This is a genomic window from Cognatazoarcus halotolerans, from assembly GCF_009800965.1.
Classification (GTDB): Bacteria; Pseudomonadota; Gammaproteobacteria; order Burkholderiales; family Rhodocyclaceae; genus Cognatazoarcus; species Cognatazoarcus halotolerans.
Map to the genome: position 1 here is coordinate 1 of NZ_WUAF01000015.1, position 84366 is coordinate 84366.

Annotated in this window: 72 protein-coding genes and 1 pseudogene; 40 read left to right on the plus strand and 33 right to left on the minus strand. The window is 64.2% G+C overall.

Annotation, left to right across the window (positions count from 1 at the left end; all coding sequences use genetic code 11):
* Positions 1–1708: 1708 nt before the first annotated feature.
* The 4 genes from GQB03_RS17170 to GQB03_RS17185 all read left to right on the plus strand — a co-directional run bounded on the left by GQB03_RS17170 (position 1709) and on the right by GQB03_RS17185 (position 6232).
* Positions 1709–3016, plus strand: a complete 1308-nt coding sequence (locus GQB03_RS17170; RefSeq protein ID WP_159692017.1) for an aspartate aminotransferase family protein — start codon at positions 1709–1711, stop codon at positions 3014–3016.
* A gap of 27 nt (positions 3017–3043) precedes the next feature.
* On the plus strand, positions 3044–4537 hold the full coding sequence (locus GQB03_RS17175; RefSeq protein ID WP_159692019.1) for a CoA-acylating methylmalonate-semialdehyde dehydrogenase: 1494 nt from the start codon (positions 3044–3046) through the stop codon (positions 4535–4537).
* A gap of 72 nt (positions 4538–4609) precedes the next feature.
* On the plus strand, positions 4610–5536 hold the full coding sequence (locus tag GQB03_RS17180; RefSeq protein WP_159692021.1) for a LysR family transcriptional regulator: 927 nt from the start codon (positions 4610–4612) through the stop codon (positions 5534–5536).
* Between the two features lie 96 nt (positions 5537–5632).
* Positions 5633–6232 (plus strand): hypothetical protein, encoded by a 600-nt coding sequence (locus GQB03_RS17185; RefSeq protein WP_159692023.1) that lies wholly within the window; start codon positions 5633–5635, stop codon positions 6230–6232.
* Between the two features lie 129 nt (positions 6233–6361).
* Here the strand turns inward: GQB03_RS17185 and GQB03_RS23430 are convergent, their stop codons facing one another.
* From GQB03_RS23430 to GQB03_RS17200, 3 genes are all read right to left on the minus strand, one after another.
* Positions 6362–6490, minus strand: a complete 129-nt coding sequence (locus tag GQB03_RS23430) for a hypothetical protein (protein WP_268817563.1) — start codon at positions 6488–6490, stop codon at positions 6362–6364.
* Between the two features lie 383 nt (positions 6491–6873).
* Positions 6874–8496, minus strand: coding sequence for a GMC family oxidoreductase (locus tag GQB03_RS17195; RefSeq protein ID WP_159692025.1), 1623 nt, complete (start codon positions 8494–8496; stop codon positions 6874–6876).
* Between the two features lie 141 nt (positions 8497–8637).
* On the minus strand, positions 8638–10149 hold the full coding sequence (locus GQB03_RS17200; RefSeq protein ID WP_159692027.1) for a CoA-acylating methylmalonate-semialdehyde dehydrogenase: 1512 nt from the start codon (positions 10147–10149) through the stop codon (positions 8638–8640).
* Between the two features lie 113 nt (positions 10150–10262).
* On the opposite strand from GQB03_RS17200, the gene GQB03_RS17205 reads away from it, so the two are divergent.
* Positions 10263–11174, plus strand: a complete 912-nt coding sequence (locus GQB03_RS17205; RefSeq protein ID WP_159692029.1) for a LysR family transcriptional regulator — start codon at positions 10263–10265, stop codon at positions 11172–11174.
* 564 nt (positions 11175–11738) lie between these two features.
* Here GQB03_RS17205 and gyrB read toward each other — a convergent pair.
* From gyrB to dnaA, 3 genes are all read right to left on the minus strand, one after another.
* Complete coding sequence (gene gyrB, locus GQB03_RS17210; RefSeq protein WP_159692031.1) at positions 11739–14237, minus strand: DNA topoisomerase (ATP-hydrolyzing) subunit B; 2499 nt, start codon at positions 14235–14237, stop codon at positions 11739–11741.
* 182 nt (positions 14238–14419) lie between these two features.
* On the minus strand, positions 14420–15526 hold the full coding sequence (gene dnaN / locus GQB03_RS17215; RefSeq protein ID WP_159692033.1) for a DNA polymerase III subunit beta: 1107 nt from the start codon (positions 15524–15526) through the stop codon (positions 14420–14422).
* Positions 15527–15594: 68 nt separating this feature from the next.
* The gene (dnaA, locus tag GQB03_RS17220) at positions 15595–17040 is read right to left on the minus strand and encodes a chromosomal replication initiator protein DnaA (RefSeq protein ID WP_200832272.1); all 1446 of its coding nucleotides are present in this window, start codon (positions 17038–17040) and stop codon (positions 15595–15597) included.
* A 244-nt stretch (positions 17041–17284) separates the two neighbouring features.
* On the opposite strand from dnaA, the gene rpmH reads away from it, so the two are divergent.
* The 17 genes from rpmH to GQB03_RS17305 all read left to right on the plus strand — a co-directional run bounded on the left by rpmH (position 17285) and on the right by GQB03_RS17305 (position 36867).
* On the plus strand, positions 17285–17419 hold the full coding sequence (gene rpmH / locus GQB03_RS17225) for a 50S ribosomal protein L34 (RefSeq protein ID WP_159692037.1): 135 nt from the start codon (positions 17285–17287) through the stop codon (positions 17417–17419).
* 1 nt (position 17420) lies between these two features.
* Positions 17421–17789, plus strand: coding sequence for a ribonuclease P protein component (gene rnpA / locus GQB03_RS17230; protein ID WP_235027113.1), 369 nt, complete (start codon positions 17421–17423; stop codon positions 17787–17789).
* The gene (gene yidD, locus GQB03_RS17235) at positions 17786–17995 is read left to right on the plus strand and encodes a membrane protein insertion efficiency factor YidD (RefSeq protein ID WP_159692041.1); all 210 of its coding nucleotides are present in this window, start codon (positions 17786–17788) and stop codon (positions 17993–17995) included. The genes rnpA and yidD overlap by 4 nt, the downstream gene beginning before the upstream one ends.
* Positions 17996–18014: 19 nt before the next feature.
* The gene (yidC, locus tag GQB03_RS17240; protein ID WP_159692043.1) at positions 18015–19667 is read left to right on the plus strand and encodes a membrane protein insertase YidC; all 1653 of its coding nucleotides are present in this window, start codon (positions 18015–18017) and stop codon (positions 19665–19667) included.
* Positions 19645–20997 (plus strand): tRNA uridine-5-carboxymethylaminomethyl(34) synthesis GTPase MnmE, encoded by a 1353-nt coding sequence (gene mnmE, locus GQB03_RS17245; RefSeq protein ID WP_159692044.1) that lies wholly within the window; start codon positions 19645–19647, stop codon positions 20995–20997. Before yidC ends, mnmE begins: the two co-directional genes overlap by 23 nt.
* A 107-nt stretch (positions 20998–21104) precedes the next feature.
* Positions 21105–21890, plus strand: coding sequence for a sulfite exporter TauE/SafE family protein (locus GQB03_RS17250; protein WP_159692046.1), 786 nt, complete (start codon positions 21105–21107; stop codon positions 21888–21890).
* Between the two features lie 107 nt (positions 21891–21997).
* Positions 21998–22384, plus strand: coding sequence for an adenosylmethionine decarboxylase (gene speD / locus GQB03_RS17255; protein ID WP_159692048.1), 387 nt, complete (start codon positions 21998–22000; stop codon positions 22382–22384).
* Between the two features lie 11 nt (positions 22385–22395).
* A complete protein-coding gene (gene speE / locus GQB03_RS17260) occupies positions 22396–23268 on the plus strand; it encodes a polyamine aminopropyltransferase (protein WP_235027114.1) in 873 nt (290 codons plus the stop codon).
* Positions 23269–23308: 40 nt separating this feature from the next.
* On the plus strand, positions 23309–24631 hold the full coding sequence (rsmB, locus tag GQB03_RS17265) for a 16S rRNA (cytosine(967)-C(5))-methyltransferase RsmB (protein WP_159692052.1): 1323 nt from the start codon (positions 23309–23311) through the stop codon (positions 24629–24631).
* Positions 24624–25202, plus strand: a complete 579-nt coding sequence (locus GQB03_RS17270; RefSeq protein WP_159692054.1) for a DUF4390 domain-containing protein — start codon at positions 24624–24626, stop codon at positions 25200–25202. The genes rsmB and GQB03_RS17270 overlap by 8 nt, the downstream gene beginning before the upstream one ends.
* Positions 25199–27313 carry an ATP-binding protein gene (locus GQB03_RS17275; protein ID WP_159692056.1) on the plus strand — a complete coding sequence of 705 codons (2115 nt, stop codon included), beginning with the start codon at positions 25199–25201 and terminating at the stop codon, positions 27311–27313. Before GQB03_RS17270 ends, GQB03_RS17275 begins: the two co-directional genes overlap by 4 nt.
* A 12-nt stretch (positions 27314–27325) precedes the next feature.
* Positions 27326–28582, plus strand: coding sequence for a sigma-54-dependent transcriptional regulator (locus GQB03_RS17280; RefSeq protein WP_159692058.1), 1257 nt, complete (start codon positions 27326–27328; stop codon positions 28580–28582).
* A 113-nt stretch (positions 28583–28695) separates the two neighbouring features.
* Positions 28696–30123: a Trk system potassium transporter TrkA gene (gene trkA, locus GQB03_RS17285; protein ID WP_159692060.1), complete on the plus strand. Its 1428-nt coding sequence runs from the start codon at positions 28696–28698 to the stop codon at positions 30121–30123.
* Between the two features lie 15 nt (positions 30124–30138).
* Positions 30139–31596, plus strand: a complete 1458-nt coding sequence (locus tag GQB03_RS17290) for a TrkH family potassium uptake protein (RefSeq protein WP_159692062.1) — start codon at positions 30139–30141, stop codon at positions 31594–31596.
* 52 nt (positions 31597–31648) lie between these two features.
* Positions 31649–33106: a TrkH family potassium uptake protein gene (locus tag GQB03_RS17295; RefSeq protein ID WP_159692136.1), complete on the plus strand. Its 1458-nt coding sequence runs from the start codon at positions 31649–31651 to the stop codon at positions 33104–33106.
* Positions 33107–33209: 103 nt separating this feature from the next.
* A complete protein-coding gene (gene hemE, locus GQB03_RS17300; protein WP_159692064.1) occupies positions 33210–34277 on the plus strand; it encodes a uroporphyrinogen decarboxylase in 1068 nt (355 codons plus the stop codon).
* A gap of 418 nt (positions 34278–34695) precedes the next feature.
* Positions 34696–36867, plus strand: a complete 2172-nt coding sequence (locus GQB03_RS17305; RefSeq protein ID WP_159692066.1) for a primosomal protein N' — start codon at positions 34696–34698, stop codon at positions 36865–36867.
* Positions 36868–36891: 24 nt separating this feature from the next.
* Here GQB03_RS17305 and GQB03_RS17310 read toward each other — a convergent pair whose 3' ends face one another.
* On the minus strand, positions 36892–37791 hold the full coding sequence (locus tag GQB03_RS17310; RefSeq protein WP_159692068.1) for an ROK family protein: 900 nt from the start codon (positions 37789–37791) through the stop codon (positions 36892–36894).
* Between the two features lie 13 nt (positions 37792–37804).
* Positions 37805–38662: a DMT family transporter gene (locus GQB03_RS17315; protein WP_159692138.1), complete on the minus strand. Its 858-nt coding sequence runs from the start codon at positions 38660–38662 to the stop codon at positions 37805–37807.
* 236 nt (positions 38663–38898) lie between these two features.
* Here GQB03_RS17315 and GQB03_RS17320 point away from each other — a divergent pair, with 236 nt between their 5' ends.
* A complete protein-coding gene (locus tag GQB03_RS17320; RefSeq protein WP_159692070.1) occupies positions 38899–39936 on the plus strand; it encodes an inorganic phosphate transporter in 1038 nt (345 codons plus the stop codon).
* A gap of 11 nt (positions 39937–39947) precedes the next feature.
* The gene (locus GQB03_RS17325) at positions 39948–40589 is read left to right on the plus strand and encodes a DUF47 domain-containing protein (protein WP_159692072.1); all 642 of its coding nucleotides are present in this window, start codon (positions 39948–39950) and stop codon (positions 40587–40589) included.
* Positions 40590–40631: 42 nt separating this feature from the next.
* Here the strand turns inward: GQB03_RS17325 and GQB03_RS17330 are convergent, their stop codons facing one another.
* On the minus strand, positions 40632–41279 hold the full coding sequence (locus GQB03_RS17330) for a lysophospholipid acyltransferase family protein (RefSeq protein WP_235027115.1): 648 nt from the start codon (positions 41277–41279) through the stop codon (positions 40632–40634).
* Between the two features lie 65 nt (positions 41280–41344).
* Between GQB03_RS17330 and GQB03_RS17335 the strand changes: the two genes are divergently transcribed.
* Entirely contained in the window at positions 41345–41668 is a 324-nt protein-coding gene (locus GQB03_RS17335) for a hypothetical protein (protein ID WP_235027116.1), read from the plus strand.
* Here the strand turns inward: GQB03_RS17335 and GQB03_RS17340 are convergent.
* From GQB03_RS17340 to GQB03_RS17375, 8 genes and pseudogenes are all read right to left on the minus strand, one after another.
* The gene (locus GQB03_RS17340) at positions 41665–43146 is read right to left on the minus strand and encodes a sensor histidine kinase (RefSeq protein WP_159692074.1); all 1482 of its coding nucleotides are present in this window, start codon (positions 43144–43146) and stop codon (positions 41665–41667) included. The genes GQB03_RS17335 and GQB03_RS17340 overlap by 4 nt on opposite strands.
* 34 nt (positions 43147–43180) lie before the next feature.
* Positions 43181–43882, minus strand: coding sequence for a response regulator transcription factor (locus GQB03_RS17345; RefSeq protein ID WP_159692076.1), 702 nt, complete (start codon positions 43880–43882; stop codon positions 43181–43183).
* A 95-nt stretch (positions 43883–43977) separates the two neighbouring features.
* On the minus strand, positions 43978–44664 hold the full coding sequence (locus GQB03_RS17350; protein WP_159692078.1) for a spondin domain-containing protein: 687 nt from the start codon (positions 44662–44664) through the stop codon (positions 43978–43980).
* 8 nt (positions 44665–44672) lie between these two features.
* Positions 44673–45386, minus strand: coding sequence for a spondin domain-containing protein (locus tag GQB03_RS17355; protein ID WP_159692080.1), 714 nt, complete (start codon positions 45384–45386; stop codon positions 44673–44675).
* Between the two features lie 175 nt (positions 45387–45561).
* On the minus strand, positions 45562–46851 hold the full coding sequence (locus tag GQB03_RS17360) for a putative bifunctional diguanylate cyclase/phosphodiesterase (protein WP_159692082.1): 1290 nt from the start codon (positions 46849–46851) through the stop codon (positions 45562–45564).
* A gap of 118 nt (positions 46852–46969) precedes the next feature.
* Positions 46970–47569: pseudogene (locus GQB03_RS23565) on the minus strand (GAF domain-containing protein); the annotation flags it as partial.
* Between the two features lie 368 nt (positions 47570–47937).
* Positions 47938–48636 (minus strand): LytR/AlgR family response regulator transcription factor, encoded by a 699-nt coding sequence (locus tag GQB03_RS17370; protein WP_200832273.1) that lies wholly within the window; start codon positions 48634–48636, stop codon positions 47938–47940.
* Between the two features lie 80 nt (positions 48637–48716).
* Positions 48717–49814, minus strand: a complete 1098-nt coding sequence (locus GQB03_RS17375; RefSeq protein ID WP_200832274.1) for a sensor histidine kinase — start codon at positions 49812–49814, stop codon at positions 48717–48719.
* Between the two features lie 241 nt (positions 49815–50055).
* Here GQB03_RS17375 and GQB03_RS23015 point away from each other — a divergent pair, with 241 nt between their 5' ends.
* The gene (locus tag GQB03_RS23015) at positions 50056–50814 is read left to right on the plus strand and encodes a PEPxxWA-CTERM sorting domain-containing protein (RefSeq protein WP_200832275.1); all 759 of its coding nucleotides are present in this window, start codon (positions 50056–50058) and stop codon (positions 50812–50814) included.
* A gap of 211 nt (positions 50815–51025) precedes the next feature.
* On the opposite strand, the gene GQB03_RS17385 is transcribed toward GQB03_RS23015, so the two are convergent.
* The 6 genes from GQB03_RS17385 to GQB03_RS17410 form a co-directional block, all read right to left on the minus strand.
* Entirely contained in the window at positions 51026–51868 is an 843-nt protein-coding gene (locus tag GQB03_RS17385) for a pPIWI-associating nuclease domain-containing protein (RefSeq protein WP_159692086.1), read from the minus strand.
* A 365-nt stretch (positions 51869–52233) separates the two neighbouring features.
* A complete protein-coding gene (gene proX, locus GQB03_RS17390) occupies positions 52234–53247 on the minus strand; it encodes a glycine betaine/L-proline ABC transporter substrate-binding protein ProX (protein WP_159692088.1) in 1014 nt (337 codons plus the stop codon).
* Between the two features lie 40 nt (positions 53248–53287).
* The gene (gene proW, locus GQB03_RS17395; protein ID WP_159692090.1) at positions 53288–54475 is read right to left on the minus strand and encodes a glycine betaine/L-proline ABC transporter permease ProW; all 1188 of its coding nucleotides are present in this window, start codon (positions 54473–54475) and stop codon (positions 53288–53290) included.
* Positions 54472–55686 carry a glycine betaine/L-proline ABC transporter ATP-binding protein ProV gene (gene proV, locus GQB03_RS17400; RefSeq protein ID WP_159692092.1) on the minus strand — a complete coding sequence of 405 codons (1215 nt, stop codon included), beginning with the start codon at positions 55684–55686 and terminating at the stop codon, positions 54472–54474. Before proV ends, proW begins: the two co-directional genes overlap by 4 nt.
* Positions 55687–56039: 353 nt before the next feature.
* Positions 56040–57659 carry an ABC-F family ATPase gene (locus GQB03_RS17405; RefSeq protein WP_159692094.1) on the minus strand — a complete coding sequence of 540 codons (1620 nt, stop codon included), beginning with the start codon at positions 57657–57659 and terminating at the stop codon, positions 56040–56042.
* Between the two features lie 101 nt (positions 57660–57760).
* Positions 57761–58975: an MFS transporter gene (locus GQB03_RS17410; protein WP_159692096.1), complete on the minus strand. Its 1215-nt coding sequence runs from the start codon at positions 58973–58975 to the stop codon at positions 57761–57763.
* A 153-nt stretch (positions 58976–59128) separates the two neighbouring features.
* Between GQB03_RS17410 and GQB03_RS17415 the strand changes: the two genes are divergently transcribed.
* On the plus strand, positions 59129–59692 hold the full coding sequence (locus GQB03_RS17415) for a rhodanese-like domain-containing protein (RefSeq protein WP_159692098.1): 564 nt from the start codon (positions 59129–59131) through the stop codon (positions 59690–59692).
* A 54-nt stretch (positions 59693–59746) separates the two neighbouring features.
* Here the strand turns inward: GQB03_RS17415 and GQB03_RS17420 are convergent, their stop codons facing one another.
* Both GQB03_RS17420 and GQB03_RS17425 read right to left on the minus strand, forming a co-directional pair.
* Entirely contained in the window at positions 59747–60022 is a 276-nt protein-coding gene (locus GQB03_RS17420; RefSeq protein ID WP_159692100.1) for a hypothetical protein, read from the minus strand.
* Positions 60023–60099: 77 nt separating this feature from the next.
* Positions 60100–60570: an SRPBCC family protein gene (locus tag GQB03_RS17425; protein ID WP_159692102.1), complete on the minus strand. Its 471-nt coding sequence runs from the start codon at positions 60568–60570 to the stop codon at positions 60100–60102.
* 108 nt (positions 60571–60678) lie between these two features.
* On the opposite strand from GQB03_RS17425, the gene GQB03_RS17430 reads away from it, so the two are divergent.
* The 5 genes from GQB03_RS17430 to GQB03_RS17450 all read left to right on the plus strand — a co-directional run bounded on the left by GQB03_RS17430 (position 60679) and on the right by GQB03_RS17450 (position 65298).
* Positions 60679–61392, plus strand: a complete 714-nt coding sequence (locus tag GQB03_RS17430) for a pseudouridine synthase (protein ID WP_200832276.1) — start codon at positions 60679–60681, stop codon at positions 61390–61392.
* Between the two features lie 13 nt (positions 61393–61405).
* Positions 61406–62170, plus strand: coding sequence for a sulfite exporter TauE/SafE family protein (locus GQB03_RS17435; protein WP_159692104.1), 765 nt, complete (start codon positions 61406–61408; stop codon positions 62168–62170).
* A 716-nt stretch (positions 62171–62886) separates the two neighbouring features.
* Entirely contained in the window at positions 62887–64047 is a 1161-nt protein-coding gene (gene earP / locus GQB03_RS17440; RefSeq protein ID WP_200832277.1) for an elongation factor P maturation arginine rhamnosyltransferase EarP, read from the plus strand.
* 59 nt (positions 64048–64106) lie between these two features.
* On the plus strand, positions 64107–64664 hold the full coding sequence (gene efp / locus GQB03_RS17445) for an elongation factor P (RefSeq protein WP_159692106.1): 558 nt from the start codon (positions 64107–64109) through the stop codon (positions 64662–64664).
* A gap of 229 nt (positions 64665–64893) precedes the next feature.
* Positions 64894–65298 carry a hypothetical protein gene (locus GQB03_RS17450; RefSeq protein WP_159692108.1) on the plus strand — a complete coding sequence of 135 codons (405 nt, stop codon included), beginning with the start codon at positions 64894–64896 and terminating at the stop codon, positions 65296–65298.
* A 79-nt stretch (positions 65299–65377) separates the two neighbouring features.
* Here GQB03_RS17450 and GQB03_RS17455 read toward each other — a convergent pair whose 3' ends face one another.
* Together GQB03_RS17455 and GQB03_RS17460 are read right to left on the minus strand one after the other, a co-directional pair.
* Complete coding sequence (locus GQB03_RS17455; protein WP_159692110.1) at positions 65378–66994, minus strand: DUF5666 domain-containing protein; 1617 nt, start codon at positions 66992–66994, stop codon at positions 65378–65380.
* Positions 66981–67880, minus strand: coding sequence for a DUF6502 family protein (locus GQB03_RS17460; RefSeq protein ID WP_159692112.1), 900 nt, complete (start codon positions 67878–67880; stop codon positions 66981–66983). The genes GQB03_RS17455 and GQB03_RS17460 overlap by 14 nt, the downstream gene beginning before the upstream one ends.
* Before the next feature lie 233 nt (positions 67881–68113).
* Here GQB03_RS17460 and GQB03_RS17465 point away from each other — a divergent pair, with 233 nt between their 5' ends.
* Positions 68114–70276 (plus strand): multiheme c-type cytochrome, encoded by a 2163-nt coding sequence (locus GQB03_RS17465; protein WP_235027117.1) that lies wholly within the window; start codon positions 68114–68116, stop codon positions 70274–70276.
* Positions 70277–70379: 103 nt separating this feature from the next.
* On the opposite strand, the gene GQB03_RS17470 is transcribed toward GQB03_RS17465, so the two are convergent.
* Positions 70380–70649, minus strand: coding sequence for a hypothetical protein (locus tag GQB03_RS17470; protein ID WP_159692114.1), 270 nt, complete (start codon positions 70647–70649; stop codon positions 70380–70382).
* Positions 70650–70949: 300 nt separating this feature from the next.
* Between GQB03_RS17470 and uvrA the strand changes: the two genes are divergently transcribed.
* Genes uvrA through GQB03_RS17485 form a run of 3 tightly spaced genes read left to right on the plus strand, consistent with a single transcriptional unit; the run spans position 70950 to position 77394 of the window.
* Positions 70950–76484 (plus strand): excinuclease ABC subunit UvrA, encoded by a 5535-nt coding sequence (uvrA, locus tag GQB03_RS17475; protein ID WP_159692116.1) that lies wholly within the window; start codon positions 70950–70952, stop codon positions 76482–76484.
* Positions 76481–77170, plus strand: a complete 690-nt coding sequence (locus GQB03_RS17480; RefSeq protein ID WP_159692118.1) for a cytochrome b/b6 domain-containing protein — start codon at positions 76481–76483, stop codon at positions 77168–77170. Before uvrA ends, GQB03_RS17480 begins: the two co-directional genes overlap by 4 nt.
* An 8-nt stretch (positions 77171–77178) precedes the next feature.
* Positions 77179–77394 carry a DUF3820 family protein gene (locus GQB03_RS17485; RefSeq protein ID WP_159692120.1) on the plus strand — a complete coding sequence of 72 codons (216 nt, stop codon included), beginning with the start codon at positions 77179–77181 and terminating at the stop codon, positions 77392–77394.
* A gap of 89 nt (positions 77395–77483) precedes the next feature.
* Here the strand turns inward: GQB03_RS17485 and GQB03_RS17490 are convergent, their stop codons facing one another.
* The 4 genes from GQB03_RS17490 to GQB03_RS17505 form a co-directional block, all read right to left on the minus strand.
* A complete protein-coding gene (locus GQB03_RS17490; RefSeq protein ID WP_159692122.1) occupies positions 77484–77957 on the minus strand; it encodes a c-type cytochrome in 474 nt (157 codons plus the stop codon).
* 214 nt (positions 77958–78171) lie between these two features.
* A complete protein-coding gene (locus GQB03_RS17495) occupies positions 78172–78777 on the minus strand; it encodes a 2-hydroxychromene-2-carboxylate isomerase (protein WP_159692124.1) in 606 nt (201 codons plus the stop codon).
* 18 nt (positions 78778–78795) lie between these two features.
* Positions 78796–79677, minus strand: a complete 882-nt coding sequence (locus GQB03_RS17500) for an alpha/beta fold hydrolase (RefSeq protein ID WP_159692126.1) — start codon at positions 79675–79677, stop codon at positions 78796–78798.
* 93 nt (positions 79678–79770) lie between these two features.
* Positions 79771–80121: a DUF2917 domain-containing protein gene (locus GQB03_RS17505; RefSeq protein ID WP_159692128.1), complete on the minus strand. Its 351-nt coding sequence runs from the start codon at positions 80119–80121 to the stop codon at positions 79771–79773.
* A 124-nt stretch (positions 80122–80245) separates the two neighbouring features.
* Between GQB03_RS17505 and GQB03_RS17510 the strand changes: the two genes are divergently transcribed.
* The 4 genes from GQB03_RS17510 to GQB03_RS17525 all read left to right on the plus strand — a co-directional run bounded on the left by GQB03_RS17510 (position 80246) and on the right by GQB03_RS17525 (position 83531).
* Positions 80246–81166: a LysR substrate-binding domain-containing protein gene (locus GQB03_RS17510; protein WP_159692130.1), complete on the plus strand. Its 921-nt coding sequence runs from the start codon at positions 80246–80248 to the stop codon at positions 81164–81166.
* A gap of 135 nt (positions 81167–81301) precedes the next feature.
* A complete protein-coding gene (locus GQB03_RS17515) occupies positions 81302–82246 on the plus strand; it encodes a transposase (protein ID WP_200832281.1) in 945 nt (314 codons plus the stop codon).
* 169 nt (positions 82247–82415) lie between these two features.
* Positions 82416–83183, plus strand: a complete 768-nt coding sequence (locus GQB03_RS17520; RefSeq protein WP_159692132.1) for a hypothetical protein — start codon at positions 82416–82418, stop codon at positions 83181–83183.
* Between the two features lie 138 nt (positions 83184–83321).
* Entirely contained in the window at positions 83322–83531 is a 210-nt protein-coding gene (locus tag GQB03_RS17525; protein ID WP_159692134.1) for a hypothetical protein, read from the plus strand.
* Here the strand turns inward: GQB03_RS17525 and GQB03_RS23290 are convergent.
* Positions 83526–84137 (minus strand): cupin domain-containing protein, encoded by a 612-nt coding sequence (locus GQB03_RS23290; RefSeq protein ID WP_235027118.1) that lies wholly within the window; start codon positions 84135–84137, stop codon positions 83526–83528. The two genes, GQB03_RS17525 and GQB03_RS23290, sit on opposite strands and share 6 nt — an antisense overlap.
* Between the last annotated feature and the right edge of the window lie 229 nt (positions 84138–84366).

Sequence of the window (84366 nt, forward strand, 5' to 3'; positions counted from 1 at the left end):
CCTCCGATGCGCGATTCGGCACCTCGAATCGAATTGAAAAATCAAATCTCGCCGTGAAGTCGCCATGAAAATTACGCTGGGGCCCTTTGCTGGTGAGGAGTCTGGCGCTTTTGCATCACCCTGTTAGGGCTCAGGGAATGGTCTTGCATGCAAGGGACGGGATTGGTCTCAATGGAATTCGCATAGAGCTTGATCCCGCCGTGGTAGATACCGCCTGTCCATTGATTGAGCGGTCGATTCGAACCGTATGTCCAATGGGGATGATCGGCATCCCCGTTCGGCTTGACTTCGTCCGCTTCGTTGATACCGTGGAACAGCACCACAAACTTACTGGCCGACTCTTGGGCGCTGGTATACACCTAGCAGGCGACCAAGACTTGGGATTCAAGAGTTTGTCTTTCCGCGTTGGGCATCTAATGAATTTTGGCGGACGAGATGTCCAACGTGGCGCCGCCTATTTGAGCCTCAGCAGCCGAGACGGGTCTGTTGCCCTCACTGAAGTGCGGGAACTCTTGGACCTTCTGTTCGAGCGAAGTGTTCTACTTTTCTCTGAAGAGTAGCGCAAGCAGTGGAGTCAGATACCGCGCTTAATTACATTACATTCACTAACTCGTACCGCTTCAACGTCCTGCCCACGTCGAGCCGGCGACCCCTTCCCCTTCTGCGCCGCCGAGTGCAGGCCGTGGCCGGCGGGAATTGTCGCGTCGCTGTCCGAGCCCGAAGGGCGAGTTTCGACGCGACCCGCCGGACGCGGACGGAGCGAGGGAACCGGCGTAGCCGGCGGTGCGGCAGGGGGCGCTTCTTTGGTTACTTTCTGGTCGCCACAAGAAAGTAACTCGCCCGCCGGGGCGAGTCCCGGCCAATCGCCATCAATCGGCGGCACGCGCCGAAACGAACAGCAAAGAACGAAACCCTGGACCCCGGCGTCCGCCGGGGCGACGAATCAAAAGATACACGCCACCACGGACCCCATCCTCGGGGCTGCTCATCATCCGAGGCAACCGGCGCGGACCGCGATACCCACAGCACGCATGAGATGGCGTGTTTCACCGAGACAAAACTTCATGTTCGTACCTGAGCATTGGGCTCAGGTCGCGCTTCACTCACCAACTCGTACCACTTCAACGTCCTGCCCACGTTGAGCCGCCAGCTGGATTGCCAACCTAGATCATCACCACGCACCGCCACCCGTCGGCAACGGCAAAGCCGAGCCGGCGCCCGCTTCCCCTTCTGCACCGCCGAGTGCTGGCCGTGGCCGGCGGGACTTGTCGCATCGCTGTCCGAGCCCGCAGGGCGAGTTTCGACGCGACCCGCCGGACGCGGACGGAGCGAGGGAACCGGCGTAGCCGGCGGTGCGGCAGGGGGCGCTTCTTTGGTGACTTGCTTGTCGCCACAAGAAAGTGACTCGCCCGCCGGGGCGAGACCCGGCCAATCGCCATCAATCGGCGGCGCACACCAAAACGAACAGCAAAGAACGAGACCCTGGACCCCGGCGTCCGCCGGGGCGACAGATCAAAGATACACGCCACCACAGGCCCCCTCCTCGGGGCTGCTCATCGTCCGAGGCAACCGGCGCGGACCGCGATACCCACAGCACGTAAGATACGGCATGTTTCACCGAGACGAAACTTCATGTTCGAATCCGGTCGTTTTCTGCATCAGAAATCTTGACTAGCATGAACGGATACCCTCACGGATACCTGCCACCATGAATCACGATCAGGCCTACTGGCTGCCTTACACCGCCAACCGCGCTTTCTGGAAATCGCCCCGCGTCATCAAGGCCGCACTGGGCCACTACTACACCACGGACGACGGCCGGCAGTTGCTGGACGGGTTTTCCGGGCTGTGGACCTCGGGGATCGGCCACTGCCATCCGGCCATCGTCTCGGCGGTGCAGCAGCAGGTTGCCACGCTCGACTACGCGATGGGCTTCCAGGTCACCAACGACCGCGCCATCCAGCTCGCCCGCGAGGTCGCCGAGCTGGCGCCACCGGGGCTCGACCGGGTGTTCTTCACCAATTCGGGTTCGGAATCGGCGGATACCGCGCTGAAGATCGCGCTGGCCTACCAGCGCGCCCGCGGCCAGGGCCAGCGGACCCGGCTGATCGGACGCGAGCGCGGCTACCACGGGGTGAACTTCGGCGGCATGTCGGTGGGCGGCATGACGGCCAACCGCAAGGTCTTCAGCGCCACGCTGCTGCCCGGGGTGGATCACATCCGCCACACCCACAGCCTGGCCGACATGGCCTTCAGCCGCGGCCAGCCGGGCTGGGGTGCACATCTGGCAGAGGATCTCGAGCGCCTCGTCGCGCTGCACGACGCTTCCAATATCGCCGCGCTGATCGTCGAGCCAGTGGCGGGCTCAGCGGGGATCCTGGTGCCACCAATAGGCTACCTGCAGCGCCTGCGCGAGATCTGTGACACGCATGGCATCCTGCTGATCTTCGACGAGGTGATCAATGCCTTCGGCCGGGTCGGCGCGCCCTTTGCGGCGGAACGCTTCGGGGTGACGCCGGACATCATCACCACCGCCAAGGGGCTCACCAACGGCGTGGTGCCGATGGGCGCGGTGATCGTCCGCGAGGAGATCTACCAGGCCATGATGCAGGGCCCGGACAACGCGGTGGAGCTGTTCCACGGCTACACCTATTCGGGCCACCCGCTTGCCGCCGCCGCCGGTGTGGCGACGATGAAGGTCTACCGCGACGAGGACGTGTTTGCGCGCGCCCGGGCGCTCGAACCGGTGTTCGAGGAGATGCTCCACGCACTCAAGGGCGAGCCGCACGTGATCGACATCCGCAACTTTGGCCTGATGGGCGGGGTCGAGCTCGCGCCGCGTCCGGGTGCGCCGGGTGCGCGTGGCCTGGCGGTCTTCCTCAAATGCTTCGAGGCCGGGGTCGTGATCAGGAACAGCGGCGACATCATCCAGTTTTCGCCCTTCCTCGATTCCACGCCGGACGAGCTCGCGCGCATCGTCGAGACGGTGCGCCAGGCGCTGCACACGATTGATTGAACCCACAAGAACACGAGAGACACGGCAATGAACACCATCGGTCACTACATCAACGGGCAGGTCGTCGCCGACACCAACCGTGCCCAGGCGGTCTTCAACCCGGCGCTGGGCGAGCCGGTGCGCGAGGTGGCCATGGCCAGCCGCGCCACCGTCGAGCAGGCCATCGCGGCAGCCGAAGCCGCCTTCCCGGGCTGGCGCAAGACGCCGCCGCTCAAGCGCGCGCGCGTGCTGTTCGCCTACAAGGCGCTGCTCGACAAGCACGCCGAGCGCATCGTCGCGGCGATTGTGGAGGAGCACGGCAAGGTCTGGGAAGACGCCCACGGCGAGCTGCAGCGCGGCATCGAGGTGGTGGAATACGCCTGTGGCGCACCGGAATTCCTCAAGGGCGAGCACAGCCGCGACGTCGGCCCGGAGATCGACTCCTGGTCGGAGTTTCCGCCGCTCGGCGTGGTGGCCGGCATCACCCCGTTCAACTTCCCCTCGATGGTCCCGATGTGGATGTTTCCGATGGCGATCGCCTGCGGCAACTGCTTCATCCTCAAGCCCTCCGAGAAGGACCCCTCGGCGGCGATGATCCTCGCCGAGCTGCTCACCGAGGCCGGGCTGCCGCCGGGCGTGTTCAACGTGGTCAATGGCGACAAGGAAGCGGTCGACACCCTGCTCACCGATGCGCGGGTCAAGGCGGTGAGCTTCGTCGGATCCACGCCGATCGCCGAGTACATCTATTCAACCGGCACCGCCCACGGCAAGCGGGTGCAGGCGCTCGGCGGCGCCAAGAACCACGCCGTGGTGATGCCCGACGCGGACCTCGACAACGCGGTGAACGCGATCATGGGCGCGGCCTACGGATCGTGCGGCGAGCGTTGCATGGCGATCTCGGTGGTGGTCGCGGTGGGCGAAGCAGTAGCCGACGAAGTGGTGAAGCGGCTCAAGCCCAAGGTCGAGGCGCTGGCCATTGGCAACGGTGCCACGCGCGGGCTCGACATGGGACCGCTGGTCACCGGCGCGCACCGCGACAAGGTCAGAAGCTACATCGACCTGGGCGCCGAAGAAGGGGCCGAGCTGGTGGTGGACGGCCGCGGCCTCAAGGTTGCCGGCCATGAAAAGGGCTTCTTCCTCGGCGGCACCCTGCTCGACCACGTCAAGCCGACGATGCGCGTCTATCAGGAAGAAATCTTCGGCCCGGTGCTGGCGGTGGTGCGGGTGGCGAGCCTGCAGGAAGCCATCGCCCTGATCGACGCCCACGAGTTCGGCAACGGCACTTGCGTGTTCACGCGTGACGGCGCGGTGGCGCGGCACTTCACCGACAGCGTTCAGGTCGGCATGGTGGGCGTGAACGTGCCGCTGCCGGTGCCGGTCGCCTGCCAGAGCTTCGGTGGCTGGAAGCGCTCGCTGTTCGGCGACCTCTACGCCTATGGCCCGGATGCGGTGCGCTTCTACACCCGCCGCAAGACGCTCACCCAACGCTGGCCCACGGCAGGCATCGAAAAAGCGCAATTCGCCTTCCCGAGCAACGGCTGAGGCGCGACACACCTGCCGGGCAAAGCAGCCCGGCGGGTCGGTCCGTGCAGGTTTCGTGAAACAATCGCCACCATGAAAGCCCGCGCCCTGCTCACCAGTCTCGCCGAGGCGGACCTACGTCTGCTGCGCATCTTCATCGCGATCGCCGAATCGGGCGGGCTGGCGGCGGCTGAGCTGCGGCTCAACATCAGCCGCTCGGTGATCAGCCGCCACCTCAAGGACCTCGAGACGCGACTCGGCGTACGCCTGTGCGAGCGCGGCCGTTCCGGCTTTGCGCTCACCGAGGAAGGCGCCACGGTACTCGACGCCGCCCGGCGGCTGTTTTCGCAGATCGAGGGGTTCAGGCGCGAAGTGACCAGCCTGCATGGCGATCCGCGCGGCGAACTCAACCTGGCGGTGTTCGACAAGTTCGTCACCAACCCCGCCTGCCGGCTCGCCGAGACCATCGCCGCATTCGGCGCCGAGGCACCCGCGGTGACGCTGAACATGCACGTCGCCGGCACGATCGCCATCGAAAAGGGGCTGCTTGAAGGCGACATCCAGGCCGCCATCCATCCCTTTCACCGCGCCAGCGAGAGCCTGCTCTACTGGCCGCTGTTCGGCGAGCAGATGTGGCTCTACGGCGCCCCCGAACACCCGCTGCTGCGCGACGGCCGGCTGCCCGACGAAGCAGCGCTGCGCACCGCCGCTTTCGTCGGCCTGGGCTACCACTCGCGCAACATGGAGCACTTCTGGCGTCTCGGCCTCCAGCCGGCGGCGCGCGCCCACGAACAGGAAGGCAGTGTGGTGTTGATCCGCTCCGGGCGCTACCTCGGCTTTCTGCCCGAACACTATGCGGCGTCGTTCGAGCGGGCCGGCACACTGCGCCGCATCCCCTCCGACACCCTGCAATACCACTGCGAATGGGGCGTCTCGATCGCCCGCACACCGCCGCCCGGTCGCGTCGCACGGCACTTCACCGCGCTGCTGCGCGAGATGCACCGACAACCACTCGCTTGAGGAAAGCGCCGGCGCTGCAATGCAATCGCGCCTCCCGCGTGCGAACTGCCGGTACTGTATCGGCCTATCGCGCCGCACCACCCCCAGAGGCCCGGAATGAGCCCGAAAATCAATGAACTGCTCGAACGCATCCGCCACATAGAGGACGAAATCGAGCACGAACTGCAACGCCGCCGCGCCGAGCTGAACGCTGACTTCGAAGACAAGCGCATCCGCTTCGAACAGGAAGTGCTCGAACAACAGCGCCGCTTCAAGACCGGGTTGCTCAAGTACCTGCTGGGCGCCCGCCTGCGCAACGTCATCACTGCGCCGGTCATCTACGCGGTGTTCTTTCCACTGCTGCTCACCGATATCGCGGTAACGCTCTACCAGCTCATCTGCTTCCCACTCTACGGCATCGCCCGCGTGCGCCGCCGCGACTACCTCGTCTTCGATCGCGCCCACCTCGGCTATCTCAACATCATCGAAAAGATCAACTGCGCCTACTGTTCATACGGCAACGGCCTCGCCGCCTACATCCGCGAAGTGCTCGGCCGCACCGAACAGTTCTGGTGCCCGATCAAACACTCCCGGCGCGTGATGCAGGCACATCCGTATTACGGCGGCTTCGTGGATTTCGGCGACGCGGAAGGGTACCGGCGCGAGTTGAAGGCGCTGAGGGAAGAATTGGCGAAACTGGGCGATGAGAATGAATAGCTCCCGGACATGGCAAGATGATTCCGACCAGGGATCAGACGATCCTCGTCATATAGAAACAAAAACGTGAAGGGCCGGGGATTACGCTTTTGTACGGCCGGTCGTATGCAACAATTCTAGAACTGACCCCTATGCTTCCTCTCCGCACAAGGGCACGATGGTCTCGGGCGGGAGCGGCAGCACCAACGTCCCGGGCGGCTGCAGGCGTCGCATGCCGTAGCGGATGTCGATATCGGTCTGTGTGGTTTCCAGATCCACCTGGCAGGTGCTGAAGCTTGCGGGGCCCGTTCCCAATCAGCGTGGTCACAGAGATCCTTGGCTGCTGCCTGCGTGATTTGTGCGTCGAGGCAAATGCTTGAGCGACAAATTGGCGCCGCTAACTTCCGCACCTGCAAACACTTCCTTCTGCACTCTGACCCGCGTTTCTCCACCCTGGTAATCGATCGCTTATCGCAGAACAGCTGCAACGATCGGTTTCGTTGCTTTCCTGCCCAGAACAGGTTTCCCTTCTCCTTCACCCTTGACAAGAAAACTGGGCGGATTGGCGAATCACCGCACCCCAAGCTACATACTATTCTGTCAGCTTGATTGGTAATACCAGCGCCAGCAAATGCAGCGCTGCTGGCGCCCCGTCTGCAACGTCAGGCTGATCGCAGTCGGTCCTCGCGGATCATCTGCGCGCCGCGTGCCGCGATCATGATCGTCGGCGAGCTGGTGTTGCCGGAGGTGATGGTCGGCATGATCGATGCATCGACCACGCGCAGGCCGCCCAACCCCAACACTTGCAGGCGGGCATCGGTCACCGCGCTCGGATCGTCTTCCCGCCCCATCTTGCAGGTGCCGACCGGGTGGAATATCGTGGTGCCGATGTTGCCTGCGGCGACCGCCAGATCTTCGTCGGTCTCGAAGCCCGGGCCGGGTAGGTGCTCGACCGGCTTGAACGGTGCCAGCGCGGGCTGGCCCGCGATCTTCCGGGTCAGGCGGATCGCTCTGGCGGCCTTGGCGCGATCTTCCGGATCGGTGAGATACATTGGCGCAATGCGCGGAGCGCTGGCCGGGTCGCGGTCGCGGATCGTGACGTGGCCGCGCGATTTCGGGCGCAGGTCGCAAACGCTGGCGGTGAAGGCCGGAAACTTGTGCACCGGGTCGCCGAACTTGTCCAGCGAGAGCGGTTGCACGTGGTATTCGAGGTCTGGGTTTTCGACCGAGGAGTCGGAACAGGCGAACAGGCCGAGCTGGCTCGGCGCCATGGTCAAGGGGCCGCGGCGGAACAAGGCGTATTCCAGGCCCATCATCGCCTTGCCCCAAAGGCTGTTGGCCCGCTGGTTCAGGGTCTTGATGCCGCTCACTTTGAAGATGCTGCGCAGCTGCAGGTGATCCTGCAGGTTGTTACCGACCCCCTTCAACTCATGGGCGAGTGGAATACCGAGCTCTTGCAGTGTTGCGCCGTCGCCGATGCCTGAGCGCTGCAGGATCGCCGGCGAACCGAGCGAACCAGCCGCAAGCACGGTCTCGATGCGTGCGCGGGCGACGCACTCCTCGCCATCGCGGCGGAAGATGATGCCTTTCACCCACCGCCCGTCAATCAGCAGCCGGTCGGACAGGGCGCCGGTGATGATGGTCAGATTGGGCCGGTGGCGCACCGGATCGAGGAAGCCGCGCACTGCGCTCCAGCGGGTGCCGCGTTTTTGATTGACCTCGAACTGGCTGACGCCGAGGTTGTTGCCACGGTTGAAGTCTTCGGTCATTGGAATGCCGGCTTCCGCGGTGGCTTCGGCGAAACGGTCGAGGATGTCCCAGCGCAGGCGCTGCTGCTCGACCCGCCACTCGCCGCCGCTGCCATGGTGCTCGCTGCCGCCGCGCCAATTGTCCTCGACGCCCTTGAAGTGCGGTAGTACCGCGTCCCAACTCCAGCCGGCTTCGCCGGTGAGCTCGGCCCATTCGTTGTAGTCGCGGGCCTGGCCGCGCAGGTAGAGCATCGCATTGATCAGCGTCGAGCCGCCGAGCCCCTTGCCGCGGGCGTAGATGATGCTGCGTCCGTTCAGGCCCGGCTCGGGCTCGGTCTTGTAGCACCAGTCGGTGCGCGGGTTGTTGATGCAGTAGAGATAGCCGACAGGGATCTTGGTCCAGATCCATTTCTCGTCGTTGCCGGCTTCGAGCAGCAACACGCTAACGTCCGCGTCGGCCGAGAGGCGGTTGGCCAGCACGCAGCCCGCAGCGCCGCCGCCAACGATGACGTAGTCAAATTCACCTATATCTTTCATGGGAAGTTCCTGAATTCGAATTTTGGAGGGCCGTCGCCGACGCACTCGGGGCCGGCGGGATTCCGGCCGCATGCGGCGTCTGACCCGATCAGTAAGCGGCGGGCCGAGGCCCGCCGTACAGCTCGTCTTTTCAGTGAAGGATCAATTGACCGGCATCACGAATTCCGGCCCCTTCGAACCGCTATCCGGCCAGCGTTGCATCACGCTCTTGTAGCGGGTGTAGAAGCGCACGCCTTCCTCGCCGTAGCTGTGGTGATCGCCGAACAGGCTCTGCTTCCAGCCACCGAACGAGTGCCAGGCCATCGGCACTGGCAGAGGCACATTGATGCCGACCATGCCGATCTGGATCTTCTGCGCGAACTCCTGTGCGGTGCGGCCGTCACGGGTGTAGCAGGCGACGCCGTTGCCGAAGGCGTGCGAATTGACCAGCTCGACCGCCTCGGCGAAGGTGTCGACCCGCAGCACGCACAACACCGGGCCGAAGATTTCCTCTCGGTAGATCTTCATGTCCGGCGTGACGTTGTCGAACAGCGAGGCGCCGAGGAAGTAACCCTGCTCGCGGCCCGGCACGACCAGCCCGCGACCGTCCATCACCAGCGTCGCCCCTTGCTCGACGCCCGAGGCAATGTAGCCTTCGATGCGCTGCTTGGCTTCGGCGGTCACGATCGGGCCCATGTCGGCACCCTCTGCTTCACCGTCGTTCACACTCAGCGCGCGGGCACGGGTGGCAACCTTGTCGACAAGTTCGTCGGCGATATGGCCGACCGCAACCGCGACCGAGATCGCCATGCAGCGTTCTCCGGCGGACCCGTAGGCGGCACCGATCAGCGCGTCGGCGGCCTGATCAAGGTCGGCGTCAGGCATCACCACCATATGGTTCTTCGCACCGCCCAGTGCCTGCGAGCGCTTGCCGTTGCGGGCCGAGGTCTCGTAGATGTACTTGGCGATCGGGGTCGAGCCGACGAAGCTCACTGCCTGCACGTCGGGGTGGTTCAGCAGACGATCGACCGCGAGCTTGTCGCCTTGGACGACGTTGAACACGCCGGCTGGCAGTCCGGCTTCGCGGAACAGCTCGGCGGTCAGCAACGAGGGCGAGGGGTCGCGCTCGGAGGGCTTGAGGATGAAGCTGTTGCCGCAGGCGATCGACACCGGCGCCATCCACATCGGGACCATGAACGGGAAGTTGAAGGGCGTGATGCCGGCTGTGACGCCCAGCGGTGCGCGCTGGCTCCAGTTGCTGATGCCGCCACCAACGTTGTCCGAGTACTGCCCCTTGAGGAGTTGGGGGATGCCGCAGGCGAACTCGATGATCTCGAGCCCGCGCTGCACTTCACCCTTGGCGTCCGGGAAGGTCTTGCCATGCTCGCGGGTGATCAGGCGGGCGAGGTCGTCGGTGTGGCGCTCGACCAGTTCCTTCATCTTGAACAGCACCCGCGCGCGCTTCTGCGGCGCCATCGCGCCCCAGGCCTGCTGTGCGGTGGCGGCGCTGGCGACTGCCGCGTCGACTTCCGCTTCGGTGGCCAGACCGACCTGGCGGGTCGAGCGGCCCAGAGCCGGGTCGAAGACCGGCTGGCTGCGCTCGGCGGCCGGACGGGGTTCGTTGTCGATCCAGTGGTCGATGTGCTCGGGGGCGTTGATGTAAGTAAGGCTCATATCTCTTCCTTCGCTGTGTAACGGCTGTGACGATGGATCGTATTTAGAACCATGTGCCACAGAGGATCCAATGAGTTATTCTTGGTTTCGTTATTCGAATTGCTAATTTCAGAATGGACTACTCAGGACTGCGCGCGTTTGTCACCGTGGCACGCGAGGGCAACCTCACCCGCGCCGCGGAGCGGCTCTTCGTGACCCAGCCGGCGCTCAGCCTACAGCTTAAGAAGTTGCATGAATCAATCGGTGTCACGCTCTTCGAGCGGCGACCGCGCGGCATGCGCCTGACCGAGGCGGGGCAGAAACTGTTGCCGGCCGCCGAGCGGGCGCTGACTGCCGTGGCCGAGTTCCGCGCCGCGGCGACGAGGCTGAAGGGTTCGGTGACCGGACGGTTGAGGCTCGGCACCATCGTCGATCCCGAGTTCCTGCGCATGGGGCCGTTCCTGCGCCTGCTGGCGGAGCGCCACCCCGGTCTGTCGTTCGAACTATCACACGGCATGTCGGGCGCGGTTGCCCGCGAGTTGGAGGCGGGGCGGCTCGACGTTGCTTACGCGCTCGGCCCACCCGGGTTGGCGGAACTGAAGAATCGCTTTTACGTTGTCACGCTAACCGCGTTCGTTTATCGCGTCATTGCTCCGGCAGGCTGGAGCGGCCAGGTGCGGGGGAAAGGATGGCGCGACCTTGCGCGACTACCGTGGATTGGTACGCCGCCCGACTCAGTCCATTCGCGCCTCTTGAGCCGCATCTTTGCCGCTGAAGGCGTTGCGCAGCGGGTCGTCGCACGGGTCGATCTCGAGCCCTCGATGATCGATCTGGTGAAGTCGGGCGTCGCGCTGGCGCTTGCGCGCGAAAGTCTCGCGCTGCGTGCTGCGCACGCCGAAGGCATCGTCATGGCCGATGCGGTGTCGGTACCCGCCGAACTTGGCTTCATTTGCCGTCAAGAATGCAAAGAGGAGCCACTGATCGCGGCGGCGATGAACATCGTCGAGGAGGTTTGGCACGGCGGGGGTAGAAGCGGCGCGAGTTGATCGCGTGGGCGGCGCGCGTGTAGCAGATACGATTGGTGAAACGTGAAAGCGCCGTATCGCGCTTTGAAGAAGGGTTCTCTCGTCACCTGATGGAATGGTGGTCGCCGGTTCCGATTTGCAGTCAGCCTGTCGCTTCAACTCCACGTTGAGAGTTTGCTCTTGCAGCGCTCGGCCGGCTGCCGAGCGTCGAATCTGTGAGTCCGCAGCATCAAGGACCTGCAGTTCGCCCACGCTGAGCGCCGTGTAGCAGGTGTCGGCCGGATTGCCGCCGCTCGATGGGCATGCCCCTCAGGCCGAGTTGCTCCCGTAGGCAGGACGGCAGTTTTTTGAGTGGAGCTGCCTCTCGATCGGCAGCTTGAGAGTAAACGCGATGGGCCGGTCGTGGCCGAATCCAGCCCGCGGGCCGCCATTCTACCAGCGGTCTGATCTTGTCACTTTTGATGGCATAACGTCCGAACCTTTTCGCGTTCTGTGGCACATGAACCGGTACTCGTGACGTGAAACGTGAAAAATCACTTACCCATCAATCGGGGTGTTTTCACTTTCTGTGTCACCCGACAACAATCACACATCAATATTTTGCGCATACAAGGCGTTCTCTTCGATGAACGCCCTGCGCGGCTCCACGTTATCGCCCATCAGCGTGGTGAAGATCTCGTCGGCGGCGATGGCGTCGTCGATCTGCACGCGCAGCAGGCGGCGCACGGCGGGGTCCATGGTGGTTTCCCAGAGCTGCTCGGGATTCATCTCGCCGAGGCCCTTGTAACGCTGCTTGCTGATGCCGCGCTCGACTTCCTTGAGCAGCCACTGGATGGCTTCGGCGAAGCTCTTCACCGGTGCGCCCTTTTCGCCGCGGCGGATGGTGGCACCCTTGCCGACCAGGCCGTCGAGGCTTTGCGCGGCGGTGCGGATGGTCTTGTAGTCGCCGGAGAGGATGAGGTCTTCCTCGATCCAGCCGAGCTTGCGGTTGCCGTGGCGCATGCGTTCGATGGCGATGCGCCAGGCTTCACCGGTTTCGTCGTAGTCGGCACGCAGGGTCACTGTTGACGGCATGACGGCCTGCAGGCGCTCGACCGAGGCGCGGGTGGTGGCTTCGTCGGAGATGTCGATCTCGAGGTTGTGGTGCAGCACCGCGTGCAGCACCTGGGCATCGACATAGCCGGCCAGGCGGTTGATGACGGCTTCGGCAAGCAGGTAGCCGCGTGCCAGGCCGCCGAGGGTTTCGTCGACGATCGGTTCGGCGCCTTCGGTCGGGACGAGCATGGCGCCGTCGAGCGCGAGCTTGAGCAGGTGGGCGTTGAGCTCGTGGTCGTCCTTGATGTAGAGCTCGTTCTTGCCGTGCTTGATCTTGTAGAGCGGCGGCTGGGCGATGTAGATGTGGCCGCGTTCGACCAGCTCGGGCATCTGGCGATAGAAGAAGGTGAGCAGCAGGGTGCGGATGTGGGCGCCGTCGACGTCCGCATCGGTCATGAGGATGATGCGGTGGTAGCGCAGCTTTTCGGGCTTGTAGTCGTCCTTGCCCATGCCGCTGCCGATGCCGGTGCCGAGCGCGGTGATGAGGGTGGCGATCTGCTCGGAGCTGATGAGCTTGTCGAAGCGGGCGCGCTCGACGTTCAGCACCTTGCCGCGCAGCGGCAGGATGGCCTGGAATTTACGGTCGCGGCCCTGCTTGGCGGAGCCGCCGGCGGAGTCACCCTCGACGATGTAGATCTCGCACAGTGCAGGGTCCTTCTCCTGGCAGTCGGCGAGCTTGCCCGGCAGGCCCACGCCGTCGAGCACGCCCTTGCGGCGCGTCATCTCGCGGGCCTTGCGGGCGGCTTCGCGGGCGCGCGAGGCTTCGACGATCTTGCCGCAGATGGTCTTGGCGTCGAGCGGGTTCTCGAGCAGGTATTCGGCGAGCTTCTGGGCAACCACTTCTTCAACGGCCGGGCGCGCTTCGGACGAGACCAGCTTCATCTTGGTCTGGCTGGCAAACTTGGGGTCCGGCATCTTGACCGAAAGCACGCAGGCGAGGCCTTCGCGCATGTCGTCGCCGGTGACGTCGACCTTGGCTTTCTTGGCGATCTCGTTTTCGTCGATGTACTTGTTGATGACGCGGGTCATCGCCGCGCGCAGGCCGGTGAGGTGAGTGCCACCGTCCGCCTGCGGGATGTTGTTGGTGAAGCACAGCACCTGTTCCTGGTAGCTGTCGTTCCACTGCATTGCCACTTCCACGGTGAGCTCGACATCGTGGCCGGCACCGGTGGGGATCTGGGTGGCGCCTTCGGCGTAGAACACGGTGGGGTGCAGCACGCTCTTGCTGCGGTTTACATAGTCCACGAAGCCGCGCACGCCGCCCGAGAAAGCAAAATCTTCTTCCTTGCCGGTACGCTGGTCGAGCAGGCGGATGCGCACGCCGTTGTTGAGGAAGGAGAGCTCGCGCAAGCGCTTGGCGAGGATCTCGTAGTGGAACTCGATGGTGCCGAAGATCTCTTCATCGGCCATGAAGTGCACTTCGGTGCCGCGCTTGGTGGTTTCGCCCACGACCTTGAGCGGCGAGGTCTCGATGCCATCGACCAGCTCGATGACGCGGTCCTGGGCATGGCCGCGGTTGAACTCGAGGAAGTGTTTCTTGCCGTCGCGGCGGATGGTGAGGCGCAGCCACTTGGAGAGCGCGTTCACGCAGCTCACACCCACACCGTGCAGGCCGCCCGAAACCTTGTAGCTGTTCTGGTTGAATTTTCCACCGGCGTGCAGCACGCACATCACGATCTCGGCCGCCGAGCGCTTTGGCTCGTGCTTGTCGTCCATCTTGACCCCGACCGGAATGCCGCGGCCGTTGTCGCTGACCGAGATGGAGTTATCGAGATGGATGGTCACCACGATGTCGTCGCAATGCCCGGCCAGCGCCTCGTCGATGGCGTTATCGACCACCTCGAACACCATGTGGTGCAGGCCGGTCCCGTCCGAAGTGTCGCCGATATACATCCCCGGGCGTTTGCGTACCGCCTCCAGCCCCTCGAGCTGCTGGATGCTGGATTCGTCGTAATCGGCTTGCGGCGGGGTATTGAGCGGTTCGGACATAAATAATCTCGGTGATCGGCCACGAAAAAGCTGTGGCCAATGGCAAACAAAATCAGGCCAAGGAGGCGTGCAGAAACCGTAGCGAGCACGTTCAGGCTGGCGCGAGAAGCGCAGCCGTACAAGCGTACGGCGAGCATCGCAGGGCCAGTATGGGCGCGCGCAGTAGGTTTATGCGCGTCTCCCTAGATGCGCATGGGCATGACTACGTACTTGAAGCTGTCATTGCCCGGCAGCGTGAACAGGGCACTCGAATTGGAGTCGTTGAGGTGCACGATGATCTCTTCGGTGCTGGTGTTGTTGAGCACGTCGAGCAGGTAGGTGACGTTGAAGCCGATGTCGAGACCCTCGCCCTGGTAATCGATCTCGAGCTCTTCCTGGGCCTCTTCCTGCTCGGCGTTGGTGCTGATGATCTTGAGGCTGCCCTCGGTGAGCACCACGCGCACGCCACGGAACTTGTCGTTGGTGAGGATCGCCACCCGCGACAGCGCGGCATGCAGCGGCTGGCGTGCGAAGGCAAGCTGCTTGGGGTGGTGCTGCGGAATGACCCGCTCGTAGTCGGGGAACTTGCCGTCGATGAGCTTGGAGATGAGCTCGATCGGGCCGAAGCGGAACACCACCTGGTTTCCGGCCAGGGTGATCTCGAGCGGCTCGTCGGTATCGCCGAGCTGGCGGCCGAGTTCCATGACCGTCTTGCGCGGCAGAATCACTTCGGCCTTGTCGTACTCGCCCTCGAGCTGGCTTTCGGCAAAGGCGAGGCGATGGCCGTCAGTGGCGACCATGCGCAAGGCGTTGCCGGCGACCATCATGAGCAGGCCGTTGAGATAGTAGCGGATATCCTGCTGGGCCATGGAGTAGGACACCTGCGCGAGCTGGTGCTTGAACACCTTCTGCGGCACGCGGATGCGCACACCCTGGTCTTCCGGCGGGGTGAGGCGTGGATAGTCCGCCGCCGGCAGGGTCTGCAGCTGGAAGCGGCTGCGCCCGGCCTTGACGGTGAGGCGCTTGTCCTCGAGCGTTAAGGTGATGTCGGCGCTGTCCGGCAACGCGCGCAGGATGTCCTGCAGCTTCTTGGCCCCCACCGTGATCGCCGTGTCCTCACCGCCACCCACACCGGTGGCGCTGGTCTTGATCTGGATCTCGATGTCGGTCGCCAACAGGGTGAGCATGTCGCCCTGCTTCTCGAGCAGAACATTGGAGAGGATCGGCAGGGTGTGGCGCTTCTCGACGATGCCCGAGACGGACTGCAGGGGGCCCAGCAAGGCATCACGGGTGGAGGTAAGCAGAAGCATGGTGTGGTTCTCTCCGTTAATCGGTCGGGTTTCGTCGGTCGGGGCGTTTCGCGGGGCGCTTGCCTGTTTCAGCCGCGCAGCACCTGGGTGAGCACGTGCAGATCGTGGTTGAGCTGCGGGTCGCCCAAGCGCAGCTCGGCAATCGTACGGCACGCGTGCAGCACGGTGGTGTGGTCCCGCCCGCCAAAGGCCTCGCCAATGGCAGGCAGCGACAGCGGCGTGAGATCCTTGGCCAGGAACATCGCCACCTGACGTGGCCGGGCGATCACGCGGGTACGCTTCTTCGAGTGCATGTCCGCCACCTTGATCTTGTAGTAATCGGCGACGGTCTTCTGGATGTGCTCGGTGGTGAGCTGGCGGTTGTGCGCGTTGAGCAGGTCCTTGAGCGCCTCCTTGGCGAGCTCCAGGGTGATTTCCTTGCCATGGAAGCGCACGTAGGCCACGACCTTCTTGAGCGCGCCTTCAAGCTCGCGCACATTCGAACGCAGGTTCTTGGCGATCAGGAAGGCCACGTCGTCCGACAGGTCGATGCGGTCGGCCTCCGCCTTCTTCTTGAGAATCGCCACCCGCATCTCGAGCTCCGGCGGCTCGATCTGCACCGTCAAGCCCCAGTCGAAGCGTGAGATCAGGCGATCTTCCAGGCCCTGCACATCCTTGGGGTAGGTGTCGCAGGTGATGATGATCTGCTTCTTGGCCTCGGTCAGCGCATTGAAGGCGTGGAAGAACTCTTCCTGGGTGCGGTTCTTGTTGTTGAAGAACTGGATATCGTCGATCAGCAGCAGGTCGAGCGAGCGGTAGTAGCGCTTGAAGACGTCGAAGCTTTTCTGCTGGTAGGCGCGTACCACGTCGGCGTAGTAGTCCTCGGCATGCACATAGCGGATCACCGCGCGCGGGTTGCGGCGAAAGATCTCGTTGCCGATGGCGTGGATCAGGTGGGTCTTGCCGAGGCCCACGCCGCCGTAGACAAACAGCGGATTGTAGGAAGAGCCCGGATTCTGCGAGACCTGCATGGCCGCCGCGCGAGCCAGGTCGTTGGCTCGGCCGGTGACCAGGTTGTTGAAAGTGAAATCGCGGTTCAGGCGGGTCTTGTCGTAGGCGGCAGCTTCGCTGGACACCGCGCGCTCGGGCTCCGCACGCCTCGGCGGTAGCTTCGCCACGTCGCTTGCCATACTCACTGCGGGAGTCTCGGTCTGCGCAACGGCTGCCTCGCGCGGCGCGCTCACGGTGGCGGGACGCAGCGCCGCGGCGGGACGGGCCGCGCCGGCGGCAGGCAGGGCGAGTTCGCATGCGGGTTCGACACCGAAGAAGGCGGCGCCCAGTTCGACGATGCGGCGCATATAGCGCTCGCGCACCCACTGCTGGACAAAACGGTTGGGCGCGATCAGTCTCAACGCGGGGCTTTCGCCGCCGTCGCCATCTTCAGCGTGCAGGGTCTTGATCCAGGTGTTGAACTGCTGCGGAGGCAGTTCCTGTTCAAGCTGCGATAGACAATAGGACCAGAATTCTCGGCTCACGGATTCTCGGGTGCCAGTACGGATAACGGTGTTCTGCGGGGGGACAACCGCCCGTGTGGCGGAAGAATTTATTATTGGTCGCAGCCGATCTGCAAGCGGTGGCGCAACACCCCGAGATCGAAAACGAGGGGTGATTGTACTCCCCATCGCCCGACTTATCCACAGGCTGAACCTAAAAATTGTATTGACAAACAGGGCATTATCCGATCAAATTGCGCGTTTGATCCAATAGCCGTAGCCCATCATGAAACGTACCTACCAACCCTCCGTCGTGCGTCGCAAGCGTACCCATGGCTTCCTGGTTCGCTCGCGCACCCGTGGTGGCCGCAATGTACTGGCTGCCCGCCGCGCCAAGGGTCGTCATCGCCTCGCAGTCTGACGTGCCTGAACCGGCGGAGTCCGGGTTCGTATCGCAGGGTTTTCCTGCGGAATTCCGCCTACGAAAAACGGATGATTATTCATCCGTTTTTGCTTTTCGCCGTGCCTATCGGGGACGCTTCTTCAATCTGCATTACCGTCCCAACGGCGGTGACACTGCGCGCCTCGGCGTCGTGGTTGCAAAGAAGCTGGCCAAGCGTGCGGTGCTGCGAAACCTGGTGAAGCGCATCGCGCGGGAAACCTTTCGTCATCGCCGGGCAACGCTGCCGGCACATGATCTGATCGTCCGGCTGGCCGCGCCCCCGAAAGAGGCCAGCCGCCGCGAACTGCGCGACGATCTGGAGAACCTCCTGCTACGCCTGCGGCCATGAAAACCATTCTTCTCGCCCTGCTGCGTTTCTACCAATACGCCATCAGTCCGATGCTCGGACGCAACTGCCGGTATCATCCCACCTGCTCTGCGTACGCGGTCGAAGCCGTCGAGCGCCATGGCGCCCTCAAAGGCGGCTGGCTGGCCCTTAAACGGGTCGGTCGCTGTCATCCGTTCAAGCCCGGCGGGTATGATCCCGTCCCCTAACTGTTGAGCGAATTGCCCGATGGACAATCGTCGCCTGATCCTGACCCTGATCTTCTGCTTCTCACTGTTCATGCTGTGGGAAGGGTGGATGAAACACAACCAGCCGCCCGCGCCGCCGCCAGTTGCCAGCGCAGGGCAGGGTACGGCGAACTCGGCCGCACCGACCACCACGCTGGCAACGCCCGGAGAGGTTCCAGGCGCAGTGGGTGGCAGCAGCCCCGCGGAAGCCAGCGCGGCGCCGACCGTGACCGTGCGGACCGACACCGTCGTCGCCGAGATTTCGGCCCTTGGCGGCAGCATCGTGCGGCTCGAGCTGGTGCGCCACAAGGACAGTCAGGACCAGACCCACAATTTCCTGCTGCTCGATAACGGTACCGTCCACCAGTACAGCGCGCAGAGTGGACTGATCGGCGACGGTCTGCCAAACCACAAGACGATGTTCTCGTTACCGGCCGGCGAGCAGGCGCTGAAGGATGGCGAGGACAGCCTGACCATTCGGCTGACCGCCCCGCCAACCGCCAATGGCATCAAGGTCACCAAGTTGCTGACCTTCAAGCGCGGCAGCTACGAAATCCAGACCGGCTACGAAATCGACAACGGCAGCGGTGCGCCGGTATCGCCCTTCGCGTACTTCCAGTTCACCCGCGACGGAAAGCCTGCCGAAAGCGTCAAGGCGGTCGGGGTCTCGACCTTCACCGGCCCGGCCGTCTATACCGATGGCGAGAAATACCAGAAGCTCAAGTTCGAGGACATTGCCGACGGCAAGGCCAAGTTTGCCCACAAGGCGAACAACGGCTGGATCGCAATGGTGCAACATTACTTCGTCAGCGCCTGGCTGCCTCAGGGCAACGCCGAGCGCGAGTTCTATGCCCGCAAGGTCGGCAACGATCTTTACTCCTCGGGGGTGATCCTGCCGGTCGGTACGATCGAGCCGGGCAAGAGTGCCAACATTGACGTACCGATGTATTCCGGCCCACAGGAGCAGAACAATCTCAAGGCCATCGCCCCGGGTCTCGATCTGGTGGTGGACTACGGTTGGCTCACGGTGATCGCCGCACCGCTGTTCTGGCTGCTGCAGTGGTTCCACAAGCTCACCGGCAACTGGGGCTGGGCGATCATCCTCGTGACCGTGGCGATCAAGGCCGTGTTCTTCCCGCTCTCGGCGGCGAGCTACAAGTCGATGGCCAAGATGCGTACCCTTGGCCCCCGTCTCAAGCGCATGAAGGAGCAGTTCGGCGACGACAAGGTCAAGATGCAGCAGGCGATGATGGATCTCTACAAGCGGGAGAAGATCAACCCGCTGGGCGGCTGCCTGCCGATTCTCGTACAGATCCCGGTTTTCATCGCACTGTACTGGGTGCTGCTTGGCAGCGTCGAAATGCGTCACGCACCGTGGCTCGGCTGGATCCACGATCTGTCGACCAAGGATCCGTACTATGTGCTGCCGATCCTGATGGGCATCTCGATGCTGATCCAGACCCGCCTCAACCCGACGCCGCCGGACCCGATCCAGGCAAAGGTCATGATGGCGATGCCGATCGTGTTCACCTTCATGTTCCTGTTCTTCCCGTCCGGCCTGGTGCTCTACTGGGTGGTCAACAACACCTTGTCGATTGCACAGCAATGGCAGATCACACGGATGATCGAGGGTGGAAAGACAAAGACCTCGTGATCTGATCGCAGCAGTCGCCACGGCCCCGGGTCGTGGCGGAATCGGGGTGGTCCGGGTTTCCGGTCCATCCCTTTTTCCTTTTGCGCGCACCCTTTGTGGCATCGAACCACAGCCGCGCCATGCGCATTTCGCACGTTTTCTCGATGCGGACGGCGTGCCGCTCGACGAAGGCCTGCTGCTGTACTTTCCGGCACCACATTCCTTCACCGGCGAGGATGTCCTCGAGCTACAGGGCCACGGCGGGCCGGTGGTGATGCAGATGCTGCTCGCGCGATGCATCGAGCTGGGCGCGCGCCTTGCCGAGCCGGGTGAGTTCTCGAAGCGCGCCTTCCTGAACGGCAAGCTCGATCTTGCCCAGGCAGAGGGGGTGGCCGACCTGATCGAAGCCTCGACCGCTGCCGCGGCACGATCGGCGCTCCGCAGTCTGTCGGGCGTATTCTCGGCGCAGGCAAACAGCATTCGCGACCATCTGGTTGACCTGCGCATGCTGGTCGAGGCGACACTGGATTTTCCCGAGGAGGAAGTCGACTTCCTCGAGGCGGCGGACGCATTTGGCAAGCTCTCCACACTTCGCACCGAAGTCGATGCAATCCTCGAGAAGGCCAGCCAGGGCAGCCTGTTGCGCAACGGTCTTCACGTGGTCCTCGTCGGTCAACCCAATGTGGGCAAGTCCAGTCTGCTCAACCGACTCGCTGGCGAAGAGCGTGCGATCGTTACCGACATTGCCGGTACGACTCGCGATGCGCTGCGCGAAACGATCCAGATCGAAGGTATCCCGCTTCACGTCATCGACACAGCCGGGCTGCGGGACACTGCAGACGCGGTCGAGCGGATAGGCATCGAACGCACCTGGAAGGAGATCGAGCGAGCCGACGTTATCGTCCGCCTTGTCGACATTCGCAGCGGAGGCCTGTGCGCACAGGATGCGGAAATCGATCGTCGCCTGCCCGGCGGTATCGAACGTCTCACGGTTTTCAACAAGATCGATCTCGCCAATGAAACGCCACGGCGGGGCGAGCATGAAGGAAAGATTGCAATCTGGCTCTCGGCGAAGGCGGGCGTCGGGATAGAGCTGCTGCAACAGGAGTTACTGCGCATAGCCGGATGGCACGGCGGGGGCGGGGACGTAATCCTGGCGCGGGAGCGCCACATGCTCGCTCTTCGTTCCGCGCGCGAGCATATCGTCAATGCGAGCGAAAGTGCTGATGCGCTCGAACTCATGGCTGAAGAGCTGCGCCTCGCCCAGCAGTCAATCAACGAGATCACCGGAGAGTTCAGCTCCGACGATTTGCTCGGCGTGATTTTCTCGCGTTTCTGCATCGGCAAGTAGCGACCTCCCGAGACGCACAGAATCACCGCAACACCTTCCGCCGCTCCAGCTTTTTCACTCCCCGGTGTTTCACGTGAAACACCATAGCAATCAGGTTCACGCGACTCATGGCACCCGACGACCTTTCGACCACACTGCTCATTCTGCTCGGCATCGGCTCATTCGTCGCCGGCCTGGTTGATGCTGTCGTCGGCGGAGGCGGACTTGTCCAGATTCCAATGCTCTTCGCGGCATTTCCCGGCGCCAGCCCTGCCGTCCTTTTTGGCACCAACAAGCTCGCGAGCGTCGTGGGCACCAGCAGCGCAGCAATACAGTACGCGAGGCGAATTCCGGTTCCGTGGGCGCTGGCCCTCCCATCCGCGAGCGCTGCACTGATCGGCTCCTGGTTCGGTGCGCGCTCGGTTTCGCATTTTTCCCCCGAGCTTGTCCGACCGTTGGTTCTCATCCTCCTCGTCGCGGTGGCAATCTATACCTTCATCCGCAAGGACTTCGGGAAGATCGCGCGTCCGTCGACCCACACCCACCGCATCCAGATTACGATCAGCTGCGTAATCGGCGCCTCGATCGGCTTCTACGACGGCTTCTTCGGTCCGGGAACCGGCAGCTTCCTGATCTTTCTCTTCATTCGTTTTCTCGGACAGGATTTCCTCCAGGCGTCGGTCACCGCGAAGATCGTCAACGTTGCGACCAACCTTGCGGCGATTGCGTTCTTCGTCGGCCACGGTTCGGTACTCTGGCTTGCCGCCGGCATCATGGCGACCTGCAATCTGGCAGGCGCATTGTTTGGTGCACGCCTTGCCGTCCGTCACGGAACAGGCTTCGTACGCAAGCTCTTCCTCGTCGTGGTCTGCGCGCTGATACTGAAACTCGCCTACGACACTCTTGCGCCCTGACGATGTTTCACGTGAAACACCCCCACGGTCCGAAATGCCCGGAAAGGTTTGCACCAATCCATTTGCTATAATCGGCCGCTTTATCTGTAGTTGGATGGGGGCGCAGCATGAATGGACTACATCTGATTGCGGATCTGTATCGCTGTCAATGCAACACTGATCTGCTTGTCGACCGAGCCACCCTCGAGACGCTCTGCGTCGACGAATGCGGCAACGCCGGTCTCACCCCGCTGGGTAGCTACTTCTATCAATTCACCGACGATGCCGACAAGCCGGCCGGCGTAACCGGAACCGTGGTCCTCGCCGAAAGCCACCTCGCTGTCCATACTTGGCCTGAAACCGGTGATGTCACCCTCGATGTCTACGTCTGCAACTTCAGCCGCGACAACAGCGATCGAGCACGATCGGTATATGACTGTATCGTCACCGCTTTGAAGCCACTCGAAATCGTTGCGCACCAGGTCACCCGCGGCAAGATCCTCCAGCCGGCATGACCAGCAGCGCGATGCAACTCCCCTCCGATGCCTTGTGCGAAGCACTCAACGATCATGCGGGCTTCTATCTTGCCGGCGCCAGGCTGATCGACTCAGGCGTAACCCCTTTCCAAAGCTACGAAGTCTGGGACAGCCCGTTTGTCGGCAAGCTCTTCAGGCTCGACGGCTGCTTCATGACCTCCGAGCGGGATGAGTTCTTCTACCACGAGAATCTCATTCATCTTGCGTCCATCACCCACGCGGGTCCTCGCACGGCCCTGATCATCGGCGGCGGCGACGGGGGGGCGGCCGAAGAGCTCTTCAAGTACCCGACGATCGAGCACATCGTACTCGTCGAACTCGACGGCAAGATCGTCGAGCTTTCCCGCGAGCATTTCTCGAAAATACACCGCGGTGCCCTTGACGACCCCCGGCTCGAAATCCGCATCGAAGACGGTCTTCACTACGTCCGCACGGTCGCGCCTGCCAACCATCAGCGCTTCGATCTCGTGGTACTCGATCTCACCGACCCAGTTGGTCCCGCCGAAGAATTGTATTCCCCCAGTTTCCTCGCCGACTGCAAGGCCCTCCTCACCGAATCCGGCGCACTCTGCCTGCACATCGGCGCCCCCTTCTACCACCCCGAACGGGTTCGCCGACTTCACACGGCACTACGAAGCACCTTCCGCCACGTGACGCCGTACTTCGTCCACATCCCCCTCTACGGGAGCCTATGGGGACTGGCCTGTGCGTCCGACGTTCTCGAACCGGCACGTCTCTCCGAGGTCGAAGTCGACACCCGTATCAGCCAGCGCGGCATCGGTGCACTTCGGTACTACAATGGCGCCACACACCGGGCGGTGCAGGCGCTCCCCAACTACATCCGCGACCTGCTCGCCGACTGAACGCGCTGCGCTGCCGGGCCTGATCCGCAACGAGACCCCGATGAAGCCCCGATCCTCTTCGCCCCGCACGCGACCGAATCCAGTACCACCACCTGACAGCCTCGCCAGCGCCTTTCTCGGCGCAGCCCGACTGGTCGGAGAAATCCGCACTGGCACGACACTGACCCAGGCACTCGCCGATCTCGACCCCGACCGGCGACTGACTGCTGCGCAACGCGGCGCCATCCAGGACTACACCTACAACACCCTGCGCGACTTCGGCCGAGGTGGCTTCATGCTCTCGCGCCTCATGGACAAGCCGCCGCCCGATCAGATCGAGAACCTTCTGCTCGTGGCCCTGCACCGCCTCGAACAGCGCCCCGCCGACGCCCACACCATTGTCGACCAGGCCGTCGAAGCGGCCGGGCAGCTCCTCCGCGGGAACCTGCGCGCACTGGTCAACGGCGTACTGCGCAACTACCTGCGCCGCAGCAGCGAACTGACCCAGGCTGCGGATCACGATCCGGTTGCCCGCTATCGCCACCCCCAATGGTGGATCGAACACATTCGCAAGGCCTATCCGCAGCACTGGGAAGAAATCCTGACCGCCGGCAACATACATCCACCGATGGCGCTGCGCCCCAACCTGCGCCGCACCACCGCCGCAGCGCTGCACAAGACACTCGGCAACGCGGGCATCGCCAGCCATCCCCAACCCAATGGGGCACTCCTGCTCGAGCAGGCCTCGCCCGTCAGCCGCCTGCCGGGCTTCGAGGCAGGCTTGATGTCGGTGCAGGACATCGGCGCGCAGTGGGTTCCGGACCTGCTCGACCTTGCCCCGGGACAACGGGTACTCGACGCCTGTGCCGCCCCTGGCGGCAAGACCGCCCACATCCTCGAACGGTGCGACCTTGAACTGACCGCGATCGAACTCGATCCGCAGCGGGCACGGCGCATCGAGGAAAATCTCGAACGCCTCGGCCTGGATGCGTCCCTGCGCATTGCCGATTGCAGCCGCCTCGACGACTGGTGGGACGGCCAGCCCTTCGATCGCATCCTCGCCGACGTGCCCTGTTCGGCCAGTGGCGTCGTGCGTCGACATCCCGACATCAAGTGGCTTCGCCGTGCCGACGACATCGACCGCTTTGCAAGCCAGCAGGCACGCATTCTCGATCAGCTTTGGCACACCCTGAAAGCGGGTGGCAAAATGCTCTACGTCACCTGTTCGCTCTTCCCGGAAGAGAATGCCGCACAAGTCAGCCGTTTCCTCAGCCGCCAACCCGATGCCCGCCAGCTTCCGCTCGTCGGCATGGAGGACGGTCAGCTCCGCCCCTGCGCGGAGCACGATGGCTTCTACTACGCGTTGCTGGCCAGGCATGGCTGAACGAATCGCGTCGCTGCTGCGCTTCTGGGCTGCGTGCACGCTGCTGAGTCTTTGTCTGCCTGCAGCCGCCGAAACACCAACCATCAGCTACGCCGCCATCCAGTCACACGAAGAAGGCTTCACCCTCGACGCCGATATCGACTTTCATCTCAACTCGCGCCTCGAGGATGCCGTGCAGCGTGGTGTCGCGCTGCATTTCGTGCTCGAAGCCGAAATCACCGCACCGCGCTGGTACTGGTTCGACGAGGCAGTCGTCGGACGCCGGCTCGAATACCGGCTCTCCTACCAGCCGATCACCCGCAAGTACCGCCTGAACATCGGTAGCCTCTACCGCAATTTCGACAGCATCGAACCCGCGGTCCAGGCCATGCAACGCACCCGCAACTGGCTCATCGCGCCGGCCGGCGCCCTGCGCAATGGCATTTCCTACGACGCCGCCGTGCGCTTCCGTCTCGAGCTCAACCAGTTGCCCAAGCCGTTCCAGGTCACGGCCATCGGCAGCAACGACTGGACGATCGACAGCGACTGGCTCCGCTGGACCTTCCTTGCCGCCCCGCCCGAGTCACAATGAAACTGATCGCCGTATCCGTGCTCGCTGCCATCTCGGGCATCCTGCTCTTCCTGCTCGCCTCGGCGAGCGCGAACACCACGCTGTTCGCCCGCAACTACCCGATGCTGCTCGCCGCCAACGGCGTCCTTACGGTGACCCTGGCGGCGCTGGTCGGCTACCAGATCCGCAAGCTCTGGCTGGAGCGCAAGGCAGCGCAGTTCGGCTCCCAACTCAAGCTCCGGCTGGTGGCCATGTTCGCCATGATGGCCATCGTGCCCGGCGTACTGATCTATTCGGTGTCCTTGCAGTTCGCGATCAAGAGCATCGACTCCTGGTTCGACGTGAGGGTCGACACCGCACTCGAGAGCGCCATCGCGCTCGGCCGCGGCTCGCTGGATTACCTCCTCGATCAGCTCGAGGCAAAGGCCGACACCATCTCCCAGGGACTGGCCGACGGTGAAGCGCTGCGTCCGGTGCGCCTAAACCGCCTGCGCGAACAGGTTGGCGCCGACGCGGCACTCATCTTCACCGCCAGCGGCGACATCGTTGCCACCTCGAACATCGACCCGACCCGCCTGCTGCCCGACCTCCCTTCGGCCAGTCAGCTGCGCGACCTGCGCAAGACCCACCGACTCCGGCAGGTCGAAAGCGAAGAGGGCGGCCAGCTGCGCCTGCGCATCGTCGTCGAACTGCCCAGCCTGCAGTTGCGCGCCGATCCCTACTACCTCCAGTTACTGGGCAGCGTCCCCGAACCTTTCTCGCACCATGCCAGCACCGTGCAGGACGCCTACCAGGACTATCAGCAACTCGCCCTCGGCCGCGCCGGCCTGCGCCAGATCTACACCCTCACGCTGACGCTCACGCTGCTGCTCGCGCTCTTCGCCGCGGCAGCGGCAGCCTTCGTTTTCGCCCGTCGTCTTTCGGCGCCGCTGCGCCTCCTCGCCGAGGGCACCCAGGCGGTTGCGCAGGGCGACTTCTCGCCGCGTCGGGCGTTGCCGGCGCGCGACGAACTCGGTGTGCTGACCCAGTCCTTCAGCCAGATGACCCGACAGCTCGACGACGCCCGCGGACAGGCCGAGCGCAACCGCGCCGCGGTCGAGGCCTCCCGTGCCTATCTCGAGAGCGTGCTGGCCAACCTCTCCGCCGGCGTGCTCGCCTTCGCCGCCGACGGCACCCTGCGCGCGGCGAACGCCGGCGCGACCGGCATCCTCGGCGACCGGCTGGAGGGTTGCGAGCTCATCACGCTGGCCGAATGGACCCACCACAAGGACTTCCGCGATGCCATCCTCAAGGGCTTTGCAGAAAACGAAGAGGACTGGCACGAGCAGATCGAGATCAACGCCGAGAATGGCCTGCAACAGACCCTGCTGATGCACGGCTCACGACTGCCGCATGCCACCGACGGCGGCTGGGTGGTGGTGTTCGACGACATCTCCCACCTCATCTCCGCCCAGCGGACCGCCGCATGGGCCGAGATCGCGCGCCGCGTCGCGCACGAGATCAAGAACCCGCTGACCCCGATCCAGCTCTCCGCCGAACGTCTCGAACACCGCCTCTCGGGCCAGCTCGACGAGGCCGGCAAGGCCATGCTTTCGCGTTCCACGCGGACCATCGTCAACCAGGTCGAGGCGATGAAGAATCTGGTGAATGCCTTCCGCGACTATGCGAAACTCCCGGCTCCGGAACTCTCGCCGCTCGACCTCAACGCCCTGGTCCGGGAAGTTGCCTCGCTGTACGAGGCCTCCCCGATCTCGCTTGTTGCGGAACTTGATCGCGACCTGCCCCTCGTTCTGGGCGACCAGGGCCAGCTGCGCCAGGTCATCCACAACCTGTTGCAGAATGCCGAGGATGCAGTCGCCGAAGTGGCCGGCGGCGAGGTGAAGGTGATCACCCGCCGCGAAGGCGCGCGAGCGGTGTTGCTGGTCCGTGACAACGGCCCCGGCTTCGCACCCGAAGTACTGAGCCGCGCGATCGAACCCTATTTCACCACCAAGACCCGCGGCTCCGGTCTCGGGCTGGCGATCGTCAAGAAGATCATCGATGAACACGGGGGCGACACCCGTATCGGCAACCGCGACAGCGGCGGCGCGGAGATCCGCATACGCCTCCGTCCGGCGCCACAATCAGTTTGAAGCAGAAGAAAGATGCCCAAGATCCTTATCGTTGACGACGAAGTCGGAATCCGCGAACTCCTCTCGGAGATTCTGCAGGACGAGGGCTACGACATCACCCTCGCCGAAAACGCCGGCGCGGCACGCGCCGCCCGCAATGCGCAGCGTCCCGACCTCGTCCTGCTGGATATCTGGATGCCGGACAGCGACGGCATCTCGCTGCTCAAGGAATGGGCGGCCAACGGTCAGCTCACCATGCCGGTGATCATGATGTCGGGGCACGGCACCATCGACAGCGCGGTCGAGGCAACGCGGATCGGCGCGCTCGATTTCCTCGAGAAACCGATCGCCCTGCAGAAGCTGCTCGCGACGGTACGCAACGGACTGGCGCGCAAGGCGGCCAGCAGCGTCCCCTCCCAGCTGACCCTCACCGCCTTCAACCGCTCGGTGCCGCTGCGCGACTTCCGCCAGCGCCTGCTGCAGGTGCGCGAACGTTCCCGCCTGCTGCTGATGCGTATCGGCAGCGGCAGCATCGCCGAACTCGCCGCCCGCACACTGCAGCCGCCGGGCAGCGGCTGGCTCGATCTTTCGGCGCTGCCCGAACCGGTCGAGGGCGAGCAGCTGCAGGCCTTGCGCGGTGGCGTGGTGTTCGTCCCCGAACTGCTCCGCCTCAACCGCGTCCAGCGCACCAACCTCGTTTTCGTGATCGACCGTCTCGAACGCTACAAGCTCACCGTCGCGCTCGCCACCGACCAGGGTAACGACGGTCTGCTCAAGGCAGGCTGGGACGAGGCGCTGCTGAACCGGCTGGCCGAAGTGAGCCTGCTCGCACCAGGTCTCGGCGAACTGCGCGACGAGATTCCCGAAATGGCGACGCTGATCCTCCAGCACCTCGCCGAAGCCGCCGAAACCCCGCCGCGCAAGCTGTCGAGCGCCGCACTCAATGCACTGCGCACCCGCAACTGGCCGAATGGTTATCCCGAGCTGCGCGCGGCGATCCGTTCGCTCGCGCTCGCGACCCTCAACGAAACCATCGACCTCGAGGACGTCGAGCGGGAGCTCGGACCGCCACTCGAATCCGCGGCCAGCCCGGTGTCGCTGGATCAGCCGCTGCGCGAGGCCCGCGAGCAATTCGAGCGCATGTACTTCGAATACCACCTCGCCCGCGAAGCGAGCAACATGACGCGCATCGCCGAGCGCACCGGTGTCGAGCGCACCCACCTCTATCGCAAGCTGCGCCAGCTCGGCCTGCACGGCGGGCGGCGCACCGACGAGGGTTCCACCGAATGACGCGGAGGCCTGCGGTATTCCGCGGGCTTTCATGCTGCGATGCGGCATCCGTTCTTGATCCGGCCCGGCACGCGTAGAATGGCCCCGGCCGAACAGTGGAGTCCTGAACAACCGTGAAGATCATCATCCTTGGTGCCGGACAGGTGGGCTCCTCGGTCGCCGAGAACCTGGTGTCCGAAGCCAACGACATCACCGTCGTCGATACCGATCCCCATCTGCTGCAGTTGATGCAGAACCGCCTCGACCTGCGCGCGGTGGTCGGCAACGCTGCCTCGCCGTCGATCATGCGCCAGGCAGGCGCCGACGATGCCGACCTGCTGATCGCGGTCACCCAGTCGGACCAGACCAACCTGTGCGCCTGCCGCATCGCCCGCAGCCTGTTCAACCTGCCGACGCGGATCGCGCGGCTGCGCTCGGCGGACTATGTCGAATACCCCGAGCTGCTCGACGACAACAACTTCGCGGTCGACTTCTCGATCTGCCCGGAACAGATCGTCACCGAGTACATCCGCAAGCTGATCGAATTCCCGACCGCGTTGCAGGTTCTCGAGTTCGCCGACGGCATGCTCAGCCTGATTGCCGTACGGGCCGTCGCCGGCGGTCCGCTGGTAGGCCACCCGCTGGCCGACCTGCGACGTCACATCCCCAACGTGGACGCCCGCATCGCGGCCATCTACCGCGGCGAGAAACCGATCATCCCGAGCGGCGAAACCGTCATCCAGTCCGGTGACGAAGTCTTCTGCCTCGCGGCAACCCGGCACATCCGCCAGGTGATGCGCGAACTGCGCAAGCTCGAGAACCCGATCCGCCGCATCATGATCGCCGGCGGCGGCAACATCGGCTACCGCCTGGCACGCTCGATCGAGGAGCGCTACGAAGTCAAGGTGCTCGAGCGCGACAACCGCCGCACCGACTTCCTCGCCCTCAATCTCACCAAGACCCTGGTGCTGCAGGGCGACGCCACCGACGAGGAGTTGCTCGAGAGCGAAAACATCGAGGACATGGACATGTTCCTCTCGCTCACCAACGACGAAGAAGACAACATCATGGCGGCCTCGCTGGCCAAGCGCATGGGGGCACGGCGTACCCTCGCACTGATCAACCGCAAGAGCTATGTCGATCTGGTCCAGGGCGGCCCGATCGACATCGCCATCTCGCCGGCCCAGGCGTCGATCGGCACCCTCCTGGCACACGTCCGGCGTGGCGACGTGGCGGCGGTCCACAGTCTGCGGCGCGGTGCGGCCGAAGCCCTCGAGCTGGTCGCCCACGGCGACCGCGCCACCTCCAAGATCGTCGGCCGCAAGATCGAGGAGATCGAACTGCCGCGCGGCGTCACCATCGGCGCAGTGGTTCGCGAGACCGGTCAGCATCGGCTGATCCATCGCGAGAACACGCCGGTGATGATCCCCGAGCGCGAGGTGATCATCGCCCACCACGACACGGTCATCGAGTCCGAAGACCATGTGATCGTCTTCTGCGTGAGCAAGAAGCAGGTCGCCAAGGTCGAAAAGCTCTTCCAGGTCGGTTTCGGCTTCTTCTGATTTCCGGACAGGGCGATGAATCACCTCCTCTCGGTCTTTCGCGTGCTGTCGCTGATCATGATGATCTTCGGTGCCACCATGGCAGCACCGCTCGGAATCTCCTGGTGGCGCGGCGACGGCGCCGAGACCGCCTATGACGAAGCGCTCCTGCTGACCATCGCGATCGGCGCCTTCATGTGGTGGATCACGCGCCGCCACAGCCGCGAACTGACGGTCCGCGACGGCTTCCTGCTGGTGGTGCTGACGTGGACCGTGCTGCCGGCGCTCGCGACCCTGCCGCTGCTGCTCTACATTCCGAACCTGAGCTTCACTGACGCCTACTTCGAAACCGTGTCGGGACTCACCACCACCGGGGCGACGGTGCTCTCCAATCTGGACAGCTTGCCCTATTCGATCAACTTCTGGCGCATGCTGCTGGTATGGCTTGGCGGCATGGGCCTGATCGTGCTCGCCGTGGCAGTGCTGCCGCTGCTCGGCGTCGGTGGCCGGCAGATCTTCAAGGCCGAAGCGCCGGGGCCGATGAAGGAATCCAAGCTGACCCCGCGCATGGCCGAGACCGCCAAGGGCCTGTGGGTCGTCTACGGCCTGTTCAGCCTGGTCTGCGCGCTGGCCTTCCGCTGGGCGGGCATGAGCTGGGACGACGCGGTGGTGCACATGTTCACCACCATGGGCCTCGGTGGCTTCTCAACCCACGACGCGAGCTTCGGCTACTGGAACTCGCCGACCATCGAGATGGTGACGATGGTCTTCATGACCCTCGCGGGTATCAACTTCGCCACCCATTTCGTCGCCATCCGCGGCGGCAGCCTGCAGGCCTACAAGCAAGATCCCGAAGTGCGCTGGTACTTCTACGTGATGTTCGGCAGCGTCGCCGCCATCGCGCTCTACCTCTACGCCACCGGCACCTACACCGACCCCTTGCAGGCGCTGCGCTACGCCGCCTTCAACACCATCTCGATCGCCACCACCACCGGCTTTGCCAATACCGACTATGCGCTGTGGCCGGTATTCGCCCCGCTGTGGATGCTGTTCCTGTGCAGCTTCATCACCTGCGCGGGCTCGACCGGCGGCGGCATCAAGATGATGCGCGCGATCATCCTCTACAAACAGGTATTCCGCGAGCTGCTGCGCTCGCTGCACCCGCACGCCGTCGCACCGATCAAGTTCGGCAGCGAAGCGGTCGCCAACCAGATCATCTTCGCCGTGCTGGCCTTCGGTTTCATGTACATGGTGGTGCTGGTCAGCCTGACCCTGGTCATGGTGTTCACCGGCCTCGACCCGATCACCGCCTTCTCCGCCGTGGTCGCCTGCGTGAACAACACCGGTCCGGGGCTGGGCCAGGTCGGCCCGTCGACCACCTACGCGGTGCTCAACGACCTGCAGACCTGGATCTGCACCTTTGCGATGCTGCTCGGCCGGCTCGAGATCTTCACCCTGCTGGTCGTGCTCAGCCCGTACTTCTGGCGCAAATGATGAACAGCCGGTTCCGTCCCTGCCGACCGTCCCGACCGGAGCAATGCGGATGATGCGCAGCTACGCGCCGGTGCTCAATCCGCTCGGCCTGATCATCGTCTTTTTCGGGCTGCTGCTGCTGGTGCCCCTGGGCGTGTCGATCCATCACGGCGACGGCGCCGTCCGCGCCTACGACGAGGCCCTGCTGATGACGCTCGTTTCCGGCGCGCTGCTGTGGTGGTCCACCCATCGGCACCGCCGCGACCTGCGCCCCCGCGACGCCTTCCTGCTGGTGGCGCTCACCTGGCTGATCCTGCCCCTGTTCGGTGCCCTGCCGCTTTACATCCAGCTCCCCGGCATCTCCTTCACGGACGCCTACTTCGAGGCCACCTCGGGTCTCACTGCCACCGGCGCCACCGCCATCTCGGGACTCGACCACCTGCCGATCTCGATCAACTTCTGGCGCACCTTCATGCACTGGATCGGCGGCATGGGCGTGATCGTGCTGGTGGTCGCCATCCTGCCGCTGCTCGGCATCGGCGGGCGCAGTCTGTTCAAGGCTGAAACGCCGACACCGATGAAGGACGCCAGCCTGACCCCGCGCATCGCCGAAACCGCCAAGGGCCTGTGGATGGTCTACCTGGTGCTCACCCTCGCCTGCTGGGGCGCACTCAACCTGGTCGGCATGGAAACCTGGGATGCGCTGATGCACGCTTTCTCGGTGATGGGGCTGGGCGGCTTCTCGACCCGCGACGCAAGCCTCGGCCACTACAACAGCCTGCAGGTCGAAGGCGTGGTGATCTTCTTTGCGCTGCTCTCGGGGATCAACTATGCCACCCACTTCATGGCCCTCTTCCAGCACGACTTCAAGGCCTATGTGCACGATCGCGAATTGCCCTTCTACTTTGGCGTGCTCACCGTCAGCATCCTCGCCCTGTCGCTCTACCTGATGCCCTACAACGTCTACGAGGACTACTGGAGCACGCTGCGCTACGTTGCCTTCCACTCGATCTCGCTCGCCACCTCGCTGGGCTTCGCCACCGCCGACTACACCTTCTGGCCGATGTTCGCCCAAGTGTGGATCCTCTTTCTCGGCAGCTTCATCGCCTGTTCGGGCTCGACCGGTGGCGGTATCAAGCTGATGCGCGCGATCATCCTCTACAAGCAGGTCTATCGCGAACTCGCCCGCGCGGTGCATCCCAACGCAGTCCTGCCGGTACGCTTCCGCAACCAGCAGATCCCCGACCACATCCTCCACGCGGTGCTCGGCTTCTCCTTCATCTACATGGTCACCATCGTCAGCCTGAGCCTGGTACTTTCGGCCAGCGGTCTGGAGCTCGTGACCGCGTTCTCGGCGGTGGTCGCCTGCCTCAACAACACCGGCCCCGGACTCGGCGCGGTCGGGCCGGCCGGCAACTATTCGGTGCTGACCGACTTCCAGACCTGGGTGTGCACCTTCGCCATGCTGCTCGGCCGGCTCGAGATCTTCACCCTGCTGGTGGTGCTCACCCCGGCCTTCTGGCGCAAGTGAGCGCGTCGATTCGGACAGGTTGACCTGCATCGGCTGCGGCTGCCGCCGAAAAGCGGGATAATCGCGGCTTTCGGCCCGAGCCGGCCGGCAACCGAGACCCATCGTGAGCCAACTCCAGAACGACACCTTCCTGCGTGCGCTGATGCGCCAGCCCACCGAATACACTCCGATGTGGCTGATGCGCCAGGCCGGCCGCTACCTTCCAGAATACTGCGAAACACGCAAGCGCGCCGGCAGCTTCCTGCAACTGTGCAAGAGTCCGAGCATGGCCTGCGAAGTCACCCTGCAACCGCTCGCCCGCTACGACCTCGATGCCGCAATCCTCTTTTCGGACATTCTCACCGTGCCCGATGCGATGGGTCTCGGGCTGTACTTCGCGGAAGGCGAGGGGCCACGTTTCGAACGCCCGCTGAAGGACGAGTGGGAAATCCGCAACCTCGCCGCGCCCGATCCCCACGCCGAACTGCAGTACGTCATGGACGCGGTCTCCGAAATCCGTCGTGCGCTGGGCGGCTCGGTTCCCTTGATCGGCTTTTCCGGCAGCCCGTGGACGCTCGCCTGCTACATGGTCGAGGGTGGCTCCTCCTCCGATTACCGCAAGGTCAAGTCGCTGATGTACTCGCGGCCGGACCTGATGCACCACATCCTCGACGTCACCACCCGGGCGGTCATCGCCTACCTCAACGCGCAGATCGAGGCCGGCGCCCAGGCAGTGATGGTGTTCGATTCCTGGGGCGGCGTACTGGCCCATGACGCCTACCGCGAGTTCTCGCTCGCCTACCTCGAGCGCATCGCAGCCGGGTTGATCCGCGAACGTGAAGAACGCGCGGTACCGAGCATCGTGTTCACCAAGGGTGGCGGTCTGTGGCTTGAGGACATCGCCGCCGCCGGCTACAGCGCGGTAGGACTCGACTGGACCGTGGATCTCGGCAAGGCCCGCGCACTCGTCGGCGACAAGGTCGCGCTGCAGGGCAACCTCGACCCTGCGGTGTTGTTCGCCAGCCCCGAGGCCGTTGCCGAACAAGCCCGCCGCGTGCTGGACAGCTACGGCAATCACCCCGGCCACGTATTCAACCTCGGCCACGGCATCTCGCAGTACACCGTGCCCGACAATGTTTCGGTACTGGTCGAGACGGTCCACAGCCATAGCCGCCGCATGCGGCAGGGCTGACAAGGGCTCGGGGCGGACGTCTGCATATGTGGAAGGCCGGCAAGGTCCGGCCATCCCGCAAATTCGTCGTTCGTCAAGGCAAAAAAAGTCCTCAAGGGGCTTGACTTATGCACATCGCGCCACGCCTTAAAGAAAATGTGCCCCTTCTCGCACCGAGATATACGCATACACTCAAGTCTTTGTTTTATATCGAATTTATTATTGCCTATTGTTTAGGCAGAGCACCCGATTCCCTGCAAGACCGGCGTGTAGAGGTAATACCGGACCGCTTTCCCACATAGTTATCCACAGCTTCTGTGGAGAAACCGTGATTGCGGTTTGATGTCGCGTGATTAGTCCGTCTTTTGAGAGTTTTTCTTTCACTATCGACCGCAAATCATTGTTTTATTGAATTTTTATTGAAAACCCTCTGTCCAGAATGCGAATCGTGCGCATCGCACTTCCGGTACCGCTTCCACAACTGTTTGATTACACGGCGGATTTCGTATCCGATGAGGATATCGGGCGATGCGTGCGGGTCCCGTTCGGTCGAGGTGAACGAACCGGGCTGATCATCGCCATACCCACGGAAAGCGATATCGACGCCACCCGGCTCAAACCGGTCGGCGCCATCCAGCGCGACGTTCCCTCCCTGCCGCCCGACTGGATCGAACTGGTCAGCTTCGTCACCCGCTACTATCACGCGCCTATCGGCGAAGTCATCGCGCTGGCCTTGCCGCCGGGGCTGCGCCGCGCCGACGCGGTCAGCAGCGACGAAATCGACCCGCTCCTCACCGTCACCGCCGCCGGTCTTGCGGCCCTCGCCGAAAACCGCCGCGACAGCCGGGCGCTGCAACTGCTGCGCAGGCTTACCGCGGAGGGCCCACTGCGCCGCAGCCTGCTGCGCGCGACCTTGCCATCCTCGACGCCGATCGCGGCTGCGCTGGAGCGCGGCTGGATCGCCCCCGACAGTCTCGAAGACCGCCAGCGCAGCAGCGGAGCGCCGCCGCTCACCGACGAGCAACAGGCGGTACTGACGGTGATTCGTGCTGCCCCCGCGGGCTTCCAGGCCTGGCTGCTGCATGGTGTCACCGGCAGCGGCAAGACCGAGGTCTACCTCAATCTTGTCGCCGACGCGCTCGCCCGCCGCGAGCAGGCTTTGATGCTCGTGCCCGAGATCGCGCTCACGCCCCAGCTCGAGCAGCGCGTACAGGCGCGCTTCCCCGACGCGCGCATCGTCAGCCTTCATTCCGCCCAGGCCGATGGCGCCCGCTCGCGCGGCTTCGTGCAGGCCTTGTGCGGTCACGCCGACATCGTCCTCGGAACCCGCCTCGCGGTGTTCACGCCCTTGCCACGGCTCGGCCTGATCGTCATCGACGAAGAGCACGACGCCTCCTATGCCCAGCTCGAGGGCGTGCGCTACTCGGCACGCGACGTGGCGGTGTGGCGCGCGCGCCAGCGCGCGGTGCCGGTTGTCCTCGGCTCGGCCACGCCCTCGCTGGAGAGCTGGCACCACGCGGAAGGTGGCCGCTATCGCAAGCTCGAGCTGACCCGCCGCGCGGTCGCCACCACCTTGCCGACGGTACGCCGCGTGGACACTCGTCGCACCCGTCTCGATGAGGGCCTCAGCGCCGCCCTGCTGGAAGCCATCGAAAAGCGCCTCGAGCGCGGCGAACAGAGCCTGGTGTTCCTCAACCGCCGCGGCTACGCGCCGGTGCTGGCGTGCACCGCCTGCGGCTGGGTGAGTCACTGCGATCACTGCTCCGCCAACCAGGTGGTGCATCTCGCCGACAAGCGCATGCGCTGCCACCACTGCGGCGCCGACAAACCGATCCCCCGTGCCTGCCCGGCCTGCGGCAACCAGGACATGCACGCCTTCGGGCGCGGCACCCAGCGCCTCGAGGAACGCCTCGCCGAACGCTTCCCGCAGGCCCGCATCCTGCGCGTCGACCGCGATGCGGCGCGCACCCGCGCGAAGTGGGAAGAACTACTGGCGAAGATCGGCGCGGGCGAGGCCGACATCCTCGTCGGCACCCAGATGATGGCCAAGGGCCACGACTTCGCCAGGCTCACCCTGGTCGGCGTGGTGGGCGCCGACGCCTCGCTGCATGCCGCGGACTTCCGCGCACCGGAGCGCCTCTTCCAGCAACTCATGCAGGTCGGCGGGCGGGCCGGCCGCAGTACGCTGCCCGGCGAGGTGCTGATCCAGACCGAGTTTCCCGAGCACCCGCTCTACCAGCACCTGCGCCAGCACGACTACGCGCGCTTCGCGGCCATGGCGCTCGCCGAGCGTCGCAGCGCCGGCTTTCCGCCGTTCTCCTTCCAGGCCATGCTGCGCGCCGATGCACCCGCCATCGACGATGCGCTCGCCTTCCTCGCCGCGGCGGGCCATGCCGCCGAGAGCATGCTGCCCGAGGGTGTGCAGCTCTACGACCCGGTACCGATGCGCATGACCCGTCTCGCCCGCCGCGAACGTGCCCAGTTGCTGGTCGAAAGCACCCGGCGGCCGGCGCTGCAGCACTTCCTCGGCAACTGGCTTCCCGCACTCTACGCGCTGCGCATCAAGCGCGAGCTGCGCTGGCGCATTGACGTCGATCCGGTCGACGTCTGAGCCGCCACCGTGCAGCGACGTCGCTCAGCTGCCCTGGCCGAGCGGCCACAACCACGCCGCCCCGCGCACCCCGGACGCGTCGCCATGCAGGCTCTTCACCAGACGCGTATCCACCCGGTCGGAAAAGACATGTTGCGTCCACAACCGTGGCACGTTGGCGTAGAGTCGCGCGACATTCGAGAGCCCGCCCGCCAGCACCACCACATCCGGATCGAGGATGTTGATGACCCCGGCGAGCGAACGCGCGAGGCGCCGCTCGTAGCGCTGCATGCTGGCCTCGCAGGCAGGATTGCCGGCGGCCGCAATCTGCGCCGCGTCGGTCTCTACCCCGCCGTGGCGAAGATGGTCCGCTACCAGACCCGGTCCCGACAGCCAGGTCTCGATACAACCGAGCCTGCCGCAGTAGCAGGGCGGCAGCGGCAGATCCTCCGTGTCGGGCAAAGGCAGCGGATTGTGGCCCCACTCGCCGGCAATCGCATTGGGACCACGCAGCACCCGTCCATCGACCACGACCCCACCGCCCACGCCGGTACCGATGATCACCCCGAACACGCAACCCGCACCCGCCGCCGCGCCGTCCACCGCCTCGGACAGCGCCATGCAGTTTGCGTCATTGGCGACACGCACCGTCCGCCCGAGCGCATCCGACAGGTCCCGATCGAGCGCATGCCCGTTCAGGCAGGTCGAGTTGGCGTTCTTGATCAATCCGCTGGCGGGCGAAATTGCACCCGGCGTGCCCACCCCCACGCTGGCCCTGCCTCCGAGTGCCTGCTCGACGCTCCGCACCAGTGACACCACCGCCGCAACGGTGTCGCGATAGCTGCCCGCCGGCGTCGGAATCCGTTGCCGGAATCGCTCGGTGCCGTCGTCGCCGAGGGCAAGAATCTCGATCTTCGTACCGCCAAGGTCCACGCCGATGCGCACTGTCGATCCCTCCTCAATCCGTCGCGACAGGCGGCCGGTTTGCCAGCCAGATGCCGCCACCGACCAGCGCCAGTGCAAACACCACACCCGGGTTCAGCGGCTCGTCGAGCAGCACCACGCCGGCCAGCACACCCATCACCGGCGTCAGGAACGAGAACGCCGAAAGACGGGTTGCCGGATAGTGGCGCACCAGCCAGAACCAGCCGACGTAGCTCAGCGAGGCCACCCCCACGATCTGGAACAGCATGCTCGCCACCACCGTAGCGGTGAGCGTGCCGACGCCGCGCTCGCCGAGCGCCAGCGCGAGTACCGGCAACACCAGCGCCGAAATCCCGAGCTGGTAGAGCAAGGTCTTTTCGGGCGCCGCAGTCGCCAGCCGCGAAAGCTTTACCGTCAGCGTGGTCGATGCCCACAACACCGCCGCCAGCAGGATCATCGCATCACCGACCCAGGTGCCGCCGGCGCGACTGAAGAGACTGTCGCCAAACAGGACGAGGACACCGCCGAAGGCCAGTGCGAGCCCCAGCCACTGGATGCGCCGCATGTGTTCGCCGGGCAACATCAGCACCGCGCCGAGCGAAACGATGAAGGGCGCGGTGTACAGGAAGATCACGCCGCGCGAGGCGGTGGTGAACAGCAGGCCCGAATAGAGCAGCGCGAATTCGCCCGCGAACAGCAGCCCCGCGAGCAGACCGGGCAGCAGGGTGCCGTCGCGCTCGCACAGCGAAATGCCGCGCAGCCGTGTCCACCCCAGGACCAGCACGCAGGCACCGATCGAACGCAGCGCCGCCTGCCATACCGGACTGATGCCCGGCGTGGCGAACTTGATCGCCACCTGCTGGACACCCCACAGCATGCAAAACAGGATCATCAAGCCGATCGCGGTGGCGTCGAGCTGGTTTCGGGATTGGTGCACACGGTTCTCCTTGGGGCCTGACCCGGCCGTCTCGTGCGGGCGCGGTGGCGGGCTGGCAATTATCGCCGCATCCGCGCGGGAAGGTCAGGCTGCAGCAGGCCGGTCCGGAAACGATTAATGTTGCAGACCGCACAGCCCGTAATACCGTGACTGCCCACGTACGAACGGCGCGTTTCGACCGAGATCCCTTCATGCCCGAAACCATGTTGCTGCTCACCATCGCCGCCGTCGTCATCGTGCTCGCGTTCGACTATACCAACGGCTTCCACGATGCCGCCAACATCATCGCCACGGTGATCGCCTCGCGCGCGATGCGCCCGCTCGAGGCGGTACTGGTAGTAGGCGTGTTCGAGTTTCTCGGTCCCCTGCTGGGCGGCACCGCGGTCGCCAACACCATCGGCGGCTTCGTCGAACTGGAAGGGATGAGCGCCGCCCACGGCATGTCGGTGGTGCTGTGCGCGCTGGGCGGTGCGATCGCGTGGAACCTGCTCACCTGGCTGAAAGGCATCCCGTCCTCCTCATCGCATGCGCTGGTCGGCGGCCTGATCGGCGCGGTCACCATCGCAGCCGGCGCGGATCACGTGGTGTGGGGCTTTCGCCAGCTCGCCCATGGCGAACTGACCGGCGTCACCAAGGTGCTGCTCGGCCTGATGCTGTCGCCGCTCGCGGGCTTTCTCGCGGGCTACCTGCTGCAACGCCTCGCCGCCCTGCTGACCCGCGCCGCACGGCCCTCGCTCAACCGCAGCCTGCGCCGCACCCAGTATCTGACCGCGGCCGGGTTGGCCTTCTCGCACGGCACCAACGACGCCCAGAAGAGCATGGGCCTGCTCACCCTCGCCCTGCTGCTCGGCGGCCACCTCGAACGTTTCGTCGTGCCCGGCTGGGTGATGATCGCCTGCGCCACCGCGATGACCCTCGGCACCCTCACCGGCGGCTGGCGCATCGTGCGCACCCTCGGCTTCGCCATCTACCGGGTACGTCCGCTGCACGCGCTGGATTCCCAGCTCGCCTCCGCCGCCACCGTGCTGGGCGCCTCGCTCGCCGGCGCCCCGGTGTCCACCACCCATGTGGTCGCCACCTCGATCATGGGTGTCGGCGCCGCCGAACACCCGCGCGCGGTGCGCTGGGGCAAGGCCGGCGAGATCGCCACCACCTGGATCATCACCATCCCCGCCGCCGCGAGCCTGGCCGCGACCGGCCAGTTCCTCGTCCAATCACTGGTGCGCTGAAGGAGTCCGCCATGATCCGCTCACCCGCCTCAATCCTTCACCGGGTCGTAGACCGCATCTTTCCCAAGGCCCCGGATTTCTTCTCGCTGCTGCGCGAGCAATGCGAGCATGCCGCCCACACCGTGGACCTGCTGGTCAGGTTCATGGAGCGCGGCGATCCCGGCGTCGGCTACCAGATCCGCAAGGACGAGCACGCCGCAGACCTGATCAAGGCACGCAACCTGCACACGCTCAACGAAGCCTTCTCCACGCCGATCGACCGCGAGGACATCTACCGCGCCATCATGGCGCTCGACGATGTCGTCACCTACTGCAAGAGCACGGTCAGCGAGATGGACATCCTCGTCGTCGGTCCGGACGACTTCACTCGCGAGATGGCCGCCCGTCTGCACGAAGGCGTGCAGGCGCTGGCCAGCGGATTCGGCAATCTCGCGAGCAAACCCGAACGCGCAGCGGACGACGCCGCGGTCGCCCGGCACGCGGAGCGCCAGGTCGAGAAGCTCTATCGCAAGGCGCTTGCCGCGCTCTTCGAAGGCGACGACTACCGCGCGATGTTCAAGCGCCGCGAGATCTACCGCCACCTCTCCAACGCCGCGGACCGCATGGCCAACTGCGCCAACACCCTGCACGACATCCAGGTGAAGATCGGCTGAACGCGCACGAAGGCCGCCCCGCCGGACGTACCCTCGATGCGTTCAGGCGTGGTCGCGCGATGCCCCGGGCCGATCGCCGAAACGGATCTCCCCGGCATGCTCCGGCCTCAGGCCGGCCACCCCGGCGTAGGCGTCGCGGATACGGGCCATGTCGGCAGCACTGTCGCCGCTGAGCGAGACGTAGTCCAGGATACCCATGCGCCGTGTCGCGTAGTCGATGAAGCCGAGCCCCACCGGCACGCCGGCCGCCAGCGCGATCCGGTAGAAACCGGACTTCCAGCATGGCACGTAGCTGCGGGTGCCCTCCGGCGCGATCGCCACGATGCACACCGGCCCGCTGGTGAACGCCTCGACCATGCCCTCGACGAACCCGCCCGGGCGCGAACGATCGATCGGAATGCCGCCCCAGCTGCGGAACAGGCGACCCACGGGACCCCGGAAGAGGGTGTGCTTGCCGATCCAATGGATCGGCCATCCACAGGCAAAGCGCGCCAGGATGCCGAGCGGAAAATCCCAGTTCGAGGTGTGCGGATAGACCACTACGAGTACCCGCGGCCCCGGTGGCACTGCGAGCGCCAACTGCCATCCCAGCCGCGCAAGCAGGCGCTGGGCCCAGCGGCGCGGACGGGCGCCCAGTGCCGCACCATCGATTGTATTCGCCGGAGTTTCGGCGCTAGAGTGCCGGGACACCTCAGCGGTGTTCCGGCGGGGTGACCACCGCCGATGCACAAGGATCGGATGTGGAGGCGGGGCCAATGCAGATGAACGAACGATTCTCCGGCAGCGAGCTCATGAAGATCCTCGACGAGGCAACGGTCTATCAGTGTGCCTGCCCGGCACAGCTTGCGCAAAACCTTCTCCAGCTGCGCGAGCTCTACAAGTACCAGAAGCTGTGCCGCAGCACCCGCGACGCGGACTACGGCGTTCATGAACGCATCATGGTGAGCGTGGAGCGGGCCCACGACGAACTCGAATCCTGCCTCTTCGATGTGCTCGAGCTCGAGGGCTGGGATCTCGAGGATCTGGTGATGCCGCCCGGCCTGCGCGAACGGCGGATGCAGGCGCTGCAGGACGACTAGGACGTCGCCTCGCGCCCCGGCAGCACGAAGCCGAAGACCGTGCCGTGGCCGGGTTCGCTGCGCACGCTGATGTCGCTGCCATGCAGCGCGAGCAGCCGCTCGACGATCGCCAGGCCAAGGCCGAGATGGCGATCGCCCGCCGACTCGCCGCTCTCGGCATGATTGATGCGGTAGCGCGGCAGGAAGATGCGCCGCAGCTTGTCGGCGGGTATGCCGCGGCCGTTGTCGGCAATCTCGATGGCCACCGCGTCGCCATCGCGGCGCAGCCGGGTGACCACCTCGCCGCCCGCCGGCGTGTAGCGCAACGCGTTCTCGATGAGGTTGGTGAATACCCGCTCGAGCTTGGCGATGTCGGCGCTCACGGTCAGGTTCTGGTCCTCGGTGTCGACCCGGCAGTTCACCCCCTTGGCCTGCGCTTCGAGCGCGAACTTGGCGACCACGTCCTGGGCCAGCTCCGCCACCGCCACCGGCTCGCGGGTGAGGCCCTCCTGGCGGGCCTCCAGCCGCGCCAGCTCGAGCAGCTGGTCCACCAGGCGACTGAGCTGACGGCTGCTGCGTAGCGACACGTCGATGTAGTCGCGATCCGCCGCCCCGGGGTGTTGCAGCAACCAGGTCTCGAGGTAGCCCTGCAGCGCCGCCAGCGGCGTCTTCAGATCATGCGCGATCTGCGCCAGCAGCTCGCGGCGCAGCGCGTCGGCGCTGCCGATCTGGTCGAGCTGGTCAACCACGCGCTCGGCAAGCTCGGCGAAGCTCGCCTGCAACTGCGTCACCTCACGACTGTGCCATCCCGGCAGATGGCGCGAAATCGCGTTGCGGCTGAAACCGCTGTGCCGGAAATCCGCCATCTCGCGGGACAGCGCCGACAGCGGCCGCGTCATCAGCGCAAACAGCGCACCGCCCAGCAGCACCAGCAGGATCACCCCGCCAAGACCGAACAGCAGCGCACGATCCTGCTGCAGCCGGCTCGCCAGGCTGGAGGCGACCGCTGCCTGGTGGCTGCCGCCGACAATCACATAGAGATAGCCGATCTGCTGCCCCGTCGCGCCGCGGATCGGTGCCGCCGAAAACACCCGGTGCTGCCCCGGAGCGCGCGGATCGTCGCCGAACACCGGCAAGGCCGCGCCGGCGAGAAAGCGCTTCAGCGGCGCCAGATCGACGCGCTCCGCCTTCACCTGACCCGGTTCCGCCGAATACACGCGCAGCCGTCCATCGTTGTCGAGCACGTAGATCTCGAAGGCCGGGCCGAGCAGCATGAGCGTGTGAAACACGTTCTCGAGACCCGCCTTGTCGATGCGTCCGGCGCTCAGCGCGGGATTGTCACTGACCATGTTGGCGGCCAGTTCGCGGTGCAGCGTCTGCTGCACCAGCGCCGCCTGCCGCTGTTCGGAGCGGCTGCTGAAATGGATCAGCAGTGCCGCCGCGGCGAGCGCCAGCACGGTGAGGATCACCGCCAGGCGGCCGAACAGGCTGCCGATCATCGCGGCGCGTCCGGACAGCGAATCGCGCAGCGCTTCATGCCGCCGCCTCGGGACACAGCTTGTAGCCCACGCCCCACACGGTGCGGATCAGCGCAGGCTGCGCCGGGTCGCGCTCGATCTTGGCACGCAGGCGGTTGATATGCGAGTTCACCGTGTGCTCGTAGCCCTCGTGGTTATAGGACCACACCTCCGACAAGAGCTGCTGTCGGCTGTAGACCACGCCCGGATTGCGCGCGAGGAACAGCAACAGGTCGAACTCGGTGGCGGTGAGCGCCACCGCCACGCCGCGCACGCTCGCCTCGTGGCGCGACAGATCGATACGCAGCGGCGCCACCTCGAGCACCTCACCCGCCGCCGCAGCGCCAGCCAGGCCAGCACGGCGGAGCAGGGCGCGCACCCGCGCCTGCAGCTCGAGCACGCTGAACGGTTTGCTGAGGTAATCGTCGGCGCCGGTCTCGAGTCCGCGCACCCGGTCGTATTCGGTGCCGCGCGCGGTCAGCATCAGCACCGCGATGCCCGGGTCGCGCGCCCGCAGCTCGGCGCACAACGCCAGGCCATCGCCGTCCGGCAGGCCGAGGTCGAGCACCAGCAGGTCCCAACGGCGGGCGCTGAGCGCCTGGCGAGCGTAGGCCAGGGTGTCGCAGCACTGCACCCGGTGGCCGAGCATCTCCAGGTGCATGCGCACCAGCCGGGCGATGTCCGCCTGATCCTCGACCACCAGAATGTCCGCAACCATTGTCCGATCCTGCCATGCCGCCGTCCCGACCCCCGCATGGTGCCGCGGATACGGCCGCGAGGCCAGATCCGCGGCCCGCTCCCGCATGCCCATGCTTAGCGCAGCCGCTCCACCACCAGCCGCATCACCGGATTGTCGAAGCGCTGCTGCACGCCGAGCACCGAGCTCGCCAGGCCATCGTCGTGACTCACCACGCCGGCGTGGATGCGTACCGCGTCCGGCGCGTCGCTGCGCGCCGCGTTGAAACCCTCGCCGCCATCCGCCGGCCCCGGAATGGTACCGGCCGCTTCGCTGTTGGCCTCGGTGCCGGCATCCCAGGCCACCACCGCACGGCTCATCGATTCGCCCACCGCGAGATCGCTGATCGGCAGCGCGGTGATACCGGCAAAGCCATCGTTGGTATTCACCAGCATGCTCGCCACGGTGAGCGTCACACCGCGCGCGCGCCGGAAGCTGAAGGTATGGGTTTCCGAAGCACCGGGGCCGATCGGCGCGGCACCCGCGGCGCCACCCACCCCGCCGTTGGCGGCAATCTCCCTGGCGAGATCGCTCATGTCACCGCCCTCCGCGAGCTTCTCGAGCGCCACCGAGGCAGGCTGGCCCTCCTGCCACACCGCGCCGCCAGTGGTCGCCGCCACCAGCAGCGGACTCATCGGCTGGCCGGCGGTGAGGTTGGTGACGGTCACCCGGTATTCAAGTTGCGACTTGCCGCCGCCACCGCAGCCGGCCAGCGTGGCCGCGGCAAGCAGGGCGAGGGCGCCATTGCGTGTCCTGGTTTTCATGGCGGACCTCACTTGACCGTGACCACGAGCTTGGCCACCGGGTTGAGCCAGCGGTGGCGGGTGCTGTCGAGATCGCTCGCGCCGCCGGCCGGATTGGTGTCACCCAGTATTCCGGGGTGGATGTGCACCACGTTGGGCTCATGATCATTGGGCGAAGCCGGCACCACGCCACTGCCGCCGGTGCCAGCCTTGCCGCCCGGGTCGGCCGGAATCCCGGCAACGCCAGGCGTGCCGCCGGCACCCGGATTCATGAGCTCGGTGTTGGCCTCGGTGCCCGCATCGTAGGCATTCAGGTAAACCGTATAAGTGCCGGGCGTCGTCGGAATCGTCCATGAATCCAGCCCCACGAAACCGTCATTGGTCGGCAGCAGCATCGCCGCCAGCGACAGCCGCGTATTGCCCGCGGTCGTGCTCAGCGGCACCACCGCAAAGCTGCCCGCCGGCGCCAGCAAGCCCCCCGCGGGATTCGACAGCGCCTGACCGCCCGCGCCGGCCACCACGCCCTCGAGGCCGGAGATGTCACCGCCCTCGGCCATCGCCTGCACCGCCGTCCCGGCCGCGACGCCGGGCTGGAAGAGATGACTGCCGGCCGGATGGGCGGCGATGATCAGCGGTGTGAAGTAGGTATTCCCGGTGAGGTTGGTCACCGAGATCTCGAGGTCGGCGGCCTGAGCCGCACCAACCGCCAGCAGCACTGCTGCGGCCATGAACTTGCGTGCCATGGAATGTCCCCCTTGTCGTGTGGCAGAGATGCCACGTTACGACCGGCGGGGCAGGCCAATCCTCCAGCCCTTCTCAAGAAATGATCACGAAAGTGTCACGGTGCCGGGCGTGCCCGGCTTCAACCGCGTCCAGCGAGAGACGATGTCGAAGCCGGCATGGTCCGGTTTCATGCGTTCATGGAGGCATGCGCAAACCCGGGGAGAGCGCGGGAATACGCTCGGCCGGCATCGGTTTCCCGAACAGATAGCCCTGCGCAAAATCGCAGCCGAACTCGGTCAGGAGCGCCAGTTGCTCCTTCGTTTCGACGCCTTCGGCGATAACCTTGTGGCCGAGCCCGTGGGCCATCAGGATGATCGACTTGACCAGATGCCGGTTACACGAATCCACCTCGATGTTGCGGATGAATTCCTGATCGATCTTGATGACGTTGAAGGGATAGTGGCTCAGGTAGCTCAGCGATGAATACCCGGTTCCGAAGTCATCCATCGCGATGGTCACACCGAGTTCCCGCAGCGCGCTCATTTTCTCGAATACATGGGATTTCGTGCTCAGCAACAGGCCCTCGGTGATTTCGACTTCGAGGCTTTCGCTGGGCAGGCCATGTCGCTCCAGCGAAGCGCGGATCGTCGTCAGCAGCGACTCGTCGCAAAACTGGCGAGGAGAGACGTTTACCGCCATCTTCAGGTGCTGCCCGTGATTCCGCCGCCATGCCGACAACTGCGCAAGCGCCCGATCGAGCACGAATCCGCCGATCGTGACGATCAGATGGGACCGCTCGGCAATCGGAATGAAATCGCTCGGACTGACCTCGCCGAGTTCCCCGTTCCGCCAGCGAAGCAGGGCTTCGTAACCGATCGTTCTTCCCGATCTGATCTCCACCTGAGCCTGATACGCCACCTCGAACTCGTCGCATTCCATCGCCTGATGGAGCTGCTCCTCCACACGCAACCTGCGCTCGGACACCGCGTTCAGCATCGGCGTGTAGAAGGTTGCGCTGCCGCGACCGACCGCCTTCGATTGATACATCGCCAGATCGGAATTACGAAAGAGCAGTGAAGCGCTGTCGCCGTCTTCCGGAAAGACCGCGATCCCGATGCTGGCCGACACCGACACGCTCCGGTTCTTGACCTTGCAACGGACCGAGAGCACCGAACGGATATCCTGCACGAGGCGTTCGACCGGTTCGGCGTCTTCGATATCGCCCATGAGGACGACGAACTCGTCGCCTCCGAAGCGCCCCAACGTGTCGCTGGAACGGATGATCTCCTTGAGCCTCCCTGCCACGTCGACGATCAGCTCGTCGCCACTCTCGTGCCCCATGGTGTCGTTGATCATCTTGAAATCGTCGAGATCGATGAACAGCACCGCGACCTTGTTTGCCTTTCGCTGGGCGACCTTTATCAGGTTGTTCAGCCGATCGATCACCAGCGCGCGATTCGGCAGCCCGGTCGTGGGATCGAACATCGCAAGCTGACGCAGCTTGGCCTCGCGGCCCCGGGCCTCGGTGACGTCTTCCCGAATGATCAGGTAGTTGGCGACGCAGCCCGCGGAATCTGCCGGCCATCGATTCGTAGCGCGGGTTCGCGTGCACCACTCTCAGCCGCTCGTCGGCAATCGCGAGCCCTACCGGACATTGCTGCAAGGCCTTGAGCAGGACCCCGAATCTTTCATTCGCCTCCTGCGCCTTGATCATGTGGTAGTTCGCCTGATAGACGCTTTCCAGGCCGTAGAGGACGCTCTGCTGGAAACGCTTCAGGATTCCGTGCAGGCGAGCGGAATAACTGATCTCCTTGTTGTCGAGGACGCAGATCGTGCCGAACTGCTCGCCGAAGGGCCAGGTGAGCGGCAGACCGAGGTAGGAGATCATGCCGAGCCCGATATCCGGATTGCCACGCCACGCCGGGTCCGCCATCGCATCGGGGACCACCAGTTCGCGCTTGGTGTCCATCACGTGCTCACAATAGAGGCCGGTATCGAGCGGGTGGGTCGCACCCGGGCGGTAGACGTTGCCCTCGCTTCGACTTGCGACCAGGACCTCGATCTCCTGCGCATGCACGCGCATGATCAGCGCCGCCGGCGTCGAAAAGAGCTCGGCCAGCAGATCGACGGTGTCCTGCCACGAGCTGAGCAGGGCATCGGGAATCTCCAGATCGTCGAGGATCGGATATTTGGGATTGGTCATCTACCAGGAACCATCATGCGCTCACAAACCGACAGGAACCCCGGTCCGCGGTCCGTTCCAGAACGAAACCGGATCCGGGCCGCCCACACCGCGCCATGCCGAGCGCCGACCTGCGCCCAGCCGGAGGGCCATCCCGTCCAGGTCTTGTAACGGCAGCATCACGGAAAACCGAATACCTGCAGGTCAAATATTCGCCCGACGCCTCGCACGGAGGCGCCGCAGGCATGACACATCGGGAAAGGAGGAACGCTGCCGGCTACCCGCCGGTGAGCCGTGTGGTAGCACTGGTGATCGGGCTGGCTCCGGACACTGCGACCTCGCCGAGCCCGCGCTCATTCCTGGAGCCCGCCGGTTTCCCGGACGACACCCTAGCCGGGTTTTCCCATGAACCGCCTGCGCACCGTCGCCGTGTAGGTACGCCCCACGCGCAATTCGGCGCCGTCGACGAGCACCACGACGAGGGAGGAGAAGGCGGCAGGCTTGATGCGGGTGACGGCACCGCAGCGCACGATGCTGCTGCGGTGAATGCGAAGGAAATCGTCCGGATCGAGACGTTGTTCGATGGCCGAGAGCTTGTCCTGATAGAGGTAGTCGGCACCGGGCACATGGATGCGTACGTAGTCGCGCTCGGCCTGGAAGCGGATGACATCGCCCATGGCGATGCGGATGAACTCATCCCGGCGCTTGACCCAGAAATCCTCCCTGCGCGGGGCCTGACCTGCCAGTGCGTGCCGCAGCGCCGAAACCGTTTCCTGCAGTTCGGCGATGCGCTCTGACTGCCCGCGGGCGGCCACCGCCTGGCGTGCGCGCGCCATGGCCACCGCGAAACGGCCCGGCTCGATCGGCTTGGTCAGGTAATCGATGGCACGGGCCTCGAAGGCCTGCAGCGCATGGTGGTCGAAGGCAGTCACGAACACCACCGCGGGCGGCATATGCTCGCTCAGCGCGAGCACGTCGAAGCCGCTGCCGCCAGGCATCTGAATGTCGAGCAGCAACACATCGGGGCGCAGCGTGGCAAGCTGGCGCGAGGCTTCCCGCACGTCGCCGGCTTCATCGATCCGCCCCACTCAGTCCACTTCACCCAGCATGCGGACGAGCCGGCGCCGCGCCAGCGGCTCGTCGTCCACCACCAGCACCCGCGCGTCGCTCACTGGCTCACCCAGGGCAGGTCGATCGCGGCGCGAAAGCGCCCGGGCGCCGCTTCGCCGCAGACCAGCGCCCCACGGCCGCCAAAGCGTGCGCGCAGCCGCTCGGCAACGTTGCGCAGACCGACGCCCATGCCGGGCATGCCGGCGGCCTGAGCCGTGGGCATGTCGTTCTCCACCACGATGTGCAGACGGTCGGCCTCGCGCCGCGCGGCCAGCAGGATCTCGACCGGCCCGGTGGCGGAGCCGACGCCGTGCTTGATCGCGTTTTCGATGAGCGGCTGCAGGATCAGGCTCGGCACCCGCGCGCCGAGGACGTTGTCCGGCGTGTCGATCCGCAGATGCATGCGGTCGGAGAAACGCTCGCGTTCGATCTCGAGATAGTCGTGCTGCAGGGCGAGTTCGTCAGCCAGGCTGACGTCGTGCATCGGGTCGAGCGACAGGGTCGTGCGCAGAAAGGTGGACAGCGACAGCACCATGCGCCCGGCGCGGCGGGTCGAGTCCTCCTCGATGAGGCCAGCGATGGCGTTGAGCGTGTTGAACAGGAAGTGCGGATTGACCTGGTAGCGCAGGGCGCGCATCTGCGCCGCCAGCGCCTCTTCGCGGGCGGCAGCGAGGCGCTGCTCGCGGTCCCGCACCTCGAAGCTGTACAGCAGGCTGATGAACAGGCAGTTCCAGCCGAACAGCATGGACGCACCCTCGATCAGCGTATAGCCGGAATACATCGGGTCGAAGCTGACCGGCGTGGGGTACTGGCAGATCGTGTAGTTGATGAAATCGATGGCGGTGAACAGCGGCGCCGCCACCGCGGTGAGCGCGAAGCTGAGCAGCGCCTTGCGGATGAACGTGACGTCGCGCTGGCGCAGCAGGGCCCGCGACATCACGTAGGTCATGAGCGCGCAGGCGCCGAACATCACCAGCTTGAGCGGGGCCGATTCCAGTGGGTCGATGCCGATGAAGATGCCCAGCACGGTGTCGGCGACGAACATGCAAAGCCAGTAGATCACGCCCAGCCGCAGGGCCGAGCGGCGCAATGCGGAGCGGAAGTCACTCACGGTGTCGTGCCCGGGCTGTTGGGTCTGGAATGTCATGGTCTTCATGGTCGCTCCACCGGGTCATCGTGGCGTGCAGTTCGTCGACGGAAACAAGCCATTGGTCGAAATTCGCGCGATCCATCCGCATCGCCGATGCGGTTCGTCTGGTGTCGCGAGAACAGCCGCCATCGGCTCAATAGAATCCGATTGACATCGGTCACGGTCAAGCACAACGTCATCGCGCTGGCCGTGCCATAGCAAATCGCGTGGCGCCGGCATGCGCCACCATCAGGCCCAAGGAGCACCCATGAAGATACGCATCGAATTAATCGTTTCCCTGCTGGCGGCCGGGATGACCGCAGGCACCGCAAACGCCGCCCTGCAAGGGCGCGACCTGGACGGCAACCTGGCCACCTACGAGGCCTACTACGATACCGAGCTGGACGTCACCTGGCTGGCCGACGCCAACTTCGCCAGGACCTCCGGCTTCCACCAAACCGGCGCGCTGACCTGGTATGAGGCCAACGACTGGGCCGCCGCCCTGAGCTTCACCGATGGCGTGCATGTCTACGACAACTGGCGCCTGCCCGACGTCAATCCCCTGAACGGCACCGCCTTCGACTACACCCCCAGCCTCAACGGCAGCACCGACCGGGGCTACAACGTGAGCGCCCCGGGTTCGGCCTCCGCTGGCAGCAAGCAGAGCGAGATTGCCTACCTGTTCTACAACACCCTCGGCAACAAATCGATCTGCAAGCCCGAGACCTCCACCTTCGGCTGCGACGGCCCCCAACCGGGCTGGGGCGACTTTAACTCCGGGCCGTTCTCCAGCGTCAACATCAGTTCGTTCTGGACTGCCACGTCCTACGATGCCGCCGCGGGCGAAGCCTGGGACTTCGATTTCTACGGCGGCGCCCAGGGAAGCAACCTCAGGGGCGCCCGCTTCTACGCCTGGGCCCTCACCGACGGTGACGTCGCAGCCGTGCCCGAGGGAGACACCTGGGCGATGATGCTGGCCGGTCTCGGCCTGATCGGCGTACTCGCCCGGCGCCGCTGTCAGGATTGAAGACCGGCCGGTTGGTAGGCTGGGGTCAGGTAGAGCACGTTCCCACAGGTTCCGTGGGCCGTGGAATGGTTGCAATAGGGTGAATCGCAACGAGGTTTGGTGGAATTATGCTAGACCTGACCCCTATTTTACGCATGTTGGCTGCCACCTCTGATCAGTTTCGCTCTGAGCTGCTCGGGGCTATGACATGAAGGTGCGATAGCCCTGAAGGTTAGGCCTCATCTTCACCGTACCTCCCGTACCAACTGCTAGTATCAACCTGCAGACCATCATCCTCGACTTCGAGCTCGTCCGGTTCTGTAACCCAGCTATAAAGGTGGCACTCGAATGGGAATGACTCTGACATGACGGCTCCCATGTCATTCTTTATGTCTGAGTTCGATCCCCACTGGAGTTCGGCACCTATCATGCCCGTGGCGCGAAACATGACTCTATCGTGCGTGATGCTGGTGACGGTTACTTTGTCGACGTAGACCTCATCAACGCAGTGATGGGTGGCAATTTCGTCAATCGCACCGATAGTTTCGCGAATAGTCTCAAACACAACAGCATCATCCACTTGATCCCATAGGGCTGACGTGATCTGGTGACGACACTTTGAAATAGTGGCCAGCAGATCCGCAACAGCTTGCTCAGTTTGTGTGGCTAGCTTATCTATCTCGCCTTGATCGATACCAAACACCTCCGGCTCTATGTGCGTGAACTTGCTCAGTCGATCAATTGCCCTAACAAGTGCTGAGTGAATGTCCGCCGTCTCTAGCGACAGAATATCGCGCACATACTCGTCGGATAGCCCTCCTTGGACCGCAAAGTAAGCCCTCTGCCGCCGCGTCACGCCGTTTGGCTTGGACGTTTGGTTCTGATACCACTCGCATGCGATGACGGAATCCAAAGGAGCGAGCCGCTCTAGCAGATGGCGAACGAGTTCACGCATCGCGTATGCGAAGTTGCTGAACCGAAGTGGATTGTTCTGGTCAGCCAAGTTTCGATGCGCAGCCTGATAAAGCTGTAGCTCGAAACCGGGTAGAAGCGATGCAGCAATGGTAGCGTCCATGCCGAGGATGAGGCCAACTTTTGTTTTCGGGCGACAGTATTCCCGCATGCCATCGGAACCCCAGATAACATGTACAGCAAGTCGCTGTTTAAATTAGGAAACCAGGAACAACGGAAAATAAAAGGGCAGGGAAAGGAGCAATCGACAGAATGGTGTGCCGATCCGATCCATGTGGTGTTCAGGCGGAAAGCATATCGAATCAGTTGAGCAACGGCTATCCCGAGTGGGTATCAACCAGTTACTCCTGCACAGAGCCGAACAAACAGAACACTGCCTTAGACCAGGCGCTCAAACCTCCCTTCGCCTGAAGCAAAAAACGGCGACCACCCGGCCGCCGTTTCTGAGTGAAAACCCCCTGCGAGTGCTTACTTCGCCGCTTCGCGTGCTGCCTTCAGCCAGCCGTCGTAGGTGGCACGGTGGGCCTTGATCCAGCCGGTGACATGGCGCTGGATGTCAGCCGGCTTCGTTTCGCCGTCGCGCATGCGCTTGTTCTGCGCGCTGATGTCGTTGTTGGAGAGCTTCATGATCGCGAACAGCTTGCCTGCGGCGGGGTTCTTTTCGACCCACGCGCGGTTGGCGACGATCTGCTGGTTATTGGCCTGGAAGCCGTAGTTTGAACCGTCCGGCAGGGCGGTATCGATGTCCTTGCGCTCACCGGGCAGACTCGAGAAGGGCACCTGCAGCCACACCACGTCCTTGTTCGGAACCAGCACGCCGCTCACCCAGTAGGGCGTCCACGTGTAATAGAGGATGGGCTGGCCCTGCTTGTAACGGGCAATGGTGTCGGCGATGATCGCCGCGTAGGAACCCTGGCGGTGGGTCACGGTGTCACGCAGGCCGTAGGCATCGAGGTGGTGTTCGATGACCTTCTCGCAGCCCCAGCCCGGGTTGCAGCCGGCGAGGTCGGCCTTGCCGTCACCGTCGGAATCGAAGAGCTTGGCGAGCTTGGGGTCCTTGAGCTGATCGATGCGCTTGATGCCGTACTTGTCGGCGGTCTTCTTGTCGATCAGGTAGCCCTGCAGCGCGCCTTCGGAATACACCCCCTCGCGATACAGCTTGGCATCACCGCCGGCCTTCTCGTAGAAATCGACATGCAGCGGATTCCAGTGGTCCGCCATGAAGGTGGCATCGCCGTTGGCGAGCGCGATGTGGCCTGCGGCGTATTCGATTTCCTTGATCGGCTGCACCGTGTAGCCGAGGTCCTTGAGTGCCTGCATGACCAGCTCGGTCTGGAAGGTTTCCTCGGCGATCGAACTCTTGATCGGCTGCACCGTGACGCCTTTGCCGGGCATGTCTTCCGCCGCGGCCGACAGCGGCAATGCGGCACTCAGGGCGAGTGCCATGCCGCCCAGCAGGTTCTTCAGGAAGGTCCTTTTCATCAATTCGTACTCCTTCTGGTGATTCGTTCCGTCTTCACGCTCACGCGTGACGATGTCCGGTGTTGCCCGCGCCATTGGCGGTGCGACGTTTGAGGGCGAGCAGCGCGCCCAGCGGCCCGCTCTCGTACCAGCGACCGCGCTTGCGCTCGCGGCTGGCCATGGCCTGGGTGATGCGGTCCAGCACGATGGCGAGGATGACGATGCCGAGGCCGCCGATGGTGGCAAGACCCATGTCGAGCCGGCCGATGCCGCGCAGCACCATCTGGCCAAGGCCGCCAACCGCGATCATCGAGGCGATCACCACCATCGACAGCGCCAGCATCAGAGTCTGGTTGATGCCGGCCATGATGGTCGGCATGGCGAGCGGCAGCTGCACCTTGGTGAGCAACTGCCAGGGTGATGCGCCGAAGGCGCGCGATGCCTCGATGAGATCCGGCCGCACCTGGCGGATACCGAGATTGGTAAGCCGGATGAAGGGCGGAAGGGCAAAGACGATGGTCACCATCACCCCCGGCACGTTGCCGATGCCGAAAAGCATCACCACCGGCACCAGGTACACAAAGGCCGGCGTGGTCTGCATCGCGTCGAGCAGCGGCCGGACGAGGGCTTCGATGCGGTCGTTGCGCGCCATCAGAATGCCCAGCGGCAAGCCCAGCACCATGCAGAAGAACACCGAGGTGATGACCAACGCGAGGGTCACCATCGCCTGGTCCCAGGCACCGATGAGCCCGATCACGAGCAGCGAGATCACCGTGCCGATGGCCAGCCGGCGGCCGCTTGCCTGCCACGCGACGAGCGCGATCAGGGCAATCATGAGCAAAGGCGGAACCGCCTGCAGGCCGTGCTCGATGCCGGTGAGACTCGCATCGATCGGCACCCGCACTGCCTGGAAAGCCGGGCGGAAGTGGTCGACCACCCAGTTGAGCCCGTGATCGACCCAGTCGTCGAGCGGGACCACAGCATCGTTGAAGGGATGGACGATGTCGAAGCCGCCACCGTTCCCCACGTCCGGCGCGGGTGGCTGGCCGAGCCAATCGCTGCTGGCATCGGGCACTGCAGCAGGTACCTGGGCGGCAGCCCCGTCGCCGCCGGCAGGTGCGGACCACGGGTTTGGCGCAGCGGCCTCGGGTGCCGGCGCGGAGCCGGCCGACCAGGGGTTGCTGCCGGCCGCGGCGGGTGCTTCTTCGGCGGGCGCGGCGGCCCAGGGATTTCCGGCTTGCTCGCTCATTGGCTGGCCTCCGCGGTTGATGTCTGCTGGTGCAGGAATTCGAGCATGGTGTTGCGGGTGATCGCGCCGCGGTAGCGACCCTTTGCATCGACCACCGGCAGGCCGTAGGGATGAAGGGTGAGCGGCTCGTAGAGATCGACGATCGACTGGTCTTCAGTGACCACGTGCACCTCCGGCAGGAAGGCCTGGCGCAGCTTGGGATCGTCACTCTCGCGGGCCACCCGCTTGAGCGACTCGACCGATACCACGCCCATTAGGCGCTGGTCGGGGCTGACCACGTAGCCGAATTCGCGGTCGTGGGTACGTAAGCGTTCGAGCGCGCTGCGCACCCCCATGCCGGCATGGTCGATGATGTTCACCTGGGTCTTGCGGGCGATGTCGGCGGCGGACAGGATCGAGGTCGCATCGACGCCGCGGAAGAAGGAGCGCACGTAATCGTTGGCCGGGTTGCGCAGGATCTCCTCGGCGGTGCCGACCTGCACCACGTTGCCGCCTTCCATGATGGCGATACGGTCGCCGATGCGGATCGCCTCGTCGAGGTCGTGCGAAATGAAGATGATGGTGCGCTTCTGGCCGGCCTGCAGCTTGACCAGCTCGTCCTGCATCTCGGTGCGGATCAGCGGATCGAGCGCCGAGAAGGCCTCGTCCATGAGCAGCACCTCGGGGTCGTTGGCAAGCGCACGGGCGAGGCCCACGCGCTGCTGCATGCCGCCCGACAGTTCGTCCGGAAAGCTTGCCGCCCATTCGGCGAGACCCACCTGGCCGAGCGCCGCCAGGGCACGCTCGTTGCGGCTGGCCTCGGGCTCGCCGGCTAGCATCAGCCCGAAGGCGGTGTTTTCCAGCACCGTGAGATGAGGCATCAGCGCGAAGGACTGGAACACCATGCTGATGCTGCGACGCCGGAACGCCCGCAGCTCCTCTTCCGACATTTTCGCGATGTCGCGGTCATCGACCAGAACCTGGCCCGCGGTCGGCTCGATGAGCCTGTTGAGCAGCCGCACGAGGGTGGACTTTCCCGATCCCGAGAGGCCCATGACGACGAAGATCTCGCCCTCATAAACCTCGAAGGAGGCGTCATTGACGCCCAGGGTATGGCCGGTGCGGGAAAAGATCTCGGCCTTGTCGAGCCCTTTTTCGACCAGTTTCATCGCGCCCTGGGGATCGTCCCCGAAGACCTTGTACAGATTCTTGATGACCAGCTTCGGCTTCATTGACTGAAGGCCGGCGCGCGGAACTGAATCACTTCACGGAGAAGAAACCTGATCGATCCACAAGCATCCGGAGCAAGGCCGGAGACGACTGCCGGGGAGGCAGTCCGGGCGTGAATCGATGCGCCAGATCGCGGCAGGAGACACCTCGTCGGTGCGTCCTGAAACGCCAGCTCTATGTAATTGGTAAGGCGCGACTATAGCAGATGTATTTGCATAAATATAGTTCAACGCCTCGCACGATAGATCCAGACTATTCACACGACATCGTCCGCCGGGTTTCCCTGGATCCATGGGCGAAAAAAATCCCGTGACCCATCAGGGACACGGGACTGTATCGGCGGGCGCTGTGCGGCTTACTCGATACCCTGGCTCGCCAGATATTCCTCGTAGGTACCGCGGTAGTCGATGATGCGATGATCCTGCTTGATCTCCAGCACCCGCGTCGCCACCGACGAGACGAACTCGCGGTCGTGCGAGACGAAGAACAGGGTGCCATTGAAATCGGCAATGCCGAGGTTGAGCGCCTCGATCGATTCCATGTCCAGGTGGTTGGTCGGCTCGTCGAGCAACAGCACGTTCTTGCGCTGAAGCATCAGCTTGCCGAAACTCATGCGACCCTGCTCGCCACCCGAGATCACCCGCACCGGCTTGCGCACTTCATCGCCCTTGAAGAGCAGGCGGCCCAGGGTGCCGCGGATGAGGGTCTCGGCGTCGTCACCCTCGTAGCCGCCTTCGCGCACGTAGCCACTGATCCAGTCGGTAAGGCTCTCGTCGCTGTCGAAGTCGGCCGAATGGTCCTGCGCGTAGTAGCCCAGGCGTGCCTTCTCAGCCCACTTGATGGTGCCCTTCTGCGGCTTGAGTTCGCCCATCAGGAGCTTCATCAGCGTGGTCTTGCCAACGCCGTTCTCGCCGATCACCGCGATCTTGTCGCCCGCATCGGCGGTGAAGCTGAAGTTCTTGATGATGGTCTCGCCGTCATCGTAAGCAAAGGTGAGGTTCTCGATCTCGACGGCCTGACGGTGCAGCTTTTCCTTCTCGTCGTACTCGAAGCGGATCCACGGATACTGGCGGCTCGACGGCTTGAATTCCTCGATCTTGATCTTCTCGATCTGCTTCGCCCGGCTGGTGGCCTGACGCGCCTTCGATTTGTTGGCCGAGAAACGGCGCACGAACTCCTGCAGCTCGGCGACCTTCTCCTTGGCCTTCTGGTTGGCCGCCGACTGGCGCTCGCGGGCCTGCGTGGAGGCCTCGATGTAGTCGTCCCAGGTACCCGGCCACACCTGGATGCGGCCGTAGTCGAGGTCGGCCATGTGGGTGCATACCTGGTTCAGGAAGTGACGGTCGTGGGAGATGATGATCATCGTGCTTTCGCGCTGGTTGAGCACATGCTCGAGCCAGCGGATGGTGTCGATGTCGAGGTTGTTGGTCGGTTCGTCGAGCAGCAGGATGTCCGGGTTCGCGAACAGTGCCTGGCACAGCAGCACCCGCAGCTTCCAGCCCGGCGCCACGTGGCTCATCGCGCCGCCATGCTGCTCGGTGGGGATGCCCACCCCGAGCAACAGCTCGCCCGCGCGCGCCTCGGCAGTGTAGCCGTCGTATTCGGCAAACTTGCCCTCGAGCTCGGCGGCATGCATGTAGTCGTCTTCGGTCGCCTCCGGGTTGGCGTAGATGGCGTCCTTTTCCTGCATGCACTTCCACATGTCCTCGTGGCCCATCATCACCACGTCGAGCACCCGGAAGTCTTCGTAGGCGAACTGGTCCTGCCTGAGGAAGGCCATGCGCTCACCGGTGTCGAGCGACACATTGCCGGCGCTCGGTTCGAGCACCCCGGCGAGGATCTTCATGAAGGTGGACTTGCCGGCACCGTTGGCGCCGATCAGGCCGTAGCGGTTACCGTCGCCGAACTTGACGGAAACGTTCTCGAAGAGGGGCTTGGCCCCGAACTGCATGGTGATGTTGTTGGCGATGAGCACGTGCGGACTTCCTGCAAAAAACAAAGCGCCGGGCAAGCGGCCGGCGCACTTTTCGCCGCGATTCTACCATTCCTTCAATGACATGGCAGCCCTCCGGCGACTCACGATTGTGCGCGCCGCGAGGGCAGCACCAGCAGCGCCACGACCACCGTCGCGGCCAGAGCGGCCCCGGTCAGGAACGTCGCTTCCGGACCAAACTCCGCCCATAGGCCACCCGCCAGGGCGCTCGCCAGGAACAGCGCCACCCCCACCACCAGGTTGAACACGCCGAACGCAGTGCCGCGCAGGTTGGCAGGCGCTGCATCGGCCACCAGTCGCGACAGCAGGCCCTGCGTCAGCCCCATGTGCAGACCCCACAAGGCAGCCCCCACGAAAGCCATCGAGGTATCCGATGCCAAGGCCAGCACAACATCGGCCGCCACCAGGACAATGCAGCCGGCCAGCAACAGGCGACGCGGTGCAAGACGATCAGATAGCCAGCCGACCGGGTAGGCACTGAGCGCATAGACCACGTTCATGACGATCAGCACCAGCGGGATCCACTGCAACGCGAGTCCGGTCTGCTGCGCCTTGAGGATCAGGAAGGCCTCGCTGAAACGCGCCAACGTGAATACCGTCCCGAACGCGGCAACCCGCCAGTAAGCGCGGGGCAAGCCACGCCAGCCGCGCAACAGATCGGGACGCGCCTTCCTCGCCGAAACGCCGGCCGACGGGGGCTCCTTGACCCCGACGATCAGGACCGCGACGGCAATGAAGGCTGGCAGCACCGCTACCCACATCACCGACCGCACATCATCGGCAAACCAGCCCATCGCAACGATGGCCAGCGCCGGGCCGAGAAAGGCACCCACCGAATCGAGACTCTGCCGCAGGCCGTAGGCAGCGCCGCGACGCTCGGCAGGCACCAGATCCGCGACCAGTGCATCGCGCGGTGCGCCGCGAATGCCCTTGCCGATGCGATCGACAAAGCGCGCAAGGAACACCCAGGCAATCGATCCGGCCAGCGGAAACACCGGTTTGGTGAGCGCCGCCATGCCATAGCCAAGCACCGCAAGCGGTTTGCGGCGCCCCAGCCAATCGCTGAGGCTGCCCGAGAAGACCTTGGCGATCGCCGCGGTCGCTTCGGCAATACCTTCGAGCAACCCGATGGTGAGCATGCTGGCACCGAGTACGGTCGACAGGAATACCGGCAACAGCGAATGCACGAGCTCGGACGAGATGTCCATGAACATGGAACACAGGCCCAGCGCCCAGATGCCGCGCGGCATGCCCGATCCGCTCGCACGCGTGTGCTCCGGAAGCTCCTTTCCAGTCATCCCAGCGTCCCGATCGATCCGAAATTCAAGCATATCCCTGCCCGCATTCTCGATGGCGACTCGAAGGTCCGCCATGAAAATGACCACTTGCGGATTTACTTATGAATCACTTAGCTTCACCGAACCGACAGAACAACATGGGGGACCGGGAACATGAGGAAGCGCACCTGCATCACGCTGTGTCTTGCACTGGCCGCCGCTGGCGCGATGGCCCAGGAAGAGAAACTGCGCATCATCGACAAGGACATCGAGTTCGTCGCAAGGACGGCCAAGGGGACGATCGTCATCACCCGAACGATGACTCCCTGCGCGAAGAACAAGGGCTGGCTGCAGGAGATGGTGCCCGAGCCGGGCGTCACCCCGGTCGGCGAGATCGAGATTCTCAACGCGATCGCGGACCCCGGGTCACGCGTGGTCGACATGCGCAGCCAGGAAGAGTATCTGGCCCGCACCATCCCCGGTTCGATCGGCATTCCCTACACCGAAGTGTCGACCCGGCTCGATGAACTCGGTTGCCGCAAAATCACCGGGAAATGGGACTGCAGCGCCGCCCTCAAGGTGTATGCCTTCTGCAACGGTCCGGTGTGCCCGCAAAGCCCCACTGCCATTCACGCAATGGTGCGCGACGGCTTTCCGGCAAACCGCATCTACTACTACCGCGGCGGCATGCTCGACTGGGATGCCCTTGGCCTCACGACCGCGAAGGGCGATTTCTGAACCGGAAAGCCACCCCTGCCAACGGCAGCGTACGCTGCCGAAGGCTTGCCGAGATCAATTCGGCCGCACATCCGGTCGGCCGACGATTACCGGTATCTCGGCCCTTTCCTGGCGCATCAGACTGCCGTCACGCGGCGCGACAATGAACATTGCTACCACGCTGTCGTCGTGGAAAAGCGCCGTCAGCGGGTATGCATCCAGCTCCTGGGTTCGCGCCCACAGCCTGGCAAGCTCACCGTCCTCGAAATCGACCGTGATCTTCGAACGCTCCTCCTGCCAGGCGAGCCTGCTGTCGTAAAACCCCACTTTCCAGTGATCGTGACGATCCATGTCCGGACCTCGCTGCGACACCATGCCGACGTGTGTTCGAGTCCTTCCTGCGCAAACCTGTTCCCATGCACAAGCCGCTACTGCAGCCGCGAACTCTCCGCGATCATCCGGATCACCCGCACTGTCTCGATATCCGACTGATGGTAGGCGGATTTGACGTATTCCGAGACCTGCACGCCATGATCTGCCCGACCGTCGGCAAGCGAGGTCCGGTATTCGAAGCGAAGAAACAGGTCTGCGCCCTCGGGCTCCTCGATCGTGATCGTCAGCATCCCGCCCGCGTGCTGCGCGTTGGCTTCGGACTCGAAGCGGATCCACTGCATCGGCGACAGCGTGACCTTGTCGCGGATCACGGTAGTGCCGAAATGCAGGTCGCGTACCAGTCCGGATTCGCTGCGCTCGATGATCCGGCAGCTGTCCAGACCGGGCAGAAAGGGCCGCGGATCCTCCGCGCGGCACAGCAGACCAAACCACAACTCTTCACGCGTCAGGTCGGGCACGAGCGGGTTTTCACGGTCGTTGATTTCCACGAGGTGTTCGAAGTGCATGGCTGCGGACAAGGATATCGGTCGTCTCTAGTGTAGAGCCTGTTGCGCGGCGCTGCCCGGCAAAGCAATCGACGCCATCCCCAGCCGATTCCCGCTACCATTGCGGCCATGCAACTAGAACGACTTATCCACAGCCAGGGATTCGGCAGCCGCAAGGAATGCCGGGAGCTCATTCGTGCAGGTCTGGTCACGGTAAACGGCGAGATCGTCGACAATCCCAGGGAAGACTTTTCCACAGCGAATTTTCGCTTCGCTGTGGATGACGAGGAATGGGAATTCCGCGACAAGGCCTACCTCATGCTGCACAAGCCGCCGGGGTTCGAATGCTCCCACGCGCCACAGTTCCACCCTAGCATCTACACCCTCTTTCCCTACCCGCTTGTCGGCCGCGAGATCCAGTCGATCGGGCGCCTCGACCAGGACACCACCGGCTTGCTGCTGTTCTCCGACGATGGCCAGTTCATCCACGTGTGGAGCTCGGGCAAGAAACAGATCCCGAAGGTCTACGAGGTCACCACCAAGCACCCGATCACCGAATCACTGCTCAAGACCTTGCTCGACGGTGTCGAACTCAACGACGAACCGGGCGTGATCGTGGCCGCGTCAGCCTGTGAGCAAGGTTCCGAGCACCAACTCAGCCTGACCATCACCGAGGGCAAGTACCACCTCGTCAAACGCATGGTCGCAGCGGCCGGCAACCGCGTCGAAGCACTGCACCGCTCTCACGTCGGTGGCCTTCGGCTGCCGGCCGATCTTGCCGAGGGCAAGTGGCGCTGGCTGAGCGACGAGGACCTGGTTCAGCTCAACGCCTGGCAGGCCTGACGGGAGGCCCGCCATGGCCGAGGCGGGAGGTGCGCTCTTCATCGTCACCGCAATCGCTGCGGTGACGATCCTGGGCATCTCCAAATCGGGCTTCGGGGCGGCCTTTGGATCACTCGCGGTGCCCTTGCTGGCACTCGTCACCTCTCCTTCCCATGCTGCCGCCCTGCTGCTGCCCTCTCTGCTGGTCATGGACCTCTTCGGTCTGGTGGTATTCAGACGCAGCTTCGACAGGCAGCTGCTCAGGCTGCTGCTTCCCGCCGCCCTGATCGGCATCGGATTCGGCTTCGCGACTTTCCGTCACGTCAGCCCGGAAGGGCTCAAGCTGATTCTCGGCACGGTTTCCGTGCTGTTCGTGCTGCAACGCTGGCTCGGCCCGGAATCCAGTGTCGATTCGGGAGATCACGACACCCTGCGCGGCCGCTTCTGGGGCGCGCTCTCCGGCTTCACCAGCTTCATTGCCCACGCTGGCGGACCACCGATCTCGATGTATCTCATCCCGAAAAGACTTGATCGGCGCCTCTATGTCGGCACGACCGCGTTGCTCTTCGCGGCAATCAACTTTTCGAAATGGCTTCCGTACAGCCTCCTAGGCCTGTTTTCGCCTTCCACCCTGGGTCAGGGGGCATTGTTCGCCCTGGCGGCGCCCGTGGGGTACTGGATCGGTCTCAGGTGTCTCAATCGTGTGGACGGAGTCTGGTTCTACCGGATCATCAATCTGGCCTTGTTACTGACCGGCATCAAGCTGATGGTCGACGGGCTGAAGCCGTTTCTGTCCTGAAAGCCGTCTCGAAAGTCCCATCTGCTGTTGTGTTTACTATTTTTCTTATTTATATAAAGACTAGTAAACATGCTCGGCCATTATCTGTGGAAAACAACTTTTTATCGTTTAATAACAATGGTTTGATCATGTTCATGAATCTCTGGAAAAGTGGGTATCGAGGCGGTGAATGAATTGTTGATCGATTCGGCGTCGTGTCCCTTTTCACTGCTTTTCCACAATCTGTCCTCTGGATTCCCATCGGGTTTCCCACTGAAGCGTTCCGAGTAGTCTCCGGAAATCCGCAAGTGCCAAACACGGGGACAATGATGATCGCCCGGGTTTCCTCATCCGGGGGACGCCACTGGCGCAGATTCCCTGAACATGTCGATGGTGGAAACGATGCTCCTCAGGCTACTGGTTCGCCGTTTGCTCTGCCCAGTCCGTAAACGCCTTTCCGAACAGTCGTAGCCGGGCAAAGCGGTTGTACACCAGTGTGTTTACTTTTTTTCTTATATAAATAAAAACTAGTAAACATGCTCGGCCGTTTTCTGTGGAAAATCGACTTTTTCCTTTTATTATCATCACCTTGACCGTGTTCATAAGCCTCTTGAGAAGTAGGTTGTGAACGGGTGCATGGATTGTTGATCAAATTTCCGGATTTTCAACTTGTCCCGCTTACCCACAATCCATCCAGTGCTGTCCGGCATGGTTGTCCACCGACAGGGCCGTGCATCATGACTTCTGCTTCCTTGCCGAACAGGGTCTGGGACATCTTCTGCCGGCTTGTGGATAACTTCGGGGATATCGGTGTCTGCTGGCGGCTTGCCAGGCAACTGGCCGGCGAGCACGGAATCTTCGTGCGTCTCTGGGTCGACCATCCGGAAAGCATGGCAGCAATTGCACCGGAATCGGTGATCGGCTTGAATCCCTTTAGGGACGGTACTGTCGAGCTGATTCCGTGGCGTGATGCAGCGCCGATGCCTATCCCGGGCGAGCTTGTGATAGAGGCCTTTGCGTGCGAATTGCCTGCCGGTTTTCTTGCCGGGATGTTGCAAAGCAAAAATCCGCCGCTGTGGATAAATCTGGAATACCTCAGCGCCGAAGACTGGGTCGAGGGCTGCCATCTGCTGCCTTCCCCCCATCCCGCGAGCGGTCTTGCCAAGCATTTCTTCTTTCCCGGTTTCGCCCCGCATACCGGCGGATTGCTTTGCGAACACGGACTCATACAGATGCGCAAGGCTTTCCAGGCTGAGGCCAGCGCGTGCGAGGCCGTGTGGAAGACCCTCGGTGTTGAACCCGTCAGCGATCTGGAGGAAACCCGGATTTCCCTGTTCTGTTACGAGAACGGGGCCGTTCGCAGCCTGCTCGATTCACTGGCGCAAGACGGCAGGTCCTCGAGGCTGCTCGTGCCCGAGGGAAGGATCGTGCCGGCCCTGTCCGATTGGTGTGGCGAGAAGCTGCAGCGAGGCGCCTGCATCCGGCGGGGCAACCTGACGATAAACGTGCTGCCGTTCGTCAGCCAGTCCATGTACGATCGGCTGCTGTGGGCATGTGACATCAATTTCGTGCGGGGCGAGGACTCACTGGTGCGGGCACTGTGGGCAGGTCGCCCGTTCGTGTGGCACGCCTACGTCCAGCAGGACGACCTTCACCTGATCAAGCTGGAAGCCTTGCTGGAGCGCTTTCTCGGCTCGATGCCACTGAAAGCGGCAGCGGCTTTCGGCGGCATGGCCCGCGCATGGAATCGTCAGGAGACGGTTTCGACCTGGCTGCCGGCATTTCGGGCGCAAGCGGTGGCGATCGGTGCCGCGCTGGAGGATTGGCAGGAGCAGATCCGTCTGTCGGGCGACCTCGCCACAAATCTGGTCAGCTTCTGTAAGTCCAAGCTAAAATAGCGGTTTTTCCAAAATCCCGTGCGGCCGTGCCCGCGCGAACAGCCAATCCAGGAAACAGCATGAAAACCGCTCAGGAACTGCGTTCGGGCAACGTCATCATGGTGGGCAGCGACCCGCTGGTGGTTCAGAAGGCAGAGTACAACAAGTCCGGCCGCAACGCCGCGGTCGTGAAGATGAAGCTCAAGAACCTGCTCACCGGCGCCCCGTCGGAATCGGTCTACAAGGCCGATGACAAGTTCGAGGTCGTCCAACTCGAGCGCAAGGAAGTCACCTATTCGTATTTTGCCGATCCGATGTACGTGTTCATGGATGCCGAGTACGAGCAGTTCGAGGTCGAAGCCGAGAACATGACCGACGCCCTCAAGTATCTTGAAGACGGATTGGCTTGTGAAGTCGTGTTCTACAACGGCAAGGCCATCTCGGTCGAACTGCCGAATTCGGTGGTCCGTGAAGTCACCTACACCGAACCGGCCGTCAAGGGCGATACGTCGGGCAAGGTCCTCAAGCCCGCCACCATCGGCACCGGTTTCGAACTGATGGTTCCGGCCTTTGTCGAAATCGGTGACAAGATCGAGATCGATACCCGTACCGACGAGTACCGCAACCGCGTGAAGTGATCGACTGCGCCGCCAGGCCTGGAATCGAAAAAGGGGACCTGCGGGTCCCCTTTTTGATGTATTTGGCTTCGAAAGCGTAAATTTGATGCGGAAACTGCAGTATTTAGGCCACACCGTGGCAAATGCAGATTCCCTGCAAACATCTTTTATGGAATGCTCTCGGCCCTGCCTGCGCGTTCCCGAGTGAGCCGGGCAGATTTCTACCGCAAACTTCGAAGGAGACCGTTTCATGAGCCCGCGCGCGCTGACCCTTTCTGCGATCCTGTTGTTGGCACTGGGTGCCTGCGACACGTCGCAAGAACCCGTCGACAAGGCGGGCAAGGCGGCGTCAGAGGCACTCGAAGCAGCCAAGGAAGCCGGCAAGAAGGCCGGTGAAGCGGTGGACAAGCTCGGCGAAGCCGCCACCGCGCTCGGTGATGCGGCGGCCGAAAAGGCTTCCGAGGCGGCAGACAAGACCGCGGACGCTGCCGAAGAAGCTGGCAAGGCGGCCGAAGAGCCGACCCGCGACGCGATGGATGCCACCAAGGAAGCGGCGGATCGTTTCCTCGACCTTACCCGTGAAGCGGTCGGCAAGGTCAAGCAGGTCGGCAAGGATGCGGTCGACTCGGTAAAGGATGCCGCCGGCAAGGAGTGACCGGTACTGCGGCTTTTCGTTTGCCGGTTTTTAGCGGAGCGAACTCCGCCCTTGAATCACGGTTCCATCGAGCCGTTCGTCAGTCGTCCTCGACGCTGATCTCGGTCGCGAGGTACAAGCCTCCCGACTGCACGAAGTGCACCTCCACCTCGACCCCTTCGGCCAGACCACTTGCATCCTGGCCGTTGATCTCGATGACCAGACCGTTCACCGAGAAGCGCGTACCGCTCACATCGTATGCAAGACCGCGCGTTTCCAGTTTGTCATCGTCACTCGCATCGAGGTTGCGGAACTCGACGCTGTAGGCGAGGAGCCCGGTGGACGTGCTGGTCGCTTCGATTTCCACGTTCGCGCCATTGACTAGCCGGTCGGAAGAGCCGTCCTCGAAGCTTGCGTTGGCTGCCAGGGTCACTGCACGGGTACTGCCGTCGCGCAGCGTGAGCGTGAATGTCCGGCCCGACAATCCACTGACCGTGCCGTTGTGCTCCACGGTAACGCCTTCGGGCACGCCTCGCAGTACGCGCACGGTATCCGCATCAACCTTGTTGGCGACCACGCGTCCCGTCACTTCGACGTAGGTGTCGTCGGCGTTGGATGAAGGTATCGGCCCGTCCGGGAAGCTGGCGAGTGAAGCATCGACCGCGACGCCTCGAACCAGGAAGCGGGCATTGCTCACGTAGGCGCTGATCGTGCCATGCAGCTCGACCGCTTCCGGTTGGCTTCGTGCGCTGGCGAGTCCGCTTGCCACGACTTCGCCACCACGTATCGATCCCGTGACGATCGCATAGTCGCCATCGACCAGGGCGGCGACGTGTGTTGCCAGCGCCGGCAGGCTCGCGTCGACCGGGATGCCCGAGAGCATGAAATGGCCGGCCGAAAGAGACGATACCAGCCCCGAGATCCGTGCGCTGCCGGAAAGACCCTCCAGTGTGCGAACACGGATCACCTCGGCGGCAATCCTGCCCGAACTTTCCGGTGTGGTGCTCCAGACATTGACCAGTGCCCCGTTAGCGAGGGCACTGGCCGAGGGCAGCAGACGGGTCGCGGTGGTGTAGTCGATGGACATGCCGCCGATGCGGAAAGTGCGTGCAAGGGTGTCGAGGGCCTCGACACGTCCGGTGATGCGGCGCACCTGCGTGCTCAAGGGAAGTCGGCGGACGAGCGTGGCCTGGATGAATCCGTGGTTCGCGCCGTCGATTCCATGGATCCCATGGATCTCGAGCATGCTGCCGTCCAGCCCCGGGCCGAAACCGTCCATGCCGCTGTAGTAGGTGACTGGGCCTGCGGCGAGGTTTGTATTGGTGCGTACGGTCATGCCATTCACGACGAAGCGGCCGAGTGCGGCATCGATCGAACCCGCGACACCGATCAGGGCGGCATCGACCTGCACCGTGGCGGGTTTTCCCTGGGCGTCGAGCTCGATCTGCAACTGGTTGCCGAGATCCACCGACATTGCAGTCGTGGCCGCGGATTCGCTTGTTTCGGTCCCGGCGAGATAGGTCCCGGTTGCGCTGTCGTAGCGCACGCCGTCGACGAGCAGGCTGCCGAATCCGGTTACCGAGCCCCAGCTGATGCCGGTACCGCCCGAGCCCACGCCACCGTTCACCGCGAGGGGGCCGCTGCCGCCGCAGCCGGCGAGGATGATCAGTGCAGAGAATGCCGCGAGCCGACGGCGCAGGGTGTCAAGGAGAGTCATGCGGGTCATCCTCGTGAGTGTCGTCCGCACTGGTGCGGTTGATCGCGTCGTCCCAGAAGTACATGCCGAAGCGCACGCGATGCGTGGCTTCCGGGTGTGCGCGGTCGGCGTCGTAGAAGTGCTGGGCCTGCGCGATCATCTCGCGCCGGGCCTGCGCCCAGAGCTTGCGACCCAGTTCGTGCAGTTGCTTCGCCGACTCGATCCGGATGCTTTCGGCAAAGACGCTCTGTTCGAGGCGAGGTGCTTCGCCGAGCAGGTTTGCAACGGCAGCGGCGGCATGATCCGAGACGTTGCCACCGAAAAGCTCGAGCAATTCCAGTGAACCGGGCGGTGGAACGTAGCCGTCCCGGCAGGGGACCACCATGTCGCCGTTCTCATGTGGCTCGATTCGTACCAGGCCGAGTCGTACCAACTCGGCCAGCACGTTGAAAGGACGGACGTCGAGCGTCACCGAACTCGCGAGGCTATCGAACGACGGTGCCGGCCCTAGCCGTGGCAATGCCCTGGGTCTTCGCCTGCGGTCCTGGTAATCGGGATCCTGCATCCATCTTGCGAATACCCGGTTGCTGATCGACAGCTCGCCGGTCGGTCGCTGCGGTATGCCGGATTCGCGCCAGCTTCTGATGTCCTTGCGGTGAACGCCGCTGAGCAGGCTGAGCGCCGAGTCGGTGTCCTTGCGGCCGTGCTGTGCGAGCGCTCGACGTGCTTCGTCGACAAAGACCGGCTTCAGTGCCGCAGCCAGGCGCGTGTAGTCGACACCCGCGGCGAGCAATGCCCGTACCAGCGGCCGCATCGCGCGAAGCACCTCGTTCAGCAAGGCTTCGCCGTCCGGCGGTTGGGGGGGCGAGGTGGAAGAATCCGGCAGGCGACGGGGTGGGCGAACCATGGATCGAAAAGCGGTGGGCGGAAGCGAAGTCTAAGTATAAAAGTTCTCGCCCTGTTGCGTGGGAAAATATTACACGTTACGATTCGATCGCGAATTGCCGGCAGTCGTTTTTTGGTGCCGCTTCGCATACGGCGGATCGACCGATATCGCAGGGTCGTCGGTTTTCCGCCCGGTGCGGCATGGAACCGTTCTGCCGGCGTCTGCCGCAAGACATGGAATACGGGAGGTGCATCATGAACAGAAGAATCATGACGGCCGCCGTTTCACTGGTCCTCGCGGGCTGCGGTGGCGGTGGCGGCGGAGGGGGCGGTGGAACCAGTCTGGTCGGCACGCTTGTCGATGCACCGGTATCGGGGGTCGAATTCGAGTCGGCGAGCGGCACGGGCATTACCGATGCAAACGGCAAATTCACCTACCGCGACGGGGAAACGGTCAGCTTTCGCATCGGCGCCTTGCTGCTCGGTTCGGCCAAGCCGCAGGACCGCAAGGTCAGTCCGCTCGAACTGGTCGGCACACGTGACCTGAACGATGCTCGGGTTGTGCGCATGCTGCGGACCCTGCAGTCGCTCGATTCGGACGGCAATCCAGAGAATGGCATCCAGATCGCCGAAGCGGTCCGTCTGACTCTTGCAGGCCAGGACATGGTCGATCTGTCATCGAGCCGCACCACCGACACGCAGGTGACCGGACTGATCGGCGAATACAAGGTTTCGGAGAACGAAGCCACGGATCATTTCGAACGCCACCGGGAAGACGATTCCGGCAGTGACGACAACTACACGCCGCCACCGACCACGCCGGGCGGAACGACCGGAAGCCATGCGCTCGTCGCATGGAACGATCTCGGCATGCACTGCACCGATGGCAAGGACTTCTCGGTGTTCTCGATCCTGCCGCCGTACAACAATCTGCATGCCCACCTGATCGATCGCACCGCCAACAGCAGCAAACGCGTCAGCAGCGGCGTCACCCTCACCTATGAGGCGGTGGCCGATACCACTGGCTCGATCAACACCGGGAGCGCCGGCAAGACCAACTTCTGGGACTGGGTGATGGCCTTGTTCGGCGCCGATCCGGCACCCGACAGAGGCCTCAACCTCAGCGATCCCTCGGTCAGCAACCCGACGCCTTCGCTCACCCCGGTGCGCATGAGCTACAACAGCACCAACGACTGGTGGGAAGCCGAAGGCATTCCGATCACGCCGTATGACGATGCCGGCCGCAAGAACTTCTACCCGATGGTGAAGGTCGTCGCGAGGGATACGGCGGGCAAGGAGCTGGCATCGACCAGGGTGGTGCTGCCGGTCTCGGACGAAATGAGCTGCCAGAGCTGCCACGCCTCGGGCAGTGGCAATGACGCGCGCCCGGCGGCGGGCTGGATCAACGATCCCGACCCCGAGAAGGATTGGAAGAAGAACATCCTGCGCCTGCACGACGAGAAGTTCCCGGATGCCATCACCACCGCGGCGATGCAGTCCACCTACACCGGAGCGGGTCTGCTCGCCACCGCGAACGCGGGTCAGCCGGTGTTGTGCGCTGCCTGTCATCAGTCCAATGCGCTGGCGACGCCTGCCAAGCCGGGCATCAAGCCGCTCACCGAAGCACTGCATAGCCGGCACGCCACGGCCAAGGATCCAGCCAGCGGCCTTGCCCTCAACGATCTGTCGAACCGGAACTCCTGCTATCTGTGCCACCCCGGGTCGGTCACCAAGTGCTTGCGTGGCGCGATGGGCAATGCGAAGAATCCGGATGGCAGCAACGCCATGGACTGCCAGAGTTGCCATGGCAACATGACACGGGTTGGTGCGCCGGGTCGGCAGGGCTGGCTCGATCAGCCGAATTGCCAGAGCTGTCATGACAAGGACACCGCGACCGGCAGCTTCGTGCGCTATACCTCGGTCTTTGGCAGCACGGGCGCACCGCGGAGCGTGCGCGACCAGCGCTTTGCGACCAACGCGGACGTTCCACTGGCAGGGGTTTCGCTATACCGCTTCAGCAAGGGCCACGGTGATCTGCAATGCGAGTCGTGTCATGGCTCGACCCATGCGATCTATCCGAGCTCCCATGCCAACGACAATGTCCAGAGCATCGACCTGCAGGGGCATACCGGTACCATCGCGGAATGCACCGCCTGCCATGCCAGCGTACCGACTACCACCAGCGGCGGGCCGCACGGCCTGCATACGATCGGGCAGGCATGGGTCGGGCGTCACGGCGATGCGGCAGAATCGCGACTGGCGGACTGCAAGTCCTGCCATGGCAGCGACTATCGAGGAAGTGCCCTGTCGAAGACCAGCATGGCGCGCAGCTTCAAGGCCGAAGACCGGACACGTAGCTACGCTGCCGGAGACAAGGTGGGTTGCTACGACTGCCACAACGGACCGCGTGGCGACTGACCCGAAAACCCGGCGATAGCCGCTTTGTCCGGCATCTGACCGGCGGTCCCGGAAAAACCCCGATCGATCATCGATCGGGGTTTTTTCTCGCCCGAGCGACGGCTCAGAACTGTCGTGGCATCGGGTATTTGCGCTTGAAGGCATCGTAGATCTTGCGCAACTCTTTCTCGCGCGCGAGATCCCGACGTTCGGCTGCGCGGGCCATGAGATCCTGATGCATGAGATGCAGCGCATGGATGCCGCGCAAGTCGGCGATCAACTGATTACCGAGCTCTGCCGCGACGATGGGCGCGAGCTTTTCATGCTCGGCAATGATCTCGATCGTTGCACTATCCAGATCAATGAAATCAAGACAATCGATCAGGCTCAACATGATGGCCCTCCAGCCAGCGGGCGCCGGCGAATGTGCACGTTCTTGGTGCATCCACGCTTCATGTGGACGCATGAAACGGAGCCATCACCCGATTGGCAGGCGGTAAATAAGGCTGACTTCGGGTTTTTTTGTCTTTCCGAACTGTCTCCGTCGATCTTCGAAGCAAACCCCATGCCATTCATATTCATACAATAGCGTTTCGCAAAAGGGCGGCAAGGATAGAGTTGTTTCCTGTGTCGCGGAACCGTCGTGCACAAATACAATCTCTCAGTCTCAGCCCTGCCTCCTTCGACCACCTTCATGCCTTCATCCACGCAGGACCCGCGCAGCATCCGCATCCGCGGCGCACGCCAGAACAATCTCAAGAACCTCTCTCTCGAATTGCCGCTGGGCGAGCTGCTGGTGGTGACCGGCGTCTCGGGTTCGGGCAAGAGTTCGCTGGTCTTCGACACGCTCTACGCGGAAGGACAGCGCCGCTACGTCGAGACCTTTTCGCCCTATGCGCGGCAGTTCCTCGACCGCATGGACAAGCCTGCGGTGGACCGCATCGAGGGCGTCCCGCCGGCGATCGCCATCGACCAGACCAACCCGGTGCGGACCTCGCGCTCGACGGTCGGCACCATGACCGAGCTGACCGACCACTTCAAGCTGCTCTACGCGCGCGCCGCGCACCTGCACTGCCGTGGCTGTGGCAAGCCGGTCAGCCGCGACGACCCCGAATCCATCCACCGCGACCTTGGCCGCCGTGCCGCCGATGCCGGCGATCCGCGCCTGGTGGTGAGCTTTCCGGTGACGGTGCCGGCCAACTATTCCGAGGCCGAGGTCACCGCGCTGCTCGAGCGCCAGGGCTACACCCGCATCCACGCGCGCGACGGCGACGTGCTGCATGTGGTGCAGGACCGCTTCCGGCTCGGCAACGCCGACAAGGGCCGCGTCGTCGAGGCCATCGAATCGGCGCTGCGGGTCGGACAGGGGCGGGTCTCGGTGCGAGCGCTCGGCGACGCGGGCGAGACCGAGTGGCGCTACAGTGCCGACCTGCACTGCGCCGACTGCGACATTCATTACTCCGAAGCCTCGCCGAGCCTCTTCTCCTTCAATTCGCCGGTCGGCGCCTGCGACACCTGCCGCGGTTTCGGCCGCGTCATCGGTGTCGACTTTGGACTCGTCATTCCGGACGAATCGAAGACCCTCGCCGAGGGCGCGGTCAAGCCCTGGCAGACCGAGAGCTACCGCGAGTGCCAACTCGACATGGCCAAGATGGCCGCCAAGTACGGCGTGGCAATGGACGTGCCATTCCGCGACCTGCCCCAAGAACACCGCAACTGGGTGCTGGAAGGCGACCCGGCCTGGAAGAGCTGGGAATCCTCCTGGCCGCGCAAGTGGTACGGGGTGCGCCATTTCTTCGAGTGGCTCGAGACCAAGGCCTACAAGATGCACATCCGGGTGCTGCTGTCGCGCTACCGCAGCTACACCGAGTGCCCGGCCTGCCACGGTGCGCGGCTCAAGCCCGAGGCCTTGTTGTGGCGCCTCGGCGATCTGGCGGTGCATCAGCTCATGGCCCTGCCGGTGGACCGGGTTCGCAGCTTTGTCGACAGCCTGGCGCTGCCGGCCCCGATCGACGAGGCCACCGAGCTGCTGCTCGGCGAGATCGTCTCGCGGCTCAGGTTCCTGGCCGACGTCGGCCTCGGCTACCTGACCCTCGACCGCCAGTCGCGCACCCTCTCGGGCGGCGAGGTGCAGCGCATCAACCTCACCACCGCGCTCGGTACCTCGCTGGTGAACACCCTGTTCGTGCTCGACGAGCCTTCCATCGGCCTGCATCCGCGCGACATCGGGCGCATCCTCGGGGTCATGACACGGCTGCGCGACGCCGGCAACTCGCTGGTGGTGGTGGAGCACGATCCGCAGCTCATGTTCGCCGCCGACCGCCTGCTCGACATCGGCCCCGGCCCGGGCGAGCGTGGCGGGGAGATCGTTGCCTTCGCGCCGCCGGCCGAGGTCGCGGCCATGACCGATTCGCTCACCGGCGCCTACCTGTCGGGGCGCAAGCGTGTCGACACCCGCCGCCAGCCGCGTCCGGTGAGCATCGATACGCCGCGCCTGACCCTGCGCGGCGCCCGCCAGCACAACCTCGCCGGCATCGACGTGGCGATCCCGCTCGGTCGGCTCGTCTGCATCACCGGGGTCTCCGGCTCGGGCAAATCCACGCTGATCCAGGACGTGCTCTATCCGGCCCTGGGCAAGCACTTCGGCAAGCCGGGGGAGGCGCCGGGCGACTTCGACACGCTCGAAGGCGTCGATGCGCTGGCCGATGTGGTGATGGTCGACCAGTCCGCGATCGGCAAGAGCGCGCGCTCTAACCCGGTCAGCTACGTCGGCGCCTGGGACGCGATCCGCAACCTCTTCGCGGCCCTGCCCGAGGCAAAGACCCGCGGTTACACGCCGGGCACCTTCAGCTTCAACTCCGGCAACGGACGCTGCCCGACCTGCACCGGATCGGGTTTCGAACACGTCGAGATGCAGTTCCTGTCCGACGTCTACCTGCGCTGCCCGGACTGCGACGGCAAGCGCTATCGGCCCGAGATCCTCGAGCTGCGCTGGCAGGACCGCGCCATCGACGAAGTGCTGGAGATGACCGTCTCCGAAGCGCTGCAGTTCTTCGCCAACGAGCCCAGGGTAGCTGCCGTGCTGGCGCCGCTGGCCGACGTTGGCCTCGAATACCTGCGTCTCGGCCAGCCGGTGCCGACGCTCTCGGGCGGCGAAGCGCAGCGCCTCAAGCTGGCCGGCTACCTGGCCCTGGCGGCGCAGTCGGCGAGCAAGCGCAAATCCAAGACCGGCGCTGGCGGGCGCATGCTGTTCCTCTTCGACGAGCCCACCACCGGCCTGCACTTCGAAGACGTGTCACGACTGCTCGGAGCCTTCGAGAAGCTCCTTGGCGCCGACAACTCCCTGGTGGTGATCGAGCACAACCTCGACGTGATCGCCGCTGCCGACTGGCTCATCGACCTCGGCCCGGAAGGCGGCGAAGGCGGCGGCCGGGTGATCGCCGAGGGAACGCCCGGGGAGATCATGCACGTGGCCGGCTCGCACACCGGCGCAGCGCTCGCCGAATACACCGCGCAGCTGGCCGACATGGGCCGCAGCGCGGCCGGCGCGCTGGCAGTGGCCGAACCGCGTGCGCGCTACCTGCCGGCACCGGCAATCGAGATCCGCCACGCCCGCGAGCACAACCTCAAGAACGTCAGCCTCAAGATCCCGCGCGATGCCTTCACCGTGGTCACCGGTCTGTCGGGTTCCGGCAAGTCCACGCTGGCCTTCGACATCGTCTTCGGCGAAGGGCAGCGCCGCTATCTCGAATCGCTCAACGCCTACGCGCGCCAGTTCGTGCAGCCGGCCAGCCGGCCCGATGTGGACGCCATCTTCGGCATTCCGCCCACCGTCGCCATCGAGCAGCGCACCAGCCGCGGCGGCCGCAAGAGTACCGTGGCGACGCTCACCGAGATCCAGCCCTTCCTGCGGCTGATGTATGTGAAGCTCGGCACCCAGTTCTGCCCAAAGTGTGAGGTGGCGGTGAAGCCGCAGAGCTTCGAGGCCATCGCGGCGCAGATCATGAGCGATTTCCGCGGTCGTTCGGTGGAGCTGCTGGCGCCGCTCATCGTCAGCCGCAAGGGTCTTTACACCGACCTCGCCAAGTGGGCGCGGGCCAAGGGATTCGAGCAGCTCCGGGTGGATGGCGACTACCTGCCGACGCGCAAGTGGCCGCGCCTCGATCGCTACAAGGAACACAACATCGAGTTGCCGGTGGGCATGGTGGTGGTGGAACCGAAGAACGAGGCGCTGCTGCGCGAGCAGCTGCAGCTTGCGCTCGAGCATGGCAAGGGGGTCATCAAGCTGCTGGTGCTCGGCGAGCTCGACGCGCGGCCGGTGACCTTCTCGACGCTGCGGGCCTGCCCGTCCTGCGGCGACAGCTTCCCCGAGCCCGATCCGCGGTTGTTCTCCTACAACGCAAAGCACGGCTGGTGCCCGAGCTGCTACGGCACCGGCCTGCGTACCGTCGGCAAGGTCGATGACCCGGACGCGCTCGATCTCGGCGAAGCCGAGCTGCAGAGCGAGGAGCCCTGCCCGGCCTGTGCCGGTGCGCGGCTCAATCCGGTGGCGCGGGCGGTACGCTTTCGCGAGCTGGGCATCCACCAGTTGGCGGCAAGGCCGGTGGACCGCGTCGCCGAGTTCTTCGGCGAGCTCGTGCTGGCGCCGCGCGAGGCCGACATCGCCCGCGACCTGGTCAGCGAGATCCGCGGCCGGCTCGACTTCCTGCACCAGGTGGGCCTCGGCTACCTCGCGCTGGACCGCGCCGCGCCCACCCTGTCGGGCGGCGAGGCGCAGCGCATTCGGCTCGCCGCACAGCTCGGTTCCAACCTGCGCGGCGTGTGCTACATCCTCGACGAGCCGACCATCGGCCTGCATCCGCGCGACAACCGGCTGCTGCTCGACACCCTCGAAGCGCTCAAGGCGCGCGGCAACACCCTGCTGGTGGTGGAGCACGACGAGGACACCATCCGCCGCGCTGACCATGTCATCGACCTCGGCCCCGGCGCCGGGGTGCGCGGCGGTCAGGTGGTGGCCGAAGGCAGGCTCGCCGATCTCATGGCGGCGCCCGACTCCGCCACCGGGCGCTGTTTCCGCGAGCCGCTGATGCATCCGGTGAAGCCGCGTCGCGGGGTGGCTGACGACCATCCCTCGCTGGTGCTGCGCGGCGCCAGCCTGCACAACCTGCGCAAAGTCGATGCGCGGGTGCCGCTGGCACGGCTCACCGTGGTCACCGGGGTGTCGGGCTCGGGCAAGTCAACGCTCGCCCGTGATGTGTTGCTGAGCGGCATGCGTCAGCTGCTTGCCGCGGACGCCGCCAAAACCGCCGACGCGCCGGCGCTCGCCGGCTGCAGCGCGATCGACGGCTGGCAGCAGGTCGGCCGCGTGCTGGAGGTGGATCAGACGCCCATCGGCAAGACACCGCGCTCCTGCCCGGCCACCTACATCGGCTTCTGGGACGCGATCCGCAAGCTCTTCGCCGACACCAACGAGGCGCGCCTGCGTGGCTGGAAGGCCAACCGCTTCTCCTTCAACACCGGTGCCGGCCGCTGCCCCACCTGCGAGGGCCAGGGCCAGGTCACCATCGAGATGAACTTCCTGCCCGACGTGAAGGTACGCTGCGAGACCTGCGACGGCGCCCGCTTCAACCCCGAGACCCTGGCGGTGCGCTGGCGCGAGCGCACGATTGCCGAGGTGCTGGCGATGCCGGTCGAGGAAGCGGTGAGCTTCTTTGCCGCACACCCCGCCATTGCGCATCCGCTGCGCCTGCTCGAAGAAGTCGGGCTCGGCTACCTCACCCTCGGCCAGCCCAGCCCGACCCTCTCCGGCGGCGAGGCGCAGCGCATCAAGCTGGTCACCGAACTGGCCAAGGTACGGGGTGACGGTGGCATACTGCGGCCGGAGAAGCACACTCTCTACGTCCTCGACGAGCCCACCGTCGGCCTGCACATGGCGGATGTCGAGAAGCTCATCCAGGTGCTCCACCGGCTCGCCGATGCGGGCCACACGGTGCTGGTCATCGAGCATGACCTCGACGTCATGGCCGAGGCCGACTGGCTGATCGATCTCGGCCCCGAGGGGGGCGACGAGGGCGGCCGCATCGTCGTCGCCGGACCGGTCGAGCAGGTCTGTGCAACCAAGGCTTCGCATACCGGGCGCATCCTCGCGGAATTCATACGCGCCCGAAGTGTTAAACCAAAAGAGCCCGCCAGGGCCGCATCCCGGAAACGCAAGGAGAAACACGCATGAGCATCAAGAAGATCCGCCTGTGGGATCTGCCGACCCGCATTTTCCACTGGTCCTTGTTCCTGCTGGTGATGGCAGCGATCGTCACGGTCAAGATCGGTGGCAACGCAATGGTCTGGCATGGCCGTATCGGCGTCGCCATCGTCGGCCTGCTGGCCTTCAGGATCGTGTGGGGACTGGTCGGTTCGACCTATGCGCGTTTCGCCAATTTCGTGCGCGGCCCGGGCGCCATCCGCGCCTATCTGCAAGGCCGCTGGAAAGGGGTCGGCCACAATCCGCTCGGCGCGCTGTCGGTGCTCGCGCTGCTCGGGCTGCTGGTCTTCCAGGTGTCGACAGGTCTGTTCGCCAATGACGACATCTCCTTCAACGGACCGCTCTACCCGCTTGTCGGCAAGGACACCAGCGACTGGCTGAGCGGCCTGCACAACCAGGCGGAATGGTTCATCTACGGGCTGATCAGCCTGCACGTCGCGGCCATCGTCTATTACGTGCGGGTCAAGAAGGACAACATCGTCAAACCCATGATCACCGGCGAAAAGCAGGTGCGCGAGCACAGCGTCGAATCGGCCCGCGGCGGCGGCATCATTGCCCTGGTGGTGGCACTGGCGATTGCCGGTGGCGCGGCCTGGGCGGCGTCGGGCGGCATTGTCCCACCCCCGCCACCGCCGGTCGAAACGCCCGCTTGGTGATCGCGGCGATGAATCCGCAGGATCTCGAACGCCTGCTCTCGCTGGAGATGCCCTACGGCAAGTTCAAGGGCCGCGTGATCGCGGATCTGCCGGGCCATTACCTGGGCTGGTTCGCGCGCGAGGGCTTTCCGCGCGGCGAACTCGGTCGCCTGCTGGAGCTCATGTACGAGCTCGATCACAACGACTTGCGGGCCCTGCTCGAGCCGCTGCGCAGGCACGGTTGACCCGGCGGCCGGACTCCGCATAACGACAACGGCCACCCGAGGGTGGCCGTTCTGCATGTCGCGCTTCTCGCGCGGGCGGGTGTGACCGCTTATTCTTCTTCGCGGTACTTGTCGTGGCAGGACTTGCAGGCCTTGCCGAGTTCGCCGAACTGGGCCTTGATGGCGGCCTGATCGCCGGTGGCGGCGACCTTCTGCAGCTCGTTGGCCTGCATCACGAAGTTCTTGGCGATCTTGCCCACCTCGGCCTGCTCCTTGAAGAACGCGGGCTTGAGGCGGGTTTCATGCCAGCCGATGCCCTTGTCGGTGCCCGGGGCGTAGAGCGCGCCCATGCCGGAATTGGCCGTGGCGGCGATCAGGTTGGCCGCGGCCTGGACCTGATCCTTGTTGAAGGGTGTGCTGCCGTCGACCACCTGGGCCTTGATCTTGCCCATGTTCCAGGCCATGAAGGTGTAGCCGGACTGGCGGATCTTGATCATGTCTTCGGGCTTCATCTGGGCGGACGCGCCGGCGGCGATGGTGAGGGCTGCGACGCCGATCAGGCTGCGGACGAAGGGAAATTGCATCGGTGTTCTCCGGTTGTTTTACGGTGGGGGTTAGGGTGGAAGGCTGCCATTGCACACGTGCGGCCCGCCGGGTAAACGTCCGGCATTGCGGGTTTATTCCCGGCGCATGCCAGCCCGGTGTGACCGCGTGGACCACCCGGCGTTCCCGATGGTATATCAGGGTTTTCTTTATTTCGAGCCCGGGCATCCGTCCGCACGCGTCCCGACAGGCTGCTCAGCCATGTTCGAGCGCCCATTCCAGCGCCATCTCGAGGCGATCGTTGCCCCAGAACAGCTCTTTGTCCACCACAAAGGTCGGTGCGCCGAACACCCCCAGCTCACCCGCCTCTTCGGTCTGGCGGCGCAGCGCGGTCTTGTTTTCGTCGCTTGCGGCGCGCGCCAGCAGATCGTCGGCGGGCAGCCCCAGGTCCGAGAGAATCGCACCGATCACCGCCGGGTGAGAGATCTCGCGATCCTCGGCGAAGTTCGCGCACATCACCGCCTTGGCAAAGTCGGCGATCCACGGCTCGTCCTGGCCCAGCAGTGCTACCCGCGCAGCCAGCAGGCCGTTGCGCGGAAACACCGAGGGCTTGCACAGCGCCAGTCCATAGCGTGCGCACAGGCGCTCGAGGTCGCGCCACATGTAGCGCCCCTTGGGTGGGTAGATGTTGAAGGGCGAATCGTTCCAGCCCAGGCTCAGGAACACCGGCCCGAGCAGGAAGGGGCGCCAGCGCACCTTCACCCCGGCCGCGGCGGCGAGCTTTTCGATGCGCATCACCGAGAGATAGGAATAGGAACTGGCGAACTCGAACCAGAAGTCGATCGCGGGCTGCGTACTCATTGAGGGATCCTCTGCGGTTCAGGCGTTTGAAAGGAAAGGAAGGAGCTGCCGCAACACCTCGTCGGGCGACTCTTCGGGCAGAAAATGGCCGCCCGGCACCGGCGCGCCGCGAACATCGTCGGCATACTCGCCCCACACCGTCAGTACATCGTAACTGCGACTGACGAAACCGCGCTCGCCCCACAGCACCAGCAGCGGGCAGGCAATGCGCCGCCGGCCGAAATCGGCGCGGTCGTGTTCGAGGTCGATGCTGGCCGCCGCGCGGTAGTCCTCGCAACTGGCGTGCACGCCCTCGAGGCTCGAAAAGCAGCGCACGTATTCCGCCACCGCAGCCTCGTCGAAATGCGCCCCGGGCGCGGACCAGCGGCGCAGCTTCTCGCGCAGGAACCAGCCGGGGTCGGCACCGATCATGTGCTCGGGCAGGCCGTCGGGCTGGATCAGGAAGAACCAGTGGTAGTAGCCGGTGGCGAAGGCCTGGTCGGTGTGGTCGAACATGTGCAGTGTCGGCGCGATGTCCATCACGCAGGCGCGCTCGATGCGCGCCGGATGATCGAGTGCCAGGCGGTGGGCGACCCGTGCGCCGCGGTCGTGGCCGACCACCGCGAAGCGCTCGAAGCCCAGCGCGGTCATCACCTCGGCCAGGTCGCGGGCCATTTCGCGCTTGCTGTAGTTGCCGTGGTCAGGCTCGCCCGGCGGTTTGCTGCTGTCGCCGTAGCCGCGAAGATCGGGGCAGATCACGGTGAAATGCCGTGCCAGCTCCGGTGCCAGCCGATGCCACATCGCATGGGTCTGCGGATAGCCGTGGATGAGCAGCAACGGCGGTCCGTCACCGCCGGTCAGCAGATTGATCTCGGCGCCGCCGACGGGGATGCGCTGCTGCGTGAAAGCTTCTCCGAACATGGTCCATGTCCCTCGAGGTTAGCCTTGTCTGACAGTAGCGCAGCCGCCGGGCGGCGTCGACCATCGCAATGTCGGGGTGCCGCCGCGATTCTCTCATCCTTGCCCGAAGCGGCCGCGTACCATGCTGCGCTGCGCGGCCCCGCTCCAGCGCGGGTCCAAGAGCCCGGCGAGGCGTCGCCACAGGCTGTGGTGCGGCGTCCGCGCCGTGGCATCCCTGCGGATGACCAGTACCTCGGCGTGCCTGACCGCGCTCAGCACCGCGCTGCCGGGTCGATCGAGCAACAGGTGCTCTCCGGGGCGGATCACGAAATCGCGCGAATCGCCGTGCTGGGTAATCCAGACTTCACCGCTCAGGCCACTCACCTCGAGGCCCGCGGCATTTTCGAGAATCAGGCTGCGACGGCCCTCGATCTGTCGTCTATCGCATGAGATGCTTGCATTCATCGTCCGGCCCTCCTAAGGTCGCGAATCAGGCAGAAGAGGATTTTCGTCTGCCGTTCCTGAAGTATTGGCAGTCGACCGGTTCCGTACAAACGGTGAATCGGCATCATTTTCATGAGAAAAACGCATGGATGAACCGCTGCTCAGACTCCCCCCGCTCGATCCCCTCCGGGGTTTCGTGGTGGCCGCTCGGCACCTCTCCTTCACCCGCGCGGCCGAAGACCTGTGCCTTACCCAGTCGGCCATCAGCCGCCAGGTCCAGACCCTCGAGAGTGCGCTCGGCCTGCGTCTCTTCGAACGTGGCACCCGCCAGCTCTCCCTTACCCCCGCCGGCGCACAGCTGCTGCGCGCGGCCGAAGGTTGGCTCATGGATTACGCCGAACTTGCAGAGCGGCTGCAGCACGGCCAGCAGCGGCGGCCGGTGACCGTCACGGCCAGCATCGGCATCGCCACCCTGTGGCTGGTGCCGCGACTGGCACAGTTCCAGCGTCTGCATCCCGACATCGACGTGCGTCTCGCTGCCGGCAATCGCCTGCTCGACCTTCGCCGCGATGGCATCGACGTGGCGATCCGTTATTGCGCCGATAAGGACGCGCCGCCCGGCGCCGAGCGCCTGTTCGGCGAATCGGTGGTGCCGGTGGCGAGTCCCGTGCTGGGTCTCGTGCAACTTGACGGCGATGCCTTGTCCCGGGTCGCACTGCTGGAGTTCGACGACCCGCGCTACCCCTGGCTGCGCTGGGACGACTGGCTGGCCGCTGCCGGGCTCGAAGGCATGAGCCCGCGCGCCCGGCTCACCTATTCACACTACGATCAGCTGATCCACGCCGCGGTGGCGGGTCAGGGTGTGGCGATCGGCCGTACCCAGCTGGTGGACCGACTGATTTCCGCAGGCCAGTTGGTGCCGCTCGGCAATAGTCGACGCGATGTCGCGGGGCGCGGTTTCTGGCTCATCAACGCCTTGGCCGAGCCGCCGGAGAACGTGCGCCGCTTCGGCGAATGGGTGCGCAGCGAGGGCGCACTGTCGCTTGCCGAATCGGCGCGCGAATGAACCTGTCACGGCACGTAGGTTCTCGCCATATCATTCTTTCGAGCGATTGGTTCAGTAGCGCGTCGTAGAGAAAAACGATCGCGTTGAGCGCCTGCGATTGAGTCGAGGCCGAGGCACGCCTTTGACCGCCGCAGAATGCGGGCCGATTTCGAGCGCGAAGCGGCAAAGATGGAAACCGCGGTACAGCGGATGATGGATCGGCATGCACAGGCAGATGCCAGGCCATCTTCCGACCCTGAGACCGAGCGCGCCGTCCGCACTCGCGAACGGCTTACCCATGAGGCTGCAAGGATCCGCGCTTGGCTTGCCGAGCATTCGGAGGATCGCAAGGGCGCCAAAGGTGCGATCAGGCTCTCTAACCGCACGGACAACGAGTCAGCCAAGATGGCCACCGGCAAGGGCGTGATCCAAGGCTACACCGGCGTTGCCACGGTCGATGCAAAAGCTCAGGTCGTGCTCGACGCCCAGGCCCACGGCACCGGCAGCGAACAGGAACTGTTCCTCGGCGCAGTCGAAGGCGCCGAGCCCTACCGAAGCGACGGGACGGCCATCTGTGCGGACGCCGGCTATCACTCGGAAGCAAACCTCAAGGCCCTTTCCGAGCGCGGCATCGACGCATGGATCTGCGACAACCAGTACCGTTCGCGCGATCCACGCTACGCCGGGCAGGAAGCACACAAGGTCAAGCCCGATCCGCTGTGGGACAAGTCGAAGAAAAAGAGCAAGACCCAATGCTTCCGCCCACAGGATTTCAGGCTCGCGGACGACCATAGCCACTGCATCTGCCTGGCCGGCAAGCGGCTGTATTCCAATGGATCGGACTGGACGATCGGCGGACGCAAGGCCATCAAGTTCTGCGGAGCTGTGCGCGACTGTTTGCCGTGTGCGTTACGTGGCCAGTGTCTGAGGAAACCCGACACCACCAAGACGCGCCAGGTTGCCTTCTTTATGGCCAAGCGGCACAACAAGCGGCTGACCCGCTTTAGCTTACGCGGAAAGAGGAAGGTCGACGGGCAGTGGAAGCTCTACTGCATTGTGCACAACATCAAAAAGCTGGCGCATCACGGGTATGCGGGATAGATTGGCGGAAACCGGACGGGATGGCCCGGTAAAGCTATGAGACGGGATCTGGTAATGCGAAAACGGAGACACTGAAAGATGAGGTGTCTGATTCAGCCGGCGAGGGCCGGACGTCCCGATTCGGCCCGGAAACGGGTTTTTCTACAGCGTCGTTAGCGAACAGGTCCGTATGCCAAGCTTTGTGTGGGATCGACAGCCAGCCGAAGCATTCTCCGAACCATATGAGTACGGAGGGCAGGAACAGTTTGCGCGCGAAGCCAATGCCGTACTCAGTGAGCTAAAGGCGCACTACGCACTATTGGATCGGGCCTTTGCTGGCGACGAGAGGACAGCTGAAAAGGCAGTGTGGATGCTGCAAGTTGACGCGCTAGGCGCTTTGACGGACGCATTGGCCCTTACCAACGATAAGCGGCATCGTTTGGTCTCGCGGCTTTTTCGGGATGTCGTTGAAACAATGGATGCGTCGTTCTACTTCTTCCACGGCAGAGAGAAGGCACAGGCTAATCTCGCCAAGTGGTACGAGAACGAGGTCATACCCCACCGGGTTTTTCGAGAATTCATTAAGCCCCATCACGGGGATAAACAGTTTGAGCGCCTGCGGTCCGCCTACAATGACTTCAGCAAGTACACCCATCGAACCTATCGAGCATTGCTCATGAGCTACATCCTTGCTTCGGAGGATAAGCTCGCTTACGACGGCTTCCGTCGCTTAGACCCAGATTACGTGCTCCCACACGTTGTCTCATTTTCGTATGCAGTGATTGCCATGCTGATAAAGCGATTTGTCGAGTTCGCAACTGCGACCGAACAGATCTCCGAGGAGCAGGCACAGGTACTCTGGGCGAAATGCCTTGAATCGGAATCTGTTCCCCGTCGCTTTGGATCGGGGCCTGGTCAGCGAATGCGGGGACCACTCATTGAACTCAATGTTCGCTAACCCTGCGTTCGAGGCAACCTGCGTGAAAAGCCGCGTAGGCACCTTAACTCCACGTTGAGGCTGTAGAAAAACCCTCCCTTCCCGCCGAGCACATCAATCCCCCCGGTATAATTCGGCATCTCCCGCCGGAGCCTCCCGATGCCGCGCTTCAAGACCCCTGATTATGGTTTGAAGATGATCCCGGTGGATTTCGAGCGGCAGGTCTTGCCCGGTTCCTTCGAGTTCGCGCTGTGTCATCTGGTTGATCGGGAACTGGATCTGTCGGGCCTTCGGGCCCGCTTTCGCAATGACACATCAGGGGCGCCCGCATTCGAACTGGCACTCTTCGCGCCGCCGCTATGGCTATGAGTTGACGGCTGATACTTCCTCGGTCTTGAAGTCTGCGGGCAGCACAACCTCAAGCAACTCGACATCATCGCTGTGGCCAAGTTCTCGATGGCGGATTCCAGGTGGTTGGTGGACACAGGAGCCAGCTTCCAGCCGAACGACGCCCTGTCCTTCGTATTCAAATTCAATCCAGCCCTTCAGCACATAGACCAACTGGAACTCAGTCTGGTGGAGGTGCGGCTGACTTGAGAACTCCGTGCCACCTGCGGCACGAATGACGTGCGCCACTACTCGACCTTGCGTCGCTTCCTTGATCCCCAGGTCGCGGTACTCGAAGAAGGATCGAAGCCCGCGCTCGAATTTGGCGTCTCTGGCGTGAGTTGCAACGAAGCCTTGGGTAGTCATTCGCGTCTCCTTCGGCGAGGTGTCCATGGTGGGGGCTGGCTGTGCGGCCCCAGCGTCTGAATTCACCGGCCTGCGCGGCTTCTCGCGCAGGCCGGTGAAGTGATCGGTTGTGCATCGCGTCACGGCATTGAGCATGAACTGGCAATGGCTGCAAACCCGGTTGGAATGCCCTTCCGGGGGACTGTCTTTGAGAGCGATCTCCGTCCTGGTGGTGGCTTCCATGCCCGTTGCAGCCACTTCAATCCAGTGGCCTTGGCCTCTGAACGAAACTCCACCTTGGCAATGTAGTTTATGCCTGGCTCCACGGTTAGAGGAAGTTCAGCGTTGTCAATGCCGATCTAAAACTGACACGCTTTTGCCCATATTGCCGATTTAAAACTGATACACCCCCAAGTCATAGTCATGCGCTTTGCTCGCCCTGGAGAGAGGGCCGAAGGCCCGAACGTAGGGG

Excerpts from the sequence above, each read along its gene's own strand:
- GQB03_RS17455 (WP_159692110.1), bottom strand. The coding sequence starts at position 66,994 with ATGACTCTCCTTGACACCCTGCGCCGTCGGCTCGCGGCATTCTCTGCA.
- GQB03_RS17515 (WP_200832281.1), top strand. The coding sequence starts at position 81,302 with ATGCGGGCCGATTTCGAGCGCGAAGCGGCAAAGATGGAAACCGCGGTA.
- GQB03_RS17410 (WP_159692096.1), bottom strand. The coding sequence starts at position 58,975 with ATGACTGGAAAGGAGCTTCCGGAGCACACGCGTGCGAGCGGATCGGGC.
- GQB03_RS17430 (WP_200832276.1), top strand. The coding sequence starts at position 60,679 with ATGCAACTAGAACGACTTATCCACAGCCAGGGATTCGGCAGCCGCAAG.
- GQB03_RS17335 (WP_235027116.1), top strand. The coding sequence starts at position 41,345 with ATGCAGATGAACGAACGATTCTCCGGCAGCGAGCTCATGAAGATCCTC.
- GQB03_RS17465 (WP_235027117.1), top strand. The coding sequence starts at position 68,114 with ATGAACAGAAGAATCATGACGGCCGCCGTTTCACTGGTCCTCGCGGGC.
- GQB03_RS17205 (WP_159692029.1), top strand. The coding sequence starts at position 10,263 with ATGGACTACTCAGGACTGCGCGCGTTTGTCACCGTGGCACGCGAGGGC.
- GQB03_RS17350 (WP_159692078.1), bottom strand. The coding sequence starts at position 44,664 with ATGAAAACCAGGACACGCAATGGCGCCCTCGCCCTGCTTGCCGCGGCC.
- GQB03_RS17505 (WP_159692128.1), bottom strand. The coding sequence starts at position 80,121 with ATGAATGCAAGCATCTCATGCGATAGACGACAGATCGAGGGCCGTCGC.
- GQB03_RS17250 (WP_159692046.1), top strand. The coding sequence starts at position 21,105 with ATGGCACCCGACGACCTTTCGACCACACTGCTCATTCTGCTCGGCATC.
- GQB03_RS17315 (WP_159692138.1), bottom strand. The coding sequence starts at position 38,662 with ATGATCCTGTTTTGCATGCTGTGGGGTGTCCAGCAGGTGGCGATCAAG.
- GQB03_RS17495 (WP_159692124.1), bottom strand. The coding sequence starts at position 78,777 with ATGAGTACGCAGCCCGCGATCGACTTCTGGTTCGAGTTCGCCAGTTCC.
- GQB03_RS17420 (WP_159692100.1), bottom strand. The coding sequence starts at position 60,022 with ATGGATCGTCACGATCACTGGAAAGTGGGGTTTTACGACAGCAGGCTC.
- gyrB (WP_159692031.1), bottom strand. The coding sequence starts at position 14,237 with ATGTCCGAACCGCTCAATACCCCGCCGCAAGCCGATTACGACGAATCC.
- uvrA (WP_159692116.1), top strand. The coding sequence starts at position 70,950 with ATGCCTTCATCCACGCAGGACCCGCGCAGCATCCGCATCCGCGGCGCA.
- GQB03_RS17485 (WP_159692120.1), top strand. The coding sequence starts at position 77,179 with ATGAATCCGCAGGATCTCGAACGCCTGCTCTCGCTGGAGATGCCCTAC.
- GQB03_RS17415 (WP_159692098.1), top strand. The coding sequence starts at position 59,129 with ATGAGGAAGCGCACCTGCATCACGCTGTGTCTTGCACTGGCCGCCGCT.
- GQB03_RS17520 (WP_159692132.1), top strand. The coding sequence starts at position 82,416 with ATGCCAAGCTTTGTGTGGGATCGACAGCCAGCCGAAGCATTCTCCGAA.
- GQB03_RS17185 (WP_159692023.1), top strand. The coding sequence starts at position 5,633 with ATGAGCCCGAAAATCAATGAACTGCTCGAACGCATCCGCCACATAGAG.
- GQB03_RS17290 (WP_159692062.1), top strand. The coding sequence starts at position 30,139 with ATGAATCACCTCCTCTCGGTCTTTCGCGTGCTGTCGCTGATCATGATG.
- GQB03_RS17510 (WP_159692130.1), top strand. The coding sequence starts at position 80,246 with ATGGATGAACCGCTGCTCAGACTCCCCCCGCTCGATCCCCTCCGGGGT.
- GQB03_RS17305 (WP_159692066.1), top strand. The coding sequence starts at position 34,696 with ATGCGAATCGTGCGCATCGCACTTCCGGTACCGCTTCCACAACTGTTT.
- GQB03_RS17200 (WP_159692027.1), bottom strand. The coding sequence starts at position 10,149 with ATGAGCCTTACTTACATCAACGCCCCCGAGCACATCGACCACTGGATC.
- yidD (WP_159692041.1), top strand. The coding sequence starts at position 17,786 with ATGAAAACCATTCTTCTCGCCCTGCTGCGTTTCTACCAATACGCCATC.
- GQB03_RS17270 (WP_159692054.1), top strand. The coding sequence starts at position 24,624 with ATGGCTGAACGAATCGCGTCGCTGCTGCGCTTCTGGGCTGCGTGCACG.
- proW (WP_159692090.1), bottom strand. The coding sequence starts at position 54,475 with ATGAGCGAGCAAGCCGGAAATCCCTGGGCCGCCGCGCCCGCCGAAGAA.
- yidC (WP_159692043.1), top strand. The coding sequence starts at position 18,015 with ATGGACAATCGTCGCCTGATCCTGACCCTGATCTTCTGCTTCTCACTG.
- GQB03_RS17320 (WP_159692070.1), top strand. The coding sequence starts at position 38,899 with ATGCCCGAAACCATGTTGCTGCTCACCATCGCCGCCGTCGTCATCGTG.
- GQB03_RS17480 (WP_159692118.1), top strand. The coding sequence starts at position 76,481 with ATGAGCATCAAGAAGATCCGCCTGTGGGATCTGCCGACCCGCATTTTC.
- GQB03_RS17340 (WP_159692074.1), bottom strand. The coding sequence starts at position 43,146 with ATGATCGGCAGCCTGTTCGGCCGCCTGGCGGTGATCCTCACCGTGCTG.
- speD (WP_159692048.1), top strand. The coding sequence starts at position 21,998 with ATGAATGGACTACATCTGATTGCGGATCTGTATCGCTGTCAATGCAAC.
- GQB03_RS17375 (WP_200832274.1), bottom strand. The coding sequence starts at position 49,814 with ATGAAGACCATGACATTCCAGACCCAACAGCCCGGGCACGACACCGTG.
- proX (WP_159692088.1), bottom strand. The coding sequence starts at position 53,247 with ATGAAAAGGACCTTCCTGAAGAACCTGCTGGGCGGCATGGCACTCGCC.
- GQB03_RS17355 (WP_159692080.1), bottom strand. The coding sequence starts at position 45,386 with ATGGCACGCAAGTTCATGGCCGCAGCAGTGCTGCTGGCGGTTGGTGCG.
- GQB03_RS17450 (WP_159692108.1), top strand. The coding sequence starts at position 64,894 with ATGAGCCCGCGCGCGCTGACCCTTTCTGCGATCCTGTTGTTGGCACTG.
- earP (WP_200832277.1), top strand. The coding sequence starts at position 62,887 with ATGACTTCTGCTTCCTTGCCGAACAGGGTCTGGGACATCTTCTGCCGG.
- GQB03_RS17175 (WP_159692019.1), top strand. The coding sequence starts at position 3,044 with ATGAACACCATCGGTCACTACATCAACGGGCAGGTCGTCGCCGACACC.
- GQB03_RS17325 (WP_159692072.1), top strand. The coding sequence starts at position 39,948 with ATGATCCGCTCACCCGCCTCAATCCTTCACCGGGTCGTAGACCGCATC.
- GQB03_RS17435 (WP_159692104.1), top strand. The coding sequence starts at position 61,406 with ATGGCCGAGGCGGGAGGTGCGCTCTTCATCGTCACCGCAATCGCTGCG.
- GQB03_RS17195 (WP_159692025.1), bottom strand. The coding sequence starts at position 8,496 with ATGAAAGATATAGGTGAATTTGACTACGTCATCGTTGGCGGCGGCGCT.
- GQB03_RS17170 (WP_159692017.1), top strand. The coding sequence starts at position 1,709 with ATGAATCACGATCAGGCCTACTGGCTGCCTTACACCGCCAACCGCGCT.
- GQB03_RS17470 (WP_159692114.1), bottom strand. The coding sequence starts at position 70,649 with ATGTTGAGCCTGATCGATTGTCTTGATTTCATTGATCTGGATAGTGCA.
- GQB03_RS17275 (WP_159692056.1), top strand. The coding sequence starts at position 25,199 with ATGAAACTGATCGCCGTATCCGTGCTCGCTGCCATCTCGGGCATCCTG.
- efp (WP_159692106.1), top strand. The coding sequence starts at position 64,107 with ATGAAAACCGCTCAGGAACTGCGTTCGGGCAACGTCATCATGGTGGGC.
- GQB03_RS17280 (WP_159692058.1), top strand. The coding sequence starts at position 27,326 with ATGCCCAAGATCCTTATCGTTGACGACGAAGTCGGAATCCGCGAACTC.
- dnaN (WP_159692033.1), bottom strand. The coding sequence starts at position 15,526 with ATGCTTCTGCTTACCTCCACCCGTGATGCCTTGCTGGGCCCCCTGCAG.
- GQB03_RS17345 (WP_159692076.1), bottom strand. The coding sequence starts at position 43,882 with ATGGTTGCGGACATTCTGGTGGTCGAGGATCAGGCGGACATCGCCCGG.
- GQB03_RS17295 (WP_159692136.1), top strand. The coding sequence starts at position 31,649 with ATGCGCAGCTACGCGCCGGTGCTCAATCCGCTCGGCCTGATCATCGTC.
- GQB03_RS17360 (WP_159692082.1), bottom strand. The coding sequence starts at position 46,851 with ATGTTCGATCCCACGACCGGGCTGCCGAATCGCGCGCTGGTGATCGAT.
- GQB03_RS23015 (WP_200832275.1), top strand. The coding sequence starts at position 50,056 with ATGAAGATACGCATCGAATTAATCGTTTCCCTGCTGGCGGCCGGGATG.
- rpmH (WP_159692037.1), top strand. The coding sequence starts at position 17,285 with ATGAAACGTACCTACCAACCCTCCGTCGTGCGTCGCAAGCGTACCCAT.
- rsmB (WP_159692052.1), top strand. The coding sequence starts at position 23,309 with ATGAAGCCCCGATCCTCTTCGCCCCGCACGCGACCGAATCCAGTACCA.
- GQB03_RS17460 (WP_159692112.1), bottom strand. The coding sequence starts at position 67,880 with ATGGTTCGCCCACCCCGTCGCCTGCCGGATTCTTCCACCTCGCCCCCC.
- GQB03_RS17525 (WP_159692134.1), top strand. The coding sequence starts at position 83,322 with ATGCCGCGCTTCAAGACCCCTGATTATGGTTTGAAGATGATCCCGGTG.
- GQB03_RS17180 (WP_159692021.1), top strand. The coding sequence starts at position 4,610 with ATGAAAGCCCGCGCCCTGCTCACCAGTCTCGCCGAGGCGGACCTACGT.
- GQB03_RS17385 (WP_159692086.1), bottom strand. The coding sequence starts at position 51,868 with ATGGACGCTACCATTGCTGCATCGCTTCTACCCGGTTTCGAGCTACAG.
- speE (WP_235027114.1), top strand. The coding sequence starts at position 22,396 with ATGCAACTCCCCTCCGATGCCTTGTGCGAAGCACTCAACGATCATGCG.
- GQB03_RS17490 (WP_159692122.1), bottom strand. The coding sequence starts at position 77,957 with ATGCAATTTCCCTTCGTCCGCAGCCTGATCGGCGTCGCAGCCCTCACC.
- proV (WP_159692092.1), bottom strand. The coding sequence starts at position 55,686 with ATGAAGCCGAAGCTGGTCATCAAGAATCTGTACAAGGTCTTCGGGGAC.
- GQB03_RS23290 (WP_235027118.1), bottom strand. The coding sequence starts at position 84,137 with ATGGAAGCCACCACCAGGACGGAGATCGCTCTCAAAGACAGTCCCCCG.
- GQB03_RS17425 (WP_159692102.1), bottom strand. The coding sequence starts at position 60,570 with ATGCACTTCGAACACCTCGTGGAAATCAACGACCGTGAAAACCCGCTC.
- GQB03_RS17500 (WP_159692126.1), bottom strand. The coding sequence starts at position 79,677 with ATGTTCGGAGAAGCTTTCACGCAGCAGCGCATCCCCGTCGGCGGCGCC.